This is a genomic window from Psychrobacillus sp. NPDC096426 (assembly GCF_044762745.1).
GTDB lineage: Bacteria > Bacillota > Bacilli > Bacillales_A > Planococcaceae > Psychrobacillus.
On record NZ_JBIWEX010000001.1, the window covers coordinates 173,015 to 288,357 of the forward strand.

The 115,343-nt window shown below is 38.7% G+C and carries 110 protein-coding genes, 2 tRNA genes, 1 pseudogene and 1 riboswitch (2 of these 114 running past the window's edge); of the genes and pseudogenes, 9 read left to right on the forward strand and 104 right to left on the reverse strand.

From position 1 onward, the window contains the following. The 32 genes and pseudogenes from clpX to ACIQYS_RS01015 all read right to left on the reverse strand — a co-directional run. On the reverse strand, nucleotides 1–179 hold the start of the coding sequence (clpX, locus tag ACIQYS_RS00860) for an ATP-dependent protease ATP-binding subunit ClpX (RefSeq protein ID WP_402973447.1). The gene continues 1,090 nt to the left of window position 1, outside the view; the window shows 179 of its 1,269 coding nt (coding positions 1–179); its start codon is at nucleotides 177–179; the stop codon falls past the left edge of the window. A gap of 287 nt (nucleotides 180–466) precedes the next feature. Continuing rightward, nucleotides 467–1,747, reverse strand: coding sequence for a trigger factor (tig, locus tag ACIQYS_RS00865; RefSeq protein ID WP_402973449.1), 1,281 nt, complete (start codon nucleotides 1,745–1,747; stop codon nucleotides 467–469). A gap of 127 nt (nucleotides 1,748–1,874) precedes the next feature. Continuing rightward, complete coding sequence (locus ACIQYS_RS00870; protein WP_402973453.1) at nucleotides 1,875–2,879, reverse strand: hypothetical protein; 1,005 nt, start codon at nucleotides 2,877–2,879, stop codon at nucleotides 1,875–1,877. 212 nt (nucleotides 2,880–3,091) lie between these two features. Continuing rightward, entirely contained in the window at nucleotides 3,092–3,649 is a 558-nt protein-coding gene (locus ACIQYS_RS00875; protein WP_402973456.1) for an integrase, read from the reverse strand. A gap of 259 nt (nucleotides 3,650–3,908) precedes the next feature. Further along, entirely contained in the window at nucleotides 3,909–4,145 is a 237-nt protein-coding gene (locus tag ACIQYS_RS00880; protein WP_402973459.1) for a KGG domain-containing protein, read from the reverse strand. Between the two features lie 114 nt (nucleotides 4,146–4,259). Further along, a complete protein-coding gene (locus tag ACIQYS_RS00885; protein ID WP_402973462.1) occupies nucleotides 4,260–5,387 on the reverse strand; it encodes a zinc-dependent alcohol dehydrogenase family protein in 1,128 nt (375 codons plus the stop codon). Between the two features lie 13 nt (nucleotides 5,388–5,400). Then, nucleotides 5,401–6,837 carry an aldehyde dehydrogenase family protein gene (locus ACIQYS_RS00890; protein WP_402973465.1) on the reverse strand — a complete coding sequence of 479 codons (1,437 nt, stop codon included), beginning with the start codon at nucleotides 6,835–6,837 and terminating at the stop codon, nucleotides 5,401–5,403. 30 nt (nucleotides 6,838–6,867) lie between these two features. Continuing rightward, on the reverse strand, nucleotides 6,868–7,704 hold the full coding sequence (gene ahlS / locus ACIQYS_RS00895; RefSeq protein ID WP_402973468.1) for an AhlS family quorum-quenching N-acyl homoserine lactonase: 837 nt from the start codon (nucleotides 7,702–7,704) through the stop codon (nucleotides 6,868–6,870). A gap of 44 nt (nucleotides 7,705–7,748) precedes the next feature. After that, nucleotides 7,749–8,831: a zinc-binding dehydrogenase gene (locus ACIQYS_RS00900; RefSeq protein WP_402973471.1), complete on the reverse strand. Its 1,083-nt coding sequence runs from the start codon at nucleotides 8,829–8,831 to the stop codon at nucleotides 7,749–7,751. 533 nt (nucleotides 8,832–9,364) lie between these two features. Then, a complete protein-coding gene (locus tag ACIQYS_RS00905; protein ID WP_402973474.1) occupies nucleotides 9,365–10,138 on the reverse strand; it encodes an SDR family oxidoreductase in 774 nt (257 codons plus the stop codon). A gap of 282 nt (nucleotides 10,139–10,420) precedes the next feature. Further along, nucleotides 10,421–10,852, reverse strand: a complete 432-nt coding sequence (locus tag ACIQYS_RS00910; RefSeq protein ID WP_402973477.1) for a PaaI family thioesterase — start codon at nucleotides 10,850–10,852, stop codon at nucleotides 10,421–10,423. A 132-nt stretch (nucleotides 10,853–10,984) separates the two neighbouring features. Continuing rightward, a complete protein-coding gene (locus tag ACIQYS_RS00915; RefSeq protein WP_402973479.1) occupies nucleotides 10,985–11,767 on the reverse strand; it encodes an enoyl-CoA hydratase/isomerase family protein in 783 nt (260 codons plus the stop codon). A 4-nt stretch (nucleotides 11,768–11,771) separates the two neighbouring features. Beyond that, a complete protein-coding gene (locus tag ACIQYS_RS00920; protein ID WP_402973482.1) occupies nucleotides 11,772–13,421 on the reverse strand; it encodes a long-chain-fatty-acid--CoA ligase in 1,650 nt (549 codons plus the stop codon). A gap of 208 nt (nucleotides 13,422–13,629) precedes the next feature. Beyond that, nucleotides 13,630–14,418, reverse strand: a complete 789-nt coding sequence (locus ACIQYS_RS00925) for an enoyl-CoA hydratase/isomerase family protein (protein WP_402973485.1) — start codon at nucleotides 14,416–14,418, stop codon at nucleotides 13,630–13,632. Between the two features lie 49 nt (nucleotides 14,419–14,467). Next, nucleotides 14,468–14,881: an acyl-CoA thioesterase gene (locus ACIQYS_RS00930; protein ID WP_402973488.1), complete on the reverse strand. Its 414-nt coding sequence runs from the start codon at nucleotides 14,879–14,881 to the stop codon at nucleotides 14,468–14,470. A gap of 65 nt (nucleotides 14,882–14,946) precedes the next feature. Continuing rightward, a complete protein-coding gene (locus ACIQYS_RS00935) occupies nucleotides 14,947–16,245 on the reverse strand; it encodes an MFS transporter (RefSeq protein WP_402973491.1) in 1,299 nt (432 codons plus the stop codon). 123 nt (nucleotides 16,246–16,368) lie between these two features. After that, nucleotides 16,369–17,532, reverse strand: a complete 1,164-nt coding sequence (locus ACIQYS_RS00940; protein ID WP_402974061.1) for a thiolase family protein — start codon at nucleotides 17,530–17,532, stop codon at nucleotides 16,369–16,371. 11 nt (nucleotides 17,533–17,543) lie between these two features. Further along, entirely contained in the window at nucleotides 17,544–17,939 is a 396-nt protein-coding gene (locus ACIQYS_RS00945; protein WP_402973494.1) for a PaaI family thioesterase, read from the reverse strand. Further along, nucleotides 17,939–19,135, reverse strand: a complete 1,197-nt coding sequence (locus tag ACIQYS_RS00950) for a thiolase family protein (protein ID WP_402973497.1) — start codon at nucleotides 19,133–19,135, stop codon at nucleotides 17,939–17,941. Before ACIQYS_RS00950 ends, ACIQYS_RS00945 begins: the two co-directional genes overlap by 1 nt. 31 nt (nucleotides 19,136–19,166) lie before the next feature. Beyond that, a pseudogene (locus ACIQYS_RS00955) lies at nucleotides 19,167–19,746 on the reverse strand (acyl-CoA dehydrogenase family protein); the annotation flags it as partial. A 110-nt stretch (nucleotides 19,747–19,856) separates the two neighbouring features. Further along, nucleotides 19,857–20,654, reverse strand: coding sequence for a 3-hydroxyacyl-CoA dehydrogenase family protein (locus ACIQYS_RS00960; protein ID WP_402973500.1), 798 nt, complete (start codon nucleotides 20,652–20,654; stop codon nucleotides 19,857–19,859). Between the two features lie 24 nt (nucleotides 20,655–20,678). After that, the gene (locus ACIQYS_RS00965; RefSeq protein ID WP_402973503.1) at nucleotides 20,679–21,656 is read right to left on the reverse strand and encodes an electron transfer flavoprotein subunit alpha/FixB family protein; all 978 of its coding nucleotides are present in this window, start codon (nucleotides 21,654–21,656) and stop codon (nucleotides 20,679–20,681) included. 38 nt (nucleotides 21,657–21,694) lie between these two features. After that, nucleotides 21,695–22,468: an electron transfer flavoprotein subunit beta/FixA family protein gene (locus tag ACIQYS_RS00970; RefSeq protein WP_402973506.1), complete on the reverse strand. Its 774-nt coding sequence runs from the start codon at nucleotides 22,466–22,468 to the stop codon at nucleotides 21,695–21,697. Then, complete coding sequence (locus tag ACIQYS_RS00975) at nucleotides 22,465–23,358, reverse strand: 3-hydroxyacyl-CoA dehydrogenase family protein (RefSeq protein ID WP_402973509.1); 894 nt, start codon at nucleotides 23,356–23,358, stop codon at nucleotides 22,465–22,467. The genes ACIQYS_RS00970 and ACIQYS_RS00975 overlap by 4 nt, the downstream gene beginning before the upstream one ends. Further along, nucleotides 23,345–24,961: a long-chain-fatty-acid--CoA ligase gene (locus tag ACIQYS_RS00980; RefSeq protein ID WP_402974064.1), complete on the reverse strand. Its 1,617-nt coding sequence runs from the start codon at nucleotides 24,959–24,961 to the stop codon at nucleotides 23,345–23,347. The genes ACIQYS_RS00975 and ACIQYS_RS00980 overlap by 14 nt, the downstream gene beginning before the upstream one ends. Nucleotides 24,962–25,082: 121 nt before the next feature. Further along, nucleotides 25,083–26,228, reverse strand: coding sequence for an acyl-CoA dehydrogenase family protein (locus ACIQYS_RS00985; protein WP_402973512.1), 1,146 nt, complete (start codon nucleotides 26,226–26,228; stop codon nucleotides 25,083–25,085). Between the two features lie 247 nt (nucleotides 26,229–26,475). Next, nucleotides 26,476–27,384, reverse strand: a complete 909-nt coding sequence (locus tag ACIQYS_RS00990) for a ketopantoate reductase family protein (RefSeq protein WP_402973514.1) — start codon at nucleotides 27,382–27,384, stop codon at nucleotides 26,476–26,478. 11 nt (nucleotides 27,385–27,395) lie between these two features. After that, nucleotides 27,396–29,069, reverse strand: coding sequence for a sigma-54 interaction domain-containing protein (locus tag ACIQYS_RS00995; protein ID WP_402973517.1), 1,674 nt, complete (start codon nucleotides 29,067–29,069; stop codon nucleotides 27,396–27,398). A gap of 108 nt (nucleotides 29,070–29,177) precedes the next feature. Then, entirely contained in the window at nucleotides 29,178–29,681 is a 504-nt protein-coding gene (locus ACIQYS_RS01000; protein ID WP_402973520.1) for an MFS transporter, read from the reverse strand. Nucleotides 29,682–29,871: 190 nt separating this feature from the next. Next, nucleotides 29,872–30,225, reverse strand: coding sequence for a helix-turn-helix domain-containing protein (locus ACIQYS_RS01005; RefSeq protein WP_402973523.1), 354 nt, complete (start codon nucleotides 30,223–30,225; stop codon nucleotides 29,872–29,874). Nucleotides 30,226–30,511: 286 nt separating this feature from the next. After that, nucleotides 30,512–30,585, reverse strand: a tRNA-Arg gene (locus tag ACIQYS_RS01010). Between the two features lie 460 nt (nucleotides 30,586–31,045). After that, nucleotides 31,046–31,219, reverse strand: a complete 174-nt coding sequence (locus tag ACIQYS_RS01015) for a hypothetical protein (RefSeq protein WP_402973526.1) — start codon at nucleotides 31,217–31,219, stop codon at nucleotides 31,046–31,048. A 573-nt stretch (nucleotides 31,220–31,792) separates the two neighbouring features. Between ACIQYS_RS01015 and ACIQYS_RS01020 the strand changes: the two genes are divergently transcribed. From ACIQYS_RS01020 to ACIQYS_RS01030, 3 genes are all read left to right on the forward strand, one after another. Continuing rightward, nucleotides 31,793–32,179, forward strand: a complete 387-nt coding sequence (locus ACIQYS_RS01020) for a DUF485 domain-containing protein (RefSeq protein WP_402973529.1) — start codon at nucleotides 31,793–31,795, stop codon at nucleotides 32,177–32,179. Next, nucleotides 32,163–33,728, forward strand: a complete 1,566-nt coding sequence (locus ACIQYS_RS01025) for a sodium/solute symporter (protein ID WP_402973532.1) — start codon at nucleotides 32,163–32,165, stop codon at nucleotides 33,726–33,728. Before ACIQYS_RS01020 ends, ACIQYS_RS01025 begins: the two co-directional genes overlap by 17 nt. A 213-nt stretch (nucleotides 33,729–33,941) precedes the next feature. Next, nucleotides 33,942–35,537 (forward strand): long-chain-fatty-acid--CoA ligase, encoded by a 1,596-nt coding sequence (locus ACIQYS_RS01030; RefSeq protein ID WP_402973535.1) that lies wholly within the window; start codon nucleotides 33,942–33,944, stop codon nucleotides 35,535–35,537. 1,192 nt (nucleotides 35,538–36,729) lie between these two features. On the opposite strand, the gene ACIQYS_RS01035 is transcribed toward ACIQYS_RS01030, so the two are convergent. The 34 genes from ACIQYS_RS01035 to ACIQYS_RS01200 all read right to left on the reverse strand — a co-directional run bounded on the left by ACIQYS_RS01035 (nucleotide 36,730) and on the right by ACIQYS_RS01200 (nucleotide 72,604). Beyond that, nucleotides 36,730–36,945 carry a hypothetical protein gene (locus tag ACIQYS_RS01035; protein WP_402973538.1) on the reverse strand — a complete coding sequence of 72 codons (216 nt, stop codon included), beginning with the start codon at nucleotides 36,943–36,945 and terminating at the stop codon, nucleotides 36,730–36,732. 26 nt (nucleotides 36,946–36,971) lie between these two features. Beyond that, on the reverse strand, nucleotides 36,972–37,241 hold the full coding sequence (locus ACIQYS_RS01040; protein WP_402973541.1) for a tyrosine-type recombinase/integrase: 270 nt from the start codon (nucleotides 37,239–37,241) through the stop codon (nucleotides 36,972–36,974). A 1,136-nt stretch (nucleotides 37,242–38,377) separates the two neighbouring features. Beyond that, nucleotides 38,378–39,562, reverse strand: a complete 1,185-nt coding sequence (locus tag ACIQYS_RS01045; RefSeq protein ID WP_402973543.1) for a CaiB/BaiF CoA transferase family protein — start codon at nucleotides 39,560–39,562, stop codon at nucleotides 38,378–38,380. A 41-nt stretch (nucleotides 39,563–39,603) separates the two neighbouring features. Beyond that, complete coding sequence (locus ACIQYS_RS01050) at nucleotides 39,604–40,755, reverse strand: acyl-CoA dehydrogenase family protein (protein ID WP_402973546.1); 1,152 nt, start codon at nucleotides 40,753–40,755, stop codon at nucleotides 39,604–39,606. A gap of 5 nt (nucleotides 40,756–40,760) precedes the next feature. Further along, a complete protein-coding gene (locus ACIQYS_RS01055) occupies nucleotides 40,761–41,516 on the reverse strand; it encodes a carboxymuconolactone decarboxylase family protein (RefSeq protein WP_402973549.1) in 756 nt (251 codons plus the stop codon). Continuing rightward, nucleotides 41,513–42,022, reverse strand: coding sequence for a flavin reductase family protein (locus ACIQYS_RS01060; RefSeq protein WP_402973552.1), 510 nt, complete (start codon nucleotides 42,020–42,022; stop codon nucleotides 41,513–41,515). The genes ACIQYS_RS01055 and ACIQYS_RS01060 overlap by 4 nt, the downstream gene beginning before the upstream one ends. Continuing rightward, the gene (locus tag ACIQYS_RS01065) at nucleotides 42,022–42,573 is read right to left on the reverse strand and encodes an NADPH-dependent FMN reductase (RefSeq protein ID WP_402973554.1); all 552 of its coding nucleotides are present in this window, start codon (nucleotides 42,571–42,573) and stop codon (nucleotides 42,022–42,024) included. Before ACIQYS_RS01065 ends, ACIQYS_RS01060 begins: the two co-directional genes overlap by 1 nt. 24 nt (nucleotides 42,574–42,597) lie before the next feature. After that, nucleotides 42,598–43,356 carry an SDR family NAD(P)-dependent oxidoreductase gene (locus tag ACIQYS_RS01070; protein ID WP_402973557.1) on the reverse strand — a complete coding sequence of 253 codons (759 nt, stop codon included), beginning with the start codon at nucleotides 43,354–43,356 and terminating at the stop codon, nucleotides 42,598–42,600. A gap of 31 nt (nucleotides 43,357–43,387) precedes the next feature. Further along, nucleotides 43,388–44,200 (reverse strand): enoyl-CoA hydratase-related protein, encoded by an 813-nt coding sequence (locus tag ACIQYS_RS01075; protein ID WP_402973560.1) that lies wholly within the window; start codon nucleotides 44,198–44,200, stop codon nucleotides 43,388–43,390. Between the two features lie 28 nt (nucleotides 44,201–44,228). Next, the gene (locus tag ACIQYS_RS01080; RefSeq protein WP_402973562.1) at nucleotides 44,229–45,464 is read right to left on the reverse strand and encodes an acyl-CoA dehydrogenase family protein; all 1,236 of its coding nucleotides are present in this window, start codon (nucleotides 45,462–45,464) and stop codon (nucleotides 44,229–44,231) included. A gap of 19 nt (nucleotides 45,465–45,483) precedes the next feature. Further along, nucleotides 45,484–47,595, reverse strand: coding sequence for an acetate--CoA ligase family protein (locus ACIQYS_RS01085; protein WP_402973565.1), 2,112 nt, complete (start codon nucleotides 47,593–47,595; stop codon nucleotides 45,484–45,486). A gap of 463 nt (nucleotides 47,596–48,058) precedes the next feature. Further along, complete coding sequence (locus ACIQYS_RS01090; RefSeq protein ID WP_402973568.1) at nucleotides 48,059–48,805, reverse strand: SDR family NAD(P)-dependent oxidoreductase; 747 nt, start codon at nucleotides 48,803–48,805, stop codon at nucleotides 48,059–48,061. A 47-nt stretch (nucleotides 48,806–48,852) separates the two neighbouring features. Continuing rightward, complete coding sequence (locus ACIQYS_RS01095) at nucleotides 48,853–49,635, reverse strand: aldehyde dehydrogenase family protein (RefSeq protein ID WP_402974067.1); 783 nt, start codon at nucleotides 49,633–49,635, stop codon at nucleotides 48,853–48,855. Nucleotide 49,636: 1 nt separating this feature from the next. Beyond that, nucleotides 49,637–50,275 (reverse strand): aldehyde dehydrogenase family protein, encoded by a 639-nt coding sequence (locus tag ACIQYS_RS01100; RefSeq protein ID WP_402973571.1) that lies wholly within the window; start codon nucleotides 50,273–50,275, stop codon nucleotides 49,637–49,639. A gap of 15 nt (nucleotides 50,276–50,290) precedes the next feature. After that, the gene (locus tag ACIQYS_RS01105; protein ID WP_402973574.1) at nucleotides 50,291–50,527 is read right to left on the reverse strand and encodes a hypothetical protein; all 237 of its coding nucleotides are present in this window, start codon (nucleotides 50,525–50,527) and stop codon (nucleotides 50,291–50,293) included. Next, nucleotides 50,524–51,474, reverse strand: a complete 951-nt coding sequence (locus ACIQYS_RS01110; protein WP_402973577.1) for an iron-containing alcohol dehydrogenase — start codon at nucleotides 51,472–51,474, stop codon at nucleotides 50,524–50,526. Before ACIQYS_RS01110 ends, ACIQYS_RS01105 begins: the two co-directional genes overlap by 4 nt. A gap of 600 nt (nucleotides 51,475–52,074) precedes the next feature. Continuing rightward, complete coding sequence (locus ACIQYS_RS01115) at nucleotides 52,075–52,473, reverse strand: PaaI family thioesterase (RefSeq protein ID WP_402973580.1); 399 nt, start codon at nucleotides 52,471–52,473, stop codon at nucleotides 52,075–52,077. A gap of 132 nt (nucleotides 52,474–52,605) precedes the next feature. Next, entirely contained in the window at nucleotides 52,606–53,598 is a 993-nt protein-coding gene (locus ACIQYS_RS01120) for an ABC transporter ATP-binding protein (RefSeq protein ID WP_402974070.1), read from the reverse strand. Further along, a complete protein-coding gene (locus ACIQYS_RS01125) occupies nucleotides 53,580–54,542 on the reverse strand; it encodes an ABC transporter ATP-binding protein (RefSeq protein ID WP_402973583.1) in 963 nt (320 codons plus the stop codon). Before ACIQYS_RS01125 ends, ACIQYS_RS01120 begins: the two co-directional genes overlap by 19 nt. A 13-nt stretch (nucleotides 54,543–54,555) precedes the next feature. Continuing rightward, on the reverse strand, nucleotides 54,556–55,473 hold the full coding sequence (locus ACIQYS_RS01130; RefSeq protein ID WP_402973586.1) for an ABC transporter permease: 918 nt from the start codon (nucleotides 55,471–55,473) through the stop codon (nucleotides 54,556–54,558). A 46-nt stretch (nucleotides 55,474–55,519) separates the two neighbouring features. After that, nucleotides 55,520–56,485, reverse strand: a complete 966-nt coding sequence (locus ACIQYS_RS01135; RefSeq protein WP_402973589.1) for an ABC transporter permease — start codon at nucleotides 56,483–56,485, stop codon at nucleotides 55,520–55,522. 49 nt (nucleotides 56,486–56,534) lie between these two features. After that, nucleotides 56,535–58,160: an ABC transporter substrate-binding protein gene (locus tag ACIQYS_RS01140; RefSeq protein WP_402973592.1), complete on the reverse strand. Its 1,626-nt coding sequence runs from the start codon at nucleotides 58,158–58,160 to the stop codon at nucleotides 56,535–56,537. 536 nt (nucleotides 58,161–58,696) lie between these two features. Continuing rightward, nucleotides 58,697–60,622 carry a sigma 54-interacting transcriptional regulator gene (locus ACIQYS_RS01145; RefSeq protein WP_402973596.1) on the reverse strand — a complete coding sequence of 642 codons (1,926 nt, stop codon included), beginning with the start codon at nucleotides 60,620–60,622 and terminating at the stop codon, nucleotides 58,697–58,699. 291 nt (nucleotides 60,623–60,913) lie between these two features. Beyond that, nucleotides 60,914–61,855 carry a phosphotriesterase family protein gene (locus tag ACIQYS_RS01150; protein ID WP_402973599.1) on the reverse strand — a complete coding sequence of 314 codons (942 nt, stop codon included), beginning with the start codon at nucleotides 61,853–61,855 and terminating at the stop codon, nucleotides 60,914–60,916. A 16-nt stretch (nucleotides 61,856–61,871) separates the two neighbouring features. Beyond that, the gene (locus ACIQYS_RS01155) at nucleotides 61,872–63,179 is read right to left on the reverse strand and encodes a TRAP transporter large permease (protein ID WP_402973602.1); all 1,308 of its coding nucleotides are present in this window, start codon (nucleotides 63,177–63,179) and stop codon (nucleotides 61,872–61,874) included. 11 nt (nucleotides 63,180–63,190) lie between these two features. Next, nucleotides 63,191–63,676, reverse strand: a complete 486-nt coding sequence (locus ACIQYS_RS01160; protein WP_402973605.1) for a TRAP transporter small permease — start codon at nucleotides 63,674–63,676, stop codon at nucleotides 63,191–63,193. Between the two features lie 72 nt (nucleotides 63,677–63,748). Then, nucleotides 63,749–64,828: a TRAP transporter substrate-binding protein gene (locus tag ACIQYS_RS01165; RefSeq protein WP_402973608.1), complete on the reverse strand. Its 1,080-nt coding sequence runs from the start codon at nucleotides 64,826–64,828 to the stop codon at nucleotides 63,749–63,751. 52 nt (nucleotides 64,829–64,880) lie between these two features. Next, nucleotides 64,881–65,936, reverse strand: a complete 1,056-nt coding sequence (locus ACIQYS_RS01170) for an LLM class flavin-dependent oxidoreductase (RefSeq protein ID WP_402973611.1) — start codon at nucleotides 65,934–65,936, stop codon at nucleotides 64,881–64,883. A 333-nt stretch (nucleotides 65,937–66,269) separates the two neighbouring features. Further along, nucleotides 66,270–67,691 (reverse strand): NAD-dependent succinate-semialdehyde dehydrogenase, encoded by a 1,422-nt coding sequence (locus ACIQYS_RS01175; RefSeq protein ID WP_402973614.1) that lies wholly within the window; start codon nucleotides 67,689–67,691, stop codon nucleotides 66,270–66,272. Nucleotides 67,692–67,756: 65 nt separating this feature from the next. Further along, on the reverse strand, nucleotides 67,757–68,731 hold the full coding sequence (locus ACIQYS_RS01180) for an electron transfer flavoprotein subunit alpha/FixB family protein (RefSeq protein WP_402973616.1): 975 nt from the start codon (nucleotides 68,729–68,731) through the stop codon (nucleotides 67,757–67,759). A gap of 11 nt (nucleotides 68,732–68,742) precedes the next feature. Then, a complete protein-coding gene (locus ACIQYS_RS01185; RefSeq protein WP_402974072.1) occupies nucleotides 68,743–69,507 on the reverse strand; it encodes an electron transfer flavoprotein subunit beta/FixA family protein in 765 nt (254 codons plus the stop codon). A gap of 22 nt (nucleotides 69,508–69,529) precedes the next feature. Continuing rightward, nucleotides 69,530–70,723 carry a thiolase family protein gene (locus ACIQYS_RS01190; protein ID WP_402973619.1) on the reverse strand — a complete coding sequence of 398 codons (1,194 nt, stop codon included), beginning with the start codon at nucleotides 70,721–70,723 and terminating at the stop codon, nucleotides 69,530–69,532. After that, nucleotides 70,720–71,580 carry a 3-hydroxyacyl-CoA dehydrogenase NAD-binding domain-containing protein gene (locus ACIQYS_RS01195; RefSeq protein ID WP_402973622.1) on the reverse strand — a complete coding sequence of 287 codons (861 nt, stop codon included), beginning with the start codon at nucleotides 71,578–71,580 and terminating at the stop codon, nucleotides 70,720–70,722. The genes ACIQYS_RS01190 and ACIQYS_RS01195 overlap by 4 nt, the downstream gene beginning before the upstream one ends. A 298-nt stretch (nucleotides 71,581–71,878) precedes the next feature. Continuing rightward, the gene (locus ACIQYS_RS01200) at nucleotides 71,879–72,604 is read right to left on the reverse strand and encodes a riboflavin kinase (protein ID WP_402973625.1); all 726 of its coding nucleotides are present in this window, start codon (nucleotides 72,602–72,604) and stop codon (nucleotides 71,879–71,881) included. Nucleotides 72,605–72,879: 275 nt separating this feature from the next. On the opposite strand from ACIQYS_RS01200, the gene rpoN (ACIQYS_RS01205) reads away from it, so the two are divergent. Continuing rightward, nucleotides 72,880–74,253: an RNA polymerase factor sigma-54 gene (gene rpoN / locus ACIQYS_RS01205; RefSeq protein ID WP_402973628.1), complete on the forward strand. Its 1,374-nt coding sequence runs from the start codon at nucleotides 72,880–72,882 to the stop codon at nucleotides 74,251–74,253. Nucleotides 74,254–75,159: 906 nt separating this feature from the next. Here rpoN (ACIQYS_RS01205) and ACIQYS_RS01210 read toward each other — a convergent pair. The 11 genes from ACIQYS_RS01210 to ACIQYS_RS01260 all read right to left on the reverse strand — a co-directional run bounded on the left by ACIQYS_RS01210 (nucleotide 75,160) and on the right by ACIQYS_RS01260 (nucleotide 82,775). Then, nucleotides 75,160–75,233: transfer RNA gene (locus ACIQYS_RS01210), tRNA-Arg, on the reverse strand. 128 nt (nucleotides 75,234–75,361) lie between these two features. Then, the gene (locus ACIQYS_RS01215; protein WP_402973631.1) at nucleotides 75,362–75,856 is read right to left on the reverse strand and encodes a metallophosphoesterase; all 495 of its coding nucleotides are present in this window, start codon (nucleotides 75,854–75,856) and stop codon (nucleotides 75,362–75,364) included. Between the two features lie 8 nt (nucleotides 75,857–75,864). Next, nucleotides 75,865–76,467, reverse strand: coding sequence for an XTP/dITP diphosphatase (locus ACIQYS_RS01220; RefSeq protein WP_402973634.1), 603 nt, complete (start codon nucleotides 76,465–76,467; stop codon nucleotides 75,865–75,867). After that, on the reverse strand, nucleotides 76,464–77,225 hold the full coding sequence (gene rph / locus ACIQYS_RS01225; RefSeq protein ID WP_402973637.1) for a ribonuclease PH: 762 nt from the start codon (nucleotides 77,223–77,225) through the stop codon (nucleotides 76,464–76,466). The genes ACIQYS_RS01220 and rph overlap by 4 nt, the downstream gene beginning before the upstream one ends. Before the next feature lie 71 nt (nucleotides 77,226–77,296). Then, complete coding sequence (gene racE, locus ACIQYS_RS01230) at nucleotides 77,297–78,094, reverse strand: glutamate racemase (RefSeq protein WP_402973640.1); 798 nt, start codon at nucleotides 78,092–78,094, stop codon at nucleotides 77,297–77,299. A 9-nt stretch (nucleotides 78,095–78,103) separates the two neighbouring features. Further along, nucleotides 78,104–78,562 (reverse strand): MarR family winged helix-turn-helix transcriptional regulator, encoded by a 459-nt coding sequence (locus ACIQYS_RS01235; protein WP_402973642.1) that lies wholly within the window; start codon nucleotides 78,560–78,562, stop codon nucleotides 78,104–78,106. 74 nt (nucleotides 78,563–78,636) lie between these two features. Next, nucleotides 78,637–78,861, reverse strand: a complete 225-nt coding sequence (locus tag ACIQYS_RS01240) for a helix-turn-helix domain-containing protein (RefSeq protein ID WP_093266715.1) — start codon at nucleotides 78,859–78,861, stop codon at nucleotides 78,637–78,639. Nucleotides 78,862–78,926: 65 nt separating this feature from the next. Then, nucleotides 78,927–79,376, reverse strand: coding sequence for an acyl-CoA thioesterase (locus ACIQYS_RS01245; protein WP_402973645.1), 450 nt, complete (start codon nucleotides 79,374–79,376; stop codon nucleotides 78,927–78,929). Nucleotides 79,377–79,578: 202 nt separating this feature from the next. Beyond that, nucleotides 79,579–80,355, reverse strand: a complete 777-nt coding sequence (gene sdhB / locus ACIQYS_RS01250) for a succinate dehydrogenase iron-sulfur subunit (RefSeq protein ID WP_402973650.1) — start codon at nucleotides 80,353–80,355, stop codon at nucleotides 79,579–79,581. 2 nt (nucleotides 80,356–80,357) lie between these two features. Further along, complete coding sequence (gene sdhA / locus ACIQYS_RS01255; protein ID WP_402973655.1) at nucleotides 80,358–82,115, reverse strand: succinate dehydrogenase flavoprotein subunit; 1,758 nt, start codon at nucleotides 82,113–82,115, stop codon at nucleotides 80,358–80,360. 48 nt (nucleotides 82,116–82,163) lie between these two features. After that, entirely contained in the window at nucleotides 82,164–82,775 is a 612-nt protein-coding gene (locus ACIQYS_RS01260; protein ID WP_402973658.1) for a succinate dehydrogenase cytochrome b558 subunit, read from the reverse strand. Nucleotides 82,776–83,066: 291 nt separating this feature from the next. Here ACIQYS_RS01260 and ACIQYS_RS01265 point away from each other — a divergent pair, with 291 nt between their 5' ends. Further along, nucleotides 83,067–83,480, forward strand: coding sequence for a YslB family protein (locus ACIQYS_RS01265; RefSeq protein ID WP_402973661.1), 414 nt, complete (start codon nucleotides 83,067–83,069; stop codon nucleotides 83,478–83,480). A 932-nt stretch (nucleotides 83,481–84,412) separates the two neighbouring features. Here ACIQYS_RS01265 and ACIQYS_RS01270 read toward each other — a convergent pair. The 13 genes from ACIQYS_RS01270 to zapA form a co-directional block, all read right to left on the reverse strand. Next, a complete protein-coding gene (locus tag ACIQYS_RS01270; protein WP_402973664.1) occupies nucleotides 84,413–85,633 on the reverse strand; it encodes an aspartate kinase in 1,221 nt (406 codons plus the stop codon). Between the two features lie 92 nt (nucleotides 85,634–85,725). Further along, nucleotides 85,726–85,905: riboswitch (Lysine riboswitch) on the reverse strand. Between the two features lie 57 nt (nucleotides 85,906–85,962). After that, nucleotides 85,963–87,738, reverse strand: coding sequence for an excinuclease ABC subunit UvrC (uvrC, locus tag ACIQYS_RS01275; RefSeq protein ID WP_402973667.1), 1,776 nt, complete (start codon nucleotides 87,736–87,738; stop codon nucleotides 85,963–85,965). A 51-nt stretch (nucleotides 87,739–87,789) separates the two neighbouring features. Beyond that, on the reverse strand, nucleotides 87,790–88,104 hold the full coding sequence (trxA, locus tag ACIQYS_RS01280; protein WP_093266742.1) for a thioredoxin: 315 nt from the start codon (nucleotides 88,102–88,104) through the stop codon (nucleotides 87,790–87,792). Nucleotides 88,105–88,217: 113 nt separating this feature from the next. Continuing rightward, entirely contained in the window at nucleotides 88,218–89,195 is a 978-nt protein-coding gene (locus ACIQYS_RS01285; protein ID WP_402973675.1) for an electron transfer flavoprotein subunit alpha/FixB family protein, read from the reverse strand. Nucleotides 89,196–89,234: 39 nt separating this feature from the next. Further along, a complete protein-coding gene (locus ACIQYS_RS01290; RefSeq protein ID WP_402973678.1) occupies nucleotides 89,235–90,008 on the reverse strand; it encodes an electron transfer flavoprotein subunit beta/FixA family protein in 774 nt (257 codons plus the stop codon). 26 nt (nucleotides 90,009–90,034) lie between these two features. After that, nucleotides 90,035–90,808, reverse strand: a complete 774-nt coding sequence (locus tag ACIQYS_RS01295; protein ID WP_402973681.1) for an enoyl-CoA hydratase — start codon at nucleotides 90,806–90,808, stop codon at nucleotides 90,035–90,037. A gap of 20 nt (nucleotides 90,809–90,828) precedes the next feature. Beyond that, nucleotides 90,829–91,410: a fatty acid metabolism transcriptional regulator FadR gene (locus ACIQYS_RS01300; protein WP_402973684.1), complete on the reverse strand. Its 582-nt coding sequence runs from the start codon at nucleotides 91,408–91,410 to the stop codon at nucleotides 90,829–90,831. Between the two features lie 205 nt (nucleotides 91,411–91,615). After that, complete coding sequence (locus ACIQYS_RS01305; protein ID WP_402973686.1) at nucleotides 91,616–93,310, reverse strand: long-chain-fatty-acid--CoA ligase; 1,695 nt, start codon at nucleotides 93,308–93,310, stop codon at nucleotides 91,616–91,618. A gap of 250 nt (nucleotides 93,311–93,560) precedes the next feature. After that, entirely contained in the window at nucleotides 93,561–93,974 is a 414-nt protein-coding gene (locus tag ACIQYS_RS01310) for a DUF350 domain-containing protein (protein WP_402973689.1), read from the reverse strand. Between the two features lie 69 nt (nucleotides 93,975–94,043). After that, nucleotides 94,044–96,407 carry an endonuclease MutS2 gene (locus tag ACIQYS_RS01315; protein WP_402973692.1) on the reverse strand — a complete coding sequence of 788 codons (2,364 nt, stop codon included), beginning with the start codon at nucleotides 96,405–96,407 and terminating at the stop codon, nucleotides 94,044–94,046. A gap of 15 nt (nucleotides 96,408–96,422) precedes the next feature. Continuing rightward, a complete protein-coding gene (polX, locus tag ACIQYS_RS01320; RefSeq protein ID WP_402973695.1) occupies nucleotides 96,423–98,126 on the reverse strand; it encodes a DNA polymerase/3'-5' exonuclease PolX in 1,704 nt (567 codons plus the stop codon). Between the two features lie 68 nt (nucleotides 98,127–98,194). Further along, a complete protein-coding gene (locus ACIQYS_RS01325; RefSeq protein ID WP_402973698.1) occupies nucleotides 98,195–98,737 on the reverse strand; it encodes a CvpA family protein in 543 nt (180 codons plus the stop codon). Between the two features lie 4 nt (nucleotides 98,738–98,741). Continuing rightward, nucleotides 98,742–99,002, reverse strand: a complete 261-nt coding sequence (gene zapA, locus ACIQYS_RS01330; protein WP_402973700.1) for a cell division protein ZapA — start codon at nucleotides 99,000–99,002, stop codon at nucleotides 98,742–98,744. Between the two features lie 77 nt (nucleotides 99,003–99,079). Between zapA and rnhC the strand changes: the two genes are divergently transcribed. Next, a complete protein-coding gene (rnhC, locus tag ACIQYS_RS01335; protein ID WP_402973703.1) occupies nucleotides 99,080–100,021 on the forward strand; it encodes a ribonuclease HIII in 942 nt (313 codons plus the stop codon). A 17-nt stretch (nucleotides 100,022–100,038) separates the two neighbouring features. Next, entirely contained in the window at nucleotides 100,039–100,218 is a 180-nt protein-coding gene (locus ACIQYS_RS01340; protein ID WP_402973706.1) for a hypothetical protein, read from the forward strand. A 70-nt stretch (nucleotides 100,219–100,288) separates the two neighbouring features. Here ACIQYS_RS01340 and ACIQYS_RS01345 read toward each other — a convergent pair whose 3' ends face one another. From ACIQYS_RS01345 to ACIQYS_RS01365, 5 genes are read right to left on the reverse strand one after another with little or no spacing between them, the layout of a single operon-like run. Continuing rightward, on the reverse strand, nucleotides 100,289–100,726 hold the full coding sequence (locus ACIQYS_RS01345; RefSeq protein WP_402973709.1) for an SRPBCC family protein: 438 nt from the start codon (nucleotides 100,724–100,726) through the stop codon (nucleotides 100,289–100,291). Continuing rightward, entirely contained in the window at nucleotides 100,727–101,797 is a 1,071-nt protein-coding gene (locus ACIQYS_RS01350; protein WP_402973712.1) for an NAD(P)H-dependent flavin oxidoreductase, read from the reverse strand. Continuing rightward, nucleotides 101,791–102,339 carry a GrpB family protein gene (locus ACIQYS_RS01355; protein WP_402973715.1) on the reverse strand — a complete coding sequence of 183 codons (549 nt, stop codon included), beginning with the start codon at nucleotides 102,337–102,339 and terminating at the stop codon, nucleotides 101,791–101,793. Before ACIQYS_RS01355 ends, ACIQYS_RS01350 begins: the two co-directional genes overlap by 7 nt. Continuing rightward, nucleotides 102,332–102,892: a ribonuclease FAU-1 family protein gene (locus tag ACIQYS_RS01360; protein WP_402973718.1), complete on the reverse strand. Its 561-nt coding sequence runs from the start codon at nucleotides 102,890–102,892 to the stop codon at nucleotides 102,332–102,334. Before ACIQYS_RS01360 ends, ACIQYS_RS01355 begins: the two co-directional genes overlap by 8 nt. 16 nt (nucleotides 102,893–102,908) lie before the next feature. Beyond that, nucleotides 102,909–103,142, reverse strand: coding sequence for a hypothetical protein (locus tag ACIQYS_RS01365; protein WP_402973721.1), 234 nt, complete (start codon nucleotides 103,140–103,142; stop codon nucleotides 102,909–102,911). Between the two features lie 177 nt (nucleotides 103,143–103,319). On the opposite strand from ACIQYS_RS01365, the gene ACIQYS_RS01370 reads away from it, so the two are divergent. Together ACIQYS_RS01370 and rpoN (ACIQYS_RS01375) are read left to right on the forward strand one after the other, a co-directional pair. Further along, nucleotides 103,320–104,465 (forward strand): MFS transporter, encoded by a 1,146-nt coding sequence (locus tag ACIQYS_RS01370; protein ID WP_402973724.1) that lies wholly within the window; start codon nucleotides 103,320–103,322, stop codon nucleotides 104,463–104,465. A gap of 195 nt (nucleotides 104,466–104,660) precedes the next feature. After that, nucleotides 104,661–105,959 carry an RNA polymerase factor sigma-54 gene (gene rpoN, locus ACIQYS_RS01375; protein ID WP_402973727.1) on the forward strand — a complete coding sequence of 433 codons (1,299 nt, stop codon included), beginning with the start codon at nucleotides 104,661–104,663 and terminating at the stop codon, nucleotides 105,957–105,959. Between the two features lie 212 nt (nucleotides 105,960–106,171). Here the strand turns inward: rpoN (ACIQYS_RS01375) and ACIQYS_RS01380 are convergent, their stop codons facing one another. The 9 genes from ACIQYS_RS01380 to ACIQYS_RS01420 form a co-directional block, all read right to left on the reverse strand. Continuing rightward, nucleotides 106,172–106,942 (reverse strand): SDR family NAD(P)-dependent oxidoreductase, encoded by a 771-nt coding sequence (locus ACIQYS_RS01380; RefSeq protein ID WP_402973730.1) that lies wholly within the window; start codon nucleotides 106,940–106,942, stop codon nucleotides 106,172–106,174. Nucleotides 106,943–107,137: 195 nt separating this feature from the next. Further along, entirely contained in the window at nucleotides 107,138–107,905 is a 768-nt protein-coding gene (locus ACIQYS_RS01385) for an HpcH/HpaI aldolase family protein (RefSeq protein WP_402973733.1), read from the reverse strand. A gap of 249 nt (nucleotides 107,906–108,154) precedes the next feature. Then, nucleotides 108,155–109,474 (reverse strand): MFS transporter, encoded by a 1,320-nt coding sequence (locus ACIQYS_RS01390; RefSeq protein WP_402973736.1) that lies wholly within the window; start codon nucleotides 109,472–109,474, stop codon nucleotides 108,155–108,157. A 190-nt stretch (nucleotides 109,475–109,664) separates the two neighbouring features. Further along, nucleotides 109,665–110,678: a 4-hydroxy-2-oxovalerate aldolase gene (gene dmpG, locus ACIQYS_RS01395; RefSeq protein WP_402973738.1), complete on the reverse strand. Its 1,014-nt coding sequence runs from the start codon at nucleotides 110,676–110,678 to the stop codon at nucleotides 109,665–109,667. After that, entirely contained in the window at nucleotides 110,675–111,562 is an 888-nt protein-coding gene (locus tag ACIQYS_RS01400; RefSeq protein ID WP_402973741.1) for an acetaldehyde dehydrogenase (acetylating), read from the reverse strand. Before ACIQYS_RS01400 ends, dmpG begins: the two co-directional genes overlap by 4 nt. 460 nt (nucleotides 111,563–112,022) lie before the next feature. Beyond that, nucleotides 112,023–112,784 carry an IclR family transcriptional regulator gene (locus tag ACIQYS_RS01405; RefSeq protein ID WP_402973744.1) on the reverse strand — a complete coding sequence of 254 codons (762 nt, stop codon included), beginning with the start codon at nucleotides 112,782–112,784 and terminating at the stop codon, nucleotides 112,023–112,025. Between the two features lie 121 nt (nucleotides 112,785–112,905). Further along, nucleotides 112,906–113,214: an AtuA-related protein gene (locus tag ACIQYS_RS01410; protein ID WP_402973747.1), complete on the reverse strand. Its 309-nt coding sequence runs from the start codon at nucleotides 113,212–113,214 to the stop codon at nucleotides 112,906–112,908. After that, nucleotides 113,201–114,529 carry an acyclic terpene utilization AtuA family protein gene (locus tag ACIQYS_RS01415; protein WP_402973750.1) on the reverse strand — a complete coding sequence of 443 codons (1,329 nt, stop codon included), beginning with the start codon at nucleotides 114,527–114,529 and terminating at the stop codon, nucleotides 113,201–113,203. The genes ACIQYS_RS01410 and ACIQYS_RS01415 overlap by 14 nt, the downstream gene beginning before the upstream one ends. A gap of 10 nt (nucleotides 114,530–114,539) precedes the next feature. Next, a protein-coding gene (locus ACIQYS_RS01420) for a CitMHS family transporter (RefSeq protein WP_402973753.1) crosses the window boundary here: on the reverse strand, nucleotides 114,540–115,343 show its 3' portion. Its footprint extends 492 nt past the window's final position; only the last 804 of its 1,296 coding nucleotides appear in the window; the start codon falls outside the window, past its right edge; the stop codon is at nucleotides 114,540–114,542.

A 115,343-nucleotide genomic window follows, 5' to 3' on the forward strand; every position in this document is an offset into this window, starting at 1 on the left:
TCTTTAAACTCTACTTCTTCTTCAATACCAAGTTCTTCTTCTACAATTTCAGAACATAAATCGATGCATTCGTCACAAATATATACACCTGGTCCTGCTACGAGCTTACGAACTTGTTCTTGTGGTTTCCCACAGAAAGAACATTTTAAGTTCCCTTTTTCATCATTGAATTTGAACAAAATATTCACCCCTATTCAAGCAATTATCTTACAAGATTCTCATTAAGTAATCAAATAATACGTTTATGTTTTATATCCGTGAAACCTATGTATGGTATAAAACAAGGCACAGACAATTGGCTGTACCTTGTTTTATATTATAACGCTATCATGTCTGGATAAGAAAGTATAAACTCTTTACCCATACTCTGTCCAGTTCCAACGCCTAGCTCATCGGGGTCAAATACCCTTCATACAATGAAGCCAAAGAGCGACTTAGCATAGGCGCTTGCACTTTTCTAAGTAAATTATGAAATTTTAGCGTTCTCTACTAAGAACTCAACTGTTTTTTGGAAACGAATGTCGTTTTCAAGTACTGCTGTACCGCCAAGTGCTTTTTTAATATCTTCAGCAGACATGTTGAATTGTGTAGCCATTTTTTCAAGCTCTACGTTTACATCTTCTTCTGTAGATGCCAATCCTTCTTTTTCAGCAATTGCTTCAAGTGTTAAGGAAACTTTTACGCGGCTGTTTGCATCTTCTGCCATTTGAGCACGTAAAGCTGCTTCATCTTGACCAGAGAATTGGTAGTAAAGATCTAAGTTCATCCCTTGTTGCTCTAAACGTTGACCAAATTCTTGAAGCATACGATCTGTCTCTGACTCAATCATTGCTTGTGGAATGTCGATTGTTGCATTAGCTGCTGCAGTTTCAACTAAGTTGTCGCGAAGTGTTTGTGCTGCTAATTGTTTTTTCTCTTCAGCAGTTACTTCTTTTAACTTAGAACGTAAACCTTCGATTCCTTCTACTTCAGCATCTACTTCTTTTGCAAAATCGTCGTTTAGTTCAGGAAGTTCTTTTCCTTTAACTTCTTTCACTGTTACTTTGAATATTGCTGGTTTGCCTGCTAGTTCAGCAGCGTGGTATTCTTCTGGGAAAGTTACTTCTACATCTTTTGACTCTCCAGTTTTTACACCTACTAATTGTTCTTCAAAACCTGGAATGAATGAGTTAGAACCAATTTCTAGTGGGTAGTCAGTTCCTGCTCCACCTTCAAATGCAACGTCATCAACGAATCCTTCGAAGTCGATTACAGCAGTATCGCCATCAACGATTGCATCTTCTTTTACAACTAATTCAGCTAAACGAGTTTGTTGGCTTTTTAGTTGCTCTTCGATTTCTTCATCTGAAACAGTTTCGTCTAATTTAGTTACTTCTAAACCTTTGTAATCTCCAAGTGTAACTTCTGGTTTTACAACAACTTTTGCAGTAAATACTAAAGGTTGTCCTTTTTCCATCGTTACGATGTCGATTTCTGGTTGATCCACAGGATTAATATCCGCTTCTTCAACTGCCGCTGAATACGCATGTGGAAGGATATAATCTAATGCATCTTGGTATAAAGATTCTACACCGTACATTTTTTCAAACATTTGACGTGGCATTTTCCCTTTACGGAAACCAGGTACATTAATTTGTTTTACTACTTTTTTAAATGCTTGGTCTAATCCATTAGTTACTACGTCCGCAGCAACCTCCACTGTTAATAAACCATTATTACCTTCTTGTTTTTCCCATTTTACTGACATATATTATACCTCCAAAAAATAAATTACAATAATTTAGCAGCCTGTATATATAAAGTGACAGGACAGGTTTTACACTAATTATATTGACAACTTGTATATTATAGCATAGTTGAATAGACTTTCAATACTATTCATACTCCAGTGTTTCTGTTGAGGCTTCCAATAGTTTAATCAACTCGTATAACTCATTTGGTTGTTCGCTTTCGTTTCCAAATAACGCATCAACAAAATTTACATATTCTTGTGCAACCGCTTCATCGCTATATCCTGCCCAATCGAATGGAAATAATGCAAATGCATGGCTATGTACTAATGCTACAGTTAACTGCAATTTAGAAGGATCCTTCTCTAAAATATCATGGATATGGCGATTGACTATACCGATTCGATCCATTGCATTAGGGCTAGGAGGCGAAACTGGATTCACTGTTTGTTTAAAACCAAACTTTTCAATACGTATCTCTGTTGTCTCACCACTCTCCCCTAGTAGTAATAGAGCGAGCGTTTGTATAGTAGGAGATACATTTTCGCTTTCGGCTATTTCAATAATATTAGGGATTGCTTCTCTTACATCTTTATGAAAAGCTTCTTGTAGCAGTGCTTCCTGCTCTAATATGTTTAATTCTAAAAACGCTTCTATTGCAAACCTTTCTTTATCAACGCTAGGAAAGATTTCATTGTCAATGGCAAGGAAGCTTTCCTGTTCTCGTGCAAGTCGCCCACTCAATTCTTTTAATTGTAGGAAATTTTTCTTTCTTTCATTCGTAAACCTTTTATCTACAAGTAATTTATTTAACACACTATCAACTTCATGGTAATTTTTTAGGTCAAGTAAGATAGTTAAGTATAGCTCCACAATTTGTTCGAACAAAGGTGATCTATTTTTCAGTAGACTCTCACATATTACTTTTGCTTCTTCTTGACGATTAGATTCCAACAAAGAAAGAACATATACACTTAATATCGTGTCGTCTAACTCGATATGTTCCTTCGCTAGATCAAAGCACTTAGCTGCTTCTATATGATTATTTACTTCCGCAAATGCTAACCCATCCGCAATCAGCTTCTCAACCATTCCTGGAAAGAAAATAATATTTTCTTTCGTTCTTGGAACATGTTGTTTTTTTTTCATTTTACTTCCCTGCCTTTCCCTTCCATATATACCTATATACTATCTCATGTTGTGTTTTTTTTCTATATCTCGTCAACCTTTTTCTGAAAATTTCCACAGTAAATCTGAATTCTCAAGTAAATGAAACTACTGCATCTCTTAAAAAAGCCAACTGGAGTAAAAAATCCAGTTGGCAATTAAATATATTATTAAATTGAAAATAATAATAGCCTTTAAGCAATTTGTACACTTCGCGAAGCCACAAGTTCTTCATATAATTGCAAATCTTCTTCATATAAATTTATATACGTCGAAAGGCTATGCGCTTTCACTGTCTCCAAAATTCTATCATCTACAATACGGAATTCTTTATTAAGCTTCTTGGCATTATCCCAAGCAGTTTCTTCAAAAACAATATTCATCCTATGTTCTTCAATAAGCATAGCAAATAAGTCTAAATCATTATAAAGCTCATATAATGAATGACTCTTCTTTGTGTTAAAAATCTCCAGTGTACGTGATACTGATTCTAATAATGCATCGCGGTCCATCGCATGCCCTAATTCGTGGATCGTAATTATTTTAATATATAATTCAAGTGAAATTGGCGTTTGCATTTCATCACAAGCTTCTATCAAACGGTTCACGTCAAAACCAACATAGTTTCCTATAAAATTATAACTCATATTTACTCCAGAGTTATCTTGTTTCAATTCAACGTTCATCCCGACATCGTTCAAAGTGGAACCAATCAACTGGTGAATATACGTCTCTGTAAATTTATTTTGCATTCTTTATTCTGCTACTCCTCGCTCTTGGTGTAAAAAACTTTATCTAATATTATATGTTAAAACCCAAAATAAGATTTCGTAAAATTTTCGACAAGAGTAAATATATAACAATATTAATTTGAATTCAAGAGAGACGTATCGAGTTTTAATAAGTATTCTTTTGTACGAAACAAGAAAACACTCTTAAGTCGCCGTTACGACTAAAGAGTGTTTTCTTAAAGTTCTATTTAACTATTATCCTTCACTTTATGCTGTCATTTTAATTGTTTTTATTGTTACGTTGTCTACTACGAGCTTCTCCACCCTTGGAACCTATTTCTTCATAAAAGTCTCGGTCATGGTTTTTGGAAGTAGCTTCTCCACCCTTACGACCGATTTCCTCGTAAAATTCCCGCCCATGATTATTGGAGGTAGCTTCTCCGCCTTTACGTCCCGCTTCTTCGACAGTCATGTTCTCATCATTGTTTCTGTTGCGATTGTTTTGCTTGTTAGCCATTATTAAATTCCTCCTCTAAATTTTTTTCAAGCTTGAAATCAAGCTTACTCTTTATATTCCCAGTAAAAATAAAGCTAAACATGGCTATTTTCGTATTCTACAATTTCCTTAAACTTAATCCATTTTAATAATAATACGCGAGGCATCCCCTGTAGCAAGTAAATCAAATCCCTCATTTATCTCTTCTAATGAAATAATATTAGAAAGAAGCCGATCAACTGGTAGTCGCCCTTGTTCCATTAAGTTAATATAATTAGGAATGTCTCTTTTCGGAACACAACTCCCTACGTATGATCCCTTTAGCGTCCGTTCTTCCGCAGTTAAAGTAACATAAGGAAATGCAAACTTATGTTCAGGATGAGGTAGTCCAGTTGTCGTAGTTACTCCTCCGCGCTTTGTTACACCATACGCTACTTCCATTGCAGCAACAACTCCTGCCGTTTCAAAGGCATAATCTACTCCGCCATTTGTATATGCACGTACCTGTTCTATAACATCCGGATCATTTGAATTAAATATAGCAGTAGCACCAAGTTCTTTTGCTTGTTGCAACTTCTTTTCATTAATGTCTACGGCAATAACCTCATGTGCCCCTGCAGCAATTGCCCCAAGTAACGCACTCAAACCGATACCACCAAGTCCAATAACAGCCACTTTACTTCCTAAAGTAACTTCCGCAGTATTTACAACAGCACCAACTCCCGTTATTACTGCACAACCAAATAAAGCCATTTTTTCAAAAGGCAAATCTCTATCTACTTTCACTAAGGAATTCTGCGCAACGATCGCATATTCGGAGAATGCCGAAACTCCAACATGATGTCCGATACTCTCCTCCCCATTATGAATACGTACACCACCACCGAGAAGCGTGCCTGCCCCATTCGATTGTGCACCTGGTTCACATAAAGCTGGTCGTCCTTCCGCGCAAGGAATGCATTGACCGCAACTAGGTACAAAAACGCAAATAACTTTGTCACCTGGTCGGAAGTTTGTTACACCTTCTCCCGTTTCAATAACGATACCAGCAGCTTCATGACCAAGCGCCATAGGAAGCGGTCGAGGTCTGCTGCCATTTATCACCGATAAATCAGAATGACATAAACTCGCGGCTTTTATTTGTATTAATACTTCTCCAGCTTCTGGTGAATCTAGGTCTACTTCTTCGATTTTGATAGGTTTACTAGTTGCATAAGGTGGCTGGGCACCTGATTCACGTAAAATAGCAGATTTTACTTTCATAAAGCTCGCTCCTCTATGATAAAATTTTCATTCCTATAAATTTTATATCCGTCATCTCTTCGATTGCATAATGAATTCCTTCCTTACCAATGCCGCTTTCTTTCACACCACCGTATGGAATATGATCATACCGTTTAACAGAAGCTTCATTAATCCATACCCCACCCATTTCTAAAGCTTCCATCATTCGCATTGCAAGGTTAATATTATCTGTAAATACTCCCGCCTGTAGACCATAGCGTGAATCGTTTGCATAAGTAATCACTTCTTCTTCCGTATCAAAAGGCAATACAGCGATAATTGGAGCAAAAACCTCCTCGCAAACAACTTTCATCTCAAAATCAACATTTTCTAAAATCGTTGGTTCTAAGAAAGTACCATTTCTTATTCCGCCCGTACGAATAACAGCTCCCGATTTAACGGCTTCTTGGATCCATGTTTCCGCTTTTATTGCCGCCGCTTCTGTAATCATTGGACCTAATTGAGTTGACTCTTCTTTTGGATCACCCATTTTTAGATCAGATACCTTTTCTGCTAGTTTGTTTAAAAACTCATCATAAACGGATCGATGAACAAAAATTCGTTGCGCCGAAACACATGCTTGGCCTGCGAAAGTAAACCCGCCAAGTAGTATGGAAGATACGGCGTTACCTATATTCGCATCGTCAAAAATAATATTTGGCGCATTTGATCCTAATTCAAGCGTCACTTTTTTCCCTTTCGCCATTTCGTGAATGTTCCATCCTACTGCTCCACTACCAGTAAAAGTTACTTTTTTGACAAGCGGATGCGTCACAAGTGGCTCTACTAGTTTCTGCCCAGCACCTTGAATAATGTTCAGCGCACCAGACGGTAATCCAGCTTCTCGAAATAATTTATATAAAGCAACTGCCGAAAACGGTGTTTTTTCCGCAGGTTTCAAAACAATTGTATTTCCAGCTGCGATTGCAGGAGCAATTTTATGCAACGCCATATTTAACGGGAAATTAAAGGGCGTTATAGCAGCGACAACACCTAGCGGAACACGTCTAGAAAAACCAAATTGTTGTTCCCCACCGATTGCATTATCAAGTACTATTTGTTCCCCATGAAGATTTTTAGCTCCCTCTGCCGCAAAATGTAAAACTTGAATCGCCCTTGCTACTTCACCTCGCGCTTCTACAATTGGTTTACCTGCTTCCAAAGTTAAAGTTTGCGCAAATGCTTCTTTTCTTATTTCTAACAAATCTGCCGTATTTCTTAAGATTTGACTTCTCTCATGCGCTGGCATTTTCTTCATCGTATGTTGAAATACTTCATGCGCATTTTCCACCGCTTGGATTACTTCGTTTTTTGTAGCGCAGAAAATATGTCCTATTTTCTCTTGATTATAAGGATTTAGGACATCAATTATATCTCTATCTCCTGCAATCAATTCTTCAGCATCTATAAAAGACCCATTTTCTAACATCTGATCATCTACCTCCCAATAATTATCTTCTTATTCGTAGTACCCTTCAGTAGACTTAATCAATGTTTTAAATTGTTTTTCATCATGTCCAAACCAAATGGTCGAGTTGTTCTCTTCAGCGAAGCTTCTAATCCGTTCAACTGTAGAATTATAACCAACCGAATCATATAAAATCCCAGGTGGTTTAACCGGTGGCCCTAAACTTTCTGCCGTGTACAATGCATCCGAAGCTAATAGTAAATTCCCAGTGCCAGGCAATTCAATATGCAAACCTAGCATCCCATATGCATGTCCTGGACCAAAGTTTATTATTTTAATACCTTCTACTAAATTCACTTCTTTTTCAGTCGGCTTGATCGTTCGCCAGCGTAGCTCATTCTTAATCCACGCCATCACATCTCCCCATATATAGGCACCCATATTTCGAGTCATCGCAAAGGTTTTCATTACATTTTGCAGTTCGGAATCATGTACGATAATTTCTGCATTTGTAAAAAGTTCTAAGCATCCAGCGTGATCTAAATGTAAGTGCGAAGCTACTACATATTTAATATCTTCTGGACGTACTTTTAACTGTTCTAATCGATTGATTAAATAACATTCTTCATTTTGAAACGCAGGGAAAAGTTGCTGAATTCCTTTTGGCCAACGCCCATCGTCTCCCATACCTTCTGGGTTACATCCCGTATCAAATAAAATCTTTCCTTCCGGATGATCGATTAATACAGCGAAAACCGGAAACTCCACAAATTCTGATTTAGGACTCGGATTAGATATACTTGCAGGATTGTGCATCGAAATCATATAGTTTTTATCCATCTTCATCGTACCTGTATCAAGTACGTAAACTTTTTTTGAATTACACATTATCTATTCCTCCAATATATTTTATATTTTTTTTATTCAGTTGTTTAAATTCCTATTGAGGCACGCGTCACTCCACGATTAAAGGAAGCATCTAAAGCTTTTGATAGATCTTCTAATGTAAAATCACAAGCAAGAATTTCACTGAATGGATATTTGTTAATATTCGAACTCAAAAACTTTAATGATTTATATAAATACCAAGGTTCATAACGAATGAGTCCTATTATGGAAATATTTTTTCTAGTCATTAATCCTGGATCAAACTCGGTTAATTTGCCAGGAGAAATATTACCAATCGAAATATATTTACCGCCTGATTTAATGAGATGAATACCTTCAGCTAGTGCTGCAGGAACTCCTGTTAGTTCCATAACAACATCTGCTCCAATCCCATTTGTTAGCAACATTATTTTCTCTATGCGTTCCTCAATAGTTTTATATTCTTCCATCGACACTATTTCGTCAGCGCCGAATCTTTTGGCTAACTCAAGACGATTAGGTACAGTGTCAATGACAATCACTTTAGCTCCAAACATTTTCGCAACTGCCGTAGCATTCAAACCAAGTCCACCTGCACCTTGGATCACAACCGTATCTCCATATTTAAGTCCCGATTTTTCAATACCAAAATATACTTGGGATAGAGCACAATTTGCACCCGCTGCTACCTCATCTGGAACATTGTCAGGTACTTTATAAAAATATTGATTCGGATGGATATAGTAATGCGTAGCAAACGATCCATGAAAATGGGGATACTCATGTGCTTCTTTGCTCCAATACTCATAGGCATTTTCACATAAATTCGCATACCCCTGTAAACAGTGTTTACATTTCTTACAGGTCAAAAAATAAGCTGCTGCAATACGATCTCCCACCTGTACTGGTTGTCCCGCATAGTCTGTCGTAACACCTTCCCCTAGTTCTACAATCTCACCTACCATTTCATGTCCCATAACGCCGGATTTTTTCGTGGGATGTAACCCTTTCCAAATATGCAGTTCAGATCCACATACATTCGTCCTGATTACACGGACTAATATAGAATCTTTAGCAGCCTTCGGTAATTCATACTCTTCAAAAACCATCTTTTCCGGTTCGGTCATTACTGCAACTTTTCCCTTCATTAAAGAACCCCCGATATCATATTAAAAATGGCCATAACAAATTATGACTGATTGGCTATTTCCTAATCTATTCAAGGACTTTCAAAAATATCTCTTTTTTTTGGAATAAGTTCATTAATTGAGAACACTCTTCATTTTATACATAGCAAAAGACACACTTTAGCCGAATAAAGTGTGTCTTTTGAGTTTATCCGAAACCCTTTTCCTTCTGTAAAAATGAAAGCCGGTTCATTTTCTGTCTTTACCGGTGAAGGAGGGTGTAGAAAATACTTTTGATTTAACGTTCTAAGTTCTTCGGCTATTACTACTTCCCCGCCTTTTCAAGGTGTTCCGTCTTCAGAACTATCGTTTCCCTTTGGACGCACTCCCATTTGAATTAGATGAATTTTTCTTTAACCCTGATTTAGAAGAACAAACAATTACTATTATCATCAAAGCCAACAAAAGTAATGGATAAATCAAAAGTAATTCTTTTATTTGTTAAACTACTGTAACCCCTTGCATTTAATCAATTTTTACTAGTAAGTTTTACTTTATAATGTACTCCCGCCATCAACACTCAACACTGTTCCTGTCACAAAGTCGCTCGACTTCGTTGCTAAATATAAAGAAGCTCCTTTTAACATATGTTCATCCCCAATCTTATTAAGCGGAATTGTCTTAATAACGGCTTCTTCCTTTTGATCCAGGGTGCCTTTGGTCATCTTCGTTCGGAACATACCTGGGGCAATGGCATTAACATGAATATTGTGTCTGGCCCACTTGATTGCTAAGTCCTTTGTAAAGTGAATGACCGCTGCTTTACTTGTCGTGTATCCGATCGAATTCGTAATTTCAGGCGGTCTAACGGATAACCCTGCGGCTGAAGCGATATTGACAATCTTGCCGTAATTTCTCTCTATCATGTGTTTGCCTACGGACTTACTCATTAAAAAAGTACCTGTTACATTAACATCCATCACTTTCCTCCATGCTTCTAGGGGCATTTCTTCCACTGGAGCACCCCAAGTTGCTCCACTGTTATTCACAAGGATATCGATCTGGCCAAAGTCTTTCAAAATTTGACCAACCACCTCTTCCACCTGTGCTTCATCCGTAACATCCAGTGCATAGCTTTCCGCTTTGACCCCGTATTCATGAGACATCATCTTAGCTACTTCATCGCAATTTTCCTTTTTCCTAGAACAAAGGGCCAACTGACACCCCATTTCAGCATACACCTCGGCGATCTGTTTACCGAGACCTCGGCCTCCACCTGTGATAATTGCGACTTGGTTCGTTAGATCAAACATTTCTGACACCTTCATTGTCATCTTCCTTTCTATTTCAGTTATTTTTTTTTAGTCTTTAGGAACAACTTCCTGCTGACCATTGATAGACAAACAAAAAGACCGTCTATTGACGATCCTCCTTTACAATAAAGCACCCCAAATATTACAATTTGCTAGCTTTCTATTTATTATCTTTTCGTTTCTGGTGACACAGCCACTTACACAATTACATGTGCTTGATTCTCAGGAATTCTTAAGTAGCTACTATATCGGAAATTTAGTCAACTGTTGCAAATCGAATTTTACGGTTGAATAATCCTATTTTCTGTTCCCAAAGGCACTTGCCACTTTGGAATCAACACGAATTAATTGAAAAGTCCCCGTGCCTTTTGAGATGATTTTTCCATCCGCATCTCTGAGAATCCCCTCTACAAAAGCAGTTTTATAAGTCATCGAAATGATGGATGCGTGTGCATAGATAGCCCCTGTTTTTACTGGAGCAGTGAAATGGACAGTTGAACTGATTGACTTACACCTTGTTCCGGTAACTGAACACAGGTGCATACGCTGGATCAGATCCAACACAGAGGCATATACACCCCCATGGAGGGTTCCATACTTATTTAATAGAAAATTTTCCACAATTAATTTAAGTTCCAGATTTCCTTCTTCAAAAGATTGGATTGTTATTCCAAGATGTTGAAGATAGGGCGATTGTTCAAATTCTCTCTTGATTACTTCCACAGTCATTGAAATCATCACTCCCTTCGCATTCATATCTGAGAGAAACCGTTTCTTTTTAATACGAAGTGTATCTTGTTCTCATCAATCGGGAAGCCGCAACATCGTAAAATTCACGATATTGCAGCTTTTAGTAAAAATTCACTTTGAGATAAATTCCGGAGTGCGTTTCTGTAAAAAAGCGCTTATTCCTTCGTTTTTATCTTCGGTTGAAAAAAGTATGGCTTGGGAAAGCTTTTCGATTAGTAAACCTGTTTTCATATCCGCGTCAAATCCAGCATGAATGACCATCTTTGCAAGTTTCACAGCTAACGGACCTTTCGAAAGGATTTGAGCCGCTGTTTTTTCCACCGCTTCTTTTAATTCAACTAATGGGACGGTTTCTGAAACAAGTCCGATTCTTTCCGCTTCTTCAGCTGTAATAATTTTCCCTGTTAAAATTAAGTCAACCGCTTTTCCTTTCCCGATCAAGCGAGCCATTCGTTGCGTGCCGCCCGCACTTGGAATAATGCCAAGATTCAACTCAGGAAGACCGAACTTTGCATTTGTAGAGGCGATTCGAATATCGCACGCCATCGCCAATTCACAGCCACCTCCCAGTGCGAAGCCGTTAATCATTGCAATTGTCGGTTTGTCATACGCTTCGATATAATCATAGATTTCCTGCATACCGCCGGGTGTGAATACATCCAAAGGTTTGCGTTTTTTAAGCTGACTGATATCAGCCCCAGCAGCGAATGACTTATCTCCTTGCCCCGTGAAAATAATACAATTCGTTTCTTTATCATCTTTTAATCTCTCGAGCGCGTCTTTCATTTCACGAAGTGTTTCTTTACTTAATGGATTTCGCTGTTCAGGTAAATTAATAATAATGTAAGCAAGCTGTTTTGATTTTTCTACTAAGATGTTTTGATAGTTATTCATCTCTTCACCCACCCTTATTTTTTAGAAGTAAAGAATTTCCAGATACTTCCTGCAGTACTTTATGCCTCTCGATTTCTTTTTCCACTAGTACACGTTTCAATATTTTCCCTACCGTGGATTTCGGTAACTGCTTTTTGAATTCGACTACTCGCGGTACCTTGTATTTGGCCAATTTCCCAGTGCACCACGCTATAATTTCTTCTTCAGTTACACGGACTCCTTTTTTGAGTACGACGGCTGCCCTGACCGCTTCTCCACTATATGAATCAGGAACGCCATAGACACATGCTTCCTCGATTCCCGGATGCTGATAGATCACTTCTTCCACTTCAACCGGGTAAATATTATAACCACTCGCAATAATCATCTCTTTCTTTCTTCCGACAATAAAGAAATAGCCCTCTTCGTCCATCGTGGCAATGTCGCCAGTGTGTAGCCATTCATCACGCAATGCTACGGAAGTTTCCTCTGGATTTTTCCAGTATCCCTTCATGATCTGAGGTCCTTTCACAACTAGTTCCCCTGCCTGCCCTGGAGGCATTTCCATTGTCCCAGTTTCAATATCCACAATTTTGGCATCGGTATTAGGATACGGCAAACCAATACTGCCTACTTTCCTTTTTCCACTAACAGGGTTCCGGTGCGTCGTCGGTCCTGTTTCTGTCATGCCAAATCCTTCGAAAATGGGTACATCAAACTTTTGTTTGAATTGATTGATGATCTCTACTGGGAGTGGTGCTGAACCGCAACTGCAGTATTTAAAGCAACTTAAATCGTCCGCCGTTAAATCGGGATGATTCAATAAGGAAATATACATTGCAGGCACACCGGGAAAAATAGTCGGCCGATATTTCCGAATCAAATCTACAACCTTATTAATTTCAAACTTGTCGATCGTAATATACGTGCAAGCAGCGTATATAGCACTATTCAAACGAGCCATCCCAAATACATGAAACAATGGCGACAAACCTAACATTCGTTCACCAGATTCTTGAAGTTGAAGTGCTTCTGCTGTATAGAGGCGATCCTGATAGACATTGGAGGTTATATTGAAATGCGTCAACATAACCCCTTTGGACCTTCCCGTTGTGCCTCCTGTATATTGCAGGAGTGCTAAATCTTTTTCTGGTTGAATGTTCAGCTCGGGGAGTTCATGAGTTCCTTTATTAATCCAATCATAAAGGCTATCTTCTTCCTGTCTATTCCTATCAGCTAAAATGATATTGAGCTGATTACTCAAGCCAATATTCTCTAACTTCTTCTTTTGTTCAGCATGACCGATAAACCAGCCTGCTTCAGAATCCTTCAAAATATAGTCTAATTCAAATGTTTGATACATTGGATTTATCTGAACTACAATCCCGCCCAAGCGATGGATTGCATAAAAGGAAATGATATATTCGATGCAATTTGGAAGCATCAACGCAATACGATCACCTTTTCTAAACCCTTTCCGATATAACGATCCCGCTAAGCGATCGGAAGCATTTTTCAGTTCAGAATATGTGATTTCCTGATCACCATCTATCACTGCTTTCTGATCCGGATGACGCTCTGCAGAATTTCTCAATAAATCGTATAAAGAAAGCGATGGGATTTCGGTTTCATAAGGGACATTTTTCGGATAAGATGGTGTCCAAGGTTTATTCATTTCCCCACTCCTCTATCATTCTTTTTTCTGGAAAAACAACCATCTTTAAGCGTTTATGTTAGTAGAGATTAACTCCAATTTGTCTACAGTTCGCTTTGCCTCTGACACCATCTCTGTTATCAGTTCTTTTACGGTTTGAATATGCTGAATTCTTCCAACTACGTCTTCTCATCTTCTTCATTCTCCATTTTCTTGACGTATAGTGTAATCACTTTCCGCTAAAAACTGGTTTACGCTTTTCCGCGAATGCTTGTACACCCTCGGTTGAATCTTCCGTCTCGAAACAGGTTCGAATGGTTTTAATCTCATTTTTTAATACGGTTGTTAAATCCTCATCCGAACTTGTTGTCAATAACCGTTTCGAAAGTGTTAAGGCGACCGGGGGACCGTCTGCAAGCCCCCTTGCGAATTCCATGACACGTTCATGAAATTCGTCTGCAGCAAACACACCATTCACAAGTCCGATGCGTTCTGCTTCATCAGCAGTAATTTCACGACCGGTAAAAATGAGCTCAGCTGCTTTTCCATGTCCAACAAGTCTTGGCAAGAAATAACTCATTCCAGCATCCGGGGTCAATGCGCGACGGATATATCCGGTCGTTACCTGCACATCTTTACATATAAAACGTATATCGCAAGCCAAAGCCAATGACAACCCCGCCCCCGCTGCAACTCCATTGATCGCAGCAATGACCGGTTTATCGCACTGAACAATTCCGAGCGCCTGACGCCCCACCCAATCCAGTTCATCCAATCGCTTGTAACGTGACGTTGAGGAAGCATCTCTGTTTTTCCGATCCTTCAAATCAAGCCCCGAACAAAATCCCCGTCCTGCCCCAGTGATGACAACTACACGAACCTCGTCGTCTATAGAGGCTTCTGTCAAAGCCCGTTCCATTTGTAAACTAAGAGAAGCGTTAATCGCATTGAGTCTTTCTGGTCGGTTTAACATCAAAGTCCTGATCCCATCCTTTGTACTGATGGTAAGTTCGCTCATCTCATTTCTCCTCCATTATCTTTTATGACGTATAATCACGATAAATAAATCAAACAGCTGCTAAACATTTTTCTAGAACTGAACGCAACCCAGAGGGAATCGACACCGTTTCTTGTGCCTGAAAGTTAAAGCAGACAATGACCGCAGTTCCAAGCGCGACGATCGCTCCCTTATCAGAAGTTTTGATTTCATGGGTAATCATAAAACTTTTGTAACCTACTTTAGCAACCGATGTTGAGATGCTTAAATTTTCTCCCGCATAAGATTGGGCTAAAAAATCGCATTGGGTTGACGCGATTATAAAATCTACATTCGATCGCTCACTTCTTCCAAACCCAATTGCTTCAAAGAATTTTGTCCGCGCTTCTTCCATGTAGATGAAATAACTTGTGTTATTGACATGGCCTGCTGCATCAGTTTCGCAGAACCTTATATAGACATCGATTTCAGGAATATGTTTCATTTTTTAACCTCCTTAAGCGGTTGTCATCTGTTGCGGATCGCTTACCTTGCGGAATTAAACTTTTGTCAGACAATTACAGAATCATCGCCTTTTCTGTCATTACTTGTAAATTTCGGATGTGATACATCCTCGTTTTTCTTTAACGATATCGGTTTAACGAAAATGGCAAAAAGAATCCCCAAAACCAAGACGAGACCAGCCATAAATAAAATAGATAAATTATAACCCGCTATTTTATTTGCTCCGGCTAAAGCTATAAGGGAACCTGTGAGAAGCGGTCCTACAATACCTGCAAGGTTACCTGATGATGTCAAGATACTCGTCATCAAGCCACTCCTTTCAGGTAATTCATTCATCATGATCGTTGGACCAATTGGCAATATAGCGTATGTGAGACCTTTCGCAATACACATTGCAACTACAACCCACACCGGATTTTGAAAGACCGTACTGGATGCCATAAATAATGCACCGATGATCATCGCTCCAGCAACTATATATACCCTGGATAGACGCCAGTTTTGGTTTTTCTTAAATAAATGATCGGACAGCATCGACACGCCGACATAGATAAGGATAGAAGCAACACCAATGATCGCCACAGCATATCCCATTTGAATGGCAGACATTTGCACGACCTCTACCAAATAAATAGGCAGCCAAACCCCAAACCAGACAACAAGAAAATACGCAGAAAAATAGGCAAGCGTTGTAAATAAAGCAGTCGGCGAACCGAGTACCTTTAGAAAATCTTTCAATTTAAATTTCTCTAGTTTTACTTTCTTTTCCTTCTGTTTTTCTTTGTACACTTTAACAGGATTTTCTCTAGTGAAAAATTGGAATAAGAAGAACCAAACGATGCTTGCGGCACCAAGACAGGCAAAAGCGACTTTCCAGCCTAAAGTGGCGATTAACGCAACCAGGACTGGGGCAACAACCATAGCCCCGACTGTACCACCAGATACGATAACAGAATTTGCAAATCCCCTTAGTTTAGATGGGAACCATTTATTCGCATGGCTATACGCAACAGGGCTGAATGGTGCCTCGAATACACCGAGTAATACCCTGTAAATGATGAGTAACGGTAATGCAGTAATTGCAAGAACTCCAAACTGTAAAATAGCCCACGTTATCATAAGGACACCAAGTATTTTCTTTGCTCCTAGACGATCCGCTAACGCTGCACCAAAAATCCCCGTAATAGGATACAGCCAGTAATAGCTACTACCGACTAATCCCCACGCTGCATAAGACAAATCCAGCTCCTTCATAATGGCTACAGCTGCAAGTCCCACAATTGACTTGTCAGCAAAGTTAATAACCGCACCAAAAAATAGTAGAAAAAGAACAAACCAGCGCATACAAATCCCCCTTTTCTTCCCTCATTTTGTCCTTATCGCAAACTCTTTTGTAACATTCAGTGCATCTTTCACTTATTTCCCTATTAAAATAGTTAGGTGCCTTTTGATCTCATTACCTTATCCTTATTTTTCAAGAAGCAAAGCTATTCCTTGTCCCCCACCAATGCAGGCAGTTACAATTGCCCGTTTAGCACTTCTTCTTTTCATTTCATACACTGCTTTGGCGACGAGCATTCCCCCCGTAGCTGCAATAGGATGGCCGTGCGCGATCGCACCTCCATTTACATTCAATTTTTCATGGGGTATCTTTAAACTCCGATTACAGGCAAGTACCTGGGCCGCAAACGCCTCATTTAACTCAACAATATCAATATCTTCCACTGTTAAGTTATTCCGCTTTAACAGTTCCTGCACAGCTGGCACTGGTCCAATCCCCATGATGTTAGGATCTACACCCGTAACTTGGGAGTCTACAACACGCGCCATGACTTCTAGTCCACGCTTTTCCGCTTCTTCCGCGGACATAATAACAACAGCTGACGCACCATCGTTAACACCGGAAGAGTTGCCGGCCGTTACTGAACCATCTTCCTTAAAGACCGGCCGAAGTTTCATCAGTTTTTCTTTTGTCGTTCCCGGGCGAGGGTGCTCATCGCGGTCAAATATGACGGTTTCTTTTCCTACTTTTACTTGAATGGGGATGATTTGCTCCTCAAAGAATCCTTCTTCCATTGCCTTTGCCATTCTTCTCTGGCTTTCTATTGCATAGTTGTCCTGTTCTTCACGTGAGATGTCATACTTTTCCGCCAAATTTTCTGCTGTGATTCCCATCGGTGGATCACCTATCTTTGTTGGCGATAATTGTCTTTTGACAAAAGTCGGAGGCTGCCGGTCATAAGTACGTGATGCCGGCGCTAGCAAATGTGGAGAACGCGACATGCTTTCCACGCCCCCCGCTAAAAAAATTGTCCCTCTTCCTGCTCGGATCAAATCGGCTGCAAGCGCTACACTATTAATCGATGATCCGCACTGACGATCAATTGTCAATCCAGGCACAGTAACAGGAAATTCTGCCTCTAGCAACGTCATCCGCGCTGCATTGCCGCCACCACTTAAACAGTTGCCATAAATGACATCATCAATTTCCTCCTTATTAAGTCGTGCCCTTTTAACAGCTTCTATCATCACTTGCGCTCCATATTCATAATACGGTACTTCCGCGAGTGCCCCCCCTTGTTTGGCGATTGCTGTTCTTACTGCTGATACAATAACCGGTTCCGTCATCATCACACCTTCTTTCACCTAGTCTCTTTTCGTACTTTAAACGTTGCCATTCCACTTGCAATAAGGTTACCGCTTTCGTCAAATATATCCCCTCTTCCACTCCCTGTGGTCCCGGCCATTTGAATGTGATACCCTCTACATGTGAGTTTTTCAATCTGTTCTTGCTTAAACACTTGAACATACATATCAATAGTTGATGGAATGCCTCCAACTAGACCTAATACGGCCGTACCTAGTGTGGCATCAAGCAAAGTGTAATAAAGACCACTGGAGATGTGGCCCATCTCGTCTTTGTGAATATCTTGAATGGTTGTTGAGATTACAACTGCCCCCTTATCATCTTTTTCTCTTACCATTTCAAGATGCTCAAAGAAGGAAGAACTATCGACTTTCATGACTCTAGCGTTCATTATTTCCGTCCCTGTAAATTTTCGATTAAAATGGCCATTCCTTGCCCGCCGCCAACACATAGAGATGCAATCCCATAACGCCCTCCTCGTTTTTGCAACTCGTGCATTAACGTGATGACAATCCGTGATCCCGTTGAACCAACAGGATGTCCAAGCGCAATCGCTCCGCCATTGACATTTAACTTTTCTGAATTGATGTTGAGTTCGCGCTGCACAGCAAGTGCTTGAGAGGCGAACGCTTCATTGATTTCAAATAAGTCAATCTTTTCAATTGACAAATTTGTCTTTTCCAGTAGTTTTTGAATTGCAGGCACCGGACCGATTCCCATCACTTCCGGCTGCACGCCAACCGCGGCCCAGTCAACGATTGCAGCTCGCGGTTTTAGTGATAGTTCTTTCGCTGCTGATTCACTCATCAAAAGAACGGCTGAAGCACCATCATTTCGACCACACGCATTGCCAGCTGTTACGGTTCCCTCTTTCTTAAAAGCCGGTTTTAATTGGCCAAGTTTTTCTAGTGTTGTTTCAGGTCGTGGATGTTCGTCTGTATCAAAGAGAATTGTTCCTTTTTTTGTCTTCACTTCATAAGGAACAATCTCTTCTTTAAATTTTCCTTTTTCAATCGCAGCAGCGGCTTTTTGTTGGCTTTCGATTGCAAAGGCATCTTGATCTTCCCTAGAAATACGGTATTTTTCGGCAACATTTTCAGCTGTGATCCCCATGCCCATATTTTCTCCGTATAGTTCTTTCGGTTGCTGACCCGCTTCTAAATTAGAATCGACTAAATAGGTCTTATCTCCACCGAAACGGGCACCTCGCAAGTAAATGGCCGAACTGCTCATACTCTCCGTACCACCAGCCACAACTATAGCTGCCTGATTGGATTGAATCTGTTGTATGCCGGAAGCGATTGCCTGCATGCCTGAAGCACAAAGGCGATTGACTGTGAAAGCAGGTTTTTCAACAGGAATCCCGGCGCGAATGGCAGCGACACGAGCGACATTCGATGATTCGGTCGTCTGCCGTACTTCTCCCAAAATGACTTCATCTACTTTGTCAGGTGACAGAGAGGTTTTTTCCAATAGTTTTTCAATGACATGTGAACCTAAAAATCCTGAATTAACCTCTTTTAATGTGCCACCGTATCTTCCAATCGGTGTGCGTACCCCTTCAACAATGACAACACGCTCACTCATTACATTGACCCCCTTAGGAATATTCTTTATTTCATTGGCCTGCGATGATATTTTTTTGTATTTCCGATGTACCTTCATAGATCTGGGTAATTCTCGCATCACGATAAAACCGTTCAATTGGATAATCTGAAGTTTAGCCAATGCCACCATGAATTTGCAGTGCTTTATCGGCGACACGATTATACACTTCTGATCCGAAAAGCATTAACATCGCCACTTCTTTAATGACTTTTTGTCCTTCATCCACCATCCAAGCGACACGATATGTAAATGATCTGACCGCTTCATTGTCAACTGCGATCTCCGCCAGCATATGTGCAACCGCCTGATGTTCAATAATGGGTACTTGGAATTGGACCCGTTGTTTTGCATACACCGCTGATAAACCAAGTAATTTCTGACAGGAACCTAAATTTCTTACCGCAAGTCTTGGTCGCCCGTTTGTTAAGATTTTCAAGGCATTGACGTACCCCATGCCTTCTCCACTTAATACATTTTCAGCGGGCACCTCGCAATCTTTCATGATAATTTCGGCAGAATGAGAGTCACGCAATCCCATTTTTTTCAACCGTACCTACATGGAAGCCAGGAAAATCTTTTACTTCGATAAAACAATCTGCATTGCGACTTTCTCTACTTCATTTTGAACAAAATCCCGCACATTTCGTTTTAAAAATTGAATGTCTTCATCTAACTTATAATTCATTGGTCGGCACCTCTTTTAGTCATATTGATAAAATCCACGTCCGCTTTTTTTACCGAGCCAACCGGCTTTTACGTATTTTTTCAAAATCGGACATGGACGATACTTTTCGCCAAGTGTTTCATACAGGTATTCCATATTTCGAAGACGTGTATCGAGCCCGACTAAATCAGCTAAGGCAAGAGGGCCCATCGGATGATTCAATCCAAGTTTGATCGACTTATCGATATCTTCGATTGACCCGACTCCTTCCATTACCATATTCATAGCTTCATTGCCAATTAAACAGTTCATCCGACTGACCGCAAAACCAGGGAATTCATTTATTTTCACACATTCTTTGCCGATGGATTTACCGAAGGCCAAGCATCTTTCAATCGTTTCTTCAGATGTTTCTAGTCCACGTATCACTTCAATCAGCTTCATTTTAGGTACCGGATTAAAAAAATGGAGCGCAATACATTGCTCGGGACGACTTGTTTGCGCAGCGATTTCGGTCGGACTCATCGTTGACGTATTCGTCGCTAAAATCGCTTTTTCCGGTGCGTATTGATCAAGCTCTTTAAAGACAGCTATTTTCAAGTCCATCAATTCAAGAACAGCTTCGATAATTAGGTCCGCTTCTTGCGCTACTTCTTTTAAGTCCGTTGTATAGATGATGGATGTTTTATCACTGTATTTTTCAATGTATTGACGACAAACTTGAAGCGATTCTTCATTTACATCATGCACTTTAACGTTATAACCTGCCGCCAGACAGGAGAGGGCGATTCCTCTACCCATCGTACCTGCCCCTATAATGGAAATGTTCTCCACCAGTATCCCTCCCTAAGATTTGTATTAATGAACTGCCCTTAAACTTTCAAATTCTTCCGTAAGCAATGGCAACACTTCAAATAAATCGCCGACAATTCCGTAATCTGCTATTTTGAAAATATTCGCTTCTGGATCTTTATTGATGGCAACGATGACTTTCGAGTTCGACATCCCTGCTAAATGCTGGATAGCTCCGGAAATTCCGACGGCGATATATAGATCAGGTGTTACTACTTTCCCTGTTTGACCAATTTGCAGGGAGTAGTCGCAAAAATCAGCATCACATGCCCCACGGGATGCACCGACCGCGCCGCCAAGTACTTTTGCCAGTCCATCTAACAATTCAAAACCTTCTGCACTTTTCATCCCTCGTCCCCCGGCAATGACGACTTTCGCTTCTGATAAATCGACGCCGGTTGCTGCTTTACGAACAACTTCCTGTATAATAGTACGCAGATTTGTAATGACTACAGCGATACTTAAAACTTCACCCGAACGTTGGATGTCTTTTTGAAGCGGCGCAATATTATTCGGACGAATCGTAGCAAAGACGATCCCTTTTTTCACTTTCAGCTTTTCAAACGCTTTCCCAGAATGTATAGGACGGGTGAAAATGACTTCTCCATCTTTTTCCTCGATCGATGTTACGTCTGAAACGAGACCCCCATCGATTTTTGCCGCGATTTTGGGAGATAGATCTTTACCTAGCGCTGTATGGCCAAAAATTACACCATCTGGCTTTTCCTGATCCAATACAGCCATGAACGCCTGGGAATAGCCATCAGATGTATACTGTGCGAGCTGTGCATCTTCGACTGTTATGACACGGTCCGCACCGTAATGAATGAGTTCTTCCGCCAGCTTCGTAACTGATTCACCGATCAACACACCGACCGTTTCGCCGTCCCCTGCAATTTTCTTACCCGCAGCAATCGCTTCAAACGATACATTGCGTAGCTGTCCATCACGTATCTCACCTAAAACAAGTACCTTTTTCCCCATCTTTATTCCTCCCGTTTCATTATGCTTTGTCATTAGATTTAGATCACTTTCGCTTCGGTATGAAGCAGGTTCACAAGTTCTCCCACCTGTTCAGAAATTTCACCTTCAAGCAAGCGCCCCGCTGCCTTTTGAGGAGGAAGGTAAATATCCAGCGTTGTTACTTTTGCTTGCACATCCTCTTCTTCAAGATCCAAATCGTCAAGTTCAATTACTTCTAACGGTTTTTTCTTTGCTTTCATAATTCCCGGAAGCGACGGATAACGGGGCTCGTTTAATCCTTGCTGACACGTCACAAGAACAGGTAGCGACGTCTGAATCACTTCTGAATCCCCTTCAACATCTCGCGTAATAATGACATCGCTACCGTTTACATCGATTTTTGTTATTGTCGTAGCGTATGGAATGTCTAGTCCTTCTGCAACACGGGGTCCGACTTGACCACTTCCGCCGTCAATCGCCACGTTACCGGCAAAAATGATATCGGCTTCTTTATCTTTTAAATACTCTGTTAAGATTTTCGCTGTTGTATACTGGTCACCTTCATCAAGATTTTCTTCCGTATTGATAAGCACTGCTTTATCTGCGCCCATTGCAAGCGCTGTCCGCAATTGCTTTTCCGCATCCTCATTGCCGACAGACACTACCGTCACTTCTCCGCCGTGAATATCGCGTAGAAGAATCGCTTCTTCTACGCCATATTCGTCATACGGATTAATGATAAATTCTGCACCATTCTCCTCAATTTCCCCATTAGCGATTGCAATTTTCTCTTCTGTATCAAATGTTCTTTTCAATAGTGCATAGATTTTCATACCGTTACCTCCACTCGGATTCCTTTTTCGTCATATTCATAAAATCCTTTGCCTGTCTTTTTACCCAGCTCGCCTTTTTTCACTTTTTCAGTGACAATACGGGATGGTTTGTCCTGTTCATCGCCACTTTCGTTATATCGTTGCATCCGCACAAAATAATTTACATCGATGCCCGTTAAATCCATTAAAGCAAACGGACCAATCGGGTGATTCAACGCTTTTTTACAGACAAGATCAATTTCTTCATGTGTGGCGTAACCATTTTCATACAAAAATAAAGCCTCATCCATTAATTTGCCGAGAATTCGATTGGCGATAAAACCGGAAATTTCTTTTTTCAACAAGACAGGTGTTTTACGGATACTTTTCACAAAAGCCATACTTTTCTCAGCCGTTTCATCAGATGTATGGGGTCCCTTCACCACTTCAACCATCTCCATGACAAGTACAGGATTAAAGAAGTGAATATTGCAAACACTTTCCGGATGGCTCACGACATCTGCTAGTTTCGAACTGACAATTGTTGAACTGTTTGTCGCTAATATCGTATGGGGGGCAACAATTTTATCGAGCTTTGCAAAAAGTTCACGTTTCGCTTCCAATTTTTCAGCGATCGCTTCAATCACCAGATTTGCATTAGATAAGTCCTCTATGTTGTCAGTAAAATTCAGGCGTTTAAATGCATTGTCTACTTCTTCCCGGGTATATCTCCCTTTTACAACCCGCTTTTCCATCTGTTCATGGAGAAACGCCTTTGCTTTAACAAGACTTTCCGGTTCAATATCTTGCAATGTGACCAGGTGGCCTGCAAGCGCACAAACCATCGCAATTTGCGAACCCATCGCACCTGAACCGACAATCGCTACTTGCTTAATTTCATTGTTTTCCATCTTGTCCCACACCCCTCTTCGTTAATTCCTCTTTAACAAGCAGTCGTTTTAATAGCTTACCGACTGTATTTCTTGGTAGTTTTTCAATCACTTCAAATTCCTTCGGTACTTTGTAAGGAGTTAATCTTGTATAGCAATACCCCTTTATTTCATCGAGATCGATTGTGACACCATCTTTAGGAACAATAAACGCTTTAATCGTTTCCTCGAGCTCCACTTGAGGGATACTGACGACTGCAGCTTCTTGAATATCTGGATGTTCATATAAGACACTCTCTACTTCCTGAGGGTAAATATTAAAACCGCCTACAATAATCATTTCTTTTTTTCTGCCGACAATATAAAAATAGCCTTCTTCGTCCATCATCGACAGGTCACCTGTATACAGCCAACCGTTCTGTAGCGCCTTTCTCGTTTCTTCCGCACTATTCCAGTAGCCTTTCATAATTTGGGGACCTTTAATAAGTAATTCACCAACACAATTGGATCCTAACTCTGTACCATTGTCGTCAATAATCATGCAATCGGTACCCGGAAATGGTATGCCGATGCTCCCTATTTTTCGTTTAGCAAATGTCGGATTGCGGTGTGTCGAAGGGGAGGCTTCAGATAAGCCAAAACCTTCACCAATGACTGCACCTGTCAATTCTTCGAAACGCTTAATGACTTCGATAGGAAGCGGAGCGGAACCACATGAACAAAATTTTAAACACTTCAAATCGTATTCTTCGATCTGTGGATAATTGACGAACGCATTATACATTTTAGGTACTCCTGGAAAAAAAGTCGGTCGATATTTCCTTACATTCGTTAGAACGGTTTCTATTTCAAACTTCGGAAACAATAAAACCGTTGCGCCAATGTAAATACCAAGATTCATTGCACTTGTCATTGCATAGACGTGGTAAAGCGGTGTTGCGGTCAGGATTATTTCTTCACCCGGTATCATCGCCTCACCATACATTTCAACACTTTGAACAACATTGGAAGTAAGATTGTAATGCGTGAGCATTGCCCCTTTCATGACGCCAGTTGTTCCACCAGTATATTGAATAACAGCGACGTCTTCATGCGGATTAACGTCTTCAGATCCAGTTATTGCCGTTCCATTGTCAATCAGGGTTGAAAGTGATACATATCCACTGTCGTCATTTTCACTCGTAAAGCACTGTATAAACGCATACACGCCTTTTATTTCTTCAACTGTGCGTTTCGCTATCTTATCAAACACAATATATTGCGCACGTGAATCAATCAAAATCTGCATCAACTCACGGGAAGTATACATAGGGTTCACTTGGACAACAACGAGTCCCAATGCCTGTGCGGCATAGTAGCTTACAATATAAAGAGGGTGATTGGCCATCATCAGTCCAATTCGATCCCCTTTTTTCAATCCAATCTCTTTCCACTTTCCAGCAAGTTTGTCGACTTGCGTCTTTAACGTAATATAATTTGTTGGCTCGTCTTCAAAAATAATCGCTGTATGGTTCGGAAACTGCTGAACAGTATTTTCGAGCAAAGCGTAAATTGAACTTTCTGGAAGCTGAATGGATAATGTTCGCTTTTCATACCATTGCTCCCACGGTTTATTTACAGTCATTTTCACCATCTGCACCCCCACTTCCAATGATTTGTTCATACATTTCTCGTTTTCATTAATCGATGCGCTACACTTTAGCCACCCAACAACTTATCGGTCTATAGTAATAACCGCGTATCTATTAATCTTCTAATACGTTACGAGCAATAATGAGTCGTTGAATTTCATTTGTACCTTCGTAAATTTTCGTGATGCGTGCATCACGATAAAATCTTTCAATTGGATAATCCGCTACATATCCCATGCCACCGTGAATTTGAACAGCTTTATCTGCAACTCTATTAAATACATCAGATGCAAAGAGTTTCGCCATGGACGCTTCTTTAATTACCTTTTTTCCATCATCAATCATATGGGCTGCCTTCAATGTCAGCATACGGGCCGCCTCCGTTTCCGTTGCCATATCTGCGAGCATCCATTGAATCGCTTGGTTATCCGCAATTGGCTTACCGAACTGTTTCCTCTCTTTTGCATATGTGGCAGACATTTCGATCAATTTATCGCAAGATCCTACTGCTCTGGCAGCGAGCCCAACACGCCCTTCACCAAGAATTTTCAACGCGGACATATAGCCCATTCCAACTTCTCCGATCACATTTACGTCGGGCACTTCACAGTCTTCAAAAATGAGCTGAGCAGTATAAGAACCACGAAGCCCCATTTTTTTATCGATTTTTCCTATCGTAAAACCAGGAAAATCTTTCTCGATCAAGAACGCGGTAATGCCGCCTTTTGCCCCTTTTTCTTTATCCGTTAAAGCAAAGACGGTAAAAACATCCGCAACCGGCGCGTTTGTAATAAAATGTTTCGTTCCATTTACAATCCATTTATCGCCACGTTTTTCCGCTCTTGTTTCTAAATTGGTTGCATCAGATCCGGCTCCTGGTTCTGAAAGCGCAAATGCCGCAATTTTTTCTCCGGCTGCCATTGCTGGCAAATACTTTTCTTTTAAATAAGGAGAAGCCAATTTCACTAGACCGGTACTTCCTATCCCCGTATGTGCGCTGATCAAGCTCACAAAACCATTATGGGTCCGACCAAGCTGTTCTAGGACAATCGCTTTACCAACCGTATTTAATCCGATTCCACTGTACTCTTCAGGAATACTCATTCCGAACAATCCAAGTTCTTTTGCCTGTTCGATTAAATGCTGCGGAATTTTATCCTCCTCTTCGATTTGCTGTGCGTAAGGTTCTACTTCTCTTTCCACATAGTTCCGAACCATTTGTTTCATTTGTTCAATTTCTGGTTTCAATTGTGTTAGCATGCTCGTTTCCTCCCTTTTATGGTCAATCTCAATGACTATATGGTAGTACTTGCAAGTTACGTGCCAAACTTTAAATTGCTCTTCCTCTTGTTTTTTTGAAGATTCTGTATATTACTAGTTACTCTATAAATTCATTTTTGAATCGAATCATGTGCAATCCTTTCTGTATGCGATTCAAAAATGAATTACCGATTCACTTTTGTTCATTAATTCTAAACAAAATAAAAAACCTGTAATAAATACAGGTTTAAAGGGAACTTTCTTTACTTTTTAATAGTAAATAAACTGTTTTCAATGTGTTAATTGATTTCCCGTGACCATCAGCCTTTTTGACTAAATAGCCTACCAACTCTTCCGCTTCCGACACTTTTCCCTTTCGAATGTCTTGAAGCATCGACGTTGTATGTGTTCTTGCAAATTCCGCATTTTGAAAAGCGATTTGGACGTCTTTTTCATTTAATGGATAGCCGGACAATATGGCCATCTCAATGGATTCCAATCCAATCATCCATGCGATTTGCCTTAAGTAAGGATCATCAAGTATTTGTCCGACTGACCGATCTGTTGCTGCGGATAACGGATTAAATATTAAATTCCATAAATATTTTTTCCATTTTCTCAATAAAATTTGTTTAGAAATATCCGTAGGGATTTCGGCTCCTTTGAAAAGTTCTGAAAACCTCTTTTCTACTTCTTGTCCATCTTCACTTAACGAACCAATCACAAGTTTATACCTTCCACTTTGTTGTATGACACCGGGCGATTCGACTTCCGCCTGAACGTATACCGCTGCAGACAGTACCCGTTCTTTGCCGAATAACTCGACAAGTGTTTCTTCGTTGCTCACGCCATTCTGAAGTGTCATGACATAAGCTGATTCCTGAATCACTTCATTCAGCCTTTCTGCGACCTCTTTCGTATCCCCCGATTTCACACAAAACAAGATGAGTTCACAGTCGGCAAGGTCTTCAACATTTTCGGAAAATGCTTGTTGAATTACTATTTTTTCATTCTCTTTAATGATGGTCAGTCCATTTTTGTTCATTTCGGTTAAGTGAGCCCCGCGTGCAATGTATGTTACATCATGCCCGGCTTCTGAAAAGAAACTGCCGAAAAAAGAGCCGACTGCTCCGCTTCCCATAACTCCAATTTTCATAGACGATTACCCTACCCTTTCAATACAATATTATACTTTTTCAGTTTCCTAACAATCGTTGGTTGACTTGTGTCAAGAGCCTTTGCAAGGTCATATGTTGTCATGTACTTTTCAGCTGCCTGCTTTAACACGTTTTCCTCAGCTCGTTCTACCGCTTTTTTCAATGTAATCGTTTCATTATCTCTAATAGAATAAAAGTATTCTTCTTTTTTGTATTCGGCCGGAAGATGTTCAAGCTTAAGCAGTTCTTCCCTATTAAGCAGTACGATTTGTTCTAGTAAATTCGATAACTCTCTTATATTTCCCGGCCATTGATACCGGTAAAAAAAAGCAGTTAGCTCCGCATCTAATTCTTTTTTCATCCCATACTTCACATTTATATCATTCAAAAATATTTTGATTAACGAATAAATCTCCTCTTTACGCTCTCGTAAAGGGGGGATGGCTATAGGTATGACATTTAAACGATAATAGAGATCTTCACGGAATTTACCCTCCTGAACCATCTCTTTTAAATTCCGATTCGTTGCTGCAATCAGGCGAACATCGATTTTTTTAGTAGACGTACCTCCAACCCGCTGAATTTCTCTTTCTTGAATGACCCTTAGCAATTTCACTTGAAGATCCAATGGCATTTCACCAATTTCATCTAAGAACAAAACGCCTTTATCTGCCATTTCAAACATACCTGGTTTCCCATTCTTATTGGCACCTGTAAAAGCCCCTCCTGCATACCCGAACAATTCCGATTCAAGTAAATTAGCAGGAATAGCACCACAATTCACTTTAATATATTTGCCACTTCTGCTCCGTTCACTTTCATTAAATATATATTTAGCCAGTACATCTTTACCAACTCCAGTTTCACCAAGAATCAGGACCGTAGCTGACACATTCGCAATTCGCTTAGCTGTGTCATAGATGGATTGCATCTGTTTGTTTTTCACAACGGTCTTTAAATCTATGAAAGTACCGCTTCCTTTTAATCCTTCAATTTCCTCTTGGTAGCTTTTATTTAATTCATTCGCTTTACGAAGTGCGGTTTGCAAGTCATTCAGATCGGATAAGTCACGGATATTCGTCACCACGGCTTCCACTTCGCCTTGTTCATCGAAAACCGGATTGCCCGTAAGGAGTGTTTCTTTGCCTGAATAATTGAGTTGCACAAGGGATACACTTCTTTTATTTTTTATGACTTTATCTGTGACAGAATTCTCAAGAATCCCTCGCTTCACTAAAGCGTCCACGTTCTTATTTAAATAGTATTCTTTCGGAATTCCTGTAATTCTTTCAATGGCCGAGTTCGTCCGCAATGTAACGCCATCCCGATTTGTAATGTAAATTCCGTCGTAGGAATTTTCAATGACTGCATCCAGATGCCGATTTAGCAGCTGTAACTCCTTTAGCTCACTGATTTTATTTTCAAGTTCCCGTGACCGAATACCGACATAGACACTCCGATCCTCAGTCAATTGCTCTTTTAAAAAAATATAGCTTTTATCGTTCAATCGGGCTTGAATCAATCTATCTCCCTGCTCGGCATGCCATACTTCAAAGAGTTCTTTGATAGGCTTATGCATAACGTCTTTTTTCATATCGGATAAAAGTCGCTCATTCATGTTGATCACTTCATCATTGAATGATGTTTCAAGACAGAAAAACGGTAAGTTATCTACTACTATCACTTTCAACCCTCCCCCTTGAACAATGTTACCTATATTTTCGGAATAATGCAAAAGTCCAACTGGCAAGAATTTCATTTTTCATTGACTTTTTCTGCTAGCAGCCTTCCTTTATTGAGCTGCAAAGGGGGATGCATACAGGGATAGAATAATCGGAATCAACGATAATACAAACAAAAAAATAAAAACCAACCCAAACCGCAGTAGGCTATCATGGTGATAAGTGAGCAAATTTCCTGAAATGGCAATTCCGATTCCTCCTCCCATATACTGAAACAATTGAAGTGTGCCAATTCCTGTTGGCAATTGATCTTTAGACAAGATTTTCGTTAAAATATTTGGCAAACTTGTTGTTATACAAACAAAGCCGCTACTTGAAAGACTAAAAATAACGATAATGAAAACAATAGAAAGATTTCCACATAAACTTCCCACTAACCCTGCAATAGCCATCAGGAAAGTCCCCCCAAGAGCTACCCACTTAGCACCAATCCGATCAACCATCTTTCCCGCTACGATTGATAGCACAACCGCAGTAATTGCTCCCGGAAATAGAGTGAGACCAATTAATACAGCACTTTCCATTTTGAAAACCCTGGCAAGTTGTAATAGCATTAAGAACAAAACGAAAAGTTACAAAAACCAATGGCAGTAATCGAGAGAAAGGAAGGGTCTTTTATTAAAGTAGGCTGTAAAAACGGCTCTTTGTGGCGGTTAATATGTTTAAAGAATATGACTAGTATCGCGATTAATAAAGGACTGAATAGCCAGGAATAACTGATAATACTTAAAAAAAGGACAATCCCTACGAAAAATTAAGCATGCCAACGTAGTCAAACCCCTTTTTTTCCCATTTTTCAAGAGGGAGTAAACGAAAATAAAACGGTAGACCAATGATCGACAATAGCGAAACGCCAAATAAATATCGCCATCCAAAAAACTCTGTTAGGACACCACCTACCAAAGGGCCAATTCCAAAGCCAATCGGTTGGTCAAAACGATGAATTTCATTCGCTCTATACCATCTCCTCCATGTTTCAATTTGAGATTTATTCTTAATTCCGTATTTCTCCATAATTTCTTTCGTCGTTAACTGACCACTCATTTTTTCTTTTACGACTGCCCATTTAATCTCACTTGTATACACGTTTTTGCCCATACAAAAACACCTCCGATTTAAGTACTTGTTTTAAGTGTACCATTACCGAAGGTGTTTTATATTGTCTCACTATTTTAGGGTAGTCCAGTCTGCATCTACTTCAAAGATACCTTTTTTCTTTGTCATACTGTCTCCTCCACTGAAAATAAGTTAGAGGTAGTAGAACATTTGCAGAGGGATATTGTAGGGATAAAAAAAGGATACTCCCACAGTGTTCTACTCTGCGTTAGTATCCCTTATCTGCCCAAAATCCTGTAATATCAAGGATTGAGACTGTAAAACTGTACGTCCCAGGAGAGATTCGAACTCCCGACCGACGCCTTAGAAGGGCGTTGCTCTATCCAGCTGAGCTACTGAGACTTGATGCGGATTATCACGCTAATTTATACGTGAAGTGATGAGGTCAAGGACTAGTCATCGAACCGACTCATTTATTATAGCACCCACTGAAGAATAACGTCAATACGTTTTTTACTAAATTCCACATGTAACGGCATTATTTACTTATTTTACGAAGTATGTACCGAGGAGTTCTTCGATAATATTCGGCTTATTATCGATTACCTGGTGAGATGGTGAATAATTCCGTACGTAAGTCAAAAATGCGTGAAATCGTGCATAATTGGAAATTGGAAACAACGCTTTTCGGTTCGTGCTAGTTCGATGGCTATTTCGGTTTCCTTCTATCTAATGCATTTAATATTGTAAATCGAACCCTCTGAATATTATCGTTCTTTCCGATAGCATTCCGCTGAAAATCATATATCCAGTCAAAAACTAGTGATATACGGATAACTAAAAAACTACAATTCAATCTAAATTAGTGGACAATGCCCGTCGCCTTCATCTGCTTTAGAACGACTCCTAACGATTCATTAATACTAATAACGCCCTTCTTCGCCGGTATCGACTTGTTTCCAGCCTTCGCTTGCCCATCCGTGAAAATAACCGATAAGTCCGTTTTAACAGTCATAACAGATTTCTTTTTCGTCATAAAAAAACGCCCACTATCCATCCGTTAAATCCTTTTTTATACCAGGCTTTAAAGGGGATGGCATGCTTTTAAAAACAGAAAAATAGTCGACTTAGGAGAACCCTAAAATCTGAAGTGCTTATGAAATTATCTGTCCACAAACGGTGGACACATATTCGGAAAAAAACATGTTGAAACTTTCAGAAAATTTAGTATAATCAAAATTGAGAAGTGACTCATATCTCATAAACACCAAGAGGCACAAATTAGTTAACCAAGAAAGGGATGAAGAAAAGACAAAAATAATTGGACACAGCAGAGGAGATTTTTGGGGAAAAGGTTATTTTGACACTTCCATCATTGAAATTACTTTGAAGGCAGGTGTGGCGCAAAGGAACATTTTATAATTATTTTCCAACAAAAAAGCGATCAATGATGAAATGGTTTATCAATTGAGTTTCGGTCTTCCGGCATCATATTAAACTTACTGTGAAAGAATTTCGTGGGGTTAAAGAAAAGCAAAAAGCCGGCTACCTCGCGTGTTTTGACTGGATGATCCGGCACAAATACAAAATACAAAGGGAGTTAATCTAATTGAAAGAAAAAGAATTTGTCATGACAGATGAGCCCTGTGAAACTATTGACATCAAAAAGCTGCAAAAGTTGGATGAGGAAACAAGGTATATTCTTAGGTCCGAATTTCGAACCGGATTATCATTAACCATTATTTATTTTCTTTTTGTATTTTCGGTTCCGGTGATGAACTGGTTTAAACCGGATTGGGCATTCGCCAAAGTGTTCGGCGGAATGTCCGCCAGTTGGTTTTTAACAACGATAGTTGCCATGGTCATGGCTTTTATCATTGCATTTGTTCATACGAAGCTCTATGAGAGATGGGAAAAGAAAGTTCAGACAATCACGCCTTCATCTAGAAAAGAAGAAGAGAAGGAGACTGTTGTATACGATGCAAATATTTCTTGATCCAAAATATCTTTTTACCATTTTGCTGTTAGGAACCATTGTCTATATTACCTATTTATCAAAAAGGAATGAAAGTGCAAGCGACTTTTTCGTTGGTGGCCGTCAATTCGGATGGTTTACAAATGGTTCAGCGATTGCTGGAGACTACCTGAGCGCTGCCACATTTCTCGGGCTCGCAGGTCTCACCTTCTCCATTGGCTATGACGGAGCCTTTTATACATTTGGCTTTTCAATCGGATTAACACTTTTAGCACTATTTGTTGCCGGCCCATTGCGCCGTTTGGGAGCGTATACCGTAGCCGATTTTGTCGCGTATCGTTTTCATAGTAAACGAGCTAGGATTATCGCAGTAGTCGTTGTTTTGGCTATTTCAGGTTTTTATGCTGCACCGCAGTTGCTTGGAGCAGCATCCATTTTAAGCATGTTTTTCGGGACGTCGTATGAACTTGGAATTTTATTTACAAGTGTTGTAATGATTTTCTATGTCGGGGTCGGCGGAATGAAAGGAACGACAATAAATCAAGCTTTGGAGCTTTGGATTCGATTGGGCGCTTTTATCGTTATGGTTGCGGCTGCCATTTATGGTGGTTTCCATTATCATAAGATTTTGTCAGTTATCAGTGACTTCAGCGGAACAATCATGAACACAGGCGCCTTTACAAAAGACGGAACAGATATTGTTTTTAACGGGGAAACATGGTACAAATCTGGGTTATTTAATCCAAACTTTTGGCACAGCATTTCCATGGTGATCGGGCTCGCACTGGGAGTAATCGGGTTGCCTCATATTTTATTGCGTTTTTATACAAATCCAAATGCCAAAGCCGCGCGTAAGTCTGCAGTTATGTCGATTGGCATCGCCAGTTTATTCTTTGGGCTTGCCGTGTACCTTGGTGTTGTTGGCCGGGCAATCTTTTTGGAAGGGAATGCAAGTTCTGAGGTTATGAAGAACTTGGTTAGCGGCGGCGATAATATGGTGGTTCCGTCCATTGCAACGGCGCTTGGGGGCCAATGGCTTCTAGGATTAGTTATTGCGGGCGCATTTGCGGCAATTTTCTCAAACTTGTCAGGACTGTTTATTGCCAGCTCGGGAGCAATCGCCCATGACTTGTATGCAAAGTTTTCAAAGAAAGAATTAACTGAAAAACAACGTGTTGTTGCCGGAAAATGGGCAATTGTATTTCTTGGAGTGCTCTACGGAATCCTTGGTTTAATGGTGAAAGGTGCTTCTATCGGCCACCTTGTTGCCCTTGCTTTTACCGTCGGGGCAAGCACATTTGCACCCATTTTTATACTTGGCATATGGTGGCGTGGCATCACTGAAAAAGGAGCCATTGCTGGCCTGGTTATGGGCCTTTTAGCATCCTTGTTCATGATCTTTTTCTCATCCGTTCTGCCGGAAGCGTTGCAATTTAGAGTCCCTGGCATCATTACTGTCCCTATCGGCTTCTTATCCGTTTATATCGTATCAAAACTGGATGGAAAAGTGCCTGCAGACGTGAACTCGTTCATGCGGAAGGTTCATGCAAAAGAAGAAGAAGTCGCGTAGTGGGAATGGGCTATTCCTAACCAAGCCCAAATTAGTAGTAATAAAAAAACCAGAGCGATGGCCCTGCAAACGAAATCGACCCTTATCTATAGGATTCCAGCCACAGCTAATTTAAATTGCGTACGCTACTGTAAATTCAGCGTATGGAAATTTTTTCGGATAATAAAATATAAGATAACATATCTTAAAATTAGTTTTATAGGAGGGGTTAACGTGTATGTACCGTTACTATTGACAGATTTTTTAGATCGAGCCGTTAAGCTATATGGAGATAAGACGGCAGTCATTGATGACGAAAAGGTTGTCACTTATTTCGAACTGAATGAAAGAGTAAACAGGCTTTCCCATGGGCTGAAAGAACTGGGGGTCGAAAAAGGTGACCGGGTTGCTATCTTGGCACCGAATACGTTGGAAATGTTAGAAGGGTTCTACGGAGCATTTCAATTGGGAGCCATTACCGTCCCACTAAATATACGGTTGAAACCGAATGATTATTTGTTTATTTTAAACCATAGTGAAACCAAAGTGTTATTTGTGGACTATGAATTGTACGATCTTATCGACCCGGTCAGAGATCAGTTACATGTTGAAAAGATCATTGTCCACGGCGGCGGCAACATCAAATTTGAAGAAGACGATCTTGACTACGATAAGTGGCTGGCCCAATTTCCGGCAAAGCCGTTTGACCGTGCAGAAATGGACGAAAGAGATTTGGCCAGTCTGCTTTACACAAGCGGCACGACAGGAGATCCAAAAGGCGTTATGCTCACTCACCGCAACAATTACATTCAAGCCCTTCAAGTGATGCATCATTTACGTGTAAGTGATCAGGACGTGCTGCTTCATGTGTTGCCAATGTTTCACGTCAATGGTTGGGGCTCGATATTTTATTACACAGGCAACGGTACTACCCAGGTCATGTTAAGAAAAACCCGTCCCGATATTATTTTTGAGAAGCTGCAAAAGCATGGCGTGACGATTATGCACATGGCCCCTACTGTACTGAATTCACTGCTCCAATATTACGATGAAAATAAACCGAATATTAGTCAAAGTCAAAATGTGAGGGTTGTCATTGGAGGTTCCGCACCACCTATTACGTTCATATCAAAAGTAGAGGATGAAATGGGCTGGGAATTCATTCAGATTTATGGAATGACAGAAACGTCCCCGCTGACTCTAACATCCATTATTCGCGCCCAACATTTGGATGAGCCTAAAGAAGTACGATACCGGATGAAATCAAAGGCCGGCTATCAAATGAGCTTAACCGAAGTGAAAGTGGTCAATGAAAATGGGGAAGATGTGGCGCCTAACGGTCAGGAAATCGGAGAACTTGTAATCAGAAGCAACGGTGTGATGGAAGGCTATTGGAAAAATGAAAAGGCGACAAAAGAAGTCATCAAGAATGGTTGGTTTCATACCGGAGATATGGGAGCCGTCGACAGTGATGGTAATATCGAAATTGTCGACAGGAAAAAAGATGTTATTATCAGCGGTGGAGAAAATATTTCGTCCATTGAGGTGGAAAATATCCTGTACGAGCATCCAGCGGTAGTAGAAGCAGCAGTGATCTCTATCCCTCATGAAAAATGGGGAGAGACCCCGCATGCCGTTGTGGTTGTCCGTGATAGAGAAACGGTAACGGAAGAGGAAATCATTGCTTTTGCAAGAGAACGGCTCGCTCACTATAAAGCCCCAACCTCTGTCAGTTTTGTAAAAGAACTACCTAAAACAGGTTCAGGCAAAATACAAAAGGCGCATTTGCGAAGCCATTTTTGGGAAAGTATGAACAAAATGGTTAATTAAGAAGGTAAGTGTTGCAATCGTATTCAATTACATCGCTTCAAACATAAATAGAGCAGAAGGGAAAGTTACATCGAAAAAATAGAAGTGCTAAAATTACAACCTTTTGATACAATGGTTCTCTAATGGAAATCGTAAAAAGCTTTGGTGGAAAACAACATAAGCTGTCAAAGAATTAGAACAACAAATCTATATAACAGCTTAGAAGGAAATTACAGAGGTGGATTTACTTATCACTTACAAACAATATTAAATCAATTCAGTACATTATGAGAAAAGAACCGTTCGGATTGTGAATGATGATTGAGGTAGCGGTGATGTGTCGCTACCTTTTTTATTTCAGCTTTTCTATTTCCATATATATTATCAAAGCAAGTAAAATAACCTAATGATATGGAATAAATAACGATGAATCTAGAATTTCATGTAGTGTCACTTAGTGCCCGGTAGAATTATTTAAAGCTAGCTTTTAACTTAGCTTAAGTAAATGAGATTCTTTGACAAATACCTCTAAAACTATTTCTTAAAGATAAACTACTTTCCTCATCTCTCTAAGTTCAACTAAATGATCTGTTAAATCAATCAGTAAAGACTTTAAACTATGGTAATCTTCTAAAAATGAAACCCCATCTGAAAAAACATCATTTTCATGAGTCAGATTTTTAAGTTCTATCTTTTCGACCAAATATCTTAAATTGTCAAACAGATCAGTATGTATGGTAATAGCACTTTTATGTGGTATTTCTTTACTTAATTCACTAATAATTTTTGCTAGCTCATTTTTTATACATGAATTAAAACAACCTCGATTATCTTAAATTCTTTTAAAGTATCAGTTTTTAGTTGTAAACTTTCTTTTTTATTTATGACATTGCTACTTCCCTTATACAATCCTATTGCAATAAATGACCCAATTAAAGAGCCCAGCCAATCTATCAAAATATGATTGTACTTCCTCAACAGAGCAATTTTCCGAACAGTACCAAATACCAGAAATCATTTTCAGTTTTCGTTAGGTTGTAATTGTCCTTGTGATTCCATCGTTGGCTATGTACTCGTAATTTAAATTCAACGCCAAAATTTTTAAGTTTTAATTTTGTGCCAGGAAGAATGATTGATAGTTTTTGGCTTTAGTTTGTTCATATTGTTTTTCCAATGCATTAATGGTTGATTCGCTTTTGAGTTTGTAACCATGTTAAGTTGCATATTCTTTAACAGCTTCCACATTTTCTTCTAAAACATCAACATTGACATTATTCTCTCCTTCTTTTGTGAAAGTAATGCCGAAATTGTTTTCTTTTTCATCTAAATTCCCTCTTTTGGTAATAATCCCATTTTTCCAACAAATCCTATTAGTTGACATCAGTTGGTGGTTTTTTTGTCCGAATAGCAAAACAAAGGTCGCAATCAACAATTTACCACTACCATTCTTGCGAATTATAAATAGTCCCTCAATGAATCTGCTACTTCTTCAGCATCAATATCCAAGTATTGGGTAGTTACCGCCAAATTCGAGTATCGCAATGCTTTAGAGATTAAAGCAATATTAGCACCCTTATCATATAAACTCTTGGCATATGCTCTCCTAATGGCGTGAGCGTTGATATTGGGTAAATCATACCGCTTGGAATATTTGCTTAATTGTTTTGAAATAGCATTATTGGTTGAACTGGTATTAATGGTGGTTCCTCGTTGAGTTATAAACAAGAAATCATACTCCTGTTAATAGTAAGAGCGTATTTTTTCGTTTTGTTCAATCAGCACTTTATACAATCCAATGAGTTGTTCATCTAATGGCAACTTTAAAAATTCATGATTTTTCATTATGTCACCATTAAGATTTAACATACCATTAGTTAAACCAATGTGACTTTCTCTAATTTGTCCTAATGTGTTTATTCGTACTCCAGTTTTATAAAGAGTAAAATTGCACAGCATCTCGTAAACCTATAAATGTTGAAGTGTCAATAGCGATAGCAATACGTTTAAATCGTTTTGCATCGTGCCTGGTTTAACTTTTTTATCAACTTTGATTTTGAACTGTTAACCAAAATTTAGATTGAAGCCAACCGTTGTTATGACATTTTCCCAACACTGCTTTCAAACATTTTAATCTAGTGCTCTTGGTCGAAGCAGAAACATTCATGCTTTCCAACAATTGATAAATGGTCTACTTTTATTTCCTCAATAAATTTAATGCTAGTTGTTTAATGAATTGATTGAAAATTAAATTGTAATCTTTCAATGTTCTCTCACGATAGCCATTTAATTTCATTTGTTGAGAAATCATGTCTAATGCTTTTTCAACAGACATTCCTTTTGTAATTTGGTATTTCGGTTTCAATATCTCAGTTTTGATTGAAACATCGAATATTCCTTTTTTCTTGGTCAAAACAAAAAACATTTTTTTGTAATTGGAAGTTTATTGCAACGATTTTTCTGTTCAAATATGCCCACTTTTATTTCAAAAAAACTTTTACTCATGCAATAATTAAAACATTCATTTATGTTCCGGTTGAGGCTAAACCGCTCGTATTCTTGAACAAGAGTAGAAGGCTTATAATATAAGAAAATTCCCTATATTTCGTTACATCCCATGAGGACGTTTTTAAGAACATTTTAGCCCTTAAATTCCAAGGTTTTTTCTACATGTTATCTAGTTTTGAACGGTTTTATTTTAGCCATTTTCACCATCTCATAGACCTAATATGTTTCCTCAATAATAGAAAATCCTTGTACGATCAGTAAGATTGTACAAGGATTTTCAAATTTTTCGATATCAGTCGATTGATGTCATATTCATTCATCAATTCTGAACTAAATAATCGAAAGAAAGAGAAAGGTTATATGATTGCTTGCGAACGCAACCTTTCAATCGCTTCCTCCGTATAGCCAAGCCCTTGTAAAACTTCATTTGTGTGTTCTCCCAATAAAGGCGGAGCATAACGTACAGTAGGAGGAGTAGCGGAAAACTTTACTGGAAAAGCTGGCACTTTTAAATTAGGAACGCTTGGATGCTCTATATCTAACATCATTTCTCTTGCGATGACTTGAGGACTAGTCATTACTTCTTCGATGTTTTGAATCTTGCCGCTTGGCACTCCAAATGATTCCAGCTGTTCTATAATATAAGAGCTGTCCAACTGAGAAAATCGTTCACCGATTATATGCTCCAATTCATCTCGTCGCTGGACCCGATCATAGTTTAAAGCAAACTGCTCATCTTCTGTTAAGTCTTGCCACTCTAGTGCAGTACAAAACTTTTTCCACAGTCCGTCATTTGCTACCGCTACTACGACATCCGCATCTTTTGCTTTAAATGCTTGATATGGAACGAGTGAGCTGTGTGCGGTGCCCAATCGTTTTGGATATGTACCATTTGCCATATAGCCTGTTGCCATATGATTTAACAGAGCAACTTGACAATCCAATAAACTAACATCCAAATATTGCCCAACGCCGTTACGCTGTACGCCCATTATGGCACTGACAATTGAAAAGGCCGCAAATGTTCCAGTGGATAGATCTGCAACCGACATCCCAGCTTTTGCCGGTTCCTCTTCGGTTCCAGTAATGCTCATCATACCGCCAGTTGCTTGCAATAAAACATCATACCCAGCCTTATTCTTATCAGGTCCGGTCCGACCGAATCCAGAGATCGAGCAAAAGACGAGCTTAGGGTTGATTTCCTTCAAAACTTCATAACCTAATCCCAGTTTCTCCATTGTTCCGGTCCGGAAATTTTCGATGACCACGTCGGCATCTTTGACAAGTTGTTTAATGATTTCCACACCTTCCGGCGATTTTAAGTCCACCGTAATGCCTCGCTTATTGCGATTTGCCGAAAGGAAATAGCAGCTTTCCCCGTTCCATGTAGGGGGAGTGAATCTTCTAGACTCATCCCCAAATTTTGGCTCTTCTACTTTAATAACATCTGCTCCCATATCTGCTAGCATCATCGTCGTGTAGGGACCAGCTAAAGTACGAGATAAATCGACTACACAGTATCCTTCTAAAGGCAGTCTCACGTTAACCCTCCTCACGATCTGCAATCTACTATTTTAATTTCTTATTTGATGTATTCTTTAATGAGCTGTGAAGCAATTATGTTTTTTTGGATTTCCGAAGTACCTTCATAAATTTTCGTTATCCGTGCATCACGATAATAGCGCTCAATCGGATACTCCCGAATATAGCCGATGCCACCGTGGATTTGAACCGCTTTATCTGCAATTCGGTTATATACTTCCGAACCGAACAATTTCACCATTGCTGCTTCCTTAATGACCCTCGCACCAGAATCGACCAAACTTGCCACATGATAAGTCATGGCACGCAATGATTCGATGTCTAGCGCCATTTCCGCCAAATAATGTTGGATGATTTGCTGCTCTAAAATTGGCTTTCCAAACTGCTTGCGTTCGCTTGCATATTGAATTGACATTTCAAGTAACTTTTGGCAAGACCCTAAATTGCGGGCAGCAAGCCCAGCACGGCCATTTGTCAAAATTTTGAGGGCATTGACATAGCCCAAGCCCTCTTCGCCCAGTACATTTTCAATAGGTACTTCACAATCCTCGAAAAACACTTCAGCAGAATGTGAACCGCGCAAGCCCATTTTCTCTTCATGTTTACCTATCACTAAGCCTTTAAAATCCTTTTCGATGATGAAGGAAGTAATGCCTTTAGAGCCTTTCGATTTATCGGTTACAGCCATGACCGTGAATACATGGGCCTCCGGAGCGTTCGTAATATAATGTTTCGACCCATTTAAGATGAACTTATCGCCTTTGCGGATTGCTGTCGTTTGCAATGCAGTTGCATCCGACCCCGCGCTTGGCTCGGTCAAGGCGAAGGCACCGATATATTCGCCTGTTGCCATTTTCGGAAGATACCTCTGTTTCTGATTTTCGTTCGCAAGCTCAACTAGGCCGACAGAACCAATTCCTGTATGCGCACCGATAAAGGTCGTATAACCATTACTAGTTCGACCGAGTTCCTCGTAAATGCTGCATTTACCGACCATATTCAAGCCAAGACCACCGTACTCCTCAGGGATACTTAGCCCGAACAATCCCATTTCCTTGCTTAATGCAATAATCTCTTCGGGAATTTTATCTTCCCGTTCAATTTGATCTGCATATAAATCCACTTTATTGTCAATAAAGTCCCTTACACTGCTTTTCATATCCAGAACTTCTTCTTGAAAAATAGTACTCATGATGGTCACCCTTTGCTGAGTTTTTTCTGTCGCTGTATTTCTTCCTTTAAAATCGGCAAGCCCATTAATAGCGTATGGAATCCAAGGGCAGAGGTGAGCTGAAACACTTCAAGTAGCTCGCCCTGAGTAGCTCCATACTTGAGAGCATTTTTAATATGCACTTCAATACCCTTTTCAAATAAATGAGTTGTGGATGAATCAATTGCAATATAAATAAACTCAATTACTTTTGGCTCGAGTATCCCGCGACGCATCGGCTCGGTTAGAAACTCATAGTAATGTTGGAAAAACGGGGTATCCATCTGGATTAAATCATCTCTAAATTGATTCCAATACCCCATCGTTTCAATAAAGCGTTCCTTTATTTGCTGGCGTTCATCGATTTCGCTAGATATATCCATTAATTGCTCCGAATCCCTAAAATGTTGCATCATGATTGGAATGCCTACTGCACAGGTGTGCACGCCCAAAATGCTGACAACTTTCAGAACCTCGGCGATTTCCTCTTCAGTCGCTCCAAGCGCTAATGCTTTTTGGATATGGGTCCGGGTTGCCGCTTCGTATAAATGGGTGGGAGAAGCGCTAATGGCAATGTTGAGGAGTTCTTTAACTTTCGGCTCTAAGCGACCGTTTTTCCAAGGTGACGAAACAAATTTTTTGTAAATCGTCAGAAATTCCTCATCATTAGCCAGTAGCTGCTCTATTTTTTCATCCCAGTATGTGTCCTGTGCGCTGCTCACAGGCTCGCCGAACAAGTTCATAATTGACCAAACGCAGCCGGCACTGCACCCACATTCCGTCTAAAATATAGCATTGGATCTTGTTCGGACTTTTCAATACCTATTACTTCGCCAATTAAAATATAGTGGTCACCCGCATCAACTTCCTGGACTTTTTTACATTGTAAGGTAGCAAAGGAACCTGTAAGGATCGGCAAGCCGTTTTCGGACAGTGTCCAATCATGTTTTCCGAACCGATCCTCTTCCTTTTTACTCGAAAATGTCCAGCACGCTTCCGCCTGTTCTGCAGCCAGAATATTTACTGCAAATTTATCGGACGGACCAAATGCCGAGTAACTATTCGCCCGTTTATCAATACACCAAAGCACAAGCAATGGATCGATAGAAACCGAAATGAATGAATTGGCTGTCAGGCCAAAAGGGTTATTTTCTTGGTCTACTGTTGTAATGACCGTAACACCGGATGGGTAGCTCCCCATCACTTCTTTAAATAGCTGCTCTGATACTTCTTTATTTTTTACTTGCATCATGATCCCACCTTTATTTTATAGAATTGTTGCAGAACGGAAGCGTAGTGTTCGACAAATTGATCAACTTCCTTCAATTTTGTCTCCTTAACTAACCGATTCTGCCCATCAAAGTCCGATGACAGAGCAAACACATACTCGGGTAACGACAACATTTTCAAATAGCTCGCAATGGGCTTCACATAATTTTCTATCGCTAAATAATGTAACGGGTTGCCTCCATTTGCTGCAAATGCCGTGAATTTATCAGTAAAAGCTGATACAGGTACTAATTCAAACAAATTTTTAAGTGCGCTTGGTATGGAGCCATGCAAAATTGTAGTGCCGATTAAGAACGCATCGGCTTCTTCAATTTTTAGAATCACTTTTTGTGTATCCTCGTTGTATTGGTCTGTTGGCCTGCCATCACAAAGTTCTAACTTATACTCTTTTAGATCGAGTAGTTCTATTTTACATTCCGGATATTGCTGTTGTAGTTGCTGTAATATATGCTCCACAAGTATGCGTGTTTTTGACCCGACAAGCGTGCCACTTATCCCAAGCACTTTCATTGAACATCCTCCTACCTTTCAAAATTAAGGTGCCCCTGTGACATATAGGACCTGACCTGTAATATAGCTCGCTTGCTCCGATGCCAGGAACAAAATTGCGTAAGCAACGTCCTCTGGCTTTCCTGTCCGGCGTATTGGATTACTTTGTACGAATGCTTCCTTTGCCTTTTGGAAATCAGCAATACCCCGATTGGGTGCAAATTTCGCAGAGACAAGGCTCATTTCAGTATCAATGAAGCCCGGAGCAATTGCGTTTACATGAATGCCTTTTGGTCCGAGTTCCATCGACAATGTTCGTGTGATGCCTTGTACGCCAGCTTTGGCAGCCGAATAATTGACACGTCCTACTGCTCCAATAGCTGCTTGAGAAGAGATTAAAACAATGTTCCCAGCTCCTGCTTCTACCATATAAGGTTGAACTGCCTGGCACATTAAATAGCTTCCCTTTAGGTTCACGTCAACGACAAAATCCCAATCATTCTCCGTCATCTGGTGAATCAAATTGTCCTTCAATACCCCGGCGCAGTTAATTAGTATATCGATACGACCAAAATGGGCATGCACCCTTGCGACCGCTTCTTGCACTTGAGTGGCATTCGTGATGTCAACGATTTCCGCGATTGCATCAACGTCAGCTTCTTGTAATGAGGAAATGATTGAAGCCGAATCATGCACATCGAAAATCGCAATTTTAGCACCTTCTTTGGCGAGCATCTGTGCCGTTGTCGCTCCTATACCTCCTGAGCCACCTGTCAAAATGGCTACTTTGTCTTGGAACCGCATTGTTAATCCCCTTAACTTAACATGATTTTTCTTATACATCTTGTTCATTGAACCATCGAATTGCACCTTTTAAGCCAAGTTCTTGAATTTTCTGTCTCACAAGCTTAATGCCATCCGCTGTATGAATGATGGCGTCTTGTTCCGGTCCAAAGTTAATGCCCGTACGGAATCCTTGTAAATCCATAATTCGATTATGTGCTTGTTTTTTAATCTTAAGAATATCTAGAGGCGTTTTTGCAATGCCACGTGCGATGTTTAATGCCTCTTCTTCCAGCTGATCGGCTGGCACGCATTTTGCTGCGATGCCATATTGTTCTGCCTCTCTTCCAGTAATGCGGCTACCGGCAGTCAGATCAAGCATTTTGGCGCGCTGATGTCCTACATGCCATCCCCAGTAAATGCCGACAAATCCACCACCAAGTGGCAAGGAAGGGAAGCCGAATTGAGTCTCTTCATCAGTCACTACAATATCGCAGCATGCGACTAATTGCGTACCACCTGCGAGGGCATAGCCATGAACTTGCGCAATGATCGGTTTTGGATATTCCCAAATTCGGATCCAGCGACGTGTATAGGCTTCCAAATTATCTTTATCCTCAATGACAGATGGTGAACTATACTTGGATACGTCATATCCAACGCTGAAAGCACGTCCATTCCCTTTAATAATTAAGACGCTAACGCTTTCATCTTTTTCCAATAGGTCTAATGCTTCGTCTAAGTCATCAAATAACTCTTTATTTAGTGCGTTTAATTTTTCGGGACGGTTTAAAATGATATATGCGATTTTCCCTTTTTTCTCAATTAATACAGCTTTGTCTGTTGTAGTTTGATTTTGTGCCATAGTGTTCAGGCCTCCCTAATTTTTATAATTAGCTAAATGTTAAATCGCCTTTTAGTAAGCTACGCGCAATCGTACGACGGTGAATTTCGGATGTACCATCTGGAATGCGTAAAAGGCGAGCCATTCGATATCCGGCTTCCAGTTCCAACTCATTGGAAAGACCCATACCACCATGAATTTGAATGGCTTTATCATAAACACGGCCCATCATCTCTGTACAAAAAGCTTTTACCATTGAAATTTCTTTAGCCGGTGTTTTTTTAGAATTTTCGATTTTCCAAGCGCAATGCAACGCCATATTACGTGCCGCATAAATGTCCATCGCACATTCTGCAATCATATTTTGAATCATTTGGTGTTCGGCAATTGGTTTGCCAAATGTTTGACGAATTTGTGCGTATTCCACTGCTTTCTTGAGCGCCCATTGTGCGGAACCAATACATTTTCCACTCATGCCAAGGCGTCCGTTGTTAATGCCATGGATTGCTTTTGTAAATCCGTTATCGACCTCACCAATGACGTTTTCGTGCGGTACGCGCAAATTATCAAATGAGAGGATTGCTGCATCTCCTCCAAGTGATCCCATTGTGGCAATGACAGAATCCACTGTAAATCCTTCCGATTTTGTTTCGACAAAAAAGCAAGAAATTCCACCTTTTCGTTGTGCATGTAGCTCTGGGTTTGTGATGGCAAACAGCATACAGTAGTTCGCATAAGGTGCATTTGAAATCCATTGCTTTGTCCCATTGATGACCCATTCATCGCCATCGCGCACTGCTCGTGTTCGGATACCCCAGACGTCGGATCCCGCATCAGGCTCTGTTAATCCGAAACATAACGTATCTTCACCACTTGAAATTTTCGGTAAATATTTTTCCTTCAAGGATGGCTTCATCCCACGTAATACGGGAGTCAAGCCATTTGTAAACGGAGATGGAATAATGACCTGTTCGATTAATTTACGGTTCGGGTAAAGTTTATTAAGTGCTTCTGCGACTAATAGCGCTGTAATCGGACCCAGTTGCTCTCCACCAAGCTCTTCATCTCCCAGCATCGTGTAGAAGCCCGCTCTAGCTGATTCCATTCGGACAACTTTTCGCAGCTCTTCTACTTTCGGATGGCGTCGACCGTCTTCCAAATAGTAGTTTCGCTCGTTATATAAAAGATTGCGGTTCTCTTCTTCGAGAGGGATAACAACCTTTTCGATAAACTGTTTTAACGCATTGATAATTTCTTGAGTTTCTTCTGGAATTGTGAAATCCATGGTACCATTCTCCTTTTGGTTAATTAGTTATCAATTCATTTTGTTTTTTAAATGTCATTAAGCCATCTACAATTTTGACGCCTTGCCCTTCGCCGAATACCATGATCGGATTTAAATCAGATTCGAGAAGATCGTCTTCCAAGTTAAAAATTAGTTCGCTAAATTTTGCAATGACTTGGCTCAGTTCTTCAATGTCCTTAGCTGGCATTCCACGGTAGGCTTGCAAAATTTTACTCGCCTTCAACTCTAACACCATCTCTTTTGCTTCAGTGGGTGAAACAGGGGCTTTCCTCATCGAAATATCTTGTAGCACTTCTATATAAATACCACCCATGCCGACAATGACCATCTGGCCAAAGATTGGATCCTTCGTTGCACCGACGAATAGCTCCGCATATTCGCCTTTGAGCATTTCTTGGATAAGAACTCCTTCAAAGACAGCTTCAGCAGTCTCATCAATTACTTTTTTTAGTCTTGTGAACTCCGCAATGACTTGTTCTTCCGATTGAATATTCAAGCTAACAAGGCCTTCATCCGTTTTATGTAGGATCTGAGGTGACATACCCTTTAAAACAAGCGGATAGCCAATTTCTGTTGCATACTGGATCGCTTCCTGTTCAGTCTTGGCCAATCGCTCATTCGTAATTGGCAAATCAAATTGTTGCAAAAACTTTTTCGTGCCATACTCGGTTAATACAGTATCCATATTCGTTGTATCAAGATATTGTTTTTGGAAAGCCTGAGTAGCAGGAGCTTTCTTAAATACTTCAAATTGCTTCATAGCCTTTAATGCTGTCACTGCCCGAGTTGGATCTTGCAATACGACTACACCGGCTTCGCTGAATGCCTGGCTAGATTGCGGACTATTTATGGTCACGGCAACCTGTGGGATATGCGGATAGCGATCGCGCATTTTTTGCAATGTAGCAATGCGGTCTTTGATCGAATCATGCTTGAGCCCACCAAATCCTAAAAAGATGATGGATGCATCATATTCTCCACTTGATAAAACCGCTTCCATAAAGTCTTCTAACAAAGTGGGAAGGTAGGATATTTGAGCGGTCATATCGATCGGATTCTGCGTTCCGGCAATTGGTAAAATTGCTTTCAATCGTTCTTTTACGACCGGTGGCGTTTCAGGCAGTTTAAACTGTTGCCCTGCGAGCTGATCTGCTAGCAAAATTCCCACGCCGCCTGAAATGGTAAATACGGCAACCCGATTTCCTTGCATCGCAGGCAATTGGGAAGCGGCATACGTCACATCTAAAAACTCATCAATGGTATTGGCACGGAAAACGCCATTTTGTTTAAAAATGGTATCAAATACTTTATCTGAGCCAACAATAGAGCCTGTATGAGACATAGCGGCCTTCATTCCTACTTCAGTCCGCCCAACTTTCAAGGCGATGACAGGTTTTTGATGATTGCGGGCTAATTGAAATGCATTTGCTAATTTTTCTCCATCTTGTACTCCTTCGATATAGCAAGCAATTACATTGGTATTTGGATCTTTTGCTAAAAATTCGATACAGTCAGCTACATCAATATCTGCTTCATTCCCGGTAGCGATGAAGTGGCTAAATCCAATGTTTTGTTGTCTTGCCAAAGTGAATACATGAGAGCCAAACGCCCCGCTTTGACTGACAAATCCAATCGAGCTTTTTAACGGCTTTTCATCTTCGATAATGGTGGAAAATGTGCCATAGAAACCCTTTTCGACATTAAACAGGCCGAGACAGTTTGGCCCCAAAACGCGAACATTATATTCTTTGGCGATCCGGGTAATTTCATCTTGTTCGCGTTTACCGCTTTCCCCAATCTCCCCAAATCCTGCGCTAAAAATCACAACGGATTTTACGCCGTGTTGAGCACATTTTTGAAAAGTTTCAATGACTACCTGACTAGGTAATGCAATAATTGCAACATCAACCGATGCCGGCACTTGTAAAATATCTGGATAGCAAGTCAGTCCATTAATCTCCTTGTACTTTGGATTAATCGGATAAATCTTTCCATCGAATCCATAGCGCTGCAGGTAGCTTAACGGTCGCCCACCAATCTTCTTGGCATCCGGCGAAGCACCGATAATCGCTACACTATCCGGATTAAATAACGCCTCTAAATTATTCAAATCACTTTGCCCCTTCCAAATTGTTTGACGATCTAGCTTGTATTTTTCTTTTAATATAAAAAGTTTGTTACACTTTTTTATGAAGCAAGACAGATGCCAAACTCTATGAATATAGAGGGAAGAATTTAAATAATCAAATTTATCTTTAAATTCGTATTTTTAAAGTACAACTAACTGATATTTACATAGTTTGTTATAGGAAATTGGATTAGTTAGTCTATATATTTCCAGTATTTTTTTATTACGTTTCACTTTTGAAACAAAACACTGAACCACTTGACACTTGAATGAAGCATAAGCTTGGATTGAAGTGTCTCTCGAAAACTTGCTAGATCTTAGAAAAAAAAGTGAAAACCCGCTTATCGTCAATGTATTAAACAAAGAGCGAAAGGGGTTTTCACTTTATTATCATAATCCGGTCGTGTTCGACTTTTTACGAAGTTACTTCGATTGGTACCTGAGTCTAAATTTCAGCAAGTAGCCCACCATCTACTACAAACTCGGAGCCCGTAGAATAACTTGACTCATCTGAAGCAAGATACACGATCATATTTGATACTTCTTCAGTATGACCAAATCGTGGTATCGGAATTTGCTTTGCTCGTTCCTCAATTTCTTGTTGATTTTTGTATGCAACATTAGTTAATTCGGTTTTAATACTGCCAGGGTGCACAGAGTTGACACGAATATTATATTTTGCGAATTCTAGGGCTGCTGTCTTTGTCATCCCTCTAACAGCAAATTTTGAAGCAACATAGGCTATACTTTTTTCTCTGCCCGCTATACCGAGTATAGAAGACACATTAACAATGGAGCCGCCTTTTGACTTTCTTAGAGAAGGGAGAACTGTTTTCATACCTAAAAAGATGGACACCTGATTTACGTCTATTACTTTCTTATATTCTTCCTCAGACAATTCTTCAATAGAAGTCTTTATGGACATACCTGCATTATTGACAAGAATATTAACAGGACCAAAGAGTTTCTCCGTCTCTTTTACTACTTCCTCCCAGTCGGAAAGCTTTGCCACATCATGCTTAAAAAATTTTACATTTTCTCCAAGATCTCTCTCCAACTGTTCTCCTTCTTCAATTAGAATGTCGGTAAATACGACTTTAGCACCTTCTGCAACAAATTTCCTAACGTGCGATGCACCTAAACCTCTTGAAGCTCCGGTAATAATTGCTACTTTTCCATTTAGTCTTCCCATTGTCATAAAACTCCTTTATATTGACTTAGTGTGTTTTTCGGAATCGATCAAAGTTTAATGCCGACAGAAACTAATTTTGTTTCCAAATAATCATCTAGACCATAAAAACCGCCTTCTCGGCCTAAGCCACTTTCTTTCACTCCTCCAAATGGTGCTTGTACAGCAAAAGGACTATGGTCGTTCGCTCCCACCATTCCATACTCCAATTTTTCCGAAACTCGATAGATTCTGGATACATCATTTGTGTAAAAATAAGATGCAAGTCCGTATTCAATATTGTTTGCCTTTATAATAACTTCTTCCTCCGAATTAAAACGGATGAGAGGGGCAATTGGACCAAATGTTTCCTCAGAACATATCTTCATATCATCTTGTACATTCACTAATAATGTAGGAGAATAAAAATGCCCATTTGCCAATGCACCATCCGTCAGTCTGTGCCCCCCATGTAGTATCTGTGCACCCTTTTCCACAGCATCCGCAATCTGATCTTCTACCTTCTCTATCCCACTTTTGTTTGCCATGGATCCGATTTGATTCGTTTCGTCTAGTCCATTTCCAACCTTTAGCTTAGCAACTTTCTCTTGAAAACGTTTGGCAAATTCATCATAAATAGTATCGTGTACATAAATTCTATTTGCACAAATACATTGCTGACCAGTAGATGCAAATTTACTACTCACGACGCCATCTACAGCCAATTCGATATCTGCGTCCTCAAAGACGATAAATGGGGCATGGCCACCAAGCTCCATTGAAACTTTCTTTACTGTGTCTGCTGATTGGCGAATTAAAATTTTTCCAACTTCTGTAGATCCTGTAAATGTAATTTTACGGAACTTTGCTTTTCATAATTGGATCTGCAATTTCATCTGAACTACCAATCACTAAATTAGCTACACCTTTCGGTAGCCCAACTTCATCAAATATCTTAAATAATTCCACTGCCGACAATGGGGCTTCTGAAGATGGTTTGATAATGACAGTACAGCCTACAGCTAGTGCAGGACCAAGTTTACGTGCTGACATCGATAATGGGAAATTCCATGGAGTGATGGCTGCAACAACCCCAACAGGCTGCCGAATGACCGACATACGTTTGTTGGTTGCGGAAGCTGGAAGCGTATTTCCATACACTCTTCTTGCTTCCTCTGCATACCACTTAAAAAAGGCAATTGTGCTATTTACTTCATTGCGGGCATTATGAATAGTTTTCCCCATTTCCTTCGTGATGATTTGGGCAAGATATTCTTTCTTTTCTTTTAGTTTGACTACAACACTTTCAAGATAGCCCGAGCGTTGTTCAGCTGTTAGATTAGACCATAATGGAAAAGCATCTTCTGCCGCTGCGATTGCTTGTTCTGTCTCTTCTTTCCCCACCAGGTATACCTGGTCTACAACTTCACCAGTCGCAGGATTTATAATATCCAGTTGCTTGTTCGTTTTCAACCATTGTCCATTAATATACAAAATAAAAGTCCTCCCTTATCTTGGTAATACTTCGTTGTAAATTTTTATAACATCTTCTTTATAAACTTTGCGGGGATTAGCCGAAATCATTCTTTGTTCATCCATCGCATCATTCGCCAATCGATCAATCACTTCATCTGTAACATCGATTCTTAAGAAACTAAAGTCTATTGGAATTTCTACAGTAGCGATAAGTGATTGTAAGAAGTTTTGTAGCATATTGGCAGCTGTTTCATCATTTTTTAGTATCAATTCAGGTTGAATATTCTAGCGATGTTTGCGAATTTTTTATGGTTAGAAATTAAATTATACTCAATGACATGTGGTAAAAGTATGGCATTTGCAACTCCATGTGGAACATTGTAAACTGCCGACATTGGATGGGAACAATAATGCACAAGACCTAAACCACCCAAAGTGAATGCCATTCCTGCAATTGTACTTGCCAAATGGATCTGAGTCCGAGCCTCTATGTTATCAGGTTGCGCATAACTAGCTGGAAGATTTTCTATAATCATTCGCATTGCTTGTAATGCAAGTCCATCCGATATCGGATTGGAACGGAGTGATGTATAAGCCTCTATTGCATGAACTAATGCATCAATGGCTGTTGCAGCAACAATATGTCTTGGTAAAGTGATTGTCAATAATGGATCAATAAACGCAATTTTGGGAATGAGATTTGGAGAAGATATCGCACATTTTCGACCAGCCGACTTATCCGTTACAATGGAAACTGCTGTTACCTCGGACCCTGTTCCGACCGTTGTTGGAATTGCAAACAACAAAGGAATGGGATTTGTAATTACTTTTCCGCCTTCTCTACGGAATTCAAGGATGTGTCCCGAATGCGTAACTACTACTCCGACCGCTTTGGAAAAATCCATCGAGCTTCCGCCACCAATCGCTATAATCATATCGCAAGAATTCTCGTTATATAGGTCAGCACCTCGCATAACTGTATCTGCCGTTGGATTTGGCTCTACATCTGAAAAAATGATTGTTTCAATTCCATTCTCAATCAAAGGAGTAGTAATAGAATCTATTAAACCTGTTTTTACTAAACCAGCATCTGTAGCAATAAATACTTTGCTTTTATTTGCTTGTTGAATTGCTTGAAGAAGTTCGTTTTTCACGATGTTAAGACCGAAACGAATATTTGCTGGTAGACAAGAATTGAAATTCAAATTTTGTAACATACTCTCTATTCCCCTTCTTTTATTCTATTTTCAAATTTTAGTTAAAAGTAGACGGATACCAAAGAGAAGTGAATCGCTAAACTTCCGGGAGTCGTTGCTTGCAACGGAAATCGACTGAGATACATTATGATCGTTACTGCAACTTGTTCTCTTATATCGGATAAAATATATTTCAACATAAAGTTAGTACTTACCGGACCGTTTTACGTTTGTTATGTAATTGGCATACCGATTTTAGTTACATCGGAATCTATACCAAATTCAGAGTTAGTTGAGTAACTTCACCATTAATTTATCTCATCCTTTTATTTAAGCAAGAAAGATACCAAGTAGTGACTTATTAAAAGAAGGCTCAAAAATATGGTTGTCGATGAACGGAATTACGATGCTATTTGGGTATAAAGCATTTTTTCACTAGATATTATGACCTTTCTCATTCAAAATTCCTCCAATAAACGTTTCATTAAAGAAACATCTATTTCAAAAATGGATTTTTCCGTTTATTTAGTAATAAAGAGAATCCGATCAGAAAGCTATTCATGCAGCTTTCTGATCGGATTCTCCATAATATCGTGAAGAGTCTACGATCCAATACAATAATTAGCGCTCAATTATATTAACTTTAAATGTTCCTATCCCAATACTAACGTGGTCATTATTTTCATTCGTAATTCGAGCCTCTATACAGACAATATTTTTTCCAAATTGAATAATTTCTGCAGAAGCGTATATTACTTCGTTTAATTTAACAGGCTTTATATATTGAGTAGTTAAATTTATTGTTGCCAATTGAATTTCACTAGATCGCAATTTTATATTAATCCCCATAACAGCATCTAGCATTGTAGCAATAACCCCGCCATGTAGGATCCCCTTACCGTTTAACAAATTCGGAGTAATATTCAACTTAATCTTGGCACTATTTTCTTCTATAGAATCCACTTTCAACCCAATCAAAGCCCAAAATGGGGATTCCTCATAACGATTTATCAGATCCATTAGTATTGTCATTCCTTTCTTTTGAACAAAACCCGTACCTACCGTTAAAAAGATTAATCATTAATCTTAACGTTTTGATAAAACATAAAAATTGTGAACGTATTCTTTATAGTAACTGGTTCATATTACATACTAAATTAGATGACATGATACTTGATGTTGAGGCGTCACCTGCTGAGGGGTTGGATATATATCCTTACATTTCTCCATTTTCACTGGACATCTTGAATAAAAATAACATCCTCTTGGTGAATCACTAGGGCTAGGTAAATCTCCTTCCAAGACGATTCTTTCCTTCATTTTTTTAACCCCAGGATCAGCAACAGGGATTGATGATAATAACGCTTTCGTATATGGATGTTTTGGTTCGTTGAAAATTTGTTCACGGGTTCCCATTTCTACAATTTTTCCCAAGTACATAACGGCCACTCGATCGCTAATATGCTCTACAACGCTAAGATCGTGAGAGATAAAAATATAAGTTAAGTTAAATTGCTCTTGTAATGACTTAAGTAAATTTAATATTTGGGATTGAATAGAAACATCTAAAGCTGAAACTGGTTCATCGCATATAATCAATTCTGGATTTAAAGCCAATGCCCTTGCTATACCAATTCGCTGTCGCTGGCCTCCTGAAAACTCATGAGGATATCTGTCCATATGATAATCATCTAAACCGACAAGCCTTAGTAACGAAATAACTCGTTCTTCAATCTCCTTTTTTTTCACGATCCGGTTAATAATAAATGGTTCACTAATAATTTGCCTAATAGTATGTTTAGGATTTAAGGAGCTGTAAGGGTCTTGAAAAATAATTTGAACGTTACGTCGATAATCTTGCATTTCCTTATTACTTTTGGTCGCCAAAACGTCCTTATTATTAAAAGTTACTTCTCCCGAAGTTGGATCAGTTAAACGAAGTAAACACATACCAGTTGTACTTTTTCCACATCCCGATTCACCAACGATACCAAACGTTTCTCCCTTTTTGACTTGGAAGGATACGCCATCAACTGCCTTTAATATACCTTTAGATTTCCCGAATAATCGCTTTTTGATTGGGTAATGTTTTTTTAAATTTAGAACATCAAGAAGCACTTCTTTTTTCAAGTTCTGTTCCAACAGCGAGCCCTCCTTTCGTTTCCTCTTATTTCCAAGTTAGGTTCTTTTTCTAAGCAAATACTTGTAGCTTCGGCACAACGGAGATGAAATCGACAACCTTTTGGCATATTCTCAAGATCCGGAACAGAACCCTCAATAGTATGTAATTTTTGCCCCGGATTTCCTAGTTTCGGTACTGATTTTATTAAAGCTTCTGTATATGGATGAATTGGTTTTTCAAATAAATCCTTTACCTTTGCCTCCTCAATAACTTGACCTGCATACATAACAATCGCTTTCTGACATGTTTCCGCAACAACCCCCAAGTCATGTGTAATCATGATGACTGTCATATTCAACTTTTGTTGAAGTTCTACCAAAAGACTAAGTATTTGTGCTTGAATTGTTACATCTAAAGCTGTAGTAGGCTCGTCCGCTATCAAAACTTTCGGATTGCATGCGAGAGCCATTGCTATCATTACGCGCTGTCTCATTCCTCCGGACAATTCATGTGGGTATACTTTCAACTTTTCTTTTGCATCAGGAATATTTACCTGTTCCAAAATTTCAATTGACTTTTCTTTTATCTCTTTAGCACTATAGTTAGTATGATATTTAAATACTTCGTAAATCTGATTCCCAATCGTAAATGAAGGGTTAAGGGATGTCATTGGCTCTTGAAAGATCATTGCTATTTCTTTACCTCTGACTTGATTCATCTCTCTAGTAGATAATTTAGTAAGATCTTTTCCGTTGTAATAAATACTACCCGATTCCACTTTTATCGCTTTAGGTAGGAGTCCCATAATCGATAAGGCAGTCATACTCTTTCCGCAACCGCTTTCACCCACAATTGCAACAAATTCACCTTGTTTGATCGAAAACCCTACTTCTTCCAAAACAGTTACAGATTGATACTCTAGACTTCTTCCTATTCGTAAATTTTGGAGTTCTAAAACTTCAGTCATCTTTACACCCTCCTTATTTTCGCTGATTTTTGATATGCGGATCAAAGGCATCACGAATTGCGTCACCTACTACATTAAATGCAACAGAAACAATAACTAAGGCTAATCCCGGATAAATTACCAGTCCAGGAGTTGAAGTAATGTACTGGAAACCTTCTTGAATCATATTTCCCCAAGTAGGAGTTGGAGGTTGAACACCTACACCAAGAAAGCTTAAACTTGCCTCGATTCGAATAGCAGTTGACATATTAAGGGTAACAATAACCAAAATAGGACCTAAAATATTTGGTAATATATGACGAAAAATAATTCTTAAATCTTTTCCCCCTATAGAGATAGCAGCTTTAATGTACTCTTTTTCCTTAATCTCCAGTGTAACTCCCCTGGCCATTCTGGCAACTCCGGGTATTAAACCAATCCCGATAACCGCTATAAGTGTGGTCATACTAGGTCCTAAAACAACGAGTACCATCAGTCCAAATAAAAGTAATGGTAACATCATAATAGATTCTAAAATACGCATTAATATATCGTCTAACCATCCCCCTTTATAAGCAGCTATCATTCCGATAATCCCCCCAACAAGACCACTAAGTAATACTGATAAAAATCCAACAAATAAAGTCGTTTGGGAACCCAATATTATCCTGCTAAGAATGTCTCTTCCAAAGGGATCTGTTCCAAGTAAATGATCTATGGATATCCCTTGGGCACGGCTAGTCACATCTTGGGCCATTGGATCATACGGCAAAATTAATGGGGCTAAGATCGCCAAAAATAATATAGCGATCAAAAGAAAAAAACTGATCATTCCTAATTTATTTTTCTTAAATACCGTCCATTCTGCTGACTTTCGGCGCTTATATTCTGCTTTTTTTACCCCGGATGAATTTTGAAATGATTTGGGATCTTCTGATAATGGATGGGTCAATTGAGTATCTCCCTTCTATACCTTTCTACTTTATTCAATCAACTAGTTAACTTGGTCTGATTTTAGGATTCACTATTGAATAGGCTATATCAATAACCAAATTAACAATTATAACTAGAATAGCAAATAATACCAAACATCCTTGTAGAATTGGAAAATCCCTCGAAGTAATTGCCCCAACAGCCAGGCTTCCTAAACCAGGGCGACTAAAAATAGTCTCTGTAATAACAGCACCACTTATCAAAGCCGTAATATCTAAACCAATTACTGTAATTACAGGAATTAAACTATTCCTTAACGCATGTTTAAAAATGACTATCCCCGATGGTACTCCCTTAGCTTTTGCTGTTCGTATATAATCTTGATTTACTTCTTCTAGCAGGCTAGCTCGGGCAACTCTCATAATTACGGCAGAATTAATAAGTCCTAGAGTGAGGGAAGGTAAAATCAAGTGGTATAGCATCCCACCAAAACCTTCTCCCGCTCCCATTGAAGGAAACCAATCTACTTTAAGTGAGAATACAAGCATCAAAACGATACCTAACAAAAATGCGGGTACTGATACCCATAAAAATGAAACCATTCTCACTACCACATCTATGAATGAATTTGGCCTTAATGCAGATATAATTCCGGCGGGAATTCCAATTAAACTACCAATAAAGATACTAGCTGCTGTTAAGAACATTGTTGCACCGAAATTATTCGCAATTAGTTGAAGAACCGGAGTACCCGACGCTATTGATAAACCAAAATTTCCACGCAAAATGTCTACGAAAAAAACTAGATATTGCTCCCATATCGGTACGTTTAATCCCATTTGCTCCCGCAAATTATATAAAGCTTCTGCGCTAGCATTATCCCCTAAAATTGCCAAAGCAGGATCTCCGGGAAGAACCCGGAGAGTAAAAAATATTATACTTAAAGTTATAAACATAGTAGGTAATGCAACTAATAGTCTTCGAATAAGATATTTAAACAAATAAGTCACCCCACTTTTGGAATTATTCATGATTGAGTACTGACAAATTGTTGACCATTAAGTTCTTTGAATTTCAAAGTTACTCTTTCAAATCTGTCATCTCATTTATTGTATAAAAATAATTCAATGTTCCTTCAAAATCATATCCCAATTCAACGTTCGCTCTTCTAATTAGTATATTTTTAGTTTCGATTAAAGGAACTACTACATAATCATCCATAATCTCTTTTTGAATTTGCTCGTACATTTCTTTCGCTTTTGTATTATCCATTTCTTTGCTTGATTGTTCGATTAATTCATCGGATTTATTGTAATGCGAAAAATTAAGTTTCGCTGTTGATGTACCAACTATTGATGGACCATAGTAAAAATCGTCCATTGCAAAAGCTGCATGTGGTTTGGGTGCTCTACCATAAAGAACAAGTCCGTTTAAATTCTCACGGATATTAGCCAAATATGTGGGTACGTCAACTTTTTGTAGTTCAACGGTTATACCTACTTTTCGAAGTTCTTCCTGGATATATGTCATCATTTGTGTATAGTTCGGTCGAGCACTTAAAAATTGCGGCGGAAGAGTCAACCCATCAGGATATCCGGCTTTTGCCAATAGTTCTTTGGAAAGCTCTGGATTATACTTATAGGCTACACGATCCGAGTATCCGAATAATTCACTTCCTATCGGTGCAGATGCTAACTGACCAGTTGAATAGGTTCCAAAAACTTCTTCCACATAAGTCTTCATATCTATCGCGTGAGCAATCGCTTGCCTTACGAGTATATTATCAAATGGTTCCATAGTTGTATTAAGAAAAAGTCCCCAGTACACGTTTTGACCCACCATATCTATATCAAAATCAGCATTTTTTATCATACCTTGTATCCACAGTTGGTCAACATCTCCAACTGCCATATGAAGCTCTCCTTTTTTTAATGCTACATCGACAGCATTCCGATCCCCCATTACTAAATATTCAATCCGGTCCAGCTTAGGCTCTCCTTCGAAATATTCTGGATTTTTTTCTAGGACAACTTTCTCGTCTTGTTTGAATTCTTTTAGCATAAAAGGACCTGTTCCTATCGGCTTAATCATTGAGTCACTGCCTGATTCTTCAATTGCTTCTTTTTTAACAATGGCTCCGGCAGAACCGTCTTTAAGTATCCTTAAAAGAAAGGCGGAGTCTGGATATTTTAATTGCATGACAACTGTATAAGGATCTGGTGCTTGTATACTTTCAATAACGTTCAATTCTGATTGGAATCTTGAACCGACTTCAGGATCCAATAACCTTTCAAAGCTCCACTTAACATCTGCAGATGTAAATTCACCGTATTCATGATGCCACTGTACTCCTTTGCGAAGATGGAAAGTCCATTCCGTTCCTTCAGGATTACTTTCCCATGATTCCGCTAAATCTCCTTCAATTTCCTCTTGAGAAACTGATCCTGGTTTAAATCGGACTAATCCATTGAAAATCGGTTGACTAATTGTAAGGTCCGATGCACCCGAATTGAATTGCGGATCCAATCTTGTTGCACCAGCAGCCAAGGCGATTTTTAAAACCTTTTCTTTCTTAATACCACTCTCAGTTGATTCACTAGACTTCTTATCAACTACTTCTTCCTGGGGCGAACAACCAGTAATAACAAGAATTGTACTTATCATCAATAAAATCCCCATTTTGATCCATTTAGTAGATACTTTCACTATCCATTCTCCCCCTGCTTTAAAGTTTTTTAAGATTGACGGTTAACAACTAATGCTGTACTGCCATGCTGCCCCTCCTTAATTTCTATAATATTTTTTATATTACGTTGCAATATGCGTGCCAAATTAGAAATAATCTGAATATTTTGTATAACGAAAAAGAAAAGATTACTATAAAACTGCATTATAAAGCCAACAGAAGATAAATTATTTTAGTTGATTATTCTTTATAACCATAGTACTCCCATTATACTGAATAGACTGCCGTTTCAATTTTTACACAATACGTTCCAATCAAGAAACACGACCAGCGTATTAATTTATAGTTTATTAAACTTTAAGTAGCTTTTTAACATTATCTGAAACCAAAATTTGTCACTTCCATTTCTATAGCAGCACAAGCGTCATAAACTTTATCATTGAATATAGGAATTAATGCGAACCTTCAATTACTTAGTGAAAAAGAGAATCCGACGGGAAAGCTACTCACGCAGCTTCTCTGTCGGATTTTTTGTTGTATGGTGAATATTCTAGGATTATTTGACTCCACTTTCATTTAACTTTCTCCATAAGGTACTTCTGCTGATGCCTAATATTTTAGCTGCTTCTTGTCTATTACCATTTGTTTGTTCCAATACTTCTTGAATTTTCGTTATTTCTACTTCTTTCAACACCTGTTGGAAGGAGTATGGATCCCTTTCGTCCCTATCCAACAAATAGAAATTTTCCTCAATCGCTTCTTGCAAATATTCGATGAGCATTTCCTTCGTAGTCGTAGCCGGATCTTCCACATACGCATATAGCCGTTCTATCGTATTTTCAAATTCACGCACATTGCCTTTCCACTGATGATGCTCGATCAGCGGCAGCACGTCCGCATAATAGTTTTCGATCATTGAATAACACTGAGGATAATGATACTTTGTAAAGTGCTTTAGCAATAAGCCCAAGTCTTCTTTTCGATTACTAAGTTTTGGCAAGAAAAGATTTAGCACAGCAATTCGGTAATAGAGATCTTCTCGAAATTCCCCGGCACGGATACTTTCGATCAAGTTGACATTCGTCGCGGAAATGACACGCACATTAATCGGGGTACCGGCGGCACTGCCGATGCGTCGCACCACTTTTTCTTGCAGCACCCGCAGTAACTTTGCCTGCATGCTTAACGGCAATTCTCCAATTTCGTCCAGGAAAATCGTACCGTTATGAGCCTCTTCGAACAGCCCAGCTTTCCCACCTTTTGAGGCACCTGTAAAAGCGCCCTCATTATATCCAAAAAATTCGCTTTCCAATAAGTTTTCAGGTATAGCGGCACAGTTCACAGCTATAAACGGGTGATTGGCACGCTGACTCGTATTATGGATACTTTGGGCAAACAGCTCTTTCCCTGTTCCTGTCTCCCCTAAAATCAAAACGTTGGAATTCGTCCTGGCAAATCGCTTAGCTTTGGAAATGACTTTCATCATTTGAGGGCTTTCTCCAATAATGTCTGAGAAGTTATATTTTGCCCCCTCATATCTTTTGTTCAGCTTTCGCCGCACCTTATTCTCTTTTTGCTGTAATAATTCAACATCTGAAAATATGGCAATCATACCGTCTAGTAAGCCATCGACATATATCAGATGAGTATTCACTAAAAAGTTTTTATCTTTATATTTCATCACGACATCCGACAGAACTTGCTGTGCTTGCAATGCCTCTAGAAATTCGCTCTGTGGCAAAATGTCTGAAATCAGCAGTGAAGTCGGGTCATGCAAATCATCCAATTGCAGGAATTTGATAGCTGCCTGATTCATGCTTATAACTCGGCTTGTCACATTTAAGCTGATCACGCCCTCCTGGAAACTCTCTGCAATCAACTGTAGTCGCTTCAAATTACTCTTTTCGACCCCTCTTGCACTTAATATACTAAAAGCGATATCTACGGCTAGCGTAATTGTTTCCTCACCGTACCAAAGTACCCCTTGCATACCGGCTTCCTTAGCCATATTTACAATCAAACCGGAACCGATGACAACTAATTCCTTGTCTGATGATAACGATTGAACTACTTCGGCCGCATGCTCTTTCGTTGTAAAGGCACGTTGCTGGATATTCAAACCCAATACATTATTTAAGTGTTGGTCATTAAAAGTGTTGGACTCGATAAATTCCTTGTAATAATTGACAATGCAGATTTTTTTAGAGTAATTCGATGCTTCGATTAACGCATTTAAAAAGTCTTTCGTCTGCAGCCGCAATGGAATAATATGCCCTCTGACATTTAGACTCTTTAGTCGTTCTGCCATTACAACACCGCATATTAATATATCTTCGCTATTGATATATTGCGGATGCTTCAATATATGCTGTGCTTCAAGCTCTTGAATGGTTAACTCTTTTATCGTATCTCTTCTTTTTTGAATTTCCTGCTTGATATAATCTACAAGCGGATAAGAACCTGAAACTAATATTTTTAGCATTGCAACCCTTCCTCCCTTAGCACTTACCTACAATCAAATAAATAAATAAATAATCAGTTGAGCATAAAAATACTGCCAACTGATTATTAAACATTTGTTTCTTTTTTATAATTTTCACAACATAGTATCGATAAATCTATCTAAGTCCGGACATTCACGCGCACATTTTGGCAAATGATTTATAAACCATTCTTAGAAAGACACGTCCATTATTACTATTGAATGAATCGCTTCATTTTTCTTTTGATCAAGACCGTTTGTCCACTACCGGGAAGGGGCGAAAGCTAATGACTAATTTTTGAACCACGTCTTCACATTTTCAATCATCATCTGCTGAATCTGTTCCTTTGTAACCCCCTGCTCCATTAACGCTGGGATAACTTTTTCTAGTAAAAAAGTTATCGACCAATTTGGTTGCGCTTTCATTTTTAAATGATTTGGCTTATACATATCCGTCGTACAACAATAATCTTGAGACAAAAACATACGATTAGCATAACCTTTGTCTGCTAGTTTTTTAACCGTCTCATTGCGTCTCTCTGTTGATAGTATTCTTGTGATGCCGTAACGGTCCATACCGATAAACACGCCATAGTCAAGCACTCGTTCAATATACTCGATATTGTCGGTGTCTCCGCAATGACCAATCAATACTTTCTCCAGATTGACGCCTTCTTCTTTAAAAATCTCAACTTGTCTAAGCCCCGTTTCGGTGGCTGGATGCGAATGGGTCATAATCGGTAAACCAGTTTGCAAATGGGCTCGTGCTACTGCCCGAAGCACTTTTTCAACATCTGGCGTTACCCCTTGGGCATCTGTAGCGCACTTTAAAAACCCGGCTTTAATGTCCGTATTTTGAATTCCCACTTCAATGTCACTTACAAACTGCTCCGCCAAAAAATCAATGCTGTTCACCGCAAACCGAGTTGGGAGGAAATTAAATGTATAAACACCTGTCGCTGCGACAATTTGTACGCCTGTTTCTCGGGAAACTCTTTCCATTAAACGGACATCTCGATCCAGCCCCATTACGGTCGGGTCAAATATCGTTTTCACTCCAAGACGTTTTACAGCAGCAACCTGCTGTATAGCTAACTCAAACTCTTCCTGTTCATTGTACAAATGAGGAAATTGAACCGCCACTGCCTCGGATCTTGTTCGTAAATGTTCATGAATTAATGTATATCCTAGGTCATCGAGGTTCAATTCTCCTGCTACTGAATTGACTTTCATGGAATGTCTCCCTTCTCTACTTCACAGCATTCGGCAAGAATATTGCAATATCTGGGAAGAAGTATAGTAAGAAAATTAACGACAAGATTGGAATAACAAAAATGATTGCCCCTTTAAAAATACTTCCCAAATCGAGCTCTTTCACGACCCCGCGCAACACGAAACAATTCATGCCTACCGGAGGTGAAATCAAAGCCACTTCCACAAGTAGCACGATAATAACGCCAAACCAGATTAAATCGAAGTTATAGACCGCCAGTGTCGGCATTAAAATCGGAACCGTCACGACCACCATCGCCATAGTATCCATAATTGCACCTAGCACCAAATACATCAAGACGATCAATAGGAAGAAAACAAATGGCGATAAATGACTTGCGAACAAAAAGTCGGCCAATAAGTTTGGCACGCGTGTAATTGTTAACACATAGTTTAACAAAAAAGCCCCCATCACAATGGCAAAAATAAAACCGGTCGTTTTAATTGTACCAAAAACTGCCTCAGATAAGGAAGCTCTTGTTAACTTTCTGCGAAGCAAAGCAATAATGAATGCACCAAGTGCACCAAAACCAGCAGCTTCAGTCGCTGTAAACCACCCAATATAAATTCCGCCCATAACTAAGATGAACAAGCAAATAATCCAAATGTTTGTCTTGATCGACGAAAACTTTTCCTTCCAGGAAACTGTTGCCTCTTCCTTAGACGCTCCAAGTTTGGGATTAATTAAAATTATCACATAGATTGTTAAAATGAAAAATAGTGTTAACAAAATACCTGGCACGATACCTGCTATCAATAACTTCCCAATAGACTGCTCTGTAATCATCCCATAAATGATGAACATTGTACTTGGAGGGATTAAAATGCCGAGTGTTCCGCCGGCCACGATTGAGCCTCCTGTCAACACTTTAGAGTATCCCGATTTCAGCATTTCTTTAGATGACACAAGCCCAATCGTACTCGTTGTCGCCAAGCTGGAGCCCGAAGACGAGGCAAACACCGCAGAAGCTCCTATTGTCGCCATGGCCAATCCGCCTTTTAGTCGACCAAACCAGTTTCGAAACGTTTGGAATAATTCATCACTAAATCCAGAAACAAATAGTAATTGTCCCATCAAAACGAAAAGGGGGATTGTACTTAGTGTATAATTGTAACTTTGTTCCCAAATGACACTTTCAATTGCTGAATAGAGAGCAGTGCTGTTTTTTAAGTACAAAATCGCCACAAACGCAGGGATCGCCATGGATAGTACGATAGGCACCCGCAAAAACATCAAGATAAACACTGCAATAATGACTAAAACGCCTACTGTTTCTACACTCATCTAATATCCCCCTACTCCTCAAACCTCTGATACTCTTTCGATCTGAGCAACGTAATAATTTTTTGAATAGCCACAAAGGCCCATGCAACAAACCCTATAATTAACAAAATTTTGATTGGATAAAACTTAATTCCTAACAAGACAGAGGATTGCTTTGGATCAAACTTCAAGAGAAAAGTATACGAGATAACTGCACAAAAAATCATCGTCAAAACAAGCGAAAAGATATTCAATATCTTTTGGATAAGCGGAGGGAAATGGTCCACTATAATTCCCACTTCAACATGACCGTTTTTCAACTCTGTATACCCCATTGATCCAACAACTAAAACGACCATCGCTATTTGAACGAATTCAACGTCCCCGATGATCGGATAATGAAACGTACGTGCAATGGCTGCAATACCGACAAAAATCATCATAAAAATCAAAGCTGCATACGCTATATAAGCATTAATAAATGCAAATCCTTTGACAAACCGGTTAATGATCGTCAAATTTTCTCCCCCTCTATTTAAGGTAGCAAAAGTGCATACCAATTATGCACTTTTGCTTAGTACTTCTACTTCTTATTTTGGTACCACAACTCCTTCATTTTCTAGCAGCTTCACGTACGTATCCATCATTGCTTGTCCGTCATAGCCGCGCTTATTCGCTTCTACTACCCAATCATCCAACTGTTTCTTGACCGGTGCTTTCCATTCCGCCAATTCTTCTTCTGTAGGAATGTAAACGCCTCCATTCCGGTCTGCGGCCAATTTTTCATACTTAGCTATACTCTCTTCTGCTTTAGCTGTATAAAGTTCTGTCGCCGACTGGGTGTATCTTGGTCCGATATCGGTAATGAACAGCTCCCGCAGATCTTCAGGTAGTGAATTCAAGAACCCTGTGTTTATAAATAACGGATTGACGCTAACAGCCATATCCAATTTAGTCATCCAATTCGTCACTTCTTCAAATTTAAAACCAAATGAGCCGACAGCTGTATAGACGGAGTAGTCCACTATGCCACGCTCAAGCGACTCGTACAATTCAGTATTAGTCATGGATACAGGCGTAGCACCCAATGTTTTAAACAGCTCAATCCGACCGAGAACCGTATCGGAGATTTTTTTATGTTTAAGGTCTGATGCCTTTTTCACTGGCTCGTTACCGAATAGTTGGAAAGCATCTGTGGTATTAACACCGATGAATGTCACTTCTTTTGAAATATCATTTAAATACTCTCTATAATATTCAGTCAACACTTTTTCCGCAACTACAGGTGATTGCAATATAAACGGGATATCAGCAATTGTAAGAGGAAATAAATCGGTATCCGAGTTTAAGCCCGGAATGATCACCCCTGCTTCATATACATTTCCTTTAATATCTGCGTAACTTGTGTTAAACGACCCCAATGCTGCGCCGGTGTATACATTCACTTTCAATCGGCCATCCGATTTTTCTTCTACATATTTCGCCCATGGTTCTGCCACTCCCTTGACGAATGGACTGGACGCCGAAGCGGCGACATTCAAGTTAAATTCATAAGTCTTGTCGCTATTTATAGAAGGGCTTTCGGCGTTACTTTCTTTTTCAACACAGGCAGCCAATAAGGTCCCAACCAAAGCCAACATCAATACGAACACAAAATTTTTCTTTTTCAACTTATCATCCCCTTTGCTTGAATTGCTAAAAAGTGAAATACGCTATTGCAAATCATTTAATTTTTACGCTTTCAAAGTAAGGCATTACTTTTTCTGCAAATAGATTCATTGACTTCAGGACTTGATGCTGCGGTTGTCCACCAATGTTCATCCACAAAATAATATTATTGAGGCCTGTTTCCTCTTTATAGCGCTTAATATCTTCAATGACCTTTTCAGGAGAACCGACCAATGTATTTTCAGATTGAAGGAAACGATCATAATCCACGTTGCGTTCACGGCTAATGACGCCGAATGTTGGGCGATTATCACGTTCGCTCATATACCATTCCAATCCTTCACGGAAATCTTCTTGGGCTTGTTCCGTCGTTTCGGCAACATAGCAGAACAGTAGCTTGCCTGAGCGTGCCACCGCTTCTTCTACATACTCGTGCGACAATCCGGACGCTAGGGCTTCTTCACGATACAATTTAATTTTATGATTCGTATCCTCATCGGTAATGCCTCCAAGCACGAATGAATGCCCTTGCTTTGCAGCATTGACCATCGAAGCGTCATTCGAAGACACCATCACAAATATTGGTGGGCCGTCTTTTTGCACAGGACGAGGGTATACCGGAACATTTTCTATATTATAAAACTTCCCTGAATACGTGACTTTCTCTGTTTGCATAGCCGTTGTTAAAATATCAAGTGATTCCAAGTAACGTTCATGACGCTCTTCAAAATCGATATTATAAGCGTCAAATTCTAGTTTATCGTATCCTTTTCCGACTCCTAAATAGAGGCGTCCATCACTAATTACATCTACTAGATTCATATTTTCTGCTACTTGCAGTGGATGATGTAGCGGTAAGCGTGTTACAGCTGATCCCAGTTTAATATTTTTCGTAGTAGCCGCTGCGGCAGAGAGATAGACTGCCGTGGAACTTACCACTCCATACGCACGAGCGTTATGCTCTGCAACCCAGACAGTATGATACCCCAATTCATCCGCTTGCTTGATTTGCTCCAGTCCATCCCGTAATTCTTCCGCATCTGTTTTATTCGGTGGTACCGAGTTTAAAAAAAACAGTCCAAATGTCATATCTTTTCCTAATTCAGCCATCATGTCCATCCCCTTTAAAATTTTTAGCGAATTCAATAGATCAATAGAAAAATCAAACTCATTTTTTAATAAGCAACTTATATACCAAAAGAGTTTATTCTCGATAAATTTCAAATAGTTTGTTAAGTGAGTTTCTTGGCAAGTGTTATTTAACCTGTTTTTAATGTATTTTTATTCTTTATACGAAAAAATCGCATTTTTTTATAACTACTTGATTGGATATAGTGCCATTTTCTAACTTAAATGATTTATTAATGGAATACTAAAATAATGAGCGTTTCATTTTTAAAACAAATCGTTTTAAATAAGAAACGCTCATTTGCTTAACGTCAATTAGATGGACATTAAAAACGATCCTACTTTCGTTTCTAGATATTCATCAATCCCGTGGGCTCCCTCGATTCCAAGACCACTTAGTTTCCAACCACCAAATGGCGCCTGTACAGTGAACGGTGCCGCATCATTGATACCAATAATCCCATATTCCAATGTTTCGAATACTCGGTGTGAGCGCGATAAATCATTTGTATAGAAATATGCTGCCAGTCCGAAGTTTGTATTATTCGCCCGATATAACACTTCCTCTTCTTTTTCAAATTTCATGATTGGTGCAATCGGACCAAAAGTTTCTTCCTTTGTGATCAACATCGTATCATCGACTTCTCCTAGGACAGTCGGTTCGAAAAAGTTGCCTTGTTTTAAATGATCAGCGGTGCATCTTTTGCCTCCGTGTAATAAAACAGCCCCTTTTTCAATTGCATCCTGCACTTGCTCTTCCATCTTATCCAGCGCACTTTGGTTGATTAGTGGACCGACCCGGTTGTGGATATCCGCACCATTTCCAACTGGAAGCTGCTTTACTTTTTCGGTGAATCGGGATACAAATTCATCATGGACGCTGGCATGCACATAAATGCGGTTAGCACATACGCACTGTTGCCCAGAAGCTCCAAATTTTATGTTGATTGCTCCTTCAACTGCCAGATCTAAATCTGCATCTTCAAAGACAATAAATGGAGCATGTCCCCCTAATTCCATTGATACCTTTTTTACAGTATCAGCAGATTTCTTGATTAATTCTATACCGACTTCTGTGGAGCCGGTAAACGAAATCTTTTTCACATCCGGACTAGATAGCCAAACATCTGTGATTTCTTCAGCCGCTCCGATAACAATATTCACAACTCCATCAGGTACTCCGCACTCCACGAAAATTTTCATCAGTTCCAAAGCGCTTAACGGCGATTGATTGGAAGGGCGAATCAGACCAGTACAACCAGCCGCTAGAGCTGGTGCTAATTTCCGGCTTAACATCTGTAACGGGAAATTCCAAGGGGTAATCGCGGCGATAACCCCAATCGGCTGCTTAATAGCAAGTAGCCGCTTATTTCTAACCGAACTCGGAATTTGTTCCCCGTAAACCCGACGTGCTTCTTCCGCAAACCATTTGAAATAGGAAGCAGAGCTTTCCACCTCGTAATATGCATTCACTAATGGCTTGCCCATTTCTTTCGTAATTAATTGCGCCAATCGATCTTTATCGTCCAAAATGCGTTGGGCAATCTTCTCCAAAATTTGTGAGCGTTCCAAGCCAGTGAATCGAGACCAGGTAGCAAATGCTACTTTCGCACTTTCTATTGCGGCAATCGCATCCTCTTTTCTGCCTTTGTTAACTTCAGCCACCAACTCGCCAGTAGCAGGATTTTTAACTTTGATTACTTGATCTTTTTCAATCAAACTATCAGTCCTACTCATCGATTTCCCTCCTCCTAATCTGCGGTATAAATTCACCATTTTATAACGGATACACTTTCACTTGTTTAAGACACTACGATTTTATTGAACTCTTCAATTAAAATCGGCACGACTTCAAATAAATCTCCGACAATGCCATAATCTGCGATGGAGAATATATTCGCTTCCGGATCTTTGTTAATAGCTACGATTGTTTTCGAGTTAGACATTCCTGCAACGTGCTGAATAGCTCCTGAAATACCGCAAGCAATATACAAATCTGGCGTAACCACTTTTCCGGTTTGGCCAATTTGCAGCGCATAGTCGCAATATCCAGCATCACAAGCTCCCCGGGAAGCGCCAACTGCTCCCCCAAGTGCGTCTGCTAATTGCTGTAACAAGGCAAGACCTTCTTCGCCTTTTATTCCGCGCCCGCCTGATACGACTACTTTTGCTTCCGATAAATCCACTCCCGTTGCCGCTTTCCGCACCACTTCTTTAATAGTGACACGCAAGTCGGTCAACTCGACGGTATGTGTGGAAATGTCACCGGAACGTAAAGGATCTAACGGAAGCAGTTCAATATTGTTAGGACGAATCGTCACGAATACCTTTTCCGTTTTTGCTTGACGTTTTTCAAACGCTTTTCCGGAATAAATTGGTCGCACAAATTGTGCATCTTTACCTTCACCTTCAATACTGGTTACATCAGAGAGCAAGCCCGCATTTAGGCGTCCTGCAAGTCTTGGCGCTATTTCTTTACCAAGAGATGTATGACCCAGTATAATGCCTTTCGGCTGTTCGGACTCGATGACTTGAAGCAGCGCTTGTGTGTAAGCTTCTGCAGTCACACGAGAAAATGTCGGGCTTTCCAGTAAAATAGCACGATCCGCCCCATACTGAAACATTTTTTGTGCATGATCTTGAACACCATTCCCTAAAAGTACCGCAACCACTTCACTACTTGGCTCCCACTGTTTTGCAGCGGCAATCGCTTCGAGCGAAACATTGCGTAATTCATTTTCACGATACTCTCCTGCTACGATAATTTTACTCATCATTTTTCAGCTCCTTATAGTACTTTTGCTTTTGTCCGTAAAATCGTTACCAGTTCTTGTGCTTGCTCGTTTATCTCGCCCTCTAAAATACGACCCGGCGCTTTGGCACTTGGCAAAAAGATTTCCGTTACTTCCGTCAAACTTTCGATGTCTTCCATGTCTAGGTCATCCAATTCCAATGTGTCTAGCGGCTTCTTTTTTGCCTTCATAATTCCAGGTAAGGAAGGGTATCGTGGCTCATTCAAGCCTTGTTGGCAAGTCACCAACACCGGTAGCGCCACTTCTACAACTTCTTGGTCACCTTCAACGTCTCGTTCAATTGTTGCTATTCCATCGTCAATGGAAAGCTTTGTAATTGTTGTGACAACGCTAATATTCAGCAGTTCACCAACCAAAGAACCTACTTGTCCCGATCCGCCGTCAATCGCTAGGTTGCCGGCCAAGATGATAGTCGGCTCTTTGCCCTCCAAATACTTTGCGATAATCGAGGCGGTTGTCCATGCATCCCCTTCTTCTAGATCTTCATCGCTGATGAGCACGCCTTCATCAGCACCCATCGCCAATGCGGTACGTAGCTGTTTATCCGCGTCTTCATCACCCACTGTTATGACAGTGACGTTGCCCCCATGCTGATCACGTAATAAAATAGCTTCTTCAATCGCATATTCATCGTAAGGGTTAATAATGTATTCAGCTCCGTCATCGCGGATTTTCCCTTGTTGAATATCAATTTTCTCTTCAGTATCGAATGTACGCTTTAGCAAAACAATAATATTCATAACATTTCTCTCCTCACTATGATTAAACTTGTAAATTTTCAACAATCGTTGTAATGCCTAACCCACCTGCAATGCAGAGCGTTACGAGTCCATACCGCTCTCCGCGGCGTTCCATCTCATGTAGTAGTTTTGTCATTAAAATAGCTCCACTCGCTCCGATCGGGTGTCCAAGAGCAATTGCACCGCCATTGACATTGATTTTCTCTAGCGGAACATCCCACTCCTTGATAACAGCCAATGACTGGGCAGCAAAAGCTTCATTCAACTCGATCAACCCGATGTCACGGAAAGTCAGCCCTGCCTGTTTGAGCGCTTTGAAGGTAGCTGGTACCGGTCCGATGCCCATAAGTTCCGGCGATACACCCGCCGCAGCTTGTGCAATAATGCGTGCTTTCGGTTTGAAGCCGTGTTGTCTAGCCGCCTCTTCTGAAGCAACTATCACTGCAGATGCCCCATCATTTCTCCCACTGCTGTTGCCGGCTGTGACCGTTCCATCTTTTTTAAAAACGACCTTGAGTTTTGCCAATTGATCTGGTGATGACAAACGCGGATGCTCATCCACATTAAAAATTGTCAGCGATTTACGCTCGCTTACTTGAATATCCATGATTTCATCCTTAAATTTTCCGGTACTGATCGCTTCGTGTGTCAATTGCTGGCTACGATAGGCGAACGCATCCTGCTCTTCTCTGGAAATATTGTATTTCTCCGCTAAGTTTTCGGCGGTATTTCCCATCGTAAACGGGCCGTATTGATCGGCCGGTTGAGAACGGGGCTGACTTTCCGTATTAGGATCCAGTAGCAAACCGTTGCCTGCCCCGAAACCGTACCGGGCATTCCGGATATAATAGGGGGCAGTGCTCATACTCTCCACTCCGCCTGCAATAATAAAATCCGCAAGACCAGTTTGAACTTGCTGCGTCGCATTATTAATTGCCTGAATTCCAGAGCCACACTGGCGGTGTACTGTATAACTAGGAATTTCGATCGGTAGTTTAGCTCGGAGGGAAGCGACACGTGCCAGATTTGGTGTATCAGTACTTTGCTTTCCTTGACCTAGTATTACTTCATCAATTAAACTGGCATCCAAACTGGTTCGGCGAATAATTTCACCGATGACATCAGCCCCTAAATAATCGGCCTCTACAGTCTTTAAAGTTCCTCCTAGTTTTCCGATGGCAGTACGCACTGAATCGATAATGACAGCTTGTCTCATACATGTACCCCTTCCTTGCTATAGTCATAAAATCCTTGCCCTGATTTTCTACCTAACCTACCTGACTTCACATATTTAATGAGCAGCGGGCAAGGACGGTATTTCTCTCCGAGCGTTTCATATAAATACTCCATATTGCGAAGACGGGAATCGAGTCCTACCAAATCGGCCAACTCAAGGGGACCCATCGGATGATTTAAGCCAAGCTTCAAAGCCTTATCGATATCTTCTGCTGAGGCTACTCCTTCCATAAGCATATTCATCGCCTCATTTCCAATTAGGCAATTCATCCGGCTTGTTACAAAACCGGGGAATTCATTTACTTCAATCGCTTCTTTGTTCATCTGCAACGCCACAGCTTTGACGATCTCATATGTTTCATCAGATGTATCCAACCCTCTTACAATCTCTACAAGCTTCATGCGAGGTACAGGATTGAAAAAGTGCATCGCAATCGTCTGATTAGCACGCTTGGTCCGTGCTCCGATTTCCGTCGGGCTCATTGTAGAGGTGTTAGTAGCTAGAACTGTATGTACTGGGCAAATTTCATCCAGTTTCTGAAAGACATCAATTTTTAAAGCAATATCCTCCAATACGGCCTCGATAACCAAATCGGCATCTTTACCAGCAACTTTAAAATCCGTTGTCACAGAGATGCGCTTAAGTAATTGTCGATCTTCCTCTTTTGCATAGCCTTTTTGAATCGACTTTTCCAAATCGGCTTCCATTTGCTTCATGGCATTCTCCAAAGAGCTTTCTTGAATATCATGCAGCGTGACATCAAATTGACGAAGGGCGGCTGTATAAGCAATGCCTCGTCCCATAACCCCTGCGCCGATAACACTAATTTTTTTCATAATGGCTTCTCCCCCGTTTTCGAATATAAAAATGTTCTTTAAAATTGAAATACAAATTGTTTCAAACCTAGAAACAACGTTTCACTTTGAAACACGAAACATTTATTGTCCTTGAAAATGCGGAACCCGCTTTACTGCCTACATCAATAATCTAGACGGCACAACTTTTGATACAAGCCCTATCTGCTCCGCCACCTGGAATAACAACAATGATGGCAAGATTGCTGTCTTTTTCAACTAAAAGATTTTTGAAAGCTATACATTTCCTCCTTTCCATTTGCAATATGCAGAGCAAATTTCATGCCAATGCTTTGTCGCGGACATTGTACAAAAAGTGCTCCAGCTGCTCGGATAACCCTTTCGATCCAAATTTCACCTTTTTGTCTTCCGGAAAATAGAAGGTTACCCAGTCTAAAAAATGCAATATCGATTCACGCCGTTTTACAATATTGATCACTTGATGATTGGCAAACCATTTGTCAACCGTGTTATAAATGCCACGGTTGACCCCGTAGGTTTCATCACAAAACCGTGCAAAATCCAAGTCCGGCATATGAATAACCTGTTCATGCTTCTTACTACGAGTAGAAGCAGGGTTATGCTCCAGCCATTTTTTTTTATTCTCCACTCCATCTAGGTACCCCTTGGCAGCTATGCAGTCTTTGTTTAACTGTTGAATCATGGACTCAATCGAGTCAAACTTCTGTTCATTCCGTATAAACCTGCAGACTACCACTTCCAATGTTTCATCATAAATTGATTTGTGAAAATCAAAAATATAAACCTCAAACGTTTTTTCACGTTGTTCATTTTCGAATGTAGGTTTAACTCCAACGTTCATAACACCCATAAATCGCTGTCTGTTGTAATAGACAAACACACTATATACCCCGTTAAGCGTGGGAATATTTGTCTTTGATTCGAGTGACAAATTTGCTGTTGGAAAGCCCAATGTCCTTCCTAATTGATTGCCCTTGACCACTGTTCCCTTCAAAGTTGCCTGAATATCTGATAAATACTCCATGAAATACCTCCTAGTATCGTTTCTTGTGGTTAAAATCCCTTGCCTTAACATAAGCAACTTTCATACCAAATTCATCTTAAACTATTAATATATTGAAAATTCTGTAGATTATTTTTATTGTGAGTAGTAAGATTATTTTTACAAGAGTTCTCACATCACGAATTTTGCATATTGTTGATAGTGGGAGAAATTAGTTATAACTCTTTGCACATACTCTTATGCGTTCAAGATTATTGAGGATCAAACATTCAATAAAGAAATGGGGAAGTGAAAAAATGAACTTAAATATGCAGGTTACAACCCAGTTAACACAAACGCTCACGATCGATCTGATTCAGCATCTTGAAATTTTACAGTTTTCGGATTACGAATTAGAAAAACATATTTATGAGAAATCAATTGAGAATCCGCTTTTAAATGTGATAGAACCCGAGTTGAAGCATATGAAAAATATCGTTGACCTCTCGACCATTCAAAGAAATAATCCAACAATGGCAAAAAATCCGGACCCACACTTTGACAGGATCCAAACCGCCCTGCCTCAAAAAGAGCCAATCGAGAAGTATTTGCTTGAACAAATTCCTTTGGATAAAAACTTATCTAAAACGGAAATCAGAATAGTAAAATATCTAATCCATCATTTAGATGAGCGATATTTTTTATGTGAGGATATTTTCGAGATTGCAAACCAATTAAACGAAGAGGTCGAGCTAGTGGAACTAATGCTAGGCTTGCTTCAAACATTTGAACCATTTGGTGTCGGGGCACGAAATTTACAGGAGTATTTATTAATCCAGATAGACAACGATGTAAATGCCCTACCACTAGCAGGCACTTTTGTTAAGCATAATCTATCTGAAGTGGCTGATTTATCTATTAAACTTTTGAGCAGAACCTATAAAGCTTCAATCCGAGAGGTTAAAGAAACGATATATTATATACGCAGCCTAAATCCACCTTCGATTAACGAACCGTCAGTAGGGACGAGTTATATCATTCCAGATGTGTATGTAAAAAACGTATATAATGAATGGATTATAGAATTAAATACACACTCCCGCCCCCAGATTGAAATCAATGAGGTTTATGTGGATTTATTAAAGACAAACCCAGATTATAAAAATTACTATCAAAATTGTTTAAAGGACATAATGTTACTAATTCAGGGAATTGAACAAAGGGATAAAACAATCTATAGATTAACTCGTTTATTGCTCGAATTGCAACCAAGTTTTTTCAAACACGGAATGAGAGCGCTTACACCCATGCGATTAAAAGATGTAGCAGATGCTCTCGAATTACACGAATCTACTGTTAGCCGGGCCGTTCGAGGAAAGTATATACATACACCTATCGGTATCTTTTCATTTCGGTCTTTGTTCACAAAAGGTCTTACAAATAGCTTTGGAAAAACAGATTCTGTTTCTCAAATAAAACAGCGCATACAGGAAATGGTGGCTAAAGAAATTAAGGATTCCCCATTATCCGACCAACAATTAACTGAAGAATTACTCAGGAAAGGTGTTCAAATATCGAGAAGAACTGTTACTAAGTATAGAAAAGAATTAAATATCCCTAATTCTAATAAACGAGTTCTCTATCAACTGGACCAAAATTCATCTAAAAGATCAAAAACTAAAAATTACTAGACAGAACAATGTACCATTCGATATACGCATACCAAGTCTTCTTTTAATCCACAATAGAATTTTATAACATGCTTGGCGTATCTGCTAATGCGAAATATCTCCACCACTCCATCTGATATTGACCGAATTTCTTTATCCGATATTCCATGGGAAATTTATTCACACAGCGTTTAATGCGAAATAATCCTGCTGTGCTGTTGTTATAATATCTATACTTTTTGTCATAAGAGCCAAGCTGACGAAAATTTCCTTAGCAGAAAAAGAAAAATAGAGGTTTTCATGAGGGTAAATATAAGAATAATTAGTTCCAATAAAACGATGAAAGAAATGTCAAATACAGAAAATAATGTCCTGATTGGGGATCAGATTCTGGTGGAGGAACTCCCTTTCCAATTCTGGTACCAGAATGGTATATGCCCTTGGAGGAAGATCATTGTTTTGGATTTCTGCGACTGCGAGACGGATCTATACTGAATCAATGGTCCATCCATGAAAAATATTATTTTAAAGCGACTCCATTCCAATCCTTGATTTAGTTCGATTTATGCTCTAGCCGTTGCTATGTATGATCCCCATCTAGTCTCGTGGTAAACGCCTATGCACCCCGAGTATTTGTGGAGAGTGGGAAAGAAGGTTTCCACTGCCTCTTGATTTCTTAGTTTTTTCCAATAATACAGGAAGAATCCTTCAAGCATATCTACTTAACATGATACCAGTGATCATGTTCATCGAAGAAAATACTTTTCATTATTTCTTTTCCATTTATAAAAACACCACACCCAGCTGGGTGTGGTAGTCTCAAAACTAATATTTCCTTCTCTTTTAAAAAGGAATTCTGTGTCAGTGACCGAATCCCTAATTTCTCACAATTCCTTTTATGTCAAGGATTTGAGAACTATAATATTACGTCCCAGGAGAGATTCGAACTCCCGACCGACGCCTTAGAAGGGCGTTGCTCTATCCAGCTGAGCTACTGAGACAAGTACTCCCCCACCACACAGATAGGAAAGACAAGATTTATTATATAATCATACTCGAACAAAGTCAACACTTTTTAAAAAAATTTAAATAAAATTATCAATTACACCTTAGCATAACCATACTGAAATCAAAAACATACACTTTCTAGTATCACATGCTCCGAAGAGTAAAAGTTTACATGCCATGAATGTTCCACTTTCTCAACAATTGCATAACTTTTCTCTTTACGTCCACGCGGCTTATGTAAGCTACCTGGATTGACGAAAAGAATGCCACTCTGTAATTCCGCCCCGAGCAAATGGGAATGTCCAAAGCATACAAGAGTTGCTTGTACTTCTTGCGCTCGATAATTTAAAGGCATTAGCGTCGTTTTTACATTATGTCTATGACCATGCACGACTAATATTTTTTCATTCCTCAGTTCAACAATTACTTCCTCAGGAAAACCTTCATCAAAATCACAGTTTCCTCGAACAATACGTACAGATTTACTTTCGAAATAGGAAGTGGCTAATTCACTATCTCCACAATGAATTACAGCATCTACACCCGTCCAATGCTCTATCACTCGTTCCGTTGTCTCTGTATCACGATGCGTATCACTAATCACTAATATCTTCATCGATGTATCTACGCTTTTCCAACTAAATCATCTAAATTCGTAGCAAGTAATTGGAGCGCATTTCCGCGATGCGAAATAGCACCTTTTTCTTCCGCTGTTAGTTCCGCCATCATTTTGTTCTCGGCAGGGACAAAAAAGATCGGATCGTATCCAAATCCATTCGTTCCTTTTCTTTCTTGCGCAATGTACCCTTCACATGTTCCTCTTACAGTAAATGGTTCGCTTGTCGGAGAAACTACAGCAATCGCACAAACGAACCTTGCACTTCTTTCGGATTCTTTGACGTCTTTAAGCTCTTCTAGCACTTTATCGATATTTGCCTCGTCACTCTTCTCTTCCCCCGCATATCTCGCAGAATAGATGCCTGGGCGACCATCTAGTGCGTCGATTTCAAGTCCACTGTCATCTGCAATAACCATTGTTTGCAAATGGTTGGCGAGTGCAGTTGCTTTTAGTAATGCGTTTGCTTCAAAAGTTTTTCCCGTTTCTTCAACATCCATATTTTCAGCTACATCATGGAGAGTAAGTACCTCGTATCCAAGTGGACCAAATAGTGCTTCAAAATCTTTTGCTTTTCCTCTATTCTTCGTTGCAATAATTATTTTTTTCATATAGTTTCAGGACCTCCATCGCCAATTTTAGTTGCTAATTCGCCTAATGCTGCATGTTGGATATCCATTAATTGCTTAATACCAATTTCACCAAAATCCAACAACTCCATTAATTGTTTCCGAGAGAATGTCGCTTCTTCTCCAGTACCTTGCAGTTCTACATATTCACCACTGCCCGTTTGAACGACATTCATATCAACAGAAGCTGCGGAATCTTCTTCATAATTTAAATCTAATATAACTCCAACATTTTCCAGTACTCCAACGCTCGTTGCAGCTAAATATTCACGAACCGGAAAGTACGGTAAATGCTTTTCTTCATATAATTTTCCAAGCGCAATTGTAAGTGCCACAAATGCACCTGTAATACTTGCCGTTCGTGTACCACCATCTGCTTGAATAACATCACAATCAATCCAAATCGTTTTTTCCCCTATTACTTCTAAATCGACTACCGAGCGAAGTGCTCGTCCAATTAAACGTTGGATTTCCATTGTACGACCAGTCACTTTTCCTTTAGATGATTCTCTTTGGTTGCGTGATTCTGTTGCCCGTGGAAGCATAGAATACTCTGCAGTAATCCAACCTTTCCCTTGTCCTCTTAAAAAAGGCGGCACTCGGTCTTCAATTGTCGCATTACAAATGACTTTCGTTTGTCCAACCGTTATTAAGACAGACCCTTCTGGGTGAATTAAATAATTTGTTTCTATTTGTACATTTCTTAGTTCATTTACTTTTCTTCCATCAGTTCTATTCATAAATTTCTCCTTTTATCTATCCTTCACGCAAAAGAAGACCCCGTTATTTAAGGTTTCTCAAGCTAACAGGGTCATTTGAATGAAATTGTTCGTACATCTGCATTCGGTAATTCTAACCATTTTTCCACAATCATTTTAAAGATGGACACGGATCCAGTCGTATAAAAAACTGGTGTTTTTGGTTCTTTTACTGGATGATGCATCTGATGATAATTTAAATACTCCACTACATCTTGGGCTGTCTCTTCGGCAGAGGAAAGTACTTTTACATTGTGTCCCACTGCCTCTTCAATATGCTTTTGTAGTAATGGATAATGTGTGCATCCTAGTATAACCGTATCAAATTGCTCTTTTTTTAGTGGTAATAATGTTTCCATTACCATATTCCTCGCAAACTCGCCTTCATATTCATTACTTTCAACGAGTGGAACAAATGTTGGGCAAGCAAGGGGAATCACTTTACTCGATGTATTTAAAGCAGCAATCGCCTTTTCATAAGCTCCACTTTTTATCGTACCGCTTGTACCTAGTACTACGATTTCATTTTTCTTAGTTGCTTTAATCGCTGCTCTTGCCCCTGGAAAAATAACACCAATTACAGGAAAAGGCATTTTTTTACTTAATGAATTAAGCGCTACTGCAGTTGCTGTGTTACAAGCAATTACAAGCATTTTTATATTCATATTGGCCAGCGTCGTTGCGAGTTGCCATGTAAATTTTCGCACCTCTTCGCTTGATCTTGGTCCATACGGGCATCTTGCTGTATCTCCTATATAAATTATTTCCTCATTAGGTAAATGTCGCATAATTTCTTTTGCAACTGTCAATCCACCTACTCCAGAGTCTATAACACCAATTGGGGCTTTCACGTTAATTCCTCAGTTCTTTTTCATCTCTTGATGTAATTTTTCTAATAAGATCGATAAATTCGCTACTTCTTTTTCGTCAAACTCACCGAGGATCTCTTTTAAATATTGCTGTCTCTTATCAATAACCTCTTCAATAATACGTTCACCTTCTGAGAGTAAATGTATACGCACAACACGGCGATCTTGCTCATCTCTAACACGTTGAACAAGTTCACTTCTTTCCATACGGTCGATTAAATCAGTCGTTGTACTAAAAGCTAAATACATTTTATTGGAAAGATCACCGATTGTCATGTCTCCAAGCTCTAAGAGCCACTGAAGGGCTACAAACTGCGGCGGTGTTATCGTATAAGCATTTAATATCTGGCGGCCTTTTTGCTTAATAATACCCGATATATGTCGAAGCTCTTTTTCTAAAAAAGCAACATCTTCTTGATTATGTTCCATACTTCTTATCTCATCTGCCATATAATCCTTCACTCCTCAAAACAATACTTCTTATTTATTGTGACGTGTTCTGAGGAAAATGGCAAGGATTCTAATTAGTTCAACGATAATTCACCTAATCTTAATAGTTCCACAATTGCTTGTGACCGGCCGGATACTCCTAATTTTTGTATCGTATTAGAAATATGATTTCTTACCGTTTTTTCACTAATTGATAACTGAATTGAAATTTCTTTTGTAGAATTATCTTCTACGAGTAACTGAAAAATTTGACGTTCTCTGTTCGTCAATATTGATCGATGCTGATTGTTATCGTACAATGCCTTAGCCCCCTATCCACTCTCCTTCTAACGTATGTAGCATCAGGATAGTAGGTGACGGCTAGTTAGGGCTGTTTTCGAAAAACTTCTCGGTCCTCTTCGTTCCATTTAGAGGCTTTTCCCGTTTTTTTATCAATTTGCACCACAGTACCCCGACCAGTAAAGACAGTTTCGTCTTTTTCGTTTTTAGCCATATAATGAATATCAACGGACGAAGAACCAATCGTACCAGCTTTAACATAAATCCGCAGTTTTTCGTCAAAGAATACTTGTTTGACATAATCACATTGCAAATCCGCAACAACTGGAATCTTTTCACCTTTTGGATTCAACCAGTCGTTCATAAGATTTATATGCTTAAAGTACTCGATACGTGCATATTCAAAATAAGCAAATGTAACAGTATTATTCAGATGTCCGTACATATCCGTTTCGGAAAAACGTACACTTACTTCTGAATAAAAAGAAAATTCTTGTTCCCAACTTGCAACATCCTCTATGTAACTAGCTCGCATGAAAACCATCCCCCTAAAAATGAATATCTATTCACTTATTGTATCAGAGAAATAAAAAATCTGCATAGAACATTATATTCTAAGCAGATTTTAGCGCCTTGCCTGTCGGAGGCCTGCAGGATGCAGGTCATACAGTCGTTGCTACACGAGGTCGCGAACTTAGACTGTATTCCTCTAACATAGGCGCTTTGGCATTTCTATATTAGTCAACCATATGGTCGCTTCCGAAGAAGTTTTTGAACATTTGAACTGTTGTATCACGGTTTAATGCAGCAATAGAAGTTGTTAAAGGAATACCTTTTGGACATGCAACAACACAGTTTTGTGCGTTACCACAGTTTGCAAGGCCTCCATCTCCCATAATCGCGTTTAAACGTTCATCTTTATTCATCGAACCTGTTGGATGTGCATTAAACAAACGTACTTGTGAAAGTGGAGCAGGTCCCATGAAGGACGCGCCGCTATTTACGTTTGGACATGCTTCCAAACAAACACCACAAGTCATACATTTAGAAAGTTCATATGCCCATTGACGTTTACGTTCTGGCATACGTGGTCCTTCACCAAGATCATATGATCCATCGATTGGAACCCATGCTTTTACTTTTTTCAATGAGTCAAACATACGAGTTCTGTCTACTTGAAGATCACGAACAACCGGGAATGTTTTCATTGGCGCCAATTGAATCGGTTGCGTCAATTGATCGATTAATGCAGAGCAAGATTGTCGTGGTTTCCCATTAATAACCATCGAACAAGCTCCACACACTTCTTCTAAACAGCTCATATCCCATGTTACTGGTGTAGTCGCTTTTCCGTCCGCATTGACAGGATTTTGACGAATTTCCATTAGGGCAGAAATAACGTTCATATTAGGGCGATAATTCACTTCGAACTTTTCCCAATATGGAGTAGATTCTGGTGTATCTTGACGAAAAACTTCAATTTGAACTTTTTTTGTTTCAGTTGCTGTTACCATGATTAATTTTCTCCTTTCGTAGAATAATCACGTTTACGAGGTGCAACTAGAGATACATCGATTTCTTCATAATGAATAACTGGAGCTCCAGTTGCTGGATCGAATTTTGCCATTGTTGTTTTCATGAATTCTTCATCATTACGTTCTGGGAATTCTGGTTTGTAATGCGCTCCACGGCTTTCATTACGTTGAAGTGCACCAATCGTAATAACACGCGCTAAATATAACATATTTTTTAACTGACGTGTAAAGGATGCGCCTTGGTTAGACCATTTTTGCGTATCATCCATATTAATGTTTTCATATCTTTCCAGTAACTCTTGGATTTTCTTATCCGTAGCCTCAAGTTTGTCATTATAACGAACTACAGTTACGTTATCCGTCATTAGCTCTCCCAATTCTTTATGAATTAGGTAAGCATTTTCCGTACCTTTCATTGCTAACGTTTTGTCCCACTTCTCTTGCTCAAGTTTAACTTCAGCTTCAAAGATAGCATCGTCCATATCGATCGCATGCGTTTTTAGTTTACTCATATATTTAACTGCGTTAGGTCCGGCAACGCTTCCGCCGAATACAGCTGATAATAAGGAGTTTGCTCCTAGACGGTTCGCACCGTGTTGAGAGTAATCACATTCACCTGCAGCAAATAATCCAGGAATGTTTGTCATTTGATCTTCATCTACCCAAAGTCCGCCCATTGAATAGTGAACAGCCGGGAAAATCTTCATCGGAACTTTGCGAGGGTCATCTCCAGTAAATTTCTCATAAATTTCAATAATTCCGCCTAGTTTTATGTCTAGCTCATGCGGATCTTTGTGAGAAAGATCTAGATACACCATGTTTTCTCCGTTAATACCAAGTTTTTGGTTCACACATACATCGAAAATTTCACGTGTTGCAATATCACGTGGCACTAGGTTACCGTATGCAGGATATTTTTCTTCTAGGAAGTACCAAGGTTTTCCGTCTTTGTACGTCCAAATACGTCCACCTTCACCACGCGCTGATTCCGACATTAAACGTAGTTTATCGTCACCAGGGATTGCTGTTGGGTGAATTTGGATAAATTCTCCATTTGAATAGTATGCACCTTGTTGATAAACGATCGATGCTGCAGAACCAGTATTTATAATAGAGTTAGTCGTTTTTCCGAAAATAATTCCAGGACCACCAGTTGCCATGATAACAGCATCCCCACGGAAAGCACGGATCTCCATTGTTTTAAGGTTTTGCGCTTTAATACCGCGACAAACCCCTTCACTATCTTTAATAATTCCAAGGAATTCCCATCCTTCGAATTTCGTAACTAGACCATCTACTTCAAATCGACGCACTTGTTCGTCTAAAGCGTATAATAATTGTTGACCAGTAGTCGCACCAGCAAATGCTGTACGGTGCATTAAAGTACCACCAAAACGGCGGAAATCTAATAATCCTTCCGGTGTACGGTTGAACATAACACCCATACGGTCAAATAAATTAATAATTCCAGGAGCAGCGTCTGTCATTGCTTTAACTGGCCCTTGGTTTGCTAAGAAATCTCCACCATATACAGTATCATCTAAGTGTACTGCCGGTGAATCGCCTTCCCCTTTTGTATTTACAGCCCCGTTAATACCGCCTTGTGCACAGACAGAATGTGAGCGTTTTACAGGAACTAATGAAAATAGATCTACGTGCGTGCCATCTTCGGCTGCTTTCATTGTTGCCATTAATCCAGCTAAACCACCGCCGACAACAATAAGTTTACTTTTTGCCATGCTATTCTCACTCCTCGATTTTATGGTAGTTGAATATATGAAAAGTTCTTATACAAATGCTAAAAGAGCTTGTATACCAACTACGGATAACGCTAAGAAGATTACTAATGTTACATATGTAGCAATTCGTTGTGATTGTGGTGATTGTGTAATTCCCCAACTAACTAAGAATGACCAAATACCGTTAGCTAAATGGAATGTTGCAGCAATTACTCCAACGATGTAAAAACCTAACATCCAAGGGTTTGATAAAATCTCCGCCATCATGTTAAAATTAACTTCTTTTGCACCGATTGCAGCTTGAAATCTTGTCTCAAATACATGCCATGCGATGAAAACAACAAGAAAAATTCCAGTAAAACGTTGTAAAATAAATAAGTAGTTGCGTAGCGTTCCGAATCTTTGTGGATTGTTTTTAGCGGTAAATGCAATATAAATACCGTAAAAAGCATGGAACATTAAAGGTAAATAAATGATAAAAATTTCCAAGAAAATGACAAATGGAAGACTTCCCATAAAACCAGATGCTTTATTAAAAGCTTCTTCTCCTCTAGTAGCAAAATGGTTTACTACTAAATGCTGCGCCACAAATAATCCCACTGGAATAATTCCTAACAAAGAATGTAAGCGGCGCCAATAAAATTCGCGATCTTTCGACAAAACAGTTACCCCCCTCAAGTTTACATTTGCTCGATATGAAAACTATAGTAATAGAATAAAAGATTTCATATCTTGTTCACATCATCATGTTACGAATTTATGACATATCCATTGTACTCTCATCATTTTAGAGCGTCAAGGTATCTTTAGACTTTTCAATAAACTTCTAGATTCATATTTAAATAATGATTCGTTTATTTTTTCACAAACTATTACATTACCAACTAGAAATTATTTATGATAAAATAGACGATGATAAATGATATCACTTTTTGAAAGAAGGGTTGCTACTTGAATGATAAGGAACATTCACATGTAACTTCCTTTGGATATGAATTACTAAGAGACCACGTGCTTGCTTCTATTCTCGGAAAACATGAAAAAGATATTTTATATTGGGCTGGAAAAGACCTTGCTCGCAAGTTTCCACTTTATTCGATGGATGAAGCTATTACTTTCTTCCAAGAAGCGGGTTGGGGAACACTTGAATTAGATAAAACAACAAAAGATTCTGCGTTTTATACTTTACATACGTTTAACTTACCACAGAGTGGAAAAATGAGAAGTCACCGGTTAGAAGCTGGCTTTTTAGCGGAGCAACAACAGAAAATTGGCGGCTATTTTACTGAATGCTTCGATGAAGAACCAAAAAAAAATGGAATTGTTTCCTTTCAAGTAAAATGGGATCCAAGAGTTACCAAATAAGCATAGAATGGCTATTAAAGTCATTCTATGCTTTTCTTATTGTCCAAGAGTTACAATGAATGCTCATAAGCAGTTTGCTTACAAACATTTTTAAAGGAAATATCATAGTGCAATTTCGCAATATTACATGGATAGGATAATTCGCCACATTATAGAGATAATGCGTCGTATAGAGCTCTATTAGGTAACCGCTATGATTTTCGCTTCAGGTGGACGCTTTCCGCCGGGTAGCGATGATCCATCACCGCCGCTAACGCGTACGTTGTGATGGATCATCTACCTCACTCATCCGGCCGGAGTCGCCACTTTACGCTTCAATCAATGGTAATTTCTTGCTAATTTGGCTTCTGCAGTTAGCAGTGAGATCCATTACACCAAATATTTATTTACCCTAAATAGAAAATGCTGTCTACAAATTAGTAGGGCATTTACTGCATTTACTAAAATAAAGGCTTACATTCAGCCGTTTATTGAAGTGGATCCTCGTATTCATCGTCGTATCCCTTCAAGTAAACCTGTTGTTTTCTGAGTTGGTTGCTTTCAGCAATTAGTTTGTTCTCATGCTAGTTTAGTTGCTATCCGAATATAACTGGTTGCTTTCAATGAACGGTTTATTTGCCTTAATCGCTATTTTCTGGACACACACATTTGAAAAACTGCATAATAGTTAGTTTTAGCAAGTCATTACTGATAAGTAAGCAAATTTCCGTGGATTGGAGCGGAAGGGCGGCGACTCCGGTGGGATCAAATGAGACAAATGAGACTTCACAACGTACGGGAAGCGGCGGTGAAGGCTCATACCCTACGGAAAGCGGCCGCCCTGCAACGGATCTCCAAGCGGTAACTAGCTACTACATATTATTCCTATTTTGTGCAACGCAAATAAGAGTCGTAACAATGTCACGACCCTTGAAGCTGGATTTCTTGTTCCGTTATTGCTTAATGGCCAAGTCAAACTCATCATGCAATGCATTAGCTGCTTCTATCATATTATTTTGAGGAATAACGACAGAAACTTTTATCTCTGATGTACTTACCATCTTCACCGGAATATTCTCTTTACGAAGTCGATCGAACATTTGAGCAGCAACCCCTGGATTAGAAACCATTCCAGAACCCACAATGGAAACTTTTGCTAATCCTACTTCAAAGTCAGCAAATGTAAAACCAAGTGCTTTTTTATGCGTTTCTAAAACGGTAATTGCTTCTGCTAACGATTCTTTTTTAATAGAGAACGAAACGGCAGGTCTTACTCCATCTACAATGGATTGTACAATAATATCAACGTTAATATGATTTTCTGCAAGAGTCGTAAAAATCGATGCTAATGATCCATTAAATGGTACATCATACTCAATTGTTAGTCGCACAATATCCGATTCAAACGCTACCCCTCGAACTACTAAATTATTTTCCACATCTACTTCCTCCTTTAATACTGTTCCTTCATCTTCTCCATAACTAGATCTAACTCTAAGTGGTATTTTATAGTTTTTTGCAAATTCTACTGCTCTTGGATGGAGTACTCCAGCACCTAGGTTCGCAAGCTCCAGCATTTCATCATATTCTAATTGTTCTAGCTTTCTAGCATTTGTAACGTACCTTGGATCCGATGTAAATACCCCTTCCACATCGGTATAAATATCACATACGTCCGCTTCAATCGTCACTGCAATCGCGACTGCAGTCGTATCTGATCCGCCTCTTCCAAGGGTTGTTATTTCTCCATTACTAGTAACTCCTTGAAAGCCCGCGACGATGACAATTTTACCTTCTGTTAATAATGAATTAATTTTAGTATCATCCATTTTTTCCACTCTTGCATTTTTAAATACATGATCCGTTACTAGTCCCGCTTGCCAGCCTGTTAGAGAAACTGCATCGAAACCTAATGTATTTAACTGGATTGCAAGTAATGCCATCGTCACTTGTTCACCTGTAGATAGTAACATGTCCATTTCACGTTTAGATGGATTGTCCGTTATTTCATTCGCTAAATTCACCAACTCATCTGTGGATTTTCCCATAGCTGATACGACAACAACGATATCATGTCCTTTTTCTTTCTCTTTACCTATTCTTTTTGCCACATTTGCAATTTTTTCTGTAGTTGCCACAGAAGAACCACCGAATTTCATCACAATTTTACTCACGCATATCTGCTCCCTTGTTTATCTGTAAGGATTAAAAAATGCTTTCCACATATTGTGAAAAGCATTGTCTCATACACGGTCAAATAATGTCCATGTGAGATAGCCCTCCAGAATACTGAATTCTGACAATTCTACATTTCTTCAATGCAGAACCAACCTAGAATAGGAAAAGCTATTCTAGGTTTCGGCAAATGACCCTTTCGTTTAGCGATCAACGGATCCTTTCATCCTCCCGCTAAGTACTCTTGTCAATTCGCACCTCTATCTTCACTTTATGTTAGTGAATGTTAAATTGTATCAACCATAACACAAGAAAATTCAGAAGACAATCACTTTTTCTGAAAATGTTCAAGCATCGTTTCTGCTAGTTTACTAGAAAGCCCTGCTTCAATAAATTCTTCCTTCGTCGCGACCTGCATTTTCTTGATCGATCCGAAGTGCTTTAATAATATTTTTTTTCGTTTTGGACCTATTCCTTCTATTCCGTCTAAAGAGGAAGCAATCGTATGTTTCCCTCTTTGTTGACGATGGAATGTAATAGCAAATCGGTGCACTTCATCTTGTATACGCTGTAGTAAATAAAATGCTTCGCTCGTCCGCTTCATCGGAATGATGTCAATTGGATTTCCGTATAGAAGCTGAGACGTTTGATGCTTTCCATCTTTTGCAAGTCCAGCGATAGGTATTTCTAATCCTAATTCGTCTTCTAAAATTTCACGAGCTGCTTCTATTTGACCTTTTCCACCATCGATAATAATTAGATCAGGTAAAGGTAAATTTTCTTTTAATACACGTGTATATCTTCTGCGAATTACTTCTCGCATCGCTCCGTAATCATCATGCTTTGCAGCAGTTTTCGTCTTATACTTTCGGTAATCCTTTTTATATGCTTTTCCATCTACAAATACAACCATGGCTGAAACAGCGTCTGTACCATGTATATGAGAGTTGTCGAATGCCTCCATTCGGTTTGGAGTTGCAATTCCCATTAAGTTACCTAGCTCCTCCACTGCACCTATCGTCCGCTCTTCCTGTCTTTCGATCAAATGAAACTTCTCACTTAAAGCAAGTACCGCATTTTTCTCCGCGAGGTTTACTAAGTTTTTTTTCAATCCTTTTTGAGGAGTAATCACTTTCATTTCTAATAATTCAGAAGCTAATTGTACGTCCGTATTATTAGGTACGTACACCTCTTTAGGTTTAATATGTTCTGGTTTTGCATAAAACTGGCCTAAAAATGTTAAAAACTCTTCTTCTGGATCACGATACAAAGGAAAAAGCGAAACATCCCTTTCAATTAGTTTTCCTTGTCGAATAAAAAATACTTGGACACACATCCAGCCTTTATCAACTGAATAACCAAAAATATCCCGGCTCGTAAAATCGTTTATCGTAATTTTTTGTTTTTCCATAACCATTTCAATATTGGAAATTTGATCCCTATATTCTTTTGCCCGTTCAAATTCTAGATTTTCTGCCGCTTCGTTCATCTTTTTAGTTAATTCTTTTTTGACATGTGTAAAGCCACCATTTAAAAAGCTCGTAATTTCATCTGTCATCTTTTTATATGTGGAATCCTCTATTTCCTTTACACATGGAGCAAGGCATTGCCCTAAATGATAATACAAACAAACACGATCCGGTAATTTCGCGCATTTTCGCAATGGATATATTCGATCTAATAGTTTTTTTGTCTCATTAGCTGCATGCGCATTTGGATAAGGACCAAAATATTTACCTTTGTCTTTTTTTACTTGTCTTGTAATAATCAGTTTGGGATTTTTTTCGGCTGTAATCTTAATGTATGGATACGTTTTATCGTCTTTTAGCATAATATTATATTTTGGATCATGCTTTTTAATGAGATGAAGTTCAAGTATTAGTGCTTCAAGCTCTGACGATGTGACGATATATTCAAAATCAACTATTTCTTGTACTAATCTTTGTGTTTTCCCATCGTGCGAACCGGTAAAATAGGAACGTACACGATTTTTTAATATTTTCGCTTTACCTACATAAATGATGGTTCCTTGTCGATCTTTCATCAAATAACATCCAGGATCATCTGGTAATATGGCACATTTTTGTTGTATTAAATCATTCATTTTATCACCCGTTTAAAAAAACCGGGCACCTTATGAGGACCCGGTTTTATATTATGCGTTTTTTTCTACAAATTGAACTAGCGCTTCTTTCGGTTGGAAACCAACAGCTTTGTCTACTGGTTGACCATCCTTAAATAATACTAGCGTAGGGATAGACATAATACCAAATTGACTAGCAGTTGCTTGGTTTTCATCCACATCTACTTTAACGATTTTTACTTTATCGCTCATTTCAGCGTCCATTTCTTCAAGTACAGGAGCAATCATTTTACAAGGCCCACACCATGTTGCCCAAAAATCTACTAATACTAACCCTTCCTCAATTTCTTGTGAGAAAGTCTGATCTGTTCCGTGAACTATTGCCATTTAAAAATTCCTCCTTTGGTTAACTATAAATAGATTATAGCAGACTCATATTACTACATCTACATATTAGCTTACAAGTAAAAGCTCGGCTCTAAAAATGAGCCGAGTCCTTGTTACGCATTTACTTTTAGTTGTTTAAATTCTTCTGTTAGCATTGGGATAACTTCGAACAAATCCCCTACGATTCCGTAGTCTGCTACTTTGAAAATATTTGCTTCTGGATCTTTATTGATCGCTACAATAATTTTCGAATTCGACATCCCAGCTAAATGTTGTATCGCACCTGAAATCCCTGCAGCAATATAAAGATCTGGTGTTACAACTTTACCAGTCTGTCCAATTTGAAGGGAATAATCACAGTAATCGGCATCGCATGCCCCGCGAGAAGCTCCAACCGCTCCACCTAGAACGTCCGCAAGCTCTTTTAATGGTGCAAACCCTTCTTCGCTTTTCACTCCACGACCACCAGCGATGACAACTTTCGCTTCGGATAAATCTACCCCTTCAGATGATTTACGAACTACTTCTTTAATAATTGTACGAAGGTTTGTAATATCTACTGATAATGCCGAAACATCCGCAACTTTACTTTCATCTTTTGTTAGTGGTGCGATATTGTTTGGGCGAACCGTAATGAATTCGATACCGTCTTTCACTTTCACTTTCTCGAATGCTTTCCCAGAATAGATTGGGCGAATGTAAACGGCCGCATCACCTTCTCCTTCTATAGCTGTTACATCCGATACTAAACCAACCTGCAATTTACTTGCAATTTTTGGAGATAAATCTTTTCCAAGAGCCGTATGTCCAAATACGATTGCTTCTGGATTTTCTTGTTCAATAACTGCAAGCAATGCTTGTCCATAACCGTCTGACGTATATTGTTTTAAATGTGGATGTTCAACCGTAATTACACGATCCGCTCCATATTTGCCAAGTTCAGCTACTAAATCTTTCACTGAATCTCCTAATAGAATACTTACAACTTCTCCACCATTTGAAATTTGTTTTCCAGCAGCAATAGCTTCATAAGAAACATTACGTAGAGCACCTTCACGCGCCTCTGCAAGTACTAATACTTTTTTAGACATATTCTTTTCCTCCCATTTTGAGTATTAATTAAAATAACATTAAACGACTTTAGCTTCCGAATGGAGTAAGTGAACTAACTCTTTCACTTGTTCAGCTAGCTCGCCTTCTAATACTTTTCCTGCTTCCTTTTTAGGAGGTAAATATATTTCCAGTGTTTCTGTTTTTGCTTCTACATCATCTTCATCGATATCTAAATCATCTAGTTCTACTTCTTCTAAAGGTTTTTTCTTCGCTTTCATAATTCCTGGTAAAGAAGGGTAGCGTGGTTCATTTAACCCTTGTTGTGCTGTAACTAATAGCGGTAAAGATGTTTCAAGGATTTCTGTATCCCCTTCCACATCACGTTTGATCGTTACAGTTGTTCCATCAATTTCAAGATTTGTAATAGTTGTTACGTAGTTGATACCTAAAACTTCAGCAACACGTGGGCCAACTTGTCCAGATCCACCATCAATCGCAACATTACCAGCTAATATTAAATCAGGGTTTTTATCTTTTAAGTATTCCGAAATGATATGAGCAGCTGTGAACTGATCCATTTCTTCTACATCATCTTCTATATTAATAAGAACGGCTTTGTCAGCTCCCATCGCAAGTGCTGTACGAAGTTGTTTTTCCGCATCTTCTCCGCCCATAGTAAGAACAGTTACTTCTCCACCGTGTGCGTCGCGAACTTGAATTGCTTCTTCAATCGCATATTCGTCGTAAGGATTGATGATGAATTCTGCTCCGTCTTCTTGGATTTTACCGCCACTCACGACGATTTTTTCTTCTGTATCAAATGTGCGTTTCACTAAAACATAAATATTCATTTTTGTTATCCTCCCCTAGCGTATAATTACTTCCCTTTAAAAACCGGTTCTCTTTTTTCTAAAAATGCAGAAATACCTTCTTTTGCATCTTCTGAAACAAAAACGCTTCCAAAAACATTTGCTTCTGCTCGCACACCTTCATAATAAGAGGCTGGTTTTATATATTGGAGCATTTCTAATGCCGCTTTTACAGCGATAGGGCTTTTCTTTGCAATTTTGGCCGCAAGTTCCTGTGCACGACTAAATAACTCTTCTTCCGGATATGCATGATTTGCTAAACCAATTCTAGCTGCTTCTGTCCCACTTATTGGTTCACTCGTTAACAGCAATTCTGCTGCTTTTGCGAATCCAACATAGCGCGGAAGTCGCTGTGTTCCAGCAAAACCAGGTATTAACCCTAACTGTAATTCTGGAAGCCCGAGTTTAGCATTTTCCGAAACGAGCCGTATATGACAACTCATCGCTAATTCTAGACCGCCACCAAGTGCAGCTCCATGTATCGCTGCGATGACCGGCTTCGAAAATCGTTCCAATCTTTCGAAGATCATTTGTCCACTTTCAGCTAATTCAGAAAATTCTTCACCTGTGGAAACGGAAGTAAATTCTTTAATATCTGCACCAGCAGAAAAGAATCTCCCTTCTCCTTTAAGCAACAGAACACGAACAGCATCATCATTTTCAACTGCATCTAACAAGTCATTAATTTCTAAAATAACCCCTCTTGCAAGTGCATTTGCTGGTGGACGATTTAGTGTGACAGTAGCTACACCGCCTACGATTTCCCATGACAAAAATCCCATTTACGCAACTCTCCCCTTTGTTATTCTTTTATAGCATTTAATAATAGACGATGTACTTTTGGGGTCAAGTCTATAAGATTATATTTATATTCATTCATAACCCAAGTAGTTGTCGTCTCATCTATTGTACCAAAAATCATTTGTCTTGCTAACCGAATATCTATCTTTTGTGTAAATTCTCCATTTTCAGTACCTTCTTTTAAAATAGAATCTAGAAGTACTAAGTAGTTTTTTAAAATGGCATTAATACGTAAGCGTAGGGCTAAATTCGACTGCCTCAACTCTAACTGAGTAACAGTTGCTAAGTGATGATCACTTGCAAGTACACTAAAATGATTTTCTATCATTTTATATAGTTTTTCAGAAGCGCTCGCTTCCATTTCAATTATTTGCTTTAAGTTTTCTGCGAATACTTCCATTTTTTCTTCAAATACGGAGATTAATATGTCTTCTTTGTTTTTAAAATACAAGTAGATAGTGCCATCTGCTACACCAGCCTGTTTAGCAATTTTGGATACTTGTGACTGATGATATCCATTTTCTGCAATAACAATAATGGCTGCATCTATAATTTGCTTATATTTTGGCTTTTCCTTTTTCAATGAATTCACCACCAAATGATCAATTACGCCGAGATTCATCTTTATTCAACGAGGATTATAGTTTCTTGCTTGAATAAAGAAAAAATATGAATGATTATTCATTCACATTTTTATATTATATTTAATTTTCAGTACTGTCAACATACAAAGCTATATTAACGGAATAAAAAACATTTGGCGTCCACTAGGAACAACACTAAGAAACTTAACCTTGCGCTACTTGGTTTAACTTTTCTTTTTCTTCTGCTATTAGTGTTCTTCTTAAAATTTTTCCAACCGCTGTTTTAGGTAGCTCTTTTCTAAATTCATAGATTCTAGGTACTTTAAAAGCAGCTAGATTTTCACGACAGAATTTATTTAATTCATCTTCTGTCACAGATATTCCTTCTTTTAACACGATGTACGCCTTTACTGTTTCACCACGATATGCATCGGGTACTCCCGCTACGACACATTCTTGAACTGCAGGATGTTCATACAACACTTCTTCCACATCTCGTGGATAAATATTATATCCACCCGCAATGATCATATCTTTTTTCCGATCCACCACATAAAAGTAACCGTTTTCATCCATGTATCCTAAATCTCCTGTTAAAAGCCAACCTTCACGCATCGTCATTTCTGTATCCTCTGGACGATTCCAATATCCTTTCATGACTTGTGGACCTTTAACTGCTATTTCTCCAATCTCCCCTGGAGGAAGTGGGGTTGTTGACTCAAAACTAAAAATAGCTGCATCTGTATCTGGCCATGGTATACCAACAGATCCCTTCACACGATGATCACTATAGATCAAATTCGCATGTGATACAGGGGAAGTTTCCGTTAATCCATACCCCTCTACTAATCTACCACCCGTTACTCGCTCAAATTTTTCTTGAACTTCCAAAGGTAGCGCGGCAGATCCACTTAAACAAGCTACGATAGAAGATAAATCATATTTTTGTACCTCTGGATGATTTAATATCCCAATGTAAATCGTTGGCGCTCCTGGAAATAGAGTTGGCTTTTGCTTATCAATCGTTTTAAGTGCCGTTTCCACATCAAACTTCGGTAATAATATCATTCTATTACCTAACATAACAGCCAATATTAATACAGTCGTCATCCCGTACACATGGAAAAAGGGCAAAATACCTAGAATACTTTCTTCGCCTTTTTTACATTTATATAACCATGCATCGCACATCGATGCATTTGATATTAAGTTTTTATGCGTCAGCATAACACCTTTTGGAAATCCTGTAGTTCCACCTGTATATTGTAAAAGTGCAACATCTTCTTCAAAATCAAAAGGCATTGCTATCGGCTCTGCTTTTGCAACTTTCATTATTTCAGGGAATAAGTGGTTGATACCTCGATGTTCCACCTTCACACTGAATCCATATTGTTTCTTTTGGATGAATGGATACACTAAGTTTTTAGGAAAAGGTAGATAGTCTTTAATGCCAGTTAAAATAATATTTTCAAGCTCCGTGTCTTTTATTACTTTCGAGATACGTGGATATAAAATATCTAATGCTAAAATTACTTTTGCACCAGAATCTTTCATTTGGTAAGAGATTTCACGTTCCGTATATAATGGATTTGTTTGCACTACTATTGCCCCTGCATATAAAGCACCATAATAACCAATAACCCCTTGCGGACAGTTTGGTAGCATAATCGCCACTCTGTCTCCTTTTTGAATGCCAATCATCTGTAAATAGTTCGCAAATTTCAATGAAGATTCATAAAGTTCTTTGTACGTGACATCTTTCCCCATGAAATGTATTGCTATTTTTTCCGGGAATTTGTTATACGTTCTTGTTAGATATTCTTGTACTGGAATTGATTCATAGGTAAGCGTATGTGGAATTTCGGGTGGATATTGGGAAAGCCAAATTTTCTCTGTCATTCTTTTGCCCCCTTATTTCATAATAGTTGGAACATTCATATTTTAATTATAAAGAAAAATGAATGACAATTCAATTTATATAATAAAATATAAAAAAAGAGACTGTTGTGATTTGCTTTTTCTCAACAGTCTCTACAATGAGCTGTTCACTCATTCTATTATTTCATTACTACATATATTATTCCGACAAGGACAAAAAGTATGCCTACAGCAATTAAAACTTTCGACAATTTTTCCATTACATTCGCTCCTATGAAATACTTGCTCCTATGACAAATGATAAACCTACGGAAATAATGAGGGAAATAAATCCGACAGAGCGATTATCATTTTCTATTTCTTTATCCACATTAAAACTTGGCGTTAAAAATTCAAATAGCCAGTAAGCAATGATTAGTAAAGAAAAGCCAAATAATCCCCAACCAATCATTTGAAAAAGTGAATTATGCTGTTCTATTGAATATTTAAAAATATTACATACGCCAAATATTTTCCCACCTGTTGCCATAGCAACAGCGACATTTCCTTTTTTGATTTCTTCCCAGTTTTTATACTTCGTGACAATTTCAAAAATAACCATGGAAACAACTAAACATAATATAACAACACTAAAATAACCAGCTGACTCCACAAGTGGGTTTGACCAAAAACTAGAAAGCAACATACTAAAAAACCCCTTTAAATTTTTCTTACTATACGTGCGACTAGATAAAAAGTTTCAAATTCTTTTTACCTATTTAAGTTCGACAACCGTAACTCCATGACCGCCTTCTCCGGCTTCACCAAAACGGTAACTTTTCACACGTGAATGGTTTTTCAAATATTGCTGAATGGCCTGCCTTAATACGCCCGTTCCTTTTCCATGAATAATAGAAACGCGTGGATAGTTTGCTAAAATCGCATCGTCTAAATATTTTTCCGTTCGAATAAGCGCATCTTCATATCTTTCTCCTCGGAGATCAAGCTCTAGCTTGACATGAGAATCTCGACCACGAACTGCATTGACAGAAACGGTTTGTTTTTGTTTTTCCGGTTTAATATATTCTAAATCCGATTCATCCAATTTCATTTTTAACATGCCAATTTGAACGGACCATTCCGACTTCGAAAGTTTTTCTAATAATGTCCCTTTTTGTCCGAAACTTAGTACTTTTACTTCGTCTCCAGCTTTTAATTCGTTTGCACGCTCGTTTAATTTCTTTTGTTTTTTTAATACTGGATTTGTAGGAAGTGCCGCGTCCAATCGTTTTTTAGCATCGATCAGTTCATGGTCTTTTACTAATTTATGCGTATTTGCTTGCATTTTACGAAGATCACTAATGATTTCATCCGCTTCTCGTCTAGCGTCTTCAATAATTTTTTTTGCTTTATCCTTTGCTTTTTGTTCTAATTGGTCTTTCTTTTGTTCCAGTTCTGCAAGTCTTTGTTCTAAATCTTCTTTTACTCTTTTTGCTTCATCTAGCTGCTCTTCCGTTTCTTCTGCATCTCTTTCAGCTTGTCTTCTACTTGCTTCTAATGAGGCAATCATTGAATTGACTTCTCCACGATCCGCTCCCGTATAAGTTTGCGCTTGGGAAATAATATATTCCGGTAGTCCAAGGCGTTCGGAAATCTCAAATGCATTACTACGTCCAGGAACCCCTATTAGCAATTTGTAAGTTGGGCTTAATGTTTCGACATCGAACTCTACACTTGCATTCGCAACACCTGGACGATTATAGCCATACGCTTTTAGTTCAGGATAATGCGTTGTCGCCATCACACGTGCGCCGGTTCCATGCACTGCATCCAAAATAGAAATAGCAAGTGCCGCTCCTTCTTGTGGATCAGTTCCAGCACCAAGCTCATCAAAAATAATTAATGATTTTTCATCATATTTTTTTAAAATATCTACAATATTAACCATATGAGATGAAAATGTACTCAAGCTTTGCTCAATCGACTGTTCATCTCCAATATCGGCAAATACTGATTCAAACAACGCAACTTCCGAACCATCTAATGCCGGAATTGGTATACCACTTTGTGCCATTAATGTACAAAGTCCCACTGTTTTTAATGTCACAGTTTTACCACCTGTATTTGGTCCTGTAATGACGATCGCCGTAATATCTTTTCCAAATTCGATCGTATTCGTAACCGCAGTGTCTATCGGGATAAGTGGATGTCTTGCTTTTACTAAACGGATGTAACCGCTATTATTAATAATTGGCATCGTACATTTCTCTGCTTGTCCGTATTTAGCTTTCGCTAAAATAACGTCGATTTCTCCTAAAACATTGACTAACAAGAAGATATCATGTCCGACTAGTTCTACCTCTGCTGTCAGTTTGATCAGTATACGTTCAATTTCTTCTTGTTCTTTTACTTTTAAACTACGGATTTCATTATTTATTTGTACGACTGCTGATGGTTCAATAAATAAAGTTTGACCAGAAGATGACTGATCGTGAATAATTCCACCATAATGACTGCGGTATTCTGACTTGACCGGGATGACATATCGATCATTCCGAATCGTAATAATGGAATCCGAAAGCATTTTAGATGCATTAGCCCCTCTTGTATAGCTTTCTAGTTTTTCTCGCACACGACTCACTTGGATACGTAATTGTTGACGGATCGAACGTAGTGTACTACTTGCACTATCTAGTACGGCCCCATTTTCATCGATACAATCATTTATTTCATGTTCAAGCGCCGTTAGTATAGGCATTGATTCTTTTATAGCTAGAAAATGAGGAATCGCTACATCTTCTGACTCTGCTACATTTTCTAAAAATTGACGCAAGATTTTACTCGCACGAATCGTACTAGCTGTTTCCATTAATTCGATTGGACTTAGCATTCCACCTATTTGTGCTCGTTTTGCATGGGGGCGAATATCTGTAATGCCGCCCATCGGTACATTGCCTCTTAAACGAAGGATGGACAACCCTTCATCCATTTCTTCTAGAAGTTTGGTGACTTCTTTATAATCAACAGAAGGCACTAGTTTGTCTATATGGCTTTTTCCAACAGAAGAAGTACAATATTTTGCCACTTCTTCTCGTATTTTATAATATTCTAACGTTTTCAGTGCTCTTTCAGCTATCACTGTGGCACCTCCTCATTATTTCTTGATAAACTGTTTAAATCTTTCTAGCGTCCAAGCATTTACAATTGAATCTTTGTGCAGCCATGCCTTTTGTGCATATCGTACACCGATATCCATATATTTTAATTGTTGGGTATGATGGGCGTCTGTATTGATCGCAATGGGTACGCCCTTTTCTTGTGCTAGTTTCAAGTATTCCGTTTGTAAGTCAAGTCGATATGGATTTGCATTTAATTCTAATATTTTCCCATTTTCCTTCGCCCATTCGATTAAGGTCGGCACATCTGGGTTATATCCATTTCGTTGTTCGATTATTCTTCCGGTTGGATGTGCAATCATATGGACATATGGATTTTTTATCGCATTATTTAATCGCTCCATGATTTTATCTTGCGGTTGACTAAAACTTGAATGGATGGATGCAATGACAAAATCTAATTGCTTTAATAGGTTATCATCAAAATCAAGCGATCCATCCGGAAGAATATCCATTTCTGTCCCTGCAAAAATTTCGATATCGGAATATTGGTTATTTAATTCATGAATCGTTTCAATTTGTTTTAACAAACGTTCTTTTGACAGACCATTTGCTACCTTTAAATAATCGGAGTGATCCGTGATAACGATATGCGAATATCCTTTAGCACGACTAGCTTCCACCATTTCTTCGATCGAATGTGCACCATCCGACCAAGTGGAGTGCATATGAAAATCGCCTTTAATATCTCCAAGCGTTACGAGTAAATGTAATTGGTCCAATTTCGAAAGCTCTGAGCCATCTTCTCGAACGGATGGTGGGATAAATGGTAAGTCGAAATAAGTATAGAATTCCTCTTCGGAGTTAAAATGCTGCATGGAACCATCTTCTAATTCCACACCATATTCACTTATTTTCTTTCCTTGTTCTTTTGCAATTTGTCTCATTTTAATATTATGGTCTTTGGAACCTGTAAAATGGTTTAATGCGGATGCGTACTGATGTAATTCGACTAAACGAAAGTCGACGTCAATTTCGTTTTCTCCGTCTAGTGTAACAGAAACTTTTGTATCTCCAGCAGCAATTACCTTTAGCACTGGTAATTCTTTCAAAAGTGCTTCTCGGACTTCTTGCGGGGACTTTGTAGCGATGATAAAGTCAATATCTTTACTCGCCTCTTTGACTCTTCGGTAAGAACCAGCCACCGAGTATTTTTCAATCGCCCGTATAGCAGCTAGGTTACTTTCAATCATTTCGACAATTGGTTCTAATTGCCAAACAGCTGTACGTTCAGGTTTTGATTGTAAGTTTTCAATTTCCCCAAGAATTTTCTGTTCCGTTTTCGCTGCAAATCCAGCTAGAGTTTGGACTTTTCCTGATTCACATGCTAATTTTAATGCATCCATCGAATCGATTTGTAACTCTTTGTATAACTTTGCAATTTTTTTACCACCTAGTCCTGGGATTTTCATCATAGGAAGCAAGCCATTAGGCACTGTATTTTGAAGTTCAACTAGTAGTGAACACGCTCCCGTATTTAGTAAATCTTCAATAACTGCACCGGTTGAAGCACCTATTCCTTTTAGCGATAGTATATTATCCATCTCGGCTAAACTGCGTGGATCGAGTTCTAACACTTGCGCAGCTTTTCGAAAAGCCGACACTTTGAAAGGGTTTTCTCCTTGTAACTCCATATATAATGCAATTTTTTCTAATGTATTTATGATTGTTTTTTTATCCATGACAATAGCTCCTTTTAAAAATCTGTACCTGCTGGATGAAGTAAAAAACTTCCCTCTACTGAGAGAAGTTACTTTTCTATATAGATATACCACCAATTCTTCACTAATTCTGATAAAATCGGTGTATGTTCCAACATCCATTCAGTTAAAATGGAATTCGCTATTAAATTTTGAACTAAATCGATTGGTAAAAGGGCAAGAACGTATAGTATTACAAAAAGGATAAAGTAAAATTCGATAAAACCTAAAACGGCTCCAACAAGATTACTTACAAAGCCAAGTATAGGCAAATACTTTAGGAAATCAAACATCGATGCGATTAACTGAAGGGCGAATTTCACCGCTATAAAAATCAGAACAAATGCAATCACTCGGTAAAAAGTTTGGTCCAATTCCAAGTTTTCCACTGCGATGGTCAACTTAGAACTTGCTGTTACCGCTGGAAAAGGTATCCATAGAACAAATTTGTCCGCAAGTGGTTTATAATAAGTGTACGCAACGATAAGCGCTATGATAAAACCAGTCATATGAATAAGTTGGACAATTAGCCCACGTTTTGCTCCGGTGATTAAACCGGCTACTAATAAGATTAATATAAGAATATCAAACATTTTTTCAGTCCTTTAATTTTTTCAATTCTGCTTCTAGTATTTCTAATTGCTCTTTTACTTTTATGTAATCGTTTACGGCATTAACAGCAGTAAGCACCGCAAGTTTGGGAATATCTAGCTGACTATTATGTGCATGGATCTCTCTCATTTTATCATCCACCATGGAGGCTACAAGTCGCATATGACCAGTAGTTTCAGAGCCTACCATTTTATAAGTTTGCCCATATATATCAACAGAAATTCTCGTTTTTTGCTGTTCTGACAAAGTCATACCCTCCCCAGAAAATCCTAATTACAATAATAACACGAAATAGATTACGATGTGAAGAAAGGAACAAACGAATGTCAAATGAAGTATTATTGATGAAACCTGATGAAATAGAAAAAGTAAGAGCGTATTATGCCAAATATAAAGTAGATCGATCCGCTCCTGGTGTTGTTTTCGCAGCAAAGTTAGCAGATACAGCGGTGACCATCTATAAATCTGGCAAAGTCATGTTTCAAGGAAATGGAGCAGCTAGGGAAGCTTCACTCTGGAGTGGAGTTTCAAATAAACAAGTGGAAAAAGTGTCTAACGGAAATATAAAAGGAGATACATTACCAGAAAATTTTGCATCTCATTCAGTCATTGGTTCTGACGAAACAGGAACTGGCGACTATTTCGGCCCAATTACTGTTGCAGCTTGCTTTGTTCGAGAAGATCAAGTCGAGCTTGTGAGAGAACTTGGGGTAAAGGATTCAAAAATGCTGACCGATGATATTATGCGTAAAATGGCTCCTGATTTAATGGCCACATTAACACATAGCGTACTAGTGTTAAAAAATGAAAAATATAATGACATACAAAGTCGTGGATGGTCCCAAGGAAAAATAAAAGCGCTAATGCATAACCAAGCACTTAAACATGTATTGAAAAAAATGGCTCCAGAAAAACCAGCGTATATTTTAATCGATCAGTTTGCAGAACGTGGCATTTACTATAATCATATTAAAGCGGAAAAAGAAATTATTCGTGAAAATGTGCTATTTTCTACAAAAGCCGAGCAACTACATGTTTCTGTTGCGGCAGCTTCCATTATTGCAAGATATGCATTCTTAAAAGAAATGGACCGTCTTACTGAAATTTCAGGTACGACGATTCCGAAAGGAGCGAGCAGCAAAGTCGATGAAATTGCTGCGAAAATTTATTTGAAACATGGAGAAGATTTTTTGAAATCGATCACCAAATGGCATTTTGCCAATACAGGGAAAGCAATGAAACTTGCGAACAAGAGAAGGTTTTAACTGGATAGGAGATTTTTATGAATCAAAAAAAGTTTTTCTCCAATAATTTAAGGGACTTAATATCATTAGTTGGTTTTTTCCTTCTTATATTCATTTGGGCTTCTCTTTCTAGTGAAGACTATAGTGTATTATTTAAAATATTTGTAGCTTTATTTGTGACTGGAATTTATACTTTTGTTCGTTGGGCATTAAATTAAATGAAAAACGCCCGAAGAAAATGACATATTTCCCTTCAGGCGTTTTATTTTTAATTTTTCTTGTTCATTATTACATTGCTAATCCTGTTCTCAATTGATTCACACCAAACTCCAAATAGCCCTTTAAACAAGTCAGCATGAACACCCACCCCTCTTTATTGCCAATCAGCTGGTTGAGAAAATCTGGATCATCTTCTTTAAAACCTTCCTCGTTCACTTCAACAAGCGTGCTTAAATCATCTAGACCTGTTAGAGATATCGTTACAATATGTTCTTGTCCAGGTTCGCCCCATTGAAATATAATTTTTTTATTCTCTACGATTTCTAATACGTGAATCTCACCAGTAGCATTATATTCTTTATATTCCAATGTAATTGTCTTGTCTTGTTCCCATCTTTCTGAGCTCGAAGAAAACCAAAATTCCCCAATCTTTGTCGGATCAACGAAAGCTTCAAATACTTCACTAGTTGGCTTTAATATCTTCATTTTTGTAAGATTGTTTATCATTTAAATCATCCTTCTTTCGGCGTCTTTAATAATTCGTTGTATAAGCGTTTCTACTGTCTCATTTTTAGCTAGTGTGGGACTTTGACCGGACCAAAGCGACATAAAGTCCTTATTATTTTGGGAAGATGAAGCTTTTCGAATCGATTGTGTGAGTGTATTTTGAACCGGAAACATAAGTATTTCCGCATTATGAGCTTGCATTTCAATAGTAAATTTATTTTGAATGCCTCTTGCCCATTTTCCAGAAAATGCACGAGTAAATATTGTATCTTCGTCTTTTGCATGTAAAACTGCTTCTTTGTGAACAGGATGGGCTCCACTCTCTTCACATGTTAAAAAGGCTGTGCCCATTTGAACAGCTTTTGCTCCTAAGCATAGAGACGCGATTAATCCTCTACCGTCCATTATACCTCCAGCTGCAATTACCGGAATAGATACTTGGTCTGAAACTTGGGGAATCAATGACATTAAACCAACTAAACTTTCGTCGTGTCTACTTATAAAATTACCCCTATGTCCCCCCGCTTCACTTCCTTGCACAACAACAGCATCCATTCGTAGTTTCTCAATAGCCATTGCCTCTACTACTGTCGTAGCAGTTCCGATTAAAATAGTACCTTGCTGTTTTAACTGAGCGATTACTTCTATAGAAGGAACACCGAACGTAAAGGAACAAATTGGGACTTTTTCATCGATAATAACTTGAATTTGCTCATTGTATGCTTGAAGTGTTTTTTCCATACTCGGCAATGCATTGTTCCCATTTTCTATCTTCAATTGTGAACGGAATTTATGTAATAAGTTGTTTGCTGCTTCTATTTCATCTTCAACTACCTCAAAATTATTTGGAACAAATAAGTTCACTCCAAAGCCTTTAGATGTTAGTTGCTTCACTTCTCTAATTTGATCCCGTAATTGCGCGGGACTTAAATACCCAGCTCCAATCATCCCAAGTGCACCATTATTGGAAACAGCAGCTACTAACGCCGAAGTAGTAATCCCTCCAGCCATTGGAGCTTGGATGATAGGGTATTCTATTTTTAATAGCGTATTTATTTCGTTTTTTAACATATCTCCACTCCCTTAATACTACTATAACTAAATTCTCTAAACCATCTAAGTGCCTCTCTTTCTATCTCTGATGCTAGATGCTCTTTTCCGTTAATATATGATTCAATGTCGTATGGAAACTGTTTTGCTAACGCTTCTTTTAAATCTGCATATTCCTTTGCGGCATTCGCATGCATTCGTAAATAATCTCGAAATGCAATATGTCGATCAATTTCACCATTACCTATTTCGTACATATGGACATGATGGGTCCTTTGATCTCCACCCTTTTGAAAATACCTACGACCTGGAAGACCGTTTTCTCCTCTAGGCTCATATCCAATAGCAATCATTGCTTCATTATAAGTATCGATTTTTGTAATGTCTCGAACAACTGGCATCATATCGATAATTGGTTTTGCACTTAGACCATTTACAGATGTGCTTCCAATATGATGGATCATTAGAATTTCTATACCAAAAATCTTTTGAAGCTCTCTTGCTTCTTCATCAAACTTTTTCTTCCAATCGTCTGAATACGCTGCTACCACCACTTTACGCATGTTCATTTGCACTCCTTTGTAGATGTACCTTTAAAACTTCTTTATGAATCTTTGAAAAGTGAAGTAAATTAAATTTTTCTTCCTTAATGCTTGCAGTAATTCTATTCGCCTCTTCTCGTGCTAAGTCATACATTTTCTGATTAATGCTTCCATTTTCTAATGCCTCTTCTAGTTCCTCATCATCCAATTGAAAGATCTCTCCAGTAGGTAAAACAACAATATCTAAAATTAAATCATCCATCCAAGGGACATTATTCTCAATACCAACTTCATAACATATATCAATATACCACTGTACGATTTCCCCATTAACATCGAACATTGTAGTGACGGAATAATTTTTCCCTACCGGAAAATGTTGTAGCCACAAATAATTATCATCTACTATACAAATGCTATTTTCTTCATACTGTACCCATAGCGGCTCCGTAACTTGATTTAGTTTTAAAAGTGTAATGTATCCTGTAAAATCTTTTGTCTCTACGTAAGATTGAGCATACTCTCTTTGAATAATTCGTTTCCAATCTGAACGATCCCCATATTTCCTATACATTCTCTTCCCACACCCTCTAATTTCTTCGCTCATTCCCTCTTTTAAAGTTACCAGTTATTTTCGCTAAAATTAATTGTTCTTCTTTTTCGTCTTCTGCATCTTCTATTCTTTCTAAAAATTTTTCTGCCTCTTTGCCTTTTAAAATTTTCACCCGTTTTCCATGAAATTCTATGAAAACAGAATTATCTTTAGTAATTTGATAACTAAAAGGTTTTTCATCCAAACGATTCTTTTTATCAAGATTACCCATTGTGAGACCTCCATATTTTTTCTTATTATCAATTTTCTCTATCGCGATGGATTTTTCCTTTTTTCTATACTATGAGTTAAACAAATATGCTATTATATTCCTTCTGATTATTTTATTCACTACCACAATCAGTTACAATAAAACCAATCATCTCAGTTTTACTTAAGGAGAATTTATTTGAAAGTACATGTATTATTAAAAGGATATAATTTTTTATTTTTCGGTTTGCTTGCACTCTTTATTCCTTTTTTACCAGTATATTTAGGAGAACAAGGTATATCCGCTAGTGAAATAGGTCTAATTATTGGAACTGGGGGCTTTGTGACATTAATTGCTCAACCATTATGGGGATTTATAAGTGATAAGACGAAAACCATTCGTAAGGTCATGCTAATACTCGTTTTTTTTACTGCAGTTTCGGGATACTTTTTATTTAACGTAAATAGCTTTGTATTACTTGTTGTTTTTGCATTGCTCGTTTATTTTTTCCTCATGCCACTTGATCCACTAACGGAGAGCTTAAATTTCACGGTTTCTGAAATGGCGCGCATCAGCTATGGTTCCATTCGCACATATGGCGCACTTGGTTATGCAGTTTTGTCTCTAATCGCTGGGTTTACGATGGATTATTTTGGTATGAGTAGTATAGCTATATTATTTGTATTACTGGGCCTTATATCGTTTGGTGTTATATGGTTGATGCCTAATGTAAAAGCTTCATCCAAACCAATCACAATGGCTGGACTTAAACAAGTATTAAAAAATAAGGAGATGCTTTTATTTTTACTATTGGTATTTATTAGTTCGGTACCAGCACGTATGAATGATACATTTTTGGGGATTCATATGCTAGCCCTTGGAGGGGACACTTCACTAGTAGGAATAGCATTCTTTATTGCTGCAACTAGTGAGATTGTTATTTTTGCGTTAAGTTTTTGGTGGCTTCGTAAGGGCAAAGAGCTTGAGATGATCACGATTGCGACGTTTTTCTATTTTGTCCGTTTTCTAGCTTCTGCTTTTGTTACAAGTCCAATTGCGTTGACGGTCGTTCAAATACTACAGATGGTTACATTCCCTATTTTTTATACTGCAGCTATCCAATATTTATACCAAATCATGCCCAAAGAATGGAGAGCTACCGGACAAACTGTTCTTGCACTACTGTTCTTTGGAATGTCCGGTATTATCGCATCTTATGCAGGAGGATATATATATAACGAATTAGGTGGGCATGCGTTTTATTTCATTATTTCGATCATGTCGTTTATTGGTGTTTTGTTCGGTATTTTCTTAATGATTCGTAAGAGAAAGAAATTAATGTGAATTTAAATGGAGCTCGGTATACAAAATTGCCTTGCTCCTTTTTATATAACCTCTATTTTCTCTCCCAACCAAGAATTATATCATACTATTAAAAATATTCTTTTTTTCATCGTAAATCAAATAAATACGTAGTATAATAGGGGATAAATATAAGAAAACGCTTTCAAAATTTTAAGGTTTATGAGGGGGATAACTATGGAACTCGTTCTCAATCAAAGACAAGAACAAAGTTTAACGATGACTTTTCAGCTAAGGCAAGCCATTGAACTTTTACAATACTCCACTTATGATCTTTACCAATATATAAAAGAAAAAGAATTAGAAAACCCATTAATAGAGCTAGAAGAGCATTCAAAGGATTTTTCATTTGATGAAAGATTCACTAGAAAAGCAGCATCTTCTACTTCCACTGACCAACTAATTGACTTTGTAAGAAGTCGAGATATTTGTATGAGAGAAAAGCTAGTTAAAGAAGTTAAGTTGTTATTTAAACAGAAAGAAGATCAGCAACTTCTCCACTTTATCATTTATAATTTAGACGATAGTGGCTATTTTCGTATAAACGATCAAGCCTCTTTTGACGACACCACTATCAATAGAGGTATTCATCTTCTGCAACAAATTGGACCAGTTGGAATAGGGGCTAGAAGTTTACAAGAATGCTTGCTTCTACAAGTAATATATGATTATCCAGAAGAAAAGCTAGTTAAATCCTTAATCGAAAATCATTTAGAATTATTAGCAAAACGAAAATGGAACGAGATTGCACGTTGTATGAAGATTACATTGGCAGATGTAAAGGAAATGTATGATTTCATTCAGACTCTTAATCCAAAACCATTTTTCGGAATTTCAGATGAATCAGTGGAATATTTAAACCCAGATATCATTGTAGAATATAAAGAAGGAAACCTCTCTTATTATTTAAATGACGGATACTTACCTGAAATTCATTTTAATAATGAGTATGCGGGATTACTTCAACAAAAGGATGAGACATCCAAATACATAAACAATCAGTATACGCATTATAAATGGTTGTTAAGTAGTATTGAGCAACGGCGTTCCACCATATTGAAAATAGTAACTGTACTTCTAGAAAAACAAAAAAAGTTTTTTACAGAAGGATTTTGCGCTTTAAAGCCACTAACACTAAAAGAAGTTGCTGCTGAAATTGATATGCATGAATCAACGGTAAGTCGAGCAACAATGCACAAAGTCATCCAGACACCACGAGGCTCATTTGATCTCAAGTCATTATTCACATCCAAGTTAGAAACGGCAGACGGAAGTTCCATTTCCCAAACAGAGGTAAAAGAACTTTTAGCCAATTTTATAAAGAACGAAAACAAAACAAAACCGTTTTCCGATCAAAAAATAGCCGATTATTTAAATACCGAAAATGGGATTAACATATCTAGACGAACGATTAGTAAATATCGAGAAGAACTTAATATTCCTTCTTCTAGTTTACGAAAAGAAATAAGTATTTAAGTTTGATAGTTTTCTTGCGCTGCCAACCAGACTGCATAATTTGAACAAAGATGATTAATACTACGATGGTATTAATCATAATGTGCCAAAATAGGAATTTCTACTGAATTACTATTTAAAGAAACCGAACGAGTGCTGATATATCAACATTCGTTCGGTTTCTTTTTGGAAGATTTTTACCTCTTATGTTTTCTTCTAGTATATTTCTATAATTATACGTTATATAAAGCACCATCAATAGTGAATGAAGATGAGCTTACATAAGAAGCTTCATCGGAAAGTAAAAACGCAATTACGTTTGCTACTTCTTCAGGTTCACCATAGCGTTTCATTGGCACTGCATCATTATAAGCTGCTTGTGCTGCTTCTGCTGCATCTGGTGCGACATTCGCTTCAATTTTACGCATCATCTGTGTGTTAATTACACCTGGGTTTACTGTGTTTACACGAACGTTAAATGCTGCTGCTTCTAATGCAGCAACTTTATTTATACCCATTACAGCATGTTTAGAAGAGTTGTATAATATCATGCTTGGTGAACCAATTAAACCAGCTACTGATGAAGTATTGACAATAGAACCTGATTTTTGTTCTTTCATAATTGGCAACACGTATTTAAGACCGAAAAGTACTCCTTTAACGTTTATTCCGTAAACGAAATCAAATTCTTTTTCTGTAATTTCTTCGAGTGGTTTAGCTGGTCCTTCAACCCCAGCGTTATTTACAAAGCCATCTATGCGACCAAATTTAGTGATTGTCTGATCCACATAATTTTTAACATTTTCTTCATTGGAAACATCTGCTTTCACTACTAAGCTATTTTCTTCTGTTAAATTAAGCTCTGATTGAACGGCTTTGACTGCGTCTTCATTTAAATCAACAAGTACAACTTTTGCTTGTGCATTAGCTAATTTTCTTACAACTTCTTTTCCAATTCCGCCTGCTGCACCTGTAACAATGACTACTTTACCTTCAAAATTCATTTAAAATCTCTCCTTTTACAAAGTATTTTTCATAAATATAGACAAAGCAATTAAAACTCGAATTCGAATATCTTGAATTCAATATTATTTTAAACTTAATAGATAGTTTAGTCAAAGAATTACGCTTGTCTTACACAGGGAGCCCTAATCAAAAAACATCCCTCCAGCCCATTTCCTGCTGGAGAGATGTTCCAATCAACGACTAGTAGATTTTTCAAACTCCTCTAAACATTGCTTTGCACCCTGATGAATAAACATTGCGTCAATTCCACCTAATAAAAAACGAAAGCCTAAATCAATGTGGTTTGCCATTAAACCAGGTTCAGTCAAAATACCTGGCACAACATTATGTCTAGCACAAGAATCTATCACCTTCACCATTGCAGATTGCATATCGGGATGATCAAATTGTCCCATTAATCCCATAGAACTGGAAAGATCAAAGGGACCAATAAATGCCACATCAATACCAGGCACAGAAAGAATTTCATCTATAGCATCTACGGCATTGAAATGTTCAATTTGTAGAATTACTAAGATTTCTTCCTTTGCATACTGCGAATAACTTTCACTATTAATACCGAATAAGCTTGCTCTTCCCGCACCAAAGCCACGTATACCTTTAGGAGGGTAATGGCAATACTGGACTGCCCGTTCCGCTTCCTCTTTAGAATTAATCATTGGAATCATTATTCCTGAGGCACCCGTATCCAGTCCTTGCTTCACCATTGTAATATCATTCCATGGAACTCGTAACAATGGAGTGGTTTCAGTATATTTGATCTGAGAAATTAGTCTTCCAGCAGTTTCAAGATTCATAGCTCCGTGTTCACCGTCAATCATTATCATGTCACAGCCTACATTAGAGAGAATTTCTGCAGTATCGATACTTGCCGTCATCATCCAAGGACCATATACACACTTCCCTGCATTTAACTTTTCCTTAATAATATTTTTCTTCAATATTCTCACCCCTCAATAAGAATTAGATGTTTTTCTAATACGTTAAACTGTCTTTCTCTTATCAAAAGTGATATTGCTAAATAATTTAATCACTTGCTATCTTTTAAGAGATTTGAATCGGAATTTGTTTAAAATCGAAATGCTTTAGGGGACTTTTACCACCTAAAGCATTCTCTCGGTAAATATTCTTACTAGTCCTGATTTAAAATAATCCTTTTGTATATAATTAGAATGCTTATTTATTCAAAGTCACTCATCCAGGTCTCTACCTTTCTTCTCTCGAGTGCATAAAATGGCAATTAAAGATACCACAGCAGCTAACATTATAAATATGGCAATAGGAATATAGTTATTGTTGTATTTTACAAGTAAAGCAGTCGCAATAAGTGGAGCAGGTCCACCTACTAAAGCAGCTCCTACTTGATACCCTAGCGAAACTCCTGTATAGCGTACATTTGCGCTAAAGCTCTCTGCAAAAAGTGTTCCTAGTATTGCACCGTACATTGGCCAAATAATTGCAAACCCTATGATAATAGCTATAGTTAATGCAAAAGGAGTTTTGAATGATAAAATCCAGAAATAAGGGATTGCGTATAGAAACATTGAAATAATACCAGCAATAAACATCTTTTTACGACCGATACGGTCTGATATTGAACCAACAATCATCATAACAGGTATAGCAAGTAGAGCGGCATACAAAATACCATTTAATGCGGTTTGTCTATCATATCCGACTGTATCAACCGCGTATGAAATAGTGAATGTTGCAAAAATAAAAAACGTAGATGTTTCAATAAATTTTGCACCGATTGTAGTCAATACTGCACGCCAATGTTTAGTCAGTGTTTCAAACAGCGGGACTTTTACTGTCTCACCAGATGAAACAACTTTTTGAAATGATGGCGTTTCCCCAATTCCCTTTCGAATCCACAAACCAGTCAAAACTAGTACAATACTAAGTAAGAAAGGGATTCTCCATCCATAACTTAAGAATGCCTCTTCTGAAAGAAGATTTGTCAAAAGTGAAGCAGATAGCGATGCTAAACTTAGCCCAATCATCGCACCTATTTGTGGGATACTTCCGTAAAAACCACGTTTATTTTTAGGTGCATATTCAACCGCTAATAACAGCCCCCCACCCCATTCTCCTCCGAGAGACAACCCTTGAAGAAGCCTCAATAAGATAAGCAATATGGGCGCCCATATTCCTACCGTATTATAATTAGGTAATAAACCCATTAGAACTGTTGAGCCACCCATAATGGATAAGGTTATGATTAATGTTTTTTTCCGACCAATGCGATCGCCAATATGACTAAATAAAACACCTCCAATAGGACGCACAAGAAATGCTAATCCAAAAGATGCATAAGAAAGCATTAAGCTAACATAAGGATCGTTGTTTGGAAAAAAAAGTGTCTGAAAAACTAATGCGGACATTGTTCCATAAAGAAAGAAATCATACCACTCAATTGCACTTCCAATTGCACTTGCAAAAAGCGCTCTAGTTCTAGTACGGTTATCTGCTGATTCTTCTATTAAAGATTCATTGGATTTTAAAATCATTTAAACCACTCCCATTGTCAATATTATTGTAACTATTTAGGTGACCTGAATTACTTGAAAATTTCACTCAGCTTTGTCGTACGTGGACAATTCCCCTTCGAAATAGTACCTCCCTAAATAGTTACAGATTAAGATGATAATACTGTGTTAAGCCCAAATCCTCATACCCTATGCCCATATATCAATCTCTTTAAAGTTGCTTCATTTTTGCTAGCTCTGAAGCAACATCCAAGATCATATCTTCTTGTCCGCCGACTACCTTTCTTTTTCCTAATTCTATTAAAATGTCTCTTGGATCCAGACCAAATTTTTTTGCCGCCCGCTCGGAATGAATTAGAAAACTTGAATAGACCCCAGAGTACCCCAATGCCAAACTTCCTTTGTCAACAATTTGCGGCCTTTTCATGATTGGTGTCACGACGTTTTGTGCAAGGTCCATCATCTTATAAATATCAAGACCAGGGTTTTTTCCCATTAAATCCAATACCGCTGTTAAAACCTCTGTTTGTGTGTTGCCCGCACCTGCGCCCAAACCGCAAACACTACTGTCAATTCTTGTAGCACCTTCTTCAATCGCAATCAATGTATTTGCTACAGCAAGCGACAAGTTATTATGTGCATGGAAGCCTACTTCACAAGTCAACTCTTGGCGGAGTGCTCGAACACGTTCCCTTACTTGATCCGGTAATAATGCACCCGCCGAATCAGTAATATAGACAGCCTCAGCTCCGTAGCTTTCCATGAGCTTTGCTTGTTCAACAAGTTTTTCAACCGGAGCTGAATGAGCCATCATCAGAAAACCTAATGCCTCCATCCCAAGTTCTTTCGCTTTAGCAATGTGTTGAGCCGAAACATCTGCCTCTGTTACATGTGTAGCCACTCGCACTAACTTCGCCCCAAGTTCATGGGCTTGTTTTAATTCATGTACTGTCCCGATACCAGGTATAAGCAATACTGCAATTTTTGAAGATTTGGCCGCCGCAACGGCCGTTTCGATCAATTTCATTTCATCCACAAGGGATTTTCCATATTGTAAGGTCGATCCTCCTAATCCATCCCCATGACTCACTTCTATGTAATGCATTCCAGCTTCATCCAATGCCGTTACAACAGCGCCAACTTGCTCTTCTGTGAATTGATGCGATACCGAGTGGCTTCCATCACGAAGGGATACCTCCGTCAACTTTACTAACTTCTCCGTCATTTCGTCACCTCTTCTATTTCATGTAATATTCTTCGCGCTTGCTCTTCTGCCACTTTTACTGCCGCAGCTGTCATAATATCGAGATTTCCAGCATACACCGGAAAATAATCTCCTGCTCCTTCAACTTCTAACAAAATTGTCACTTTGTCCTCATCAAATAGCAATTCTTGTTTTAATCGATAACCCGGAACATAACTTTGAACAACTTGAAGCATTTCGTTTACCGATTCTGTAATCGCTTCAGTATCCATGTTTTTCACTTGACAATAAACAGTATCCCTCATTAGTACCGGAGGCTCTGCTGGATTAATCAAGATAAGTGCTTTGCCTTTATCAGCTCCACCAACTTCTTCAATTCCCCTCCGAGTCGTAATAGTAAATTCATCAATATTTGCACGCGTCCCAGGTCCTGCACTTTTACTTGAAATAGTTGCTACAATCTCGGCATATGTAACATCTGCAACTCGATTCACTGCATGGATCATCGGGATTGTTGCTTGTCCGCCACAAGTTATCATGTTTATGTTTGAAGCGGTATTAAACGTATTACCGTTGACCGCTGGAGAAACTAAAGGACCTACTGCAGCCGGTGTTAAGTCGATCGCTATCTTATTTAACTCCTTTAATACTTCAGCGTTCACCAGATGTGCTTTTGCTGAAGTCGCGTCAAAAACAATTTCAGCCAAATCGGGATTATTCCTGATTGCATCAATCCCATTACTAAATATTTGGTACCCACTTTCCTTTGCCTTCTTTAATCCGTCCGATTGAGGATCAATTCCTATAACTGCCGTTAAATTTAACAGTTGACTTCGTTCTAATTTGTACATCAAATCCGTTCCTATATTCCCCGAACCGATGATCGCCACATTGACTTTACTCATTTTCTCCACTCCAATTCTTTTAGATTTGTAGTCCCTGTCTATTAATTCATCATCCGTAACACCCTAGCAATCTTTTATCCTGTTAAGTTATTTACTATTTGCTTCTTACCCACGATTTGAATACGCTTTCATTTCAGAAAAATTAAGGGTAGTTAAAATAAAATTAACAGATTGAATTGACCTAAACGATAGAAAGCATTTATAGTTCGGCATTGACGAACATGATTCGACGAAGCCGCTTACTAAAATATAATCAATACGCATTATTCTGTCAATACTAATAATTTGTATTTATTTTATTTTAACAATGGCTTTGCGATAAAAAGGCCGTACGAGAAAATATCCCGTACGGCGGCGTGTATCTTAATTAATATGTTTTGCTTAATGATTGCCAGCTATGCACTGACGCAACACGAATGAATTCCCATAAATTTTTCGCTTAATCAGCTAATTGTCGCAGTCACCTTCTTGAACCAATATCCCGAGATATGTTTCGAGCAGCCTCTCTTATACACTTCTTAGCGATTAAAATTTTTTCTTCTGTAAAACGGAATTTGGGTCCTGCCGTACTTACTGAACCAACAACTCTATGATTACTATCAAATATCGGTGCGGCTACACAAAATAATCCCATTTCAATCTCTTCATCGTCCGTCGCATAGCCGCGCTCCCTAATTTTCTCTAATTCTTCAAGTATCTGATTCTTGTCTATAATTGTTTTTTCGGTATATGCAACCAATTCAGAGGAAAACAGGATCGATTTCTGAATATCTTTATCCAAATAGGCAAGTATTGCCTTTCCTACTCCAGTACAGTGTAGCGGGGCTTTTCTCCCCACTTGTGAATACATTCTTATTGCACTATCGCTTTCCTGCTTGTCGACATAGACTGCCTCATTGTTTTCAAATTTTACTAAGTGAACTGTTTCATCCGTTTGGCTAAATGCTTCTTTTAGATAAGGTCCCGCCTTCTCTTTAATATCTAACCCTTTACTTACGATATTCCCAAGTTCGAAAAGCCGAATCCCCAATTTATATTTCTTCGTATCAACTTTTTGAACAAGATAGCCTCTCATAACTAATGTTTTAATGATTCCATGCACAGTGCTTTTAGGAAGTTCCATACGATCACTGATTTCTAATATTCCTAATTCATCAGTGCCTTCATTAAACATCTCAAAAATTGTTAATGCACGATCTACAGACTGTATTGGTTTAGACATAATCAACCCCCTACCATTCGACATTATCGAACCTAATTTAATTACTAAAAATATAATAGAGGATTATGTCTTCTGTCAATACAAATCGTAAAATTTTCTAAAAACATCTCTTTAAAACTGATCAGTATTCATCTATTTCTAGTTCTAACAAAGCAAAGCTTAACGACTTCCCGTGAGTATCCAACGTTAACGAAGTCGTTACACCTGTTGCCAAAGCTTGCGAACAAACAAACTGTAGTGCTTGAATGTTCTGAACGTCATATCGTATTACTTCTCCTTCTACAATGCCCTTTAAATGTTCCTTTACCACTTTCACAGTCAATCTCTCTTTTAATAATTCATAATCAGATGCTTCATAAGGGATGACGGATAATGTAATGGTGTTTCCTTTATCCCCTGTTCGACAATGCGCAATATCATAAAGTTTCATTGGCTATATACTCCTTTAACTCTGTTTGAAAACGGATAAAATCTCGATCGATAAAAGTAGAAACTACACCAATTACTTCGTTTACTACTTTTCTAGCCCCTCCTCCACCTGCCGGGCCATTTGTATAAAGTGCTTCCACTTCTTCTCCAATTATCGCTGCTTCTGCCATTGTTTTTGCTTTTCCAGCAACCCTTAAACGTACTTCATAAGGATCCGTCTCTCGAAAGCTCTTCCGATGACAAGCATTTACTCCAATTAAATCAACCCTAAATTCACCAAATAAGTGACAAATTCTTTCTCGTATAATGTCGCCTGCAAGATTTGCTCTTTCCCTTGCATTAGGACCTGCATAGGAGATTTCCCCCTCTCCAATGTAACCAGCTTCATAGCCGATACTTACTTTTAAACTTTGTGGTTTGGCAAGCCCCACTTCTCCATCCACTTTTATTTGCCCACCGGATAAATCCTCTAGCTTAACTGAAGTAAAATCTGCAATGACATCGGGGGTAATATAGGCGTTTGGATCAATCACTTCATACAGCAACTGCTCTTTTGCAGTGTGTAGTGTGATTTCCCCCCCTGTATTTGCTACTTTTCTGAGCGTTGCCGAGCCATCCGCTACTACATCGGCAAAAGGAAAGCCTAAATGAGCCATATCCTTTATATCTTTTTTCCCTGGGTCTGCGAAATACCCTCCTGTTAATTGACCAGCACATTCCAATAAATGACCGATTACCGTTCCTTTAGCCATTAGATCATAATCGTCTAATGCCCATTTAAATTCATGAATCATCGGAGCCAAAAATAAAGAAGGATCCGCAATCCGACCTCCAATTATAATTTGTGCATCTGAATTTAAGGCTTCTAACAAAGCATCTACACCTATGTATGCATTTGCTGAAACTATTTGTCCATGTTCTTTTAAAGGTTTTCCTGTTTCCCAAGCTAGATCATCTGGAGAAACTTTAGTCAACACATCGTCTCCTATTACAGCGGCAACTTTCATGGAGATATTTAGCTCTTTCGCAATTTCTATAATTTTATTTGCTCCAGCTATTGGATTTGCAGCACCCATATTTGTAATAATCCTCACCTTTTTCCCAGAAATCCTCGGAATAAGTGATCTCATTCGTTTTTCTAGTAACACATCATATCCAGTATGTGCATGTTGTTTTTTCCTTTTTTGCGCTAAAGCAATTGTTCTTTCTGCTAAACACTCTAATACTAAATAGTCTAAATTTGCTTGCTCTACTAATATTTCTGCTGGCTCAATACGGTCACCTGCAAAACCAGCACCTGATCCAATTCGTATCATCTCATTCACCTCAAATTGATATAGCGCCTGTTAGTAAAGCAACAATTGTCATAACAATCGTTGTACCAAACGCCCATTTAAATATAAATTTCTGATGCTCAAACAAGTCAACCTTTGTCAACCCAATTAAAATAAATGTTGCCGCTGTTAAGGGACTTAACGGGAAACCAACTGTCATTTGACCAAGAATTGCTGCTCGACCAATTTCATGCGGGTTGATTCCTAGAGTCGAAGCGGTTTCACTAATAATTGGTAATACACCAAAATAGTATGCATCTGGTGTAAAAACTAAGCTTAAAGGCATGCTTGTAATAGCAACGATAGTAGGTAAATAATTTCCTAATGAGTCTGGTATTAAACGAACAAGTGCCGTGGCCATTTCCGCAATCATGCCCGTACCATTTAAAATGCCTGTAAAAATCCCCGCTGCAAAAATCATAGATGCAACTAATAGCACATTGCCTGCATGACTTAATATACGGGCTTGCTGATCCACATTCTTTGGATAGTTCACCGTTAAAGCAATAATGAATCCAACGATAAATACAACAGGCATCGGAAGCCAAACAAACAGTAAAGCACATATCATAAGTAATGTAAGAAATAAATTAAAGTAAAATAATTTAGGACGACGAATCTTTTTCGTTTCTTCATCTAATTCCAAATTAAAATCTATATTCTCTAAATTAATAATGCCCAAACGTTTCCGTTCTTTCCGTCCGATTAAATAACTTGCAAACAATACCCAAGCAATTCCTGCGACCATCGCTGGGATTACGGGATTAAAAATATCTACGGCTTCCGCATTTAAAGT

Coding starts and splice junctions, on each gene's coding strand:
- ACIQYS_RS01155 (WP_402973602.1), bottom strand. CDS start 63,179: ATGAGTGTAGAAACAGTAGGCGTTTTAGTCATTATTGCAGTGTTTATC.
- ACIQYS_RS00920 (WP_402973482.1), bottom strand. CDS start 13,421: ATGAATAAACCTTGGACACCATCTTATCCGAAAAATGTCCCTTATGAA.
- ACIQYS_RS01325 (WP_402973698.1), bottom strand. CDS start 98,737: ATGTTTGATATTCTTATATTAATCTTATTAGTAGCCGGTTTAATCACC.
- ACIQYS_RS00870 (WP_402973453.1), bottom strand. CDS start 2,879: ATGAAAAAAAAACAACATGTTCCAAGAACGAAAGAAAATATTATTTTC.
- ACIQYS_RS01200 (WP_402973625.1), bottom strand. CDS start 72,604: ATGGAGTATTTATCAGATATTCAGGCAACTTTGAAGGGAACAGTGGTC.
- ACIQYS_RS01380 (WP_402973730.1), bottom strand. CDS start 106,942: ATGAATTTTGAAGGTAAAGTAGTCATTGTTACAGGTGCAGCAGGCGGA.
- ACIQYS_RS00980 (WP_402974064.1), bottom strand. CDS start 24,961: ATGACTGTAAATAAACCGTGGGAGCAATGGTATGAAAAGCGAACATTA.
- ACIQYS_RS01185 (WP_402974072.1), bottom strand. CDS start 69,507: ATGAATATTATTGTTTTGCTAAAGCGTACATTCGATACTGAAGAGAAA.
- sdhB (WP_402973650.1), bottom strand. CDS start 80,355: ATGGTAACAGCAACTGAAACAAAAAAAGTTCAAATTGAAGTTTTTCGT.
- ACIQYS_RS01390 (WP_402973736.1), bottom strand. CDS start 109,474: ATGATTTTAAAATCCAATGAATCTTTAATAGAAGAATCAGCAGATAAC.
- ACIQYS_RS00890 (WP_402973465.1), bottom strand. CDS start 6,837: ATGTTAGAAAATGGGTCTTTTATAGATGCTGAAGAATTGATTGCAGGA.
- ACIQYS_RS01150 (WP_402973599.1), bottom strand. CDS start 61,855: ATGAAAGTCAATTCAGTAGCAGGAGAATTGAACCTCGATGACCTAGGA.
- ACIQYS_RS01365 (WP_402973721.1), bottom strand. CDS start 103,142: ATGGGTAATCTTGATAAAAAGAATCGTTTGGATGAAAAACCTTTTAGT.
- ACIQYS_RS01295 (WP_402973681.1), bottom strand. CDS start 90,808: ATGGGATTTTTGTCATGGGAAATCGTAGGCGGTGTAGCTACTGTCACA.
- rph (WP_402973637.1), bottom strand. CDS start 77,225: ATGAATAGAACTGATGGAAGAAAAGTAAATGAACTAAGAAATGTACAA.
- rpoN (WP_402973727.1), top strand. CDS start 104,661: ATGGAACTCGTTCTCAATCAAAGACAAGAACAAAGTTTAACGATGACT.
- ACIQYS_RS00935 (WP_402973491.1), bottom strand. CDS start 16,245: ATGCGCTGGTTTGTTCTTTTTCTACTATTTTTTGGTGCGGTTATTAAC.
- ACIQYS_RS01310 (WP_402973689.1), bottom strand. CDS start 93,974: ATGTTGCTTTCTAGTTTTTGGTCAAACCCACTTGTGGAGTCAGCTGGT.
- ACIQYS_RS01005 (WP_402973523.1), bottom strand. CDS start 30,225: ATGGGCAAAAACGTGTATACAAGTGAGATTAAATGGGCAGTCGTAAAA.
- polX (WP_402973695.1), bottom strand. CDS start 98,126: ATGGATAAAAAAACAATCATAAATACATTAGAAAAAATTGCATTATAT.
- ACIQYS_RS00930 (WP_402973488.1), bottom strand. CDS start 14,881: ATGAAACATATTCCTGAAATCGATGTCTATATAAGGTTCTGCGAAACT.
- ACIQYS_RS01055 (WP_402973549.1), bottom strand. CDS start 41,516: ATGAACTTGTTCGGCGAGCCTGTGAGCAGCGCACAGGACACATACTGG.
- dmpG (WP_402973738.1), bottom strand. CDS start 110,678: ATGACGGAGAAGTTAGTAAAGTTGACGGAGGTATCCCTTCGTGATGGA.
- ACIQYS_RS00875 (WP_402973456.1), bottom strand. CDS start 3,649: ATGCAAAATAAATTTACAGAGACGTATATTCACCAGTTGATTGGTTCC.
- ACIQYS_RS01360 (WP_402973718.1), bottom strand. CDS start 102,892: ATGTATAGGAAATATGGGGATCGTTCAGATTGGAAACGAATTATTCAA.
- ACIQYS_RS00900 (WP_402973471.1), bottom strand. CDS start 8,831: ATGAAGGGAAAAGTTGCAGTAATGACCGAACCGGAAAAGATGGTTTTT.
- ACIQYS_RS00940 (WP_402974061.1), bottom strand. CDS start 17,532: ATGATGACGGAACCGGTTATTGTATCAGCAGTAAGAACAGCAATCGCC.
- ACIQYS_RS00985 (WP_402973512.1), bottom strand. CDS start 26,228: ATGCTAACACAATTGAAACCAGAAATTGAACAAATGAAACAAATGGTT.
- ACIQYS_RS01090 (WP_402973568.1), bottom strand. CDS start 48,805: ATGGGAAGACTAAATGGAAAAGTAGCAATTATTACCGGAGCTTCAAGA.
- ACIQYS_RS01075 (WP_402973560.1), bottom strand. CDS start 44,200: ATGGCACAAAATCAAACTACAACAGACAAAGCTGTATTAATTGAGAAA.
- ACIQYS_RS01115 (WP_402973580.1), bottom strand. CDS start 52,473: ATGGATCTGATAAATCGTTATGAGGAATCCCCATTTTGGGCTTTGATT.
- ACIQYS_RS01000 (WP_402973520.1), bottom strand. CDS start 29,681: ATGCTATTACAACTTGCCAGGGTTTTCAAAATGGAAAGTGCTGTATTA.
- ACIQYS_RS01135 (WP_402973589.1), bottom strand. CDS start 56,485: ATGAATAATTCCAAAAGTGGGGTGACTTATTTGTTTAAATATCTTATT.
- ACIQYS_RS00990 (WP_402973514.1), bottom strand. CDS start 27,384: ATGAAAATTGGAGTTATGGGAAGCGGAGCAGTCGGCTCTTTTTTCGGC.
- ACIQYS_RS01025 (WP_402973532.1), top strand. CDS start 32,163: ATGCAAATATTTCTTGATCCAAAATATCTTTTTACCATTTTGCTGTTA.
- ACIQYS_RS00880 (WP_402973459.1), bottom strand. CDS start 4,145: ATGGCTAACAAGCAAAACAATCGCAACAGAAACAATGATGAGAACATG.
- ACIQYS_RS01110 (WP_402973577.1), bottom strand. CDS start 51,474: ATGTTACAAAATTTGAATTTCAATTCTTGTCTACCAGCAAATATTCGT.
- ACIQYS_RS00885 (WP_402973462.1), bottom strand. CDS start 5,387: ATGAAAGTAAAATCTGCTATTTTACGTGAATCAGGTGCCCAGCCACCT.
- tig (WP_402973449.1), bottom strand. CDS start 1,747: ATGTCAGTAAAATGGGAAAAACAAGAAGGTAATAATGGTTTATTAACA.
- ACIQYS_RS01050 (WP_402973546.1), bottom strand. CDS start 40,755: ATGAGTACTATTTTTCAAGAAGAAGTTCTGGATATGAAAAGCAGTGTA.
- ahlS (WP_402973468.1), bottom strand. CDS start 7,704: ATGTGTAATTCAAAAAAAGTTTACGTACTTGATACAGGTACGATGAAG.
- rpoN (WP_402973628.1), top strand. CDS start 72,880: ATGAACTTAAATATGCAGGTTACAACCCAGTTAACACAAACGCTCACG.
- ACIQYS_RS00925 (WP_402973485.1), bottom strand. CDS start 14,418: ATGAGCGAACTTACCATCAGTACAAAGGATGGGATCAGGACTTTGATG.
- ACIQYS_RS00905 (WP_402973474.1), bottom strand. CDS start 10,138: ATGAAGGTGTCAGAAATGTTTGATCTAACGAACCAAGTCGCAATTATC.
- ACIQYS_RS01355 (WP_402973715.1), bottom strand. CDS start 102,339: ATGCGTAAAGTGGTGGTAGCAGCGTATTCAGACGATTGGAAGAAAAAG.
- ACIQYS_RS01245 (WP_402973645.1), bottom strand. CDS start 79,376: ATGCGAGCTAGTTACATAGAGGATGTTGCAAGTTGGGAACAAGAATTT.
- rnhC (WP_402973703.1), top strand. CDS start 99,080: ATGTCAAATGAAGTATTATTGATGAAACCTGATGAAATAGAAAAAGTA.
- ACIQYS_RS01305 (WP_402973686.1), bottom strand. CDS start 93,310: ATGACAGAGAAAATTTGGCTTTCCCAATATCCACCCGAAATTCCACAT.
- ACIQYS_RS00965 (WP_402973503.1), bottom strand. CDS start 21,656: ATGGGGAAAAAGGTACTTGTTTTAGGTGAGATACGTGATGGACAGCTA.
- ACIQYS_RS01285 (WP_402973675.1), bottom strand. CDS start 89,195: ATGTCTAAAAAAGTATTAGTACTTGCAGAGGCGCGTGAAGGTGCTCTA.
- ACIQYS_RS01145 (WP_402973596.1), bottom strand. CDS start 60,622: ATGCTAAAAATATTAGTTTCAGGTTCTTATCCGCTTGTAGATTATATC.
- ACIQYS_RS01340 (WP_402973706.1), top strand. CDS start 100,039: ATGAATCAAAAAAAGTTTTTCTCCAATAATTTAAGGGACTTAATATCA.
- uvrC (WP_402973667.1), bottom strand. CDS start 87,738: ATGAATGATTTAATACAACAAAAATGTGCCATATTACCAGATGATCCT.
- ACIQYS_RS01415 (WP_402973750.1), bottom strand. CDS start 114,529: ATGATACGAATTGGATCAGGTGCTGGTTTTGCAGGTGACCGTATTGAG.
- ACIQYS_RS01170 (WP_402973611.1), bottom strand. CDS start 65,936: ATGGCTGAATTAGGAAAAGATATGACATTTGGACTGTTTTTTTTAAAC.
- ACIQYS_RS01065 (WP_402973554.1), bottom strand. CDS start 42,573: ATGAAAGTGCTTGGGATAAGTGGCACGCTTGTCGGGTCAAAAACACGC.
- ACIQYS_RS01215 (WP_402973631.1), bottom strand. CDS start 75,856: ATGAAGATATTAGTGATTAGTGATACGCATCGTGATACAGAGACAACG.
- ACIQYS_RS01180 (WP_402973616.1), bottom strand. CDS start 68,731: ATGATGAGTAAAATTATCGTAGCAGGAGAGTATCGTGAAAATGAATTA.
- ACIQYS_RS00975 (WP_402973509.1), bottom strand. CDS start 23,358: ATGGAAAACAATGAAATTAAGCAAGTAGCGATTGTCGGTTCAGGTGCG.
- sdhA (WP_402973655.1), bottom strand. CDS start 82,115: ATGGCAAAAAGTAAACTTATTGTTGTCGGCGGTGGTTTAGCTGGATTA.
- ACIQYS_RS01015 (WP_402973526.1), bottom strand. CDS start 31,219: ATGACGAAAAAGAAATCTGTTATGACTGTTAAAACGGACTTATCGGTT.
- ACIQYS_RS01070 (WP_402973557.1), bottom strand. CDS start 43,356: ATGCGGTTCCAAGACAAAGTAGCCATTTTGACAGGTGGCTCAGGAGGT.
- ACIQYS_RS01400 (WP_402973741.1), bottom strand. CDS start 111,562: ATGAGTAAAGTCAATGTGGCGATCATCGGTTCGGGGAATATAGGAACG.
- ACIQYS_RS01345 (WP_402973709.1), bottom strand. CDS start 100,726: ATGATAAACAATCTTACAAAAATGAAGATATTAAAGCCAACTAGTGAA.
- ACIQYS_RS01125 (WP_402973583.1), bottom strand. CDS start 54,542: ATGACTGAAGTTTTAGAACTCCAAAATTTACGAATAGGAAGAAGTCTA.
- ACIQYS_RS01080 (WP_402973562.1), bottom strand. CDS start 45,464: ATGGATTTCACAATTCCAGAAGAAACTCAAGAAATTATCAATGCGTTA.
- ACIQYS_RS01235 (WP_402973642.1), bottom strand. CDS start 78,562: ATGGCAGATGAGATAAGAAGTATGGAACATAATCAAGAAGATGTTGCT.
- ACIQYS_RS01195 (WP_402973622.1), bottom strand. CDS start 71,580: ATGAAAAAAATTAGTGTTATCGGCGCAGGGGTTATGGGACGAGGCATT.
- ACIQYS_RS01190 (WP_402973619.1), bottom strand. CDS start 70,723: ATGAGACAAGCTGTCATTATCGATTCAGTGCGTACTGCCATCGGAAAA.
- ACIQYS_RS01405 (WP_402973744.1), bottom strand. CDS start 112,784: ATGTCTAAACCAATACAGTCTGTAGATCGTGCATTAACAATTTTTGAG.
- ACIQYS_RS00945 (WP_402973494.1), bottom strand. CDS start 17,939: ATGAACGCTAGAGTCATGAAAGTCGATAGTTCTTCCTTCTTTGAGCAT.
- ACIQYS_RS01410 (WP_402973747.1), bottom strand. CDS start 113,214: ATGAAACTTTATGATATTGCGCATTGTCGAACAGGGGATAAAGGAAAC.
- ACIQYS_RS01350 (WP_402973712.1), bottom strand. CDS start 101,797: ATGTTAAAAAACGAAATAAATACGCTATTAAAAATAGAATACCCTATC.
- ACIQYS_RS01175 (WP_402973614.1), bottom strand. CDS start 67,691: ATGAGTAGGACTGATAGTTTGATTGAAAAAGATCAAGTAATCAAAGTT.
- ACIQYS_RS01290 (WP_402973678.1), bottom strand. CDS start 90,008: ATGAATATTTATGTTTTAGTGAAACGCACATTTGATACAGAAGAAAAA.
- ACIQYS_RS01060 (WP_402973552.1), bottom strand. CDS start 42,022: ATGCAAGTAAAAAATAAAGAAGTATCAGAGCAGCTATTTAAAGAAGTG.
- trxA (WP_093266742.1), bottom strand. CDS start 88,104: ATGGCAATAGTTCACGGAACAGATCAGACTTTCTCACAAGAAATTGAG.
- ACIQYS_RS00915 (WP_402973479.1), bottom strand. CDS start 11,767: ATGAATAACTATCAAAACATCTTAGTAGAAAAATCAAAACAGCTTGCT.
- ACIQYS_RS00910 (WP_402973477.1), bottom strand. CDS start 10,852: ATGACTGTGGAAGTAATCAAGAGAGAATTTGAACAATCGCCCTATCTT.
- ACIQYS_RS00970 (WP_402973506.1), bottom strand. CDS start 22,468: ATGAAAATCTATGCACTATTGAAAAGAACATTTGATACAGAAGAGAAA.
- ACIQYS_RS01220 (WP_402973634.1), bottom strand. CDS start 76,467: ATGAAAAAAATAATTATTGCAACGAAGAATAGAGGAAAAGCAAAAGAT.
- ACIQYS_RS00950 (WP_402973497.1), bottom strand. CDS start 19,135: ATGAGTGAGCGTGTTGTCATTGTTGAAGGGGTACGCACACCGATTGGA.